This is a genomic window from Ruegeria sp. H4, assembly GCF_056533065.1.
The window spans coordinates 678803-793190 of the sequence record NZ_JBQFOC010000001.1 but is presented as its reverse complement, the minus strand read 5'-3'; the positions used below and the strand labels follow the sequence as shown (position 1 = coordinate 793190).

At 55.5% G+C, this 114388-nt stretch carries 107 protein-coding genes, 2 tRNA genes and 1 pseudogene (2 of these 110 cut by a window edge); 55 read left to right on the top strand and 55 right to left on the bottom strand.

The features are described from left to right. The 9 genes in view from ACR0KG_RS03960 to trmD are tightly spaced (at most 42 nt apart) and all read left to right on the top strand, a layout consistent with a single transcriptional unit that may run on beyond the window. On the top strand, positions 1-185 hold the 3' portion of the coding sequence (locus ACR0KG_RS03960; protein ID WP_480826540.1) for a GNAT family N-acetyltransferase. 406 nt of this gene lie to the left of the window's left edge; 185 of the gene's 591 nt are visible here — the last part of the coding sequence; the start codon falls outside the window, past its left edge; its stop codon occupies positions 183-185. Then, the gene (locus ACR0KG_RS03955) at positions 182-721 is read left to right on the top strand and encodes a GNAT family N-acetyltransferase (RefSeq protein ID WP_480826539.1); all 540 of its coding nucleotides are present in this window, start codon (positions 182-184) and stop codon (positions 719-721) included. The genes ACR0KG_RS03960 and ACR0KG_RS03955 overlap by 4 nt, the downstream gene beginning before the upstream one ends. After that, positions 718-1014 (top strand): chorismate mutase, encoded by a 297-nt coding sequence (locus tag ACR0KG_RS03950; RefSeq protein ID WP_480826538.1) that lies wholly within the window; start codon positions 718-720, stop codon positions 1012-1014. Before ACR0KG_RS03955 ends, ACR0KG_RS03950 begins: the two co-directional genes overlap by 4 nt. Positions 1015-1056: 42 nt before the next feature. Then, on the top strand, positions 1057-1446 hold the full coding sequence (gene rpsP, locus ACR0KG_RS03945; protein ID WP_480826537.1) for a 30S ribosomal protein S16: 390 nt from the start codon (positions 1057-1059) through the stop codon (positions 1444-1446). A gap of 13 nt (positions 1447-1459) precedes the next feature. Next, entirely contained in the window at positions 1460-2095 is a 636-nt protein-coding gene (bluB, locus tag ACR0KG_RS03940; RefSeq protein WP_480826536.1) for a 5,6-dimethylbenzimidazole synthase, read from the top strand. Positions 2096-2098: 3 nt separating this feature from the next. Further along, positions 2099-2248 (top strand): hypothetical protein, encoded by a 150-nt coding sequence (locus tag ACR0KG_RS03935; protein ID WP_170531444.1) that lies wholly within the window; start codon positions 2099-2101, stop codon positions 2246-2248. After that, on the top strand, positions 2241-2744 hold the full coding sequence (rimM, locus tag ACR0KG_RS03930; RefSeq protein ID WP_480826535.1) for a ribosome maturation factor RimM: 504 nt from the start codon (positions 2241-2243) through the stop codon (positions 2742-2744). Before ACR0KG_RS03935 ends, rimM begins: the two co-directional genes overlap by 8 nt. After that, entirely contained in the window at positions 2744-3559 is an 816-nt protein-coding gene (locus tag ACR0KG_RS03925; protein WP_480826533.1) for a hypothetical protein, read from the top strand. The genes rimM and ACR0KG_RS03925 overlap by 1 nt, the downstream gene beginning before the upstream one ends. Next, complete coding sequence (trmD, locus tag ACR0KG_RS03920; protein ID WP_480550033.1) at positions 3556-4365, top strand: tRNA (guanosine(37)-N1)-methyltransferase TrmD; 810 nt, start codon at positions 3556-3558, stop codon at positions 4363-4365. Before ACR0KG_RS03925 ends, trmD begins: the two co-directional genes overlap by 4 nt. A 40-nt stretch (positions 4366-4405) precedes the next feature. Here trmD and ACR0KG_RS03915 read toward each other — a convergent pair whose 3' ends face one another. Further along, positions 4406-5209: a glycoside hydrolase family 25 protein gene (locus tag ACR0KG_RS03915; RefSeq protein ID WP_480826532.1), complete on the bottom strand. Its 804-nt coding sequence runs from the start codon at positions 5207-5209 to the stop codon at positions 4406-4408. Positions 5210-5582: 373 nt separating this feature from the next. Between ACR0KG_RS03915 and rplS the strand changes: the two genes are divergently transcribed. The 3 genes from rplS to ACR0KG_RS03900 all read left to right on the top strand — a co-directional run bounded on the left by rplS (position 5583) and on the right by ACR0KG_RS03900 (position 6582). Beyond that, positions 5583-5966 carry a 50S ribosomal protein L19 gene (gene rplS, locus ACR0KG_RS03910; RefSeq protein WP_170531453.1) on the top strand — a complete coding sequence of 128 codons (384 nt, stop codon included), beginning with the start codon at positions 5583-5585 and terminating at the stop codon, positions 5964-5966. A gap of 11 nt (positions 5967-5977) precedes the next feature. Continuing rightward, a complete protein-coding gene (gene rpmE, locus ACR0KG_RS03905) occupies positions 5978-6199 on the top strand; it encodes a 50S ribosomal protein L31 (RefSeq protein ID WP_267366773.1) in 222 nt (73 codons plus the stop codon). A gap of 161 nt (positions 6200-6360) precedes the next feature. Next, positions 6361-6582, top strand: a complete 222-nt coding sequence (locus ACR0KG_RS03900) for a hypothetical protein (RefSeq protein WP_480826531.1) — start codon at positions 6361-6363, stop codon at positions 6580-6582. A gap of 63 nt (positions 6583-6645) precedes the next feature. Here the strand turns inward: ACR0KG_RS03900 and ACR0KG_RS03895 are convergent, their stop codons facing one another. Further along, a complete protein-coding gene (locus tag ACR0KG_RS03895) occupies positions 6646-7533 on the bottom strand; it encodes an AEC family transporter (protein WP_480826530.1) in 888 nt (295 codons plus the stop codon). 218 nt (positions 7534-7751) lie between these two features. Here ACR0KG_RS03895 and ACR0KG_RS03890 point away from each other — a divergent pair, with 218 nt between their 5' ends. Beyond that, entirely contained in the window at positions 7752-8561 is an 810-nt protein-coding gene (locus tag ACR0KG_RS03890) for a division plane positioning ATPase MipZ (protein WP_480550038.1), read from the top strand. Positions 8562-8590: 29 nt separating this feature from the next. Here ACR0KG_RS03890 and ACR0KG_RS03885 read toward each other — a convergent pair whose 3' ends face one another. The 4 genes from ACR0KG_RS03885 to ACR0KG_RS03870 form a co-directional block, all read right to left on the bottom strand. Next, the gene (locus ACR0KG_RS03885) at positions 8591-9244 is read right to left on the bottom strand and encodes a DUF1826 domain-containing protein (RefSeq protein ID WP_480826529.1); all 654 of its coding nucleotides are present in this window, start codon (positions 9242-9244) and stop codon (positions 8591-8593) included. Next, complete coding sequence (locus tag ACR0KG_RS03880) at positions 9241-10452, bottom strand: GTP-binding protein (RefSeq protein ID WP_480826528.1); 1212 nt, start codon at positions 10450-10452, stop codon at positions 9241-9243. Before ACR0KG_RS03880 ends, ACR0KG_RS03885 begins: the two co-directional genes overlap by 4 nt. A gap of 146 nt (positions 10453-10598) precedes the next feature. Next, the gene (locus ACR0KG_RS03875) at positions 10599-11834 is read right to left on the bottom strand and encodes an adenylate/guanylate cyclase domain-containing protein (RefSeq protein WP_480826527.1); all 1236 of its coding nucleotides are present in this window, start codon (positions 11832-11834) and stop codon (positions 10599-10601) included. 60 nt (positions 11835-11894) lie between these two features. After that, the gene (locus ACR0KG_RS03870) at positions 11895-12347 is read right to left on the bottom strand and encodes a MarR family winged helix-turn-helix transcriptional regulator (protein WP_480544932.1); all 453 of its coding nucleotides are present in this window, start codon (positions 12345-12347) and stop codon (positions 11895-11897) included. 56 nt (positions 12348-12403) lie between these two features. Here ACR0KG_RS03870 and hmgA point away from each other — a divergent pair, with 56 nt between their 5' ends. From hmgA to maiA, 4 genes are read left to right on the top strand one after another with little or no spacing between them, the layout of a single operon-like run. Continuing rightward, positions 12404-13759: a homogentisate 1,2-dioxygenase gene (gene hmgA, locus ACR0KG_RS03865; protein WP_480550046.1), complete on the top strand. Its 1356-nt coding sequence runs from the start codon at positions 12404-12406 to the stop codon at positions 13757-13759. A gap of 7 nt (positions 13760-13766) precedes the next feature. Beyond that, entirely contained in the window at positions 13767-14390 is a 624-nt protein-coding gene (locus tag ACR0KG_RS03860; RefSeq protein ID WP_480544930.1) for a LysE family translocator, read from the top strand. 22 nt (positions 14391-14412) lie between these two features. Further along, complete coding sequence (gene fahA / locus ACR0KG_RS03855; RefSeq protein WP_480826526.1) at positions 14413-15669, top strand: fumarylacetoacetase; 1257 nt, start codon at positions 14413-14415, stop codon at positions 15667-15669. A gap of 44 nt (positions 15670-15713) precedes the next feature. Continuing rightward, positions 15714-16349 carry a maleylacetoacetate isomerase gene (maiA, locus tag ACR0KG_RS03850; RefSeq protein WP_480826525.1) on the top strand — a complete coding sequence of 212 codons (636 nt, stop codon included), beginning with the start codon at positions 15714-15716 and terminating at the stop codon, positions 16347-16349. Between the two features lie 121 nt (positions 16350-16470). On the opposite strand, the gene ACR0KG_RS03845 is transcribed toward maiA, so the two are convergent. Continuing rightward, on the bottom strand, positions 16471-16929 hold the full coding sequence (locus tag ACR0KG_RS03845; protein ID WP_480550053.1) for a hypothetical protein: 459 nt from the start codon (positions 16927-16929) through the stop codon (positions 16471-16473). Positions 16930-17114: 185 nt separating this feature from the next. Here ACR0KG_RS03845 and ACR0KG_RS03840 point away from each other — a divergent pair, with 185 nt between their 5' ends. Beyond that, positions 17115-17507, top strand: coding sequence for a GFA family protein (locus ACR0KG_RS03840; protein WP_480826524.1), 393 nt, complete (start codon positions 17115-17117; stop codon positions 17505-17507). A 113-nt stretch (positions 17508-17620) separates the two neighbouring features. On the opposite strand, the gene ACR0KG_RS03835 is transcribed toward ACR0KG_RS03840, so the two are convergent. Then, positions 17621-19012: an aminotransferase class III-fold pyridoxal phosphate-dependent enzyme gene (locus ACR0KG_RS03835; protein ID WP_170531481.1), complete on the bottom strand. Its 1392-nt coding sequence runs from the start codon at positions 19010-19012 to the stop codon at positions 17621-17623. Positions 19013-19234: 222 nt separating this feature from the next. On the opposite strand from ACR0KG_RS03835, the gene ACR0KG_RS03830 reads away from it, so the two are divergent. Continuing rightward, complete coding sequence (locus ACR0KG_RS03830) at positions 19235-20863, top strand: acyl-CoA synthetase (protein ID WP_480826523.1); 1629 nt, start codon at positions 19235-19237, stop codon at positions 20861-20863. A gap of 285 nt (positions 20864-21148) precedes the next feature. On the opposite strand, the gene ACR0KG_RS03825 is transcribed toward ACR0KG_RS03830, so the two are convergent. Together ACR0KG_RS03825 and ACR0KG_RS03820 are read right to left on the bottom strand one after the other, a co-directional pair. Beyond that, a tRNA-Ala gene (locus tag ACR0KG_RS03825) sits at positions 21149-21224 on the bottom strand. Between the two features lie 141 nt (positions 21225-21365). Continuing rightward, the gene (locus tag ACR0KG_RS03820) at positions 21366-21692 is read right to left on the bottom strand and encodes a TIGR02300 family protein (protein WP_480550061.1); all 327 of its coding nucleotides are present in this window, start codon (positions 21690-21692) and stop codon (positions 21366-21368) included. Positions 21693-21792: 100 nt separating this feature from the next. Here ACR0KG_RS03820 and ACR0KG_RS03815 point away from each other — a divergent pair, with 100 nt between their 5' ends. The 3 genes from ACR0KG_RS03815 to ACR0KG_RS03805 all read left to right on the top strand — a co-directional run bounded on the left by ACR0KG_RS03815 (position 21793) and on the right by ACR0KG_RS03805 (position 24409). Continuing rightward, the gene (locus tag ACR0KG_RS03815; protein WP_480550063.1) at positions 21793-22488 is read left to right on the top strand and encodes a M48 family metallopeptidase; all 696 of its coding nucleotides are present in this window, start codon (positions 21793-21795) and stop codon (positions 22486-22488) included. Positions 22489-22518: 30 nt separating this feature from the next. Then, entirely contained in the window at positions 22519-23166 is a 648-nt protein-coding gene (locus ACR0KG_RS03810) for a GntR family transcriptional regulator (protein WP_480544922.1), read from the top strand. 112 nt (positions 23167-23278) lie between these two features. Further along, entirely contained in the window at positions 23279-24409 is a 1131-nt protein-coding gene (locus ACR0KG_RS03805; protein ID WP_480544921.1) for a lytic murein transglycosylase, read from the top strand. A gap of 4 nt (positions 24410-24413) precedes the next feature. Here the strand turns inward: ACR0KG_RS03805 and ACR0KG_RS03800 are convergent, their stop codons facing one another. After that, positions 24414-25376 (bottom strand): acetyl-CoA carboxylase carboxyltransferase subunit alpha, encoded by a 963-nt coding sequence (locus tag ACR0KG_RS03800; RefSeq protein ID WP_480550065.1) that lies wholly within the window; start codon positions 25374-25376, stop codon positions 24414-24416. Between the two features lie 124 nt (positions 25377-25500). Between ACR0KG_RS03800 and ACR0KG_RS03795 the strand changes: the two genes are divergently transcribed. Next, positions 25501-26334: an AraC family transcriptional regulator gene (locus ACR0KG_RS03795; protein WP_480826522.1), complete on the top strand. Its 834-nt coding sequence runs from the start codon at positions 25501-25503 to the stop codon at positions 26332-26334. Here the strand turns inward: ACR0KG_RS03795 and ACR0KG_RS03790 are convergent, their stop codons facing one another. Beyond that, positions 26335-26931 carry a LysE family translocator gene (locus ACR0KG_RS03790; RefSeq protein WP_480826521.1) on the bottom strand — a complete coding sequence of 199 codons (597 nt, stop codon included), beginning with the start codon at positions 26929-26931 and terminating at the stop codon, positions 26335-26337. It lies immediately after the preceding gene. A 73-nt stretch (positions 26932-27004) separates the two neighbouring features. Here ACR0KG_RS03790 and ACR0KG_RS03785 point away from each other — a divergent pair, with 73 nt between their 5' ends. Both ACR0KG_RS03785 and ACR0KG_RS03780 read left to right on the top strand, forming a co-directional pair. Then, on the top strand, positions 27005-27457 hold the full coding sequence (locus tag ACR0KG_RS03785; RefSeq protein WP_353013236.1) for an Lrp/AsnC family transcriptional regulator: 453 nt from the start codon (positions 27005-27007) through the stop codon (positions 27455-27457). A gap of 115 nt (positions 27458-27572) precedes the next feature. Next, the gene (locus ACR0KG_RS03780) at positions 27573-28151 is read left to right on the top strand and encodes a PA14 domain-containing protein (RefSeq protein ID WP_480826520.1); all 579 of its coding nucleotides are present in this window, start codon (positions 27573-27575) and stop codon (positions 28149-28151) included. Between the two features lie 53 nt (positions 28152-28204). Here the strand turns inward: ACR0KG_RS03780 and ACR0KG_RS03775 are convergent, their stop codons facing one another. After that, positions 28205-29167 (bottom strand): L-malyl-CoA/beta-methylmalyl-CoA lyase, encoded by a 963-nt coding sequence (locus ACR0KG_RS03775; RefSeq protein ID WP_480550074.1) that lies wholly within the window; start codon positions 29165-29167, stop codon positions 28205-28207. Positions 29168-29462: 295 nt separating this feature from the next. Here ACR0KG_RS03775 and dgcN point away from each other — a divergent pair, with 295 nt between their 5' ends. From dgcN to ACR0KG_RS03760, 3 genes are all read left to right on the top strand, one after another. After that, the gene (gene dgcN / locus ACR0KG_RS03770; protein ID WP_480826519.1) at positions 29463-30464 is read left to right on the top strand and encodes an N-acetyltransferase DgcN; all 1002 of its coding nucleotides are present in this window, start codon (positions 29463-29465) and stop codon (positions 30462-30464) included. A gap of 71 nt (positions 30465-30535) precedes the next feature. Continuing rightward, a complete protein-coding gene (gene dgcA, locus ACR0KG_RS03765) occupies positions 30536-31501 on the top strand; it encodes an N-acetyl-D-Glu racemase DgcA (protein WP_480826518.1) in 966 nt (321 codons plus the stop codon). A gap of 11 nt (positions 31502-31512) precedes the next feature. Further along, complete coding sequence (locus ACR0KG_RS03760) at positions 31513-32373, top strand: D-amino-acid transaminase (protein ID WP_480826517.1); 861 nt, start codon at positions 31513-31515, stop codon at positions 32371-32373. Positions 32374-32415: 42 nt separating this feature from the next. Here the strand turns inward: ACR0KG_RS03760 and ACR0KG_RS03755 are convergent, their stop codons facing one another. The 3 genes from ACR0KG_RS03755 to ACR0KG_RS03745 form a co-directional block, all read right to left on the bottom strand. Further along, the gene (locus ACR0KG_RS03755; RefSeq protein ID WP_480826516.1) at positions 32416-32730 is read right to left on the bottom strand and encodes a DUF1244 domain-containing protein; all 315 of its coding nucleotides are present in this window, start codon (positions 32728-32730) and stop codon (positions 32416-32418) included. A 76-nt stretch (positions 32731-32806) separates the two neighbouring features. After that, positions 32807-33046, bottom strand: coding sequence for a DUF6868 family protein (locus tag ACR0KG_RS03750; RefSeq protein ID WP_480826515.1), 240 nt, complete (start codon positions 33044-33046; stop codon positions 32807-32809). Between the two features lie 58 nt (positions 33047-33104). Then, complete coding sequence (locus ACR0KG_RS03745) at positions 33105-33842, bottom strand: N-formylglutamate amidohydrolase (protein WP_480826514.1); 738 nt, start codon at positions 33840-33842, stop codon at positions 33105-33107. Between the two features lie 127 nt (positions 33843-33969). On the opposite strand from ACR0KG_RS03745, the gene pyk reads away from it, so the two are divergent. The 5 genes from pyk (at position 33970) to rplT (ending at position 38420) form a co-directional block, all read left to right on the top strand. Then, on the top strand, positions 33970-35415 hold the full coding sequence (pyk, locus tag ACR0KG_RS03740) for a pyruvate kinase (protein WP_480826513.1): 1446 nt from the start codon (positions 33970-33972) through the stop codon (positions 35413-35415). 239 nt (positions 35416-35654) lie between these two features. Then, the gene (locus ACR0KG_RS03735) at positions 35655-36092 is read left to right on the top strand and encodes a universal stress protein (protein ID WP_170531537.1); all 438 of its coding nucleotides are present in this window, start codon (positions 35655-35657) and stop codon (positions 36090-36092) included. Between the two features lie 12 nt (positions 36093-36104). Beyond that, positions 36105-37655: an alanine/glycine:cation symporter family protein gene (locus tag ACR0KG_RS03730; RefSeq protein WP_480544910.1), complete on the top strand. Its 1551-nt coding sequence runs from the start codon at positions 36105-36107 to the stop codon at positions 37653-37655. 184 nt (positions 37656-37839) lie between these two features. Next, entirely contained in the window at positions 37840-38040 is a 201-nt protein-coding gene (gene rpmI, locus ACR0KG_RS03725; protein ID WP_010443552.1) for a 50S ribosomal protein L35, read from the top strand. Positions 38041-38054: 14 nt separating this feature from the next. Beyond that, positions 38055-38420 (top strand): 50S ribosomal protein L20, encoded by a 366-nt coding sequence (gene rplT, locus ACR0KG_RS03720; protein ID WP_152457001.1) that lies wholly within the window; start codon positions 38055-38057, stop codon positions 38418-38420. Positions 38421-38974: 554 nt separating this feature from the next. Here the strand turns inward: rplT and ACR0KG_RS03715 are convergent. From ACR0KG_RS03715 to ACR0KG_RS03685, 7 genes are all read right to left on the bottom strand, one after another. Beyond that, the gene (locus ACR0KG_RS03715; protein WP_480826512.1) at positions 38975-39919 is read right to left on the bottom strand and encodes a M20/M25/M40 family metallo-hydrolase; all 945 of its coding nucleotides are present in this window, start codon (positions 39917-39919) and stop codon (positions 38975-38977) included. After that, positions 39916-40671: a LysR substrate-binding domain-containing protein gene (locus tag ACR0KG_RS03710; RefSeq protein ID WP_480826510.1), complete on the bottom strand. Its 756-nt coding sequence runs from the start codon at positions 40669-40671 to the stop codon at positions 39916-39918. Before ACR0KG_RS03710 ends, ACR0KG_RS03715 begins: the two co-directional genes overlap by 4 nt. A 157-nt stretch (positions 40672-40828) precedes the next feature. After that, a complete protein-coding gene (locus ACR0KG_RS03705) occupies positions 40829-42193 on the bottom strand; it encodes a sensor histidine kinase (protein WP_480826509.1) in 1365 nt (454 codons plus the stop codon). Positions 42194-42744: 551 nt separating this feature from the next. Continuing rightward, positions 42745-42924, bottom strand: a complete 180-nt coding sequence (locus tag ACR0KG_RS03700; RefSeq protein WP_480544906.1) for a hypothetical protein — start codon at positions 42922-42924, stop codon at positions 42745-42747. Between the two features lie 237 nt (positions 42925-43161). Then, positions 43162-44532: a sensor histidine kinase gene (locus tag ACR0KG_RS03695; RefSeq protein WP_480550096.1), complete on the bottom strand. Its 1371-nt coding sequence runs from the start codon at positions 44530-44532 to the stop codon at positions 43162-43164. Then, positions 44519-45196 (bottom strand): response regulator, encoded by a 678-nt coding sequence (locus ACR0KG_RS03690; RefSeq protein ID WP_480550098.1) that lies wholly within the window; start codon positions 45194-45196, stop codon positions 44519-44521. Before ACR0KG_RS03690 ends, ACR0KG_RS03695 begins: the two co-directional genes overlap by 14 nt. A 111-nt stretch (positions 45197-45307) precedes the next feature. Then, positions 45308-45661 (bottom strand): roadblock/LC7 domain-containing protein, encoded by a 354-nt coding sequence (locus tag ACR0KG_RS03685; protein WP_170516119.1) that lies wholly within the window; start codon positions 45659-45661, stop codon positions 45308-45310. Between the two features lie 947 nt (positions 45662-46608). Between ACR0KG_RS03685 and ACR0KG_RS03680 the strand changes: the two are divergent. The 6 genes and pseudogenes from ACR0KG_RS03680 to ACR0KG_RS03655 form a co-directional block, all read left to right on the top strand. Further along, positions 46609-46926, top strand: a pseudogene (locus ACR0KG_RS03680) (EF-hand domain-containing protein); the annotation flags it as partial. Positions 46927-46942: 16 nt separating this feature from the next. Further along, complete coding sequence (locus tag ACR0KG_RS03675; RefSeq protein WP_480827348.1) at positions 46943-47080, top strand: hypothetical protein; 138 nt, start codon at positions 46943-46945, stop codon at positions 47078-47080. Between the two features lie 205 nt (positions 47081-47285). Continuing rightward, a complete protein-coding gene (locus ACR0KG_RS03670; protein ID WP_480544901.1) occupies positions 47286-48350 on the top strand; it encodes a P-loop NTPase family protein in 1065 nt (354 codons plus the stop codon). Next, complete coding sequence (locus ACR0KG_RS03665; RefSeq protein WP_480826508.1) at positions 48347-49876, top strand: ABC transporter transmembrane domain-containing protein; 1530 nt, start codon at positions 48347-48349, stop codon at positions 49874-49876. The genes ACR0KG_RS03670 and ACR0KG_RS03665 overlap by 4 nt, the downstream gene beginning before the upstream one ends. A 1-nt stretch (position 49877) precedes the next feature. Further along, positions 49878-51467 (top strand): sensor histidine kinase, encoded by a 1590-nt coding sequence (locus tag ACR0KG_RS03660; protein ID WP_480826507.1) that lies wholly within the window; start codon positions 49878-49880, stop codon positions 51465-51467. Positions 51468-51567: 100 nt separating this feature from the next. After that, positions 51568-52239 (top strand): response regulator transcription factor, encoded by a 672-nt coding sequence (locus tag ACR0KG_RS03655; protein ID WP_480550108.1) that lies wholly within the window; start codon positions 51568-51570, stop codon positions 52237-52239. A 192-nt stretch (positions 52240-52431) separates the two neighbouring features. On the opposite strand, the gene ACR0KG_RS03650 is transcribed toward ACR0KG_RS03655, so the two are convergent. Further along, the gene (locus tag ACR0KG_RS03650; RefSeq protein WP_480545029.1) at positions 52432-52809 is read right to left on the bottom strand and encodes an alcohol dehydrogenase catalytic domain-containing protein; all 378 of its coding nucleotides are present in this window, start codon (positions 52807-52809) and stop codon (positions 52432-52434) included. A gap of 241 nt (positions 52810-53050) precedes the next feature. Between ACR0KG_RS03650 and ACR0KG_RS03645 the strand changes: the two genes are divergently transcribed. The 4 genes from ACR0KG_RS03645 to ACR0KG_RS03630 all read left to right on the top strand — a co-directional run bounded on the left by ACR0KG_RS03645 (position 53051) and on the right by ACR0KG_RS03630 (position 58436). Next, positions 53051-54046 carry an HlyD family secretion protein gene (locus ACR0KG_RS03645; RefSeq protein WP_480544897.1) on the top strand — a complete coding sequence of 332 codons (996 nt, stop codon included), beginning with the start codon at positions 53051-53053 and terminating at the stop codon, positions 54044-54046. Beyond that, positions 54043-56739 carry a ribosome-associated ATPase/putative transporter RbbA gene (rbbA, locus tag ACR0KG_RS03640; protein ID WP_480550112.1) on the top strand — a complete coding sequence of 899 codons (2697 nt, stop codon included), beginning with the start codon at positions 54043-54045 and terminating at the stop codon, positions 56737-56739. Before ACR0KG_RS03645 ends, rbbA begins: the two co-directional genes overlap by 4 nt. Then, positions 56740-57864: an ABC transporter permease gene (locus ACR0KG_RS03635; RefSeq protein WP_480826506.1), complete on the top strand. Its 1125-nt coding sequence runs from the start codon at positions 56740-56742 to the stop codon at positions 57862-57864. 143 nt (positions 57865-58007) lie between these two features. Then, positions 58008-58436 carry a phasin family protein gene (locus ACR0KG_RS03630; RefSeq protein ID WP_480826505.1) on the top strand — a complete coding sequence of 143 codons (429 nt, stop codon included), beginning with the start codon at positions 58008-58010 and terminating at the stop codon, positions 58434-58436. Positions 58437-58600: 164 nt separating this feature from the next. On the opposite strand, the gene ACR0KG_RS03625 is transcribed toward ACR0KG_RS03630, so the two are convergent. Both ACR0KG_RS03625 and ACR0KG_RS03620 read right to left on the bottom strand, forming a co-directional pair. Beyond that, on the bottom strand, positions 58601-60394 hold the full coding sequence (locus ACR0KG_RS03625) for a PHA/PHB synthase family protein (protein ID WP_480826504.1): 1794 nt from the start codon (positions 60392-60394) through the stop codon (positions 58601-58603). A 187-nt stretch (positions 60395-60581) separates the two neighbouring features. Further along, positions 60582-60959: a SnoaL-like domain-containing protein gene (locus ACR0KG_RS03620; protein WP_480544892.1), complete on the bottom strand. Its 378-nt coding sequence runs from the start codon at positions 60957-60959 to the stop codon at positions 60582-60584. A gap of 405 nt (positions 60960-61364) precedes the next feature. On the opposite strand from ACR0KG_RS03620, the gene ACR0KG_RS03615 reads away from it, so the two are divergent. Then, positions 61365-64112 carry a cation-transporting P-type ATPase gene (locus ACR0KG_RS03615; RefSeq protein ID WP_480550120.1) on the top strand — a complete coding sequence of 916 codons (2748 nt, stop codon included), beginning with the start codon at positions 61365-61367 and terminating at the stop codon, positions 64110-64112. 13 nt (positions 64113-64125) lie between these two features. Here the strand turns inward: ACR0KG_RS03615 and ACR0KG_RS03610 are convergent, their stop codons facing one another. The 8 genes from ACR0KG_RS03610 to ACR0KG_RS03575 all read right to left on the bottom strand — a co-directional run bounded on the left by ACR0KG_RS03610 (position 64126) and on the right by ACR0KG_RS03575 (position 76110). Next, complete coding sequence (locus ACR0KG_RS03610) at positions 64126-64650, bottom strand: flavodoxin domain-containing protein (RefSeq protein ID WP_480550121.1); 525 nt, start codon at positions 64648-64650, stop codon at positions 64126-64128. A gap of 372 nt (positions 64651-65022) precedes the next feature. After that, on the bottom strand, positions 65023-65430 hold the full coding sequence (locus ACR0KG_RS03605; protein ID WP_480550123.1) for a universal stress protein: 408 nt from the start codon (positions 65428-65430) through the stop codon (positions 65023-65025). A gap of 200 nt (positions 65431-65630) precedes the next feature. Next, positions 65631-66038 carry a c-type cytochrome gene (locus ACR0KG_RS03600; RefSeq protein WP_480544888.1) on the bottom strand — a complete coding sequence of 136 codons (408 nt, stop codon included), beginning with the start codon at positions 66036-66038 and terminating at the stop codon, positions 65631-65633. Between the two features lie 337 nt (positions 66039-66375). Continuing rightward, on the bottom strand, positions 66376-67560 hold the full coding sequence (locus ACR0KG_RS03595; RefSeq protein WP_480826503.1) for a ferredoxin reductase family protein: 1185 nt from the start codon (positions 67558-67560) through the stop codon (positions 66376-66378). An 851-nt stretch (positions 67561-68411) separates the two neighbouring features. After that, positions 68412-69764 carry an adenylate/guanylate cyclase domain-containing protein gene (locus tag ACR0KG_RS03590; RefSeq protein ID WP_480550128.1) on the bottom strand — a complete coding sequence of 451 codons (1353 nt, stop codon included), beginning with the start codon at positions 69762-69764 and terminating at the stop codon, positions 68412-68414. 298 nt (positions 69765-70062) lie between these two features. Beyond that, a complete protein-coding gene (locus ACR0KG_RS03585) occupies positions 70063-71673 on the bottom strand; it encodes an FAD-dependent oxidoreductase (protein WP_480826501.1) in 1611 nt (536 codons plus the stop codon). 164 nt (positions 71674-71837) lie between these two features. Continuing rightward, on the bottom strand, positions 71838-74981 hold the full coding sequence (locus ACR0KG_RS03580; RefSeq protein ID WP_480826500.1) for an efflux RND transporter permease subunit: 3144 nt from the start codon (positions 74979-74981) through the stop codon (positions 71838-71840). Position 74982: 1 nt separating this feature from the next. Continuing rightward, entirely contained in the window at positions 74983-76110 is a 1128-nt protein-coding gene (locus tag ACR0KG_RS03575; RefSeq protein WP_480550131.1) for an efflux RND transporter periplasmic adaptor subunit, read from the bottom strand. Between the two features lie 714 nt (positions 76111-76824). Between ACR0KG_RS03575 and ACR0KG_RS03570 the strand changes: the two genes are divergently transcribed. The 4 genes from ACR0KG_RS03570 to ACR0KG_RS03555 are packed head-to-tail and all read left to right on the top strand — an operon-like array spanning position 76825 to position 81275. Then, positions 76825-77277: a hypothetical protein gene (locus ACR0KG_RS03570; RefSeq protein ID WP_480550132.1), complete on the top strand. Its 453-nt coding sequence runs from the start codon at positions 76825-76827 to the stop codon at positions 77275-77277. 21 nt (positions 77278-77298) lie between these two features. Continuing rightward, positions 77299-78600: a hypothetical protein gene (locus ACR0KG_RS03565; protein WP_480550134.1), complete on the top strand. Its 1302-nt coding sequence runs from the start codon at positions 77299-77301 to the stop codon at positions 78598-78600. Next, positions 78597-80066 carry a Dyp-type peroxidase gene (locus ACR0KG_RS03560; RefSeq protein WP_480826499.1) on the top strand — a complete coding sequence of 490 codons (1470 nt, stop codon included), beginning with the start codon at positions 78597-78599 and terminating at the stop codon, positions 80064-80066. The genes ACR0KG_RS03565 and ACR0KG_RS03560 overlap by 4 nt, the downstream gene beginning before the upstream one ends. Positions 80067-80075: 9 nt before the next feature. Then, entirely contained in the window at positions 80076-81275 is a 1200-nt protein-coding gene (locus ACR0KG_RS03555) for a catalase family protein (protein ID WP_480826498.1), read from the top strand. 68 nt (positions 81276-81343) lie between these two features. On the opposite strand, the gene ACR0KG_RS03550 is transcribed toward ACR0KG_RS03555, so the two are convergent. The 3 genes from ACR0KG_RS03550 to ACR0KG_RS03540 all read right to left on the bottom strand — a co-directional run bounded on the left by ACR0KG_RS03550 (position 81344) and on the right by ACR0KG_RS03540 (position 86972). Further along, positions 81344-84691: a peroxidase family protein gene (locus ACR0KG_RS03550; protein WP_480826497.1), complete on the bottom strand. Its 3348-nt coding sequence runs from the start codon at positions 84689-84691 to the stop codon at positions 81344-81346. A gap of 646 nt (positions 84692-85337) precedes the next feature. After that, positions 85338-86570, bottom strand: a complete 1233-nt coding sequence (locus ACR0KG_RS03545; RefSeq protein ID WP_170531787.1) for an HlyD family secretion protein — start codon at positions 86568-86570, stop codon at positions 85338-85340. A gap of 3 nt (positions 86571-86573) precedes the next feature. Continuing rightward, positions 86574-86972 (bottom strand): hypothetical protein, encoded by a 399-nt coding sequence (locus tag ACR0KG_RS03540; RefSeq protein ID WP_480827326.1) that lies wholly within the window; start codon positions 86970-86972, stop codon positions 86574-86576. A gap of 186 nt (positions 86973-87158) precedes the next feature. Here ACR0KG_RS03540 and ACR0KG_RS03535 point away from each other — a divergent pair, with 186 nt between their 5' ends. Both ACR0KG_RS03535 and ACR0KG_RS03530 read left to right on the top strand, forming a co-directional pair. After that, positions 87159-88226 (top strand): NAD(P)/FAD-dependent oxidoreductase, encoded by a 1068-nt coding sequence (locus ACR0KG_RS03535; RefSeq protein WP_480826496.1) that lies wholly within the window; start codon positions 87159-87161, stop codon positions 88224-88226. Then, a complete protein-coding gene (locus tag ACR0KG_RS03530; protein ID WP_480826495.1) occupies positions 88223-88876 on the top strand; it encodes a DUF938 domain-containing protein in 654 nt (217 codons plus the stop codon). Before ACR0KG_RS03535 ends, ACR0KG_RS03530 begins: the two co-directional genes overlap by 4 nt. A gap of 106 nt (positions 88877-88982) precedes the next feature. Here ACR0KG_RS03530 and ACR0KG_RS03525 read toward each other — a convergent pair whose 3' ends face one another. From ACR0KG_RS03525 to ACR0KG_RS03505, 5 genes are all read right to left on the bottom strand, one after another. After that, positions 88983-91490, bottom strand: a complete 2508-nt coding sequence (locus ACR0KG_RS03525; protein ID WP_480826494.1) for a GcvT family protein — start codon at positions 91488-91490, stop codon at positions 88983-88985. A gap of 160 nt (positions 91491-91650) precedes the next feature. Next, on the bottom strand, positions 91651-93066 hold the full coding sequence (locus tag ACR0KG_RS03520; RefSeq protein WP_480826493.1) for an FAD-binding oxidoreductase: 1416 nt from the start codon (positions 93064-93066) through the stop codon (positions 91651-91653). Between the two features lie 83 nt (positions 93067-93149). Continuing rightward, positions 93150-94943, bottom strand: coding sequence for a gamma-glutamyltransferase (ggt, locus tag ACR0KG_RS03515; RefSeq protein WP_480826492.1), 1794 nt, complete (start codon positions 94941-94943; stop codon positions 93150-93152). 112 nt (positions 94944-95055) lie between these two features. Further along, on the bottom strand, positions 95056-95445 hold the full coding sequence (locus ACR0KG_RS03510; protein ID WP_480550148.1) for a GFA family protein: 390 nt from the start codon (positions 95443-95445) through the stop codon (positions 95056-95058). Positions 95446-95463: 18 nt separating this feature from the next. Then, entirely contained in the window at positions 95464-96450 is a 987-nt protein-coding gene (locus ACR0KG_RS03505; RefSeq protein ID WP_480826491.1) for a 2-hydroxyacid dehydrogenase, read from the bottom strand. A gap of 138 nt (positions 96451-96588) precedes the next feature. On the opposite strand from ACR0KG_RS03505, the gene ACR0KG_RS03500 reads away from it, so the two are divergent. From ACR0KG_RS03500 to ACR0KG_RS03490, 3 genes are all read left to right on the top strand, one after another. Next, positions 96589-97110, top strand: coding sequence for an SH3 domain-containing protein (locus tag ACR0KG_RS03500; RefSeq protein WP_480826490.1), 522 nt, complete (start codon positions 96589-96591; stop codon positions 97108-97110). A gap of 103 nt (positions 97111-97213) precedes the next feature. Then, a complete protein-coding gene (locus ACR0KG_RS03495) occupies positions 97214-98203 on the top strand; it encodes an NADPH:quinone reductase (RefSeq protein ID WP_480826489.1) in 990 nt (329 codons plus the stop codon). A gap of 95 nt (positions 98204-98298) precedes the next feature. Further along, a tRNA-Gln gene (locus tag ACR0KG_RS03490) sits at positions 98299-98373 on the top strand. Positions 98374-98393: 20 nt separating this feature from the next. On the opposite strand, the gene ACR0KG_RS03485 is transcribed toward ACR0KG_RS03490, so the two are convergent. The 3 genes from ACR0KG_RS03485 to ACR0KG_RS03475 form a co-directional block, all read right to left on the bottom strand. Next, positions 98394-98582, bottom strand: coding sequence for a hypothetical protein (locus tag ACR0KG_RS03485; RefSeq protein ID WP_480826488.1), 189 nt, complete (start codon positions 98580-98582; stop codon positions 98394-98396). After that, entirely contained in the window at positions 98582-99754 is a 1173-nt protein-coding gene (locus ACR0KG_RS03480) for a tyrosine-type recombinase/integrase (RefSeq protein WP_480826487.1), read from the bottom strand. The genes ACR0KG_RS03485 and ACR0KG_RS03480 overlap by 1 nt, the downstream gene beginning before the upstream one ends. A gap of 363 nt (positions 99755-100117) precedes the next feature. After that, complete coding sequence (locus ACR0KG_RS03475) at positions 100118-101806, bottom strand: RNA-directed DNA polymerase (protein WP_480826486.1); 1689 nt, start codon at positions 101804-101806, stop codon at positions 100118-100120. 945 nt (positions 101807-102751) lie between these two features. On the opposite strand from ACR0KG_RS03475, the gene ACR0KG_RS03470 reads away from it, so the two are divergent. Beyond that, positions 102752-103465 (top strand): hypothetical protein, encoded by a 714-nt coding sequence (locus ACR0KG_RS03470; protein ID WP_480826485.1) that lies wholly within the window; start codon positions 102752-102754, stop codon positions 103463-103465. A 495-nt stretch (positions 103466-103960) separates the two neighbouring features. On the opposite strand, the gene ACR0KG_RS03465 is transcribed toward ACR0KG_RS03470, so the two are convergent. The 10 genes from ACR0KG_RS03465 to ACR0KG_RS03420 form a co-directional block, all read right to left on the bottom strand. Then, the gene (locus ACR0KG_RS03465) at positions 103961-104359 is read right to left on the bottom strand and encodes a hypothetical protein (protein ID WP_480826484.1); all 399 of its coding nucleotides are present in this window, start codon (positions 104357-104359) and stop codon (positions 103961-103963) included. A gap of 87 nt (positions 104360-104446) precedes the next feature. Next, the gene (locus tag ACR0KG_RS03460) at positions 104447-105589 is read right to left on the bottom strand and encodes a recombinase family protein (protein WP_480826483.1); all 1143 of its coding nucleotides are present in this window, start codon (positions 105587-105589) and stop codon (positions 104447-104449) included. Then, complete coding sequence (locus tag ACR0KG_RS03455) at positions 105589-106002, bottom strand: DUF2924 domain-containing protein (RefSeq protein WP_480550156.1); 414 nt, start codon at positions 106000-106002, stop codon at positions 105589-105591. The genes ACR0KG_RS03460 and ACR0KG_RS03455 overlap by 1 nt, the downstream gene beginning before the upstream one ends. Positions 106003-106006: 4 nt before the next feature. After that, positions 106007-106261 (bottom strand): DUF3489 domain-containing protein, encoded by a 255-nt coding sequence (locus tag ACR0KG_RS03450; RefSeq protein WP_480550157.1) that lies wholly within the window; start codon positions 106259-106261, stop codon positions 106007-106009. A gap of 698 nt (positions 106262-106959) precedes the next feature. Continuing rightward, positions 106960-108231, bottom strand: a complete 1272-nt coding sequence (locus tag ACR0KG_RS03445) for a hypothetical protein (protein ID WP_480826482.1) — start codon at positions 108229-108231, stop codon at positions 106960-106962. Next, positions 108228-109748 (bottom strand): VWA domain-containing protein, encoded by a 1521-nt coding sequence (locus tag ACR0KG_RS03440; RefSeq protein ID WP_480826481.1) that lies wholly within the window; start codon positions 109746-109748, stop codon positions 108228-108230. Before ACR0KG_RS03440 ends, ACR0KG_RS03445 begins: the two co-directional genes overlap by 4 nt. Beyond that, positions 109745-110725, bottom strand: coding sequence for a VWA domain-containing protein (locus tag ACR0KG_RS03435; RefSeq protein WP_480826480.1), 981 nt, complete (start codon positions 110723-110725; stop codon positions 109745-109747). The genes ACR0KG_RS03440 and ACR0KG_RS03435 overlap by 4 nt, the downstream gene beginning before the upstream one ends. Position 110726: 1 nt before the next feature. Further along, the gene (locus ACR0KG_RS03430) at positions 110727-111203 is read right to left on the bottom strand and encodes a DUF4381 domain-containing protein (protein ID WP_480544800.1); all 477 of its coding nucleotides are present in this window, start codon (positions 111201-111203) and stop codon (positions 110727-110729) included. Further along, entirely contained in the window at positions 111200-112144 is a 945-nt protein-coding gene (locus ACR0KG_RS03425) for a DUF58 domain-containing protein (protein WP_480544801.1), read from the bottom strand. The genes ACR0KG_RS03430 and ACR0KG_RS03425 overlap by 4 nt, the downstream gene beginning before the upstream one ends. A gap of 31 nt (positions 112145-112175) precedes the next feature. Next, on the bottom strand, positions 112176-113159 hold the full coding sequence (locus ACR0KG_RS03420; RefSeq protein ID WP_480826479.1) for an AAA family ATPase: 984 nt from the start codon (positions 113157-113159) through the stop codon (positions 112176-112178). 277 nt (positions 113160-113436) lie between these two features. Here ACR0KG_RS03420 and ACR0KG_RS03415 point away from each other — a divergent pair, with 277 nt between their 5' ends. Continuing rightward, positions 113437-114388: the 5' portion of an arylsulfatase gene (locus ACR0KG_RS03415; RefSeq protein WP_475158131.1), read on the top strand. It continues 623 nt past the right edge of the window; 952 of the gene's 1575 nt are visible here — the first part of the coding sequence; the start codon lies at positions 113437-113439; the stop codon falls past the right edge of the window.

Here is a 114388-nt window from a genome sequence, read left to right as displayed (position 1 = left end):
CCTTCGAGCAACTCGGTTGGGACACTTTGGCGAGTTTTGTCGTCAAAGGGAATGAACGCTCTCAACGTCTGGCAGAACGACTCGGCGCGTTTGTGGAACGCGAGATCGTTGAAGAGGATGGCGTGACTCTGGTCTATCGCCACTTGTCTGCTGATGGCGATGGCGGGATGGAGGCTTACGCATGACAACCTTCACCATCCCCACCATTGAAACAGACCGCCTGATCCTGCGCGCACCGCATCTGGATGATCTGCCTGCGATGACCGCGTTTTTCGCGACCGAACGCAGCCATATGGTCGGCGGGCCGAAGGGTGAACAGGGCAGTTGGGACTCGCTGGTTAAACGCCTTGGACACTGGGCGCTGAAAGGCTTTGGTCTGTGGCACCTGACCGAAAAGGCCAGCGGCGCATTCGTGGGCTGGGCCGGTATGATCGACGCCCCCGGCTGGGCCGAGCCCGAGCTGGGTTGGACGCTGATGGCTGAAGCCGAAGGCAAGGGGCTGGGCTTCGAGGCCGCGGAAGCAGCACGCGACTATGCGGCGCGGCATCAAGGCCTGAATGGTGTGATCTCTTACATCGCCCACGCCAACGACCGCTCGCGGGCTTTGGCTGAACGGCTTGGCGCCACGCTAGAGATTGAAGACGCCGAACTTCTGGGCAAGCGCGCCCAGATCTGGCGGCACCCGCAGATTGACTTGACCACCGAAAGGACCGGCCAATGACCAACCCCGTGACACAGGCTGCCACGCTGTTGAAGGACCACCGCGAAAGCATCGACCGGCTGGACGCGATCCTTGTCTATACGCTGGGCGAGCGGTTCAAGCACACGCAGGCTGTTGGCAAGCTCAAGGCCGCACACGACCTTCCCCCGTCCGATCCCTCGCGCGAGGCTGCGCAGATCGCACGGTTAGAAGACCTGGCGAAAGAGGCCGATCTAGACCCCGATTTCGCCAAGGCTTTCCTGAATTTCATCATTCAGGAAGTCATCCGACACCATAAGAAACACCAGAACTAAACCGGTTTTGCACCGGATACGCCATCTAAAGGAGATACCACCATGGCAATGAAAATTCGTCTCGCCCGCGGCGGCTCGAAAAAGCGTCCCTTCTACCGCATCGTGGCTGCTGACAGCCGCATGCCGCGCGACGGCCGTTTCATCGAGAAGCTGGGCACCTACAACCCGCTGCTGCCGAAAGACAGCGAAGAGCGCGTGAAAATGAACATGGAGCGCATCCAGTACTGGCTGGATCAGGGCGCACAGCCCACCGACCGGATCGCACGTATGCTGGAAGCAGCCGGCACCCGCGACAAGGCCGAGCGCAACAACCCAAACAAAGGGGCTCCGGGCAAGAAAGCTCAGGAACGCGCGGAAGAGAAAGCAGCCAAGGCCGCTGAAGCAGCCGAAGCTGCGGCTGCACCTGCTGAAGAAGCAGCTGCAGAAGAGTAAGCAGGCGATTGCTGTGCGGGATCAGACTTTCACCGACGATTTTCGCACGCAGTTCGACCTGTTGATGCGGCTCCGGCGCGATGTGCGCCGGTTCCGCACTGACGCAATTGACGAGGCAGTGCTGACGCGCTGTCTCGACGCGTTTCGGCTGGCGCCCTCTGTGGGGCTCAGTGAGCCCTGGCGCGTCATCCGCGTCGAAAGCCAAGCCGCACGCGATGCGGCATTGAAAAATTTCCAAGCCGCAAACGCCGAGGCCCTGAAAGGCTATTCGGGCGAAAAAGCGCAACTTTACAGCCAATTGAAACTGTCAGGTATGCAAGAGGCCCCGGTGCAATTGGCGGTGTTCTGCGATGACAGCACCGATAAGGGGCTTGGCCTGGGGGCTGAGTCCATGCCCGAGATGCGGCGCTATTCCGTCGTCTCAGCGATTACCCTGTTCTGGCTGACCCTGCGCAGCTATGGGCTTGGGCTGGGCTGGGTTTCCATTCTGGATCCCGACCGGCTGAGCCGCGACCTTAACGTATCAAACGCCTGGCGCCTGATCGGGTATTTCTGCATCGGCTGGCCGGAAGAACCCTCGGACACGCCGGAACTGGAACGGGCGGGCTGGGAATGCAGGGACGATGCTCTTGCCATCGAGGTACGATAGCTGATGTTTGGATTGTTACGCCTTCCCATCCTGCTGGTGATCGCCTTTATTGTCGGTGTGTTCTTTGAACGCAGCAATCAACGCGAAGCCTGCGAGGGTCTGGGAGAGTGGAAAAGCGGCATATGCGTAACTTCGGGTGGTGCAAATGAGTGATCTAATCTGTGTCGGCACTATCGCGGGTTCTTACGGGGTGCGCGGCGAAGTACGGCTGAAAAGCTATTGCGCCGAACCATCGGATATCGAGACCTATTCCCCCCTGACCGACGAGGCTGGCAAAGAACGCTATCCTTTGGTTTTGACCCGCACCATCAAGAACGGGTTTGCCGCACGATTGGGCGGAGTGGAAACCAAGGAACAGGCAGACGATCTGAAAGGCCTGCGCCTGTTTGCGCGCCGCGATCAATTGCCATCTTTGCCGGATGACGAGTTTTACCACGCCGACCTGATCGGACTTGAGGTTTTTGACACCGGCGGCACCCTGCTGGGACAGGTGAAATCCGTTCAGAACCATGGTGCAGCCGACCTATTGGAACTGCATGGGCCAGGGCTGAAATCAACTGTCCTGCTGCCCTTCACGCTTGAGGCGGTGCCGACAGTCGATTTGGACAAGGGCCGCATCGTTGCAGACCCGCCCGAAGGGCTGATCTGATGCGGCGCGTTTTGCTGCATCTTGGGCTGCACAAAACCGGCACCACTGCGGCGCAATCCTTTCTCTATGAAAATCGCGAGCTGATTTGGCCGCATTATTCACTGGTCTTGCCCTACAAAACGCGGAAATCGGGTCTGGCAAACGCAGCGACGCGCCATTCGGTCTATCGGCTGGACGACACGCTGGCCACATTCGGCAGCAAGATGAACATGTTTTTGGGGCAGATCGATTTCGGAACGCGCCGGGGTCTGATCCTCAGCGAGGAGAACTTTGGCGGCCTGCGGCCAAGCAGAAATCGCGCCGAAGGCTACGCCGCCATGCCCGAGCTTGCATCGACATTGGTGGGCACCATTCGCCGCCAACTGATCAGGGACGGGGTCGACATCACCATCTATCTGTCGCTGCGCGAACGCTCTGAATGGCTGCGCAGCCTTTGGGCTCATGATCTGCAGCGCCGACGCCTGGTTGAGGATTTCGATGCATTTTGCGCGGCGCTGGATCACCTTCCAGATTTGCCGACTGTCGCCGACAGAATCCAGGAAAGACTTCCCGAAGTGCATGTGCAGACAAGATGGCTGGAGCATTTGCAAGAAACCCGCTTTGGCCCCGGCACCCCCTTCGCAGAGTTTTTGGGGCTGCCGCAAGACAAAGCATCCAAGCTTGCACCGCCGTCAAAGTCCAACACCAGTCTGCCGCAGGATGCACTGACCGAATTGCTGGCACTCAATCGCTCCTCGTTGGAGGACACAGCGCTGGTTGCGCGTAAGAAAGCCCTTATCAAAAGCGCCCGGCGCGCGTTGGCGGATCAGACATGACCGATAAACCAAGCAAATCCCACGGACGCAAAGCCATCCGCCCCACCTTGAAACCACGTGAGTTGATGACGCCCACACCGGATTTGCATGGGGTGTGGAAGGCCAAGATCATAACCTTGTTCCCGGCCGCATTTCCCGGTCTCTTGGGTGAAAGCCTAACAGGCAAAGCACTACAGGACGGCTTATGGCAGCTGGAAACTGTGGACTTGCGACAGTTCGGTATCGGCAAGCATCGAAACGTGGATGACACACCCGCAGGTGGGGGCGCGGGTATGGTCCTGCGTGCAGATGTGTTGGGCGACGCCATCGAGCACTCGATGGCGGGTGTTCAAGGCAACTGGCCGCTGATTTACCTTAGCCCGCGTGGCCGTCGGATGGATCAGAAGATGATGCAAAATCTGGCGCGTTGCGATGGCATGACCCTACTATGCGGTCGGTTCGAAGGTGTCGATGAACGCGTGCTTGAACATTATGGTGTGCAAGAGGTCTCGCTCGGCGATTTCGTGATGACCGGGGGAGAGATTGCGGCACAGGCCTTGATCGACGCTACGGTTCGATTGATCCCCGGTGTACTGGGCAATCAGGCGTCGACCGAAGAAGAGAGCTTTTCCTCGGGTCTTCTGGAGCACCCGCAATACACCCGCCCCGCCGAATGGAAGGGTCATCCAATACCAGAGGTTCTGATGTCCGGCCACCACGGCCGCATCGCCGAATGGCGACATAAGATGGCTGAACAGATCACCCGCGAACGCCGTCCGGATATCTGGGAAGAGTACAGCGGATCCTCGGATGAGGGATTCGACTAGCCTTTCGATGTTCACCTCAGGGTTGGCCCTCCGATGCTGCTCAGAGTGCCCCTCTCTTCCAATAGGTCCAGGTCTCCGGTGTACCGTGAAAGACGTTGATATCCACTTTACCCTGGACCCCCGGAACCAATCCGGTGCCGGTATACTGCCAGAACCGCCAAACCGCCCGCGGATAAACCTTGCTCGGGTGCCCTGCGACCGACCTTAGCCAGAAATCAGTCTTGGGCAGGCGTCCGATCTGAGTGTCTTCGTAAAAATCCACGGTGGTATAGACGATGGGCCTGCGGCCATAGTGGCGTTCAAGGATGTCCAGAAAGCGCTGCGCCTCGGCCCGGACAGTGCGGCCATCGGGGCGTAAGGTGCAAGTTCTTGAATGTGGCGTCCATTCCAAATCCAGCACGTGCGGCAGGTCTGCACCTTTGGGCACATTCTGGATAAACCAACGCGCCTGTTCCCGCGCAGATCGGCAGAAATAATAGTAGTGATAGGCCCCCCACGGCACACCTGCTGCCTGCGCGCCCCGGCTATGATCCTGAAACAGCGGATCTGCTACGTCACCGCCTTCGGTCGCCTTAAGGAAGGCAAAGCTGATCCCTGAGGCTTTGGCCTGGCGCCAATCAATCGGCCCCTGCCAGCGGGACACATCCAACCCATGCACAGGATAAAGCCCGGGATGCCGCCCCTCCCAATCATGCGGGTCGGCGTCACCGAAGTCCGGATAGATCACCGAAGGGGCCGTTCGATCCACGCCTGGAACCTGCTCGACAACCTGTGGCGGCGGCCCCTGTCGCCCGCATGAGATCACGGTAAGGCCCACAAGTGCCAGCAAAACGGAAAACCGCATGACATTGTCCTGTTTCTGAAATATCTGCTCGTTGAATTGGCCCCAGAATGCCTGAACCACCCGCCAAGGCAACGGCGCAGTTTCAAAGCGGCGAATTCTTACCGGCGACGCCTGCAATTTAGGCTTGATCCCTGCCCTCAAACCCCCTAAAGCAGCGCAATCCGGTGCCGCGAGACGCGACTCCGGTGTTTTGGTTTGTTGTCTGACGTAACGCCCGGCTTTCTTCAGCCAAGGCGCGACAGGAACGGACCAGGCAAAAGGAACATTCGATCTGACCTCTGGCGGGCTGTTCGCAGGACCCGGTGAAGACCAAGAGCTCTCAGCCCGTGCCCAAACTTCGTGGACCAACCACGAGCAGATAGGAGTAAATGCGATGGACCTGATCGCACAGCTAGAGGCGGAACAGATTGCCGCCCTGGGGAAAGACATCCCCGATTTCAAAGCCGGTGACACCATCCGTGTCGGCTATAAGGTGACCGAAGGGTCGCGCACCCGTGTGCAGAACTACGAAGGCGTCTGCATCGCGCGCAAGGGCGGCGAAGGGATCGCCGGTTCGTTCACCGTTCGCAAAATCTCGTTTGGCGAAGGCGTGGAGCGTGTGTTCCCCCTGCATTCGACCAACATTGACAGCATCACCGTTGTCCGCCGCGGCCGCGTCCGTCGCGCCAAACTGTACTACCTGCGCACCCGTCGCGGTAAATCCGCACGTATCGCAGAAGTCACCAACTACAAGCCCAAAGCTGGCGCCGAAGCGTAAGGAACGGAAAGATGAAAAAAGACATCCATCCCGATTATCACGTCATCGACGTCAAAATGACCGATGGCACCGTTGTTCAGATGAAATCCACCTGGGGCAGCGAAGGCGACCAGCTGGCTCTGGAAATCGACCCCTCCGTACACCCGGCATGGACCGGTGGCTCGTCGCGCCTGTTGGACGCTGGCGGCCGCGTGTCGAAATTCAAAAAGAAATACGAAGGTCTGGGCTTCTAAGTCTGATCCGGTTCGAATGCGAGAGGCCGTCCCTTGGGGCGGCCTTTTTCTTTGGTCCGTCCGCTGTGTGTTTGAATTAGGAAATCGTAATCTACTGCCCATAAGGAAGGCAGATCGCATGAACATCTAAAGGGCACCAAAGCGTTCCCCAGGAGGTTGCAATGCTATCGCCAACCAAATTGCTCGCCGTCGCAGCAACTGCGGCTCTATTGTCCCACGCTGCTGTTGCAGGTCCAATGGATCACGACACCGACGTTTCTCCACGGGAGGAGAACTTAGTGGAAGGTATGCCACTTTGGGGCCCGTTCACACCAGATTTCCCACTGTCCTTGCTGATCGAGAACTGGGACAGCAGCCAGCCCGCGCCACCGACGATGGTTTAGAAACAAAGTTGTTTTCAGTTTTGCGGACAGAAGTCACAGTACCCGATCAATCGCGCCATAGGCTCATACCCAAATGGAAAGTGCTACCGGCAGCACAAGGATGGTCGTGAGTGCCGACACAAGTATGAACCCGGCTACATCGGGCCCATATTCCGGCAAGTGCTGGTCAATGAACAGATAAGTCGCAACCGAAGATGGCATCAGGCAGCAAAGGATCAGCGCGCCTCGTTCTGTGCCGGTGAAGCCAAATAACCAGATCAGCGCGCTGGCAATCCCGATGGCCATGAGAAGATGCAGCCCGGTCAACAAAACAGCGCGCCCAAGGCTAGATATCTTCAACGTAGCAAGCGTGTGGCCCAGCGTCAGGAGCATCAATGGGATAGACAACCCACCCAAGATATCGAACGACTTGGCAATAGGCTGCGGCAAGCTTGTGCCTGTACTCATCAGGATCAGCGATGCCGCCACCGCATAGATGATCGGTGAAGTCGCTAACTTTTTGGGTGAGAATTCTCCGGCGGGGATCCACATGCCCACCGTGAAGATACTGATCAACACCACAACGACAAACGCCATCGTATAAGCCATACCCGCATCCCCCAACGCCAGTAGTGTGATCGGCAGGCCGATATTGCCTACATTGCCATGCATCAATGGCGTCAAAAAAGCGCGCACCGGCAGACGCAGCATCTTAAGTGCGGCAAATCCCAAAACGCCAAATCCAGCCACGGCCAAAGCCGCAGCACTCATCATGTCCAGAAACGTACTCACATCCAGATTGGTGGCCGCCAGGTGAGATATGATCAGTGTTGGATAGCCGACTTTCGAGACGATCCCCCCAATCACCTTGTTATCGAACGGCGCTTTGGTCAGCGCCAATCCGTACCCGATGCCTGCGCAGATCAGCACCGGCAAAACGACGTTGAAAACGTTCAGAAACAGATGCTCCAAACCCAAAACTCCGTGCCCGGCCTTTGATTGGACAGTGAATCAGCCGCACCAGTTTAGCAAGCACCCCGCGTTAACCCGCGAAGGGTGTTGAGTTTTCCAAAATTGTATCAGATATCGCCACAAACCACGGTCAGAGGTTCTTTTCATCCCTTCAGACACAACATATAGTGGGTTCTAACAACGTGTAGACAAGCACGGCGGGACTTGGGAATACAAGCATGGCACATATCATTGTAGTCGGGAATGAAAAGGGCGGCGCCGGGAAATCGACCGTCTCGATGCATGTAGCAACGGCACTGGCCCGTCTGGGCAACAAGGTCAGCACCTTGGATTTGGACCTGCGTCAGCGCAGCCTTGGCCGCTATTTCGAGAACCGCAGCAACTTTCTGAAGGGGGCCGCGCTGACACTGCCCAGCCCGCTGCACCATGATCTGCCCGAAATTGACGCCAGCACGCTGAAACCGGGCGAGAATATCTATGACCACCGCCTGTCCGCCGCCGTGGCGGAGTTGGAAAGCGACAGTGACTTCATTCTGATCGACTGCCCGGGATCGCATACACGGCTCAGTCAAGTGGCGCATTCGTTGGCAGATACACTGATCACGCCGCTGAATGACAGCTTTATCGACTTTGACTTGCTCGCACGGATTGATTCAAAGGGTGAGAAGATTCTCGGACCTTCGGTTTATTCCGAGATGGTCTGGAACGCGCGTCAGCTGCGGGCGCAGGCCGGGCTGAAACCCATCGACTGGGTGGTCGTACGCAACAGGGTTGGGACCCAGCGCATGGTCAACAAGGAAAAGATGCAACGCGCGATTGAGATGCTGTCGCAGCGCATCGGCTTCCGCGTTGCCTCGGGTTTCTCGGAACGTGTGATATTCCGCGAGTTGTTTCCCCGCGGGCTGACCTTACTGGACCTCAAGGACATCGGGGTTAAACAGCTGAACATCTCGAACATTGCCGCCCGGCAAGAGCTGCGCGACATGATGCGCGAGCTGAACCTGCCGGGCGTGGAAATCGATTTCTGATCGCTCGGCGCCCAAACACGGGCAGCCTTTCAGTGATACAGAACCGGATCAGTTTCATCCGCCGGATCAACAATTGGGTCAAGAACCAGCAGCAACCGGGTTTCACCCGAGCCTTCAATGGGCGGCGACCGATGCAGAAGGCCTGATTTCGGCGTCTCTGGCCAACGGGTTCCGCGCAGCAGGATTGGTGATCCGGTCGGAACAGTGAACACGCGGCTCGGATCTTCTCCGTTGGAGGAGATACCATATTGCGTTCCCGTCCCACGGTATGTGCAAACAAGCCGGGCTGTGACAGCATCAATGTGGAACCGTCGACAGGCATTTGTTGCGACAACGTCCAGGCGCAACCGCACCCATGTTGCCTGCATCACATCGGAAAACACTGCGGACAACGCGGCAACATCGTCGATCAGCCGGTCTCGCTCGACACATTCCGGGGTGCCCGAGGTTTGACAAATCTTGCCCAGCGCATCGCGTACCGCGTCCGGCCGAAGGATCATACGTGCCTTGGGCAGTTCTTCCGGTTCAAGCGCGTCCAGCCAGCCCTGAAAGCGGGTCAAGGGAGCTCTGCGCCAGATCGCAGCAGCACAGCCTGGGTGATGAATCGCGCTCAGATCTTCAGGGTTCGAGGCGACGCCAACACCTATAGCGGCATCCTTCACAACCTCCCGGACAAAGCTCATGCCGCAGCCTCGGCCCGTCGCCACAGCGGGAAGGGATCGGGCAGATCCGGCAGGTCTTCGACACGGGCCGCAGCCATGGCTGGCAGCAAAGCCGCATCCAGCCGCGCTTTGAGCGTCGGCCAGTCGATACCGCTGCCGATAAACACAATCTCTTGCCGGCGATCACCCCATGGCTCTTGCCAATGGGCCTGCATATAGGCCCGAGCGCTTTCGTGATCCGGGCGGCGATCTTCGGGAACCGTTGCCCACCAGGTGCCCAGCGGCTGAACCGAGGACAATGCGCCCGCTAGCGAGAACTCGGCCACCCAATCCGGGCGCGTGGCGATCCAGAAATGCCCTTTGGCACGGATCACGCCGGGCAAGTCCCCGTTCAGCACCTCAAGGACTTTCTCGGGCACAAAGGGCTGCCGAGCACGATAGACAAAGCTGGTAACGCCATATTCTTCGGTTTCCGGCAGGTGATCCGCAAACCCATAGAGTTCTTTGGCCCACATTGGATGCTCATGAGCCTTCTCAAAATCGAACATCCCGGTATCGAGAATGGCATCAGCCGCGACATCGGAATGGTTCGTTTCGATAATTTTTGCATCTGCATTCAGGCTGCGAATGATCTTACGCGCGGCATCCACACGCTCGGGCCCTGCATCGTCAACTTTGTTTAGGATTACCACATCAGCAAACTCGATCTGGTCGGTCAGCAAATGTACCAGAGTACGCTCATCCTCTTCGCCCATCGTCTCGCCACGATCGCTCAGGAAATCATGGCTGGAATAGTCCTGGAGCAGGTTCACCGCGTCGACCACTGTGACCATAGTGTCCAGCCGCGATACATCGGACAGGCTTTGCCCAAATTCATCGCGGAAATCGAATGTAGCGGCGACAGGCAAAGGTTCGGAAATTCCGGTCGACTCGATCAACAGATAGTCAAACCGGCCTTCACCGGCCAAACGGCGAACCTCGTCCAACAGGTCGTCACGCAGCGTGCAGCAAATGCAACCGTTCGACATTTCGACCAATGTCTCATCTGTGCGCGACAGTTCGGTGTCGGCACGCACCAGATCGGCGTCGATGTTCACTTCGGACATGTCATTGACGATCACCGCCACCCGGCGGCCATCGCGATTGTTCAGAACACGGTTCAATAGCGTGGTTTTACCGGCGCCGAGAAAACCTGAAAGAACTGTTACGGGAAGCCGGGTATCGGTCATAGCATGCTACCTGTTCTGTTACGTCTGGGTTATTTGGTGCGTCAAACCGAACCGATCCGGGGTGCACCGAGCATAGATATTTTTGTTATGTAATTACATTTGTATTGGCAAGGGGTCTTTTTCCGGTTTCGCCCCCAAGGCCTGTATCAGCTGTTCGGGTTGTAGACGGTAAACAGCTCTTTCGGCTCATTCACGCCACGCAGCATGTATCGCCCAACCGAGATCAGTTCGGGCTCGCACGGATCGGCCGCGCGTGCGACGTCGTCCGATACAAGGATTCTCTGACCCAGAGATTTGTGCATCCCCGCAATCCGTGCGGCCTGATTTACCGCCGGGCCAATCACTGTAAAGTCCAATCGGGTTTCCGATCCGATATTGCCATACAGAATCTCGCCAGAATGCAGGGCCAGCGTGTAGTTTGATACCGGTAGCCCCTCGGCCTTACGCCGCTTATTGAGCTCCTGCATCCGCCTTTGCAGTAGGGGTATTGCCGACAGCGCAGCACGGGCATCTGCGTCAATTTCACCGACATCAAACATGGCCATCAGTCCGTCGCCCATAAACTTAAGGATGTTTCCACCGCAATCGTGGACCACACTAACTGCGACCGCCAAATAGTCATTCAGCATTTCGATGATCTGATCTCCGGGCAGATCTTCGGACATATTGGTGAACCCTTCCAGGTCGAAGGTCCAGATCACCGCATCAATCTGCTGCAAAGACCCGCGTCGTATTTCGCCGGACAATACCCGATCGCCGGCATCGCGCCCCAGATAAACCCGCATCAGATCCTTTGACATCACCTGGTTCTTTGCAGATTTCAGCGCCAACCCAAGATGCGGCAAAACCGCGTTGATCCGCGCTAGGTCACCATCTTCAAAACCCGTTGGCGCATCGCTGGTCCAAGACATCAGCACCCCGTCGCTGACCTTTTCGGGCCCGGTGTGGCGCACCTGTTCGGACAGATCAAAAGGGATGCCGGTCGCGTAATAATCCGTCGCACCTTCCTCTCGCAGCTCATTCAGCAGCGGAAATCGGCTTGGTTCATTTTGATCCACCAGTTTGACACGAATATCGTCCAAATCTTCGTTCAGCAAAGCATACAGGGGGCTGCGCAACCATTGCTCGCTTGGTGTGTCCGTGTTCTCGAATTTCTCAGATGTTCCGCCACTGGCCCGGTACCAACTGTAGCCAAAGCCGCCATAGGCGGGGTGCAGGGTCGACTGTGCCGCATGGAACCGCATCAAAGGGATACCCTGATCCACCAAAGTGGAACAGAAACCCTCCAACAGTTCTTCCTGCCCGGCACCTTCCAGTCCTTTCCGGACCAACCAATCAATCAGGTCGAAAAATGCAGGCGGAAGGCGGTCAGAAGGGATCATTTGAGCGTCCATGTAAATTCTTTGCAACAAATGGGTACGGATGCACCGTTCTACCAGAGGCTATTCGAAACCGGCCAGCCGTCTTAGCATTTTTCGCAGGATCGCAATCTCGTCTACATCAAACTGACCCGCCAGTTTCGCGTCATATTGCACGGCAATGTCCCGCAACTCGCGATAAGCCGATTCACCCATCGGTGTCAGTGCCAACCATTCGACGCGCCGGTCTTGATCATCCCGCGTGCGTTTCAAAAAACGGCGATTTTCCAGCTGATGCACAGCGCGGCTGATCTTGGTCTTGTGCGTCTTTGCCCGATGTCCGATCTGTTTGGCCGTCATGCTGCCAAAGAGCCCCAGATGAAACAAAACACGCCATTCGGTGCGCAGCATCCCATAGCGGTCCTTGTAGACTTTCTGAAAGTCGATCGAGGCGGATTCTGCCGCCTGATTAAGCAGGAATGGCAAAAAGTTCTGAAGGTCAAAACCGTCGGTATCGGGGAATTTATCGTTTCTCATGCTTGTTAGTTACAAAAACAACTATTATCCGACAAGCAGCAAACGGAGGAACCCCAATGAATCGTCCGGTAGAACCGCACAGTCTGACGCAGGCTAGCACGCCCGTTGGAACCCATTCCGGCTATATGCCCGGCTTTGGCAATGATTTTGAAACCGAGGCGCTGCCAGGTGCCCTGCCCCAGGGCATGAACAGCCCCCAACGCTGCAACTATGGCCTGTATGGTGAGCAGCTGAGCGGCACCGCCTTCACCGCAAACCCGCCTGAACGAACCTGGTGTTATCGCATTCGCCCCTCGGTCAAACACTCGCACCGGTATAAGAAGATCGATCTGTTTTATTGGAAATCCGCCCCCTATATCGATCCGGATGTGATCTCTTTAGGCCAGTACCGTTGGGATCCGGTTCCACATTCCGACGCTGGTCTGACCTGGTTGACCGGCATGCGCACCATGACCACGGCCGGGGACGTGAATACGCAGGTCGGAATGGCCAGCCATATCTATCTGGTTACCGAATCGATGGTTGATGACTACTTTTTCTCAGCCGATTCCGAGCTGTTGGTCGTGCCCCAGGAAGGCCGGCTGCGGTTCACCACCGAGCTTGGCATCATCGATCTGGAGCCTAAGGAAATCGCCATTCTGCCGCGCGGGCTGCTGTATCGCGTCGAAGTGCTGGAAGGGCCGGCACGTGGGTTTGTGTGCGAGAACTACGGACAGAAATTCGAACTGCCAGGCCGTGGCCCAATCGGGGCAAACTGCATGGCCAACCCACGCGACTTCAAGGCCCCGGTTGCGGCGTTTGAAGACCGCGAAGTGCCCTCGACCGTAACCATCAAATGGTGCGGACAATTCCACGTGACCAAGATCGGTCACAGCCCGCTGGATGTGGTTGCATGGCACGGCAACTATGCGCCGTACAAATATGATCTGCGCACCTACTGCCCGGTTGGGGCCATCCTGTTCGACCACCCGGACCCGTCGATCTTTACCGTCCTGACGGCACCGTCAGGCCAACCCGGCACGGCCAATATCGACTTTGTCCTGTTCCGCGAACGCTGGATGGTGGCAGAGGATACGTTCCGCCCGCCTTGGTATCACAAGAACATCATGTCCGAGCTGATGGGCAACATCTACGGCCAGTATGATGCGAAGCCACAGGGCTTTGTCCCCGGCGGGATGAGCCTGCACAACATGATGATCCCGCATGGGCCAGATCGCGAGGCGTTCGAAAATGCCTCGAACGCCAATCTTGGGCCCGACAAGCTGGACCGGACGATGTCATTCATGTTCGAAACACGCTTCCCGCAGCACCTGACCGAGTTTGCAGCCAATGAAGCGCCTTTGCAGGACGATTACATCGATTGCTGGACTTCGCTGGAAAAGAAATTCGACGGCACCCCTGGCAAAAAGTGAGTCTGAGATGAGCTTTGATGTTTGGATCACTTATGCCGCCACGGTCCTGCTGCTGATGAGCACTCCGGGGCCCAGCCAATTGTTGATGCTGTCTAACTCGGCAACAAATGGCTTGGGGCGCGGGCTTTTCACGGCGGCGGGGGACCTAACGGCCAATTTGCTGCAAATGCTGGCCGCTGGGCTTGGTTTGGCCGCCATCATTGCGACCTCGGGGGCGGCTCTAGCTGTCATCAAATGGCTGGGTGTGGCCTATTTGGTATTCCTCGGGGCCAAGATGATCTTGGGGGCAAAACGCGAAACCACACAAGCCGCGCCACGCACCAGCCGCAAGGCGCTATGGATGCAAGGGTTTGTCACGTCGGCTGCCAACCCCAAAGCTGTGGTATTCTTCGCGGCTTTGTTTCCCTTGTTTATCGACGGTGCGCTGCCATTCTGGCCCCAATTTGCCATCCTATCTGCCACTTATCTGGTCATAGACGGGCTTTTTCTGACCGCATATGGCGGTAGCGCCAGCTGGCTGGCCGCACGACTAAGGGGCACGGCCCGGTTATGGTTGGATCGGGCTGGCGGCGGTTTCATGATACTTGCCGCCCTTTTGCTAGGGCTGAAATCCCTACGTGACGCGCAATAGACTTTAGAGACAAGGATCACAGATGCCTTTGATGAAATCCTGGGTAACTTCGGCCAATGACCCGGCCCACCCCTTTCCGCTGAACAACCTGCCATATGGTGTCTTCTCGGTTGCGGAAGATGATCTGCGTTGCGGCGTGGCCATCGGTGACATGATCCTCGATGTAACGGCAGCCGAAGAAACTGGGCTGGTCGTGCTTGGCGAGGACCCGCTGTTTGACCTGCCCTTCTGGAACCCTCTGATGGAACAAGGGCCTGCCGTATGGGCCGCATTGCGCAACAGACTGACCGAGCTGCTGTCAGTAGGCGCAGGGGAGCAGGACAAGGTCGAACCTCTGCTGGTGTCGCAAGACGACGTGCAGATGCACATGCCTTTGGCAGTCAGTGAATACACTGACTTCTACGCAGGTCGACACCATGCCACGAATGTGGGCACCATGTTCCGCGGGCCGGAAAATGCGTTACCCCCCAACTGGCTGCACATCCCGATTGGCTATAACGGGCGCGCCTCATCCGTCGTGGTGTCTGGCACGGATATTCGCCGCCCTTGGGGCCAGTTGAAGGGACCCAACGATGCCCTGCCCCGTTTTGCGCCATCGCAGCGGTTCGATATCGAGCTTGAAATGGGTGCCATTGTAGGAACCCCATCTGACGGTCCGATCTCGTTACAGGAAGCGGATGACAACATCTTTGGCTATGTGCTGCTGAATGATTGGTCGGCCCGAGATATCCAGGCGTGGGAATACCAGCCATTGGGGCCGTTCCAGGCAAAGGCCACCGCCACTTCGATCAGCCCCTGGATCGTCACCAAAGCCGCGCTCGAGCCGTTTCGCTGCGACACCCCTGCAAGAGAGTTCGAATTGCTCGATCACCTGAAGGATTGCGGCCCGATGCTCTACGATATCGATCTCGAAGTGACGATGGCCCCTGCGGGACAGTCAGAGACAATGATCGCCCGGACCAACTACAACGAGATGTATTATTCCGCAGCCCAGCAGTTGGCCCATCACACGACATCTGGCTGTCCGATGAACACCGGGGATCTGCTGGGATCGGGCACCATCTCTGGCCCTGAAAAGCAAAACCGTGGATCGTTGCTGGAACTCAGCTGGGGGGGCAAAGAGCCTCTGACGCTGGATAGCGGTGAAACCCGCAGCTTTGTTCAGGATGGCGATACGCTGACCTTGAAGGGACATGCCAAGGGCGACGGCTATGTGATCGGGTTTGGCACCTGTACGGGAACGATCCTTCCTGCGCTTGAAGATCCTTACAAAAGGTGAGGCGCTGATCTTAGCTTGCGCGATGCGCCTATCAGAGGTGAAGAATGAATGAGACCATCTTGTATGACTACTGGCGTTCTTCGGCCAGTTATCGGGTACGGATTGCGCTTAATCTGGCCGGGATTGCGTATCGATCGGTTTCGGTCGACCTGACGAAGGCGGCGCACAAATCTGACCAGCATCTGGGTCGAAATCCGCAGGGGCTGGTGCCCGTGCTTGAGATTGACGGCCTGCAACTGACCCAGTCATTGGCCATCATCGACTATCTGGATCAGACCCGACATCTTGGCCTTCTGCCCACCGAACCAGCGGCACGCGCCAAAGCGCAGGCATTGACGCAGTCGATTGCGATTGACATACACCCGGTTTGCAATCTGTCAGTGGCCCGATATGCGACGCATCTGAGCGGTAATGCCGAAGGGATGCCCGGGAATTGGATGAAGCGCTTTATCCGTCCGGGGCTGTTGGCGTTTGAAACCCTGCTCGGCAATTTCGAACAAACCCCCTACTGCACCGGCAAACAGCCGGGCCTTGCTGATCTGTGCCTGATCCCACAGCTATACAACGCACGCCGGTATCAGGTTGATCTGGCTGATATGCCCTGCCTTCTGAGCGTCGAGGCCGCCTGCGCAAACCACCCGGCCTTTGCAGACGCGCACCCGGACCGGCATCAGCCATAATCTCGCACACAGGACCTGTGTAGAGCTACAAGTATGCCTGTCAGAAGTCGCTGTGACGGCTATCGCAATCTACTGATCGAGAGGCCCGGACTTAAGACCTGTGTGGCCAGCTGTTCTTGGGTTACTTTTGGTCCTTCTTCACCAACTGCGCCGCGAAGGCAACGCCGGTCCCCGGACCTGCATAGGTGACCATGATTACATCATCTACGTAGACGCCATTGAAGATTCCGGATGACACATCATCCCCCGATATACCGGCCTCAGCCAACACAAATCGGGTAGGATCATCCAGACTGAAGGTGCCCATGGCTTCTTCGACAATCCACTCGGTCTCACCGATACGTCGCCAGCGGTTGGTGGCGGTGATCAGGTTGCCGTCCAGCTTGGTGATCTCCAGCTCCATCTCTGTGCGCAGCAGACCTTTGTCGTGGTTCGGGTTCGATTTGGCAAAAGCCACCAGATAGGTGCCGTGCCAAGTACCAACGATCTGAGGGAAGCCGCTGTCATCGTCGGCAGAGACAGGGGCTGCGAACATCAAAGCGATGGAAAGGGCGAGGCCACGAGCAAAAAATTGTATCATAGAAAACGGTTCCGATTGCTGGGTTGAATGCTCCCACGCTATCGTAGTGCAGACGTTTGGCAAGCTTTCTAAGCGCATCGCGTGTTTTGCTTGATCTTGCCAATTGGGCTATCGCACCGCTGCCAACCGTCTTAGATTCAGATGAAACTGCTTCACGTTGTGGTTCTGGCTAAGGGATTTGTTCGATGCCGAAAGCTGTTGTTTACACCGGTGGATGCCTGTGCGGGAACATCCGGTTTGAAGCCCTTGGGCCAGCGTTCAACCCACACACGTGTTCTTGCAGGATGTGTCAGCAGCACACCGGTGCACTAACAGCCGTATGTGTCGAGTTTTCCAGGGACTCAGTAACTTGGACTGGACCCGGAGGAGCACCCACCGCCTATCGGTCCTCTGACCATTCCAGTCGCGCTTTCTGCCCAAAGTGCGGAAGCAGTTTGGGTGCGATCGACGATGCGCCGACAATTTCGCTATTGACAGGATGTTTCGACAGCCCTGGTCCGCAATGCTTGACCCCTACAACACATCCCTTTCGTGGGGCGCGTCCAAAGTACAGGAATATCAGCATAAAAACTGACTAGCGGAGCTTTCTCTGAGTGGTTTGAAAGCGCCACTTGAAACAAATGTGAACAAAAAAACCAGCGCCAGAAGCGCCGGTTTCTCAGCGTTTACTATAGACGACCGTGGCAGGATATCAGCCGAACACACGCCCCAGCGCGCCATCGACCGCGTCGGTGATCTGGTCGATATCATCTGCCGTCGCAATCAGCGCGGGCGAGAAGCACAGCGTGTTGTTCCGACCGGGGACCGAGCGGTTGGTGACGCCGATGATCACGCCCTGCGCCATGCAATCGGCAACCACGGCCTGCGCAAGTTTCTCATCCACCGGCTCTTTGCTACCACGGTCTGCGACCAACTCGGCGCCCAGGAACAGGCCTTTACCACGGACGTCGCCGATGACCTTGTGCTTCTCCATCAGCGCCTGAAGGTTGCCTGTCATCCGGTCACCCATGGCCGCACAATTGCCCAGTAAGTTCTCATCCTCGATAATCCGCATGTTCTCGATTGCAGCCGCCGGACCAGCGGTGCAGCCCCCGAAGGTTGAGATGTCACGGAAATAGTTCATGGGGTCAGCCGCATCGTCCTTGAACATGTCAAAGACGTCTTCGGTGGTTACGAGGCAAGCAATGGCTGCATAGCCCGAAGCAACACCCTTAGCCATGGTCACAAAATCAGGCTTCACGCCGTATTGCTGGTAGCCAAACCAAGTACCAGTCCGACCAACGCCGCAGACGACCTCGTCAATGTGCAGCAGCACGTCGTATTTCTTGCAGATCTCTTGCACGCGCTGCCAGTAACCTTCGGGCGCTTCGATCACACCGCCTCCGGCGGTGACAGGCTCAAGGCACAGCGCACCGACGGTGTCTGGGCCTTCGCGCAGGATCACCTCTTCAATCTGATCCGCTGCCCATTCACCGAAATTCTCTTCGGGCGCGCCGTCCAACTCGTGCTTGCGGTATTCCATGCAGTGCGGCACGCGGATGAAATCGGGTGCGAACGGCCCGTATTGCGCGTTGCGCTCATCCTGCCCGCCAGCCGACATCGCGGCCAGGGTCGAGCCGTGATAGTCGCGGTCACGATACAGAATTTTGGTTTTCTTGCCGCCATAGCGCTTGTGCGCAATTTGGCGGATCATCTTAAAGGCTTTCTCGTTCGCCTCAGAGCCTGAGTTGGTGTAGTACACCCGGCTCATGCCCGGCATCTTTTCAATCAGTTTTTCCGCAAACAGCGCGCCGGGAATCGAGCCCGCCGAATTGGCGAAGTAACACAGCTTCATCAGCTGGTCATAGACGGCCTTGCAGATCGATTCGCGGCCATAGCCGACATTCACGGTCCAGACGCCACCGGAGACCGCATCCAGATGCTCTTTGCCTTTCTGGTCCCAGACACGCATGCCCTTGCCTTCGACAATGATGCGGGGATCATTGGTTTCAAAGGGTTTATGCTGGATCAGGTGATGCCAGATATGGGCGCGGTCAGCTTCAACCACGCGGGAAAGATCGTTTTCACTGAACGTTCCGTCCATGACATGTCCTTTCAATCAGGTGCGGTGTTTAGGGTGTGGGTTAGGCCCCACAATAGCATGTGTTCAAGATGGCTCAGATCACCGCGAATGACCGCTGGAATATAGGGCCAGATCACATGTTAGCATACATCCAGAACGCAGGTTTGGCGTATTTCTACGGGTTTGTCAGCGGCGCATGTTTGTGCTCAAGTCAGCCAACACGCGAATGGGGAGGATTGGCGTATGCAAGCAACCAACATATACGAGCGTCATCTGGACAAGACCCGCGCGAACTACACGCCGTTATCCCCGCTCAGTTTCATTCAAAGGACGGCGGCGGTGTATCCGGATTACCCCTCCGTCGTATATGGAGATCGCCGGTATACTTGGTCGCAAACCTATAGCCGCTGCCGCAGGTTGGCCTCGGCTTTGGCGGTGCGGGGCGTTGGAAACGGCGACACTGTGTCGATCATCGCCGCGAATATCCCCGAGCTTTATGAGGCGCATTTTGGTGTGCCGATGGCAGGGGCTGTTCTGAACGCGATTAACACGCGGCTGGATGCTCCGATCATTGCATTCATCCTGACCCATTCCGAGGCGAAAGTTTTGCTGGTCGATCCGGAGTTTTCAGCGGTGGTCAAAGAGGCGCTGTCACAAATCGAGCACGACATTCTGGTTGTTGATATCGAAGACCCCAGCTTTGACGGCGGCGAAAGACTGGCGGGTCTAACCTACGAGGCTCTGTTGGCAGAAGGTGACCCGGACTATGATTGGCAGTTGCCTGACGATGAATGGGACGCGATTACGCTGAACTACACATCCGGGACCACGGGTAACCCTAAAGGTGTGGTCTATCACCACCGTGGCGCTGCGTTGAACGCGCAGTCTGATCTACTCGATTGGGACATGCCGCGCCATTCTGTTTATCTGTGGACCCTACCGATGTTTCATTGCAACGGTTGGTGTTTCCCATGGGCGATGGCGGCGAATGCGGGGGTGTCAGTCTGTCTGCGCGCCGTTCGGGCAGAACCGATCTATGCCGCATTCCGGGATGAGAAGGTTACTCATTTTTGCGGGGCGCCGATTGTTTTGAATATGCTGGCACATGCGCCGGACCACCTGAAAGACTTCGACCATCAGATCAAGGTGATGACAGCAGGTGCGCCGCCCCCCGCCGCAGTCATCGAAGCAATGGAGGCGATGGGGGTCGAGGTGACTCATGTTTACGGTCTGACCGAGACATACGGTCCTTCGGTCGTCTGCGCTTGGAAAGAAGAATGGAATGCGCAAAGTCCCGAGGATCGCGCGGCGCTGAAGGTGCGACAGGGCGTACCCTATTCAGCGCTATCTGGGCTGATGGTAGCCAATCCCGAGACGCTGGAGCCTGTACCGGCAGATGGCGAAACCATGGGTGAGATCTTCATGCAAGGCAATGTGGTGATGAAAGGGTATCTGAAGAACGCGGACGCCACCGATGCGGCGTTCAACGGCGGGTGGTTCGCGTCAGGCGATCTGGGTGTGATGCATCCAGACGGCTACATCGCGCTGAAAGACCGATCCAAGGACATCATCATCTCGGGGGGAGAGAATATCTCATCCGTCGAGGTGGAGGACGTTTTGTACAAACACCCTGCGGTAATGGAGGCAGCGGTCGTTGCGCGCCCGGACGAAAAGTGGGGTGAAACACCCTGTGCCTTCGTCGAGCTGAAGCCCGAGGTCAGCACGACCGAAGCGGAACTGATAGCGTTCTGTCGGGACAACATGGCCCATTTCAAAGCGCCCAAAACGGTTGTGTTTGGAGCCTTACCAAAGACGTCTACCGGAAAGATCCAAAAATTTGTCTTGCGTGATCAGGCACGGGCGTTGGAGTAGGTCAATCAAAGAGCGATAGGTCGAACGGAAAAACCTCAGCCATTCACAAGGCGCGATCGCAATGATCGGCAAGGCGACCCCCGCTGTCAGGTTGGGTCAACACTTTCAGCCAATAACGATCTAAGTCGCCCACAGCATAACTCGATCAGACGTGCCGGCGACGAACCCCAATTGGCGGCTCAAGCGCAGGTGAGCAGCGGGAGGTAGGCAATATGGCTTCATATTGCTTCACGCCTGTGTGTCACACCGCTCTTATGCTTACTATCTAGTTGTATTGCTAGGTTTTGGTGGAGCCTAGGGGAGTCGAACCCCTGACCTCTTGCATGCCATGCAAGCGCTCTCCCAACTGAGCTAAGGCCCCATCTAGGTACTGCCGCGGCAGTGGACGGACGTTTATGAGACGGGGGCGGCGAGTGCAAGTCCAAAAATGGATACGCGCCAAACTTTCCGTCTGGATCCAAGGGATGTCCCGAGGCCGCCTCAAGCCGCCTCGGGGCACAGATCAATTTTCGTCTTCGGAAGACATATCCTTGATGTCATCCAACGACACATCGTCGTTGTTGTCATCGTCATCATCCAGCAGATCGTCGTCAAGATCCACATCGACGTCTTCGTCATCGTCCAGAACCAGATCTTCTTCGGAGGCTTTCTCGCGCGCTTTGGCCGTTGCCGCATCTTCGGCATCGGCGGCGATCATCCGGCTTTTGCCGGTTTCAAGCTCCACGACCTCGCCCGTATAGGGGCTGACGATCGGGTCTTTATTCAGGTCATAAAACCGCTTACCGGTGGTCGGGCAAACGCGCTTTACGCCCCATTCTTCCTTGGGCATGTCAAATCCCCTTGATATCAGGTGAGTCGTCTTAAAGATTCAGTTCACCTGCCACAGGCGGCGGGCACTGTCAAAGCCTTTGCGCGGAAGAGGATGGGATATGGGGGAACATGCGTTGCCGGGTACGCCGCCTGTGCCATTGACGCTGCGCAAATCGGCGCGGGCGCGGCGGATCAGCCTGCGGATTTCCCAATTGGATGGGCGGGTTACGCTAACTTATCCGCATGGCGTGCCCGAGACTGAGGCGCTGAGTTTCGCGCGCAGCAAAGAGGGCTGGATTCGACAGCATCTGGAAGGCCAACCTGATCCCGAACAAGTGCGCGTTGGCAGCGTCATCCCGGTTGAGGGGCGCGAACGTCGAATCGTAAACGCAACCGGCCGACGGGTTTTGTTGAGCGAAAACGAAGTCGCTGTTCCAGCCGGGTCAGAAGAGCGCCGCTTGGCCCGGTTCTTGAAGGAACTGGCGCGGGATCGGTTGACCGAGGCTTGCGATGACTATGCCGCCATGCTGGGACGCTCCTACAACAGCCTGACTCTGCGGGATACACGCTCGCGCTGGGGGTCCTGCAGTTCCGATGGGAGTTTGATGTTCTCGTGGCGGCTAATCCTCTCGCCGCCTGAGGTTCTGCACTATGTCGCGGCGCATGAGGTGGCGCATCTGGTTGAGATGAACCATTCGCCCGCGTTCTGGGCGCAGGTCGACCGCATTTTTGGACCCTATGACACACCACGCCGCTGGCTGCGCGAGTATGGAGCAACCCTGCATCTATACCGTTTTGATTCCGATGCGAGTTGACGCTGCGGTTTTTTGTGATCACATGAAGCCATGTTAGCGACACGTCCCTCAGATTCTCAAATCGCAACGCATGATCGGGTGTACCGTGCCCTGCGGTCCCGAATCTTGCACGGAGAGATTTCACCGGGTGAGGCACTGACCCTGCGGGGGATTGGTAAAGAGTTCGACGTCTCGATCACCCCCGCGCGCGAAGCGGTGCGGCGTTTGGCTGCCGAGGGTGCCTTGATCCTGTCCTCGTCTGGCCGCGTGTCGACACCGGAGCTGACGAATGACCGGATCGAAGAATTGGCGGCACTGCGGGCGTTGCTAGAGGTTGAACTGGCTAGCCGCGCCTTGCCGCGTGCGCATATCGCACTGATCGACCGTTTGCAGAGCATTAATATGACCGTCGCCGAGATGGTGACGAAACGAGATGCGGTGGGATATATCCGGTCCAATCTGGAATTTCACCGCACGCTTTATTTGCGGGCCCAAGCCCCCGCGATGTTGGCTATGGCCGAAACTGTCTGGCTGCAGCTTGGCCCTACGATGCGTGCGCTTTATGGCAGACTGCGCCGTACCGAGCCGCCACATTATCACAAGCTGATCATAGCCGCGCTCAAGGCCGGGGATGAGCCTGGTCTTCGCCTTGCCGTGCGTTCGGACGTGACACAGGGCTTGCGATTGCTGGTCAGTTAAGCGACGAACCGCCTACCTGTCGAATTCGTCCCGGTCCCTGTCTGTCGTTCTGGTTTGCGCGCGTGCTCTGCGCTAGGCTGAGGCAAATCACAAACAAGAGCAGATGTCAGACATGATCAATCGACGGACCTTTTCAATCGGCCTTGGCGCGGCGGTCTTGGCGGGGTGTAGCAGCGGGGTTGCTCCGGCACGGGCGCCCGCATCACGCATGCAATCTGTCCCGAATGCAGGATATGATACCTGGGTTGCTGGTTTCAAAACCCGAGCGTCTTCTCAGGGCATCTCGCAATCCACCCTGAACCGCGCCTTTCAGGGGGCAGGTTATCTGCCCGGCGTGATTGAGCGTGATCGCAATCAGGTCGAATTCAAACGCTCGCTGGAGGATTATCTGGCCATCGCCGCCTCGGATGAACGGATCAGCACCGGCCAGCAGATGCTGCAGCGTTACAACGGCACGCTTTCTCAGATCGAAGCACAATATGGCGTCGACAAAGAGGTGGTCGTGGCCGTTTGGGGACTGGAAAGCCGTTATGGCGCGCGGCGCGGGGATGTGCCGGTGATCTCGGCTACGTCAACGCTGGCCTATGACGGGCGGCGCGGTGCGTTCTTCGAAAAACAGCTGGTGGCAGCGCTGCGGATCATTCAGGAGGGTGATACCTCGCCCTCAAACATGACCGGCAGCTGGGCCGGGGCGATGGGTCATACACAGTTCATCCCGACCTCGTATCTGGCTTATGCGGTTGATTTCACCGGTGACGGACGGCGCGATATCTGGTCCGAGGACCCGACGGATTCGCTAGCCTCAACTGCCGCCTATTTGTCGCGAGCGGGTTGGGTGCGTGGTCAACCCTGGGGCGGAGAGGTCGGCACCGTATCGGGCACGCCCGTCGCGGTTTTACAGCCGCAGGTTCCGGGACCCCAAATCGCCGTGTTCCGCAATTTCAATGTGATCAAGCGGTACAACAACTCGGACAGCTACGCGATTGGCGTCGGGCACTTGTCCGACCGGATCGCCGGGGGGGCGCCGTTCAACGTCTCGTTCGGGCCGGATGCAACGGGTCTGACTCTTGAGGACCGGAAGGACCTGCAACGCCGCCTGACGGTAGCCGGGTACGACACGCAAGGCGCGGATGGGGTGATCGGCAAGAATACCGAGGCCGCGATCAGCGGCTATCAGCGCGCGAATGGCTTGGCCGTAACCGGCATGCCTTCGGTTGAGTTGTTGCGCCGTTTGGGCGGCTGACGAGTTACGCCGCCAGTCCCTTTGAGCCAATATCCAGGAACTTCTGACGGCGGTCTTTGATCAGGGCCGCCGCGTCTTTGCCGTCCAGCTCTTTCAGCATGGCAGCGATTGCCGCGCGAACCGACTCGACCGTCTCGGGGCGACCGCGATGGGCACCGCCCTTGGGTTCGGTGATAATGCGGTCGCAGACGCCCAACTTGTAGAGGTCTTGGGCGGTTAGGCGCAGCGCTTCGGCGGCCTCACGCATCTTCTCGGAATCTTTCCAGAGGATCGAGGCGCAGCCTTCGGGCGAGATGACCGAATAGACCGAGTGTTCCAACATCGCAACGCGGTTTGCAGTGGCAAAGGCGACGGCCCCACCGGACCCACCTTCGCCGATAATAACCGAGACCAGAGGCACTCCTATCTTCAGGCACATCTCGGTCGACCGGGCAATCGCCTCAGACTGGCCGCGTTCTTCTGCCCCTTTGCCAGGATAGGCGCCGGCAGTGTCGATCAGGGTGATAACAGGCAGACCAAAGCGACCGGCCATTTCCATCAGGCGCACAGCTTTGCGATACCCCTCGGGGCGGGCCATGCCGAAATTTCGCTCGATCCGCGATTTGGTATCCGAGCCCTTTTCGTGACCGATCACCATCACTGGCTGATCATTGAACCGGGCCAGTCCGCCAATTACGGCCAGATCGTCGGCAAAGTTCCGATCCCCAGCTAACGGTGTGAATTCCGTGAACAAGGCATCGACATAGTCTTTGCAATGCGGGCGTTCTGGGTGACGCGCCACCTGACATTTCCGCCAGGGGGTCAGATCCGCATACAACTCATCCAGCAGCTTGGCGGCCTTGGCGTCCAGTGCTGCGGCTTCTTCGGCCACATCCATCTCTTCATTGGCGCGGGCCAGCGCGCGCAACTCTTCCGCTTTGCCTTCGATCTCGGCCAAGGGTTTTTCGAAATCCAGATACTGGGTCATGCCGCCTCACCTGCGTGAAATTTCCTAGCTATATGCCGTGTGGTTGCCCCGGATGCAACTCAGCAAGATTTGTGGTTCAAGAATATGCAAATTCAGTCGGGCGAGGAAGAAAGGGAAGACACCAATGGTGACCCGCTACGAAGACCGAGTGCTGCGCGTTCTGACATATATTCATGACAACCCCGCCGGGGACCTGTCACTGGATGCGTTGGCCGATGTCGCCGCAATGTCGCGCTTCCACTGGCACCGCGTGTTTCGGGCGCTGACGGGCGAGACCTGCGCGCAAGCGGTGCGAAGGTTGCGACTGCATCGCGCCGCGACCTGGCTGTTACAATCCGACAGGCCGGTGCCGCAGATTGCAGCCGAGATTGGGTATCCCAATCTCAAGTCCTTTACGCGGGCATTTTCTCAGGCCTATGGCAGAAGCCCTGCCACCTTTCGCAAAACAGGCCAAGTTCTTCCGTCGCATCCACATTTCAAAACTGGAGAATATCCCATGCATCCTGTGACGACGCGAACAGAACCCACCCGCCGCATTATTGCCCTGCCCCACAAAGGCGCTTACTCCGAAATCGGTAGAAGTTTCGAAGCCTTCGGCGCCCTGTGTGAATCCCGACAATTGTGGCCCCAGATGGGCCCGGTGATCGGAATTTACCTGGATAACCCTGAAGCAGTGCCCGCGGATCAGCTGCGCAGCTATGCCGGCGCTGAATACCGGGGTGATGAGACGCCCGAGGGTATGGAGGGTATGAACATCCCGGGTGGGAAAACGGCGGTACTGACTTTCAAAGGCCCGTATTCCGGCATTCATGCGGCCTATGACAGCCTGTTCGGAAACTGGCTTCCGACCTCGGGTGAGGAACCGGCGGATCAACCATGTTATGAGGTCTACCTCAACGATCCGCGCGAGACCCCGCCCGAGGATCTGCTGACGGAAATCTGCCTGCCGTTGAAGTGATCAGTTGGGCCAAAGAACTGGATAAAGCGATGCGACCAGCAGCCCGGCCATCGTCCAGTTAAACACCACCAACCGGCGCGGATTCGTCAGGAACCGCGCCATTTGTTGCCCCAGTACCGTCCACGTGCTGACCGAGGGCAAGTTGACCGCCCCAAAAACAAGCGCGACGACGAGAATGACATTCAGCGTCTGGCCCGGCGCATAGGCGGTTGTGGCGGTCAGGGCCATTGCCCAAGCCTTGGGGTTGACCCATTGGAACGCGGCCGCTTGCATAAAGGTCATCGGCGCACCGACCTCGGCGCTGTTCTCAGTTGGGGCTGCATGCGCAATCTTCCAGGCCAGGTACAGAAGATATACGACCGAGGCGATTTTCAGCACCGTGTAACTGATGGGATGCTGGTTAAACAGCTGAACCAGCCCAGCGCCCACCAGCAGGACCATAAAGGTAAATCCCAGACCAATCCCAAGCATATGCGGGATCGTCCGGCGAAATCCGAAATTCGCGCCCGACGCCATCAGCATCAGGTTGTTCGGCCCCGGTGTGATCGAGGAGACGAAAGCAAAGGCAATCAGGGCGAGCAGGATATCGTAGGTCATCGGACGAATATTTGCGGCAACTTACGCAAATGAAATTGCGTTCTTGTGCGCTATTACAATAACTTCACAATTAATGGCGAAAATTGATCAAATAAACCGTGATATATTGCGAGAGCTGACAGCGGATGGGCGCATTAGCAACCTGGAACTGGCGGATCGTGTTGGTCTGTCCCCTTCGGCCTGTTTGCGGCGTGTGCAGGAGTTGGAGAAGGCGGGGGTGATCTCGGGCTATCGCGCGGTCTTGAACCCGGTTGCGCTGGGCAAAGGTTTTGTCGCTTATATCGGCGTCGGTTTAGGTGAACATACCAAAGCGGCCCAGGAAGGGTTCGAACGCGCGTTGCAGCGTGCACCGGAAGTTGTCGAGTGTCACAACATCACCGGAACGATCGAGTATCTGCTGCGCGTAGAATGCGCCGACCTGCCATCCTACAAAACCTTTCATACCGAAGTGCTGGGCACGCTGCCGCACGTGACGTCGATCACCTCTTATGTGGTTATGGGGTCTCCCAAGGATCAGCGCGCTTGAGCTTGATATTGTGATCTATCACTCTCTTGCGAGGTAAAAAATCTCGTCATAGTGTTAACTCAATGACGACGCCGATGGGTCCAGCCCGAAGCAAGGCGCGCACAGGGAGATAAATATGAACTACATTCCAATAGGGGTAATGGCACCAGCCATCGCGCTTCTCGCCGGAGTTGCTGTCGCAGCCCCTTTGAAACTGCAGCCCGCTGATCCACAGCCCAGCCCCAAGGCGGGGCTGGATGTGAAATACGCCTGGGAGGGGAACCCCCCACGAAAAATTCAGAACCTGTCCAAAGTGGACTACCTTTTGAAAAAGGCCAAAGCAGGGCCGCCTTTAAAGGGGTTGGACTATCGCGATACTGAAGACGGTGACCCAGTTCTCACGTTTGATAAGGCCTACAACGTTGCTGCCGACATTACCGGTTACATCCGTTTTGATTCAGCCGGCGTCTATGAACTGGAAACATGGTCGAACGATGGGCTTGATGCGTGGATCGGTGGGCAGCAGATTGGGTATGTGAACGACCGCCAGCCATGTGAAGCCAATCAACGGACCGAGGTTGAAGTTCCGCAAGCGGGTTGGTACCCGTTAAAAATAAAGTATTTCCAGAAATACGGGTCATCCTGCCTGATGATGAAATGGGGCAAGCAGGGTGAAAGGTTCACCTGGACGCCAGATGATGTATTTGGCCGATAGTCTAATGAGCTGTTGGAAAAAGGCGCCGCAATAGGCGCCTTTTTTGTATTTGCTTAGCCGTTTGCGGCGATCAGTTCGGCCTGAGCCACGATGACTTCGGCCTGCTTGATCGATGCGATGTCGACAAGGCGGCCTTTGTAAACGGTGGCTCCTTCTCCATTGGCTTTGGCCTGCTCCATCGCGGCCAGAATCTCACGCGCTTCCGAGACGGCTTCGTCCGATGGAGTGAACACCTCGTTGGCAAGCGCGATCTGCTTGGGGTGGATCGCCCATTTGCCGACCATACCCAATGTTGCCGAGCGTTTGGCCTGAGCGATGTAGCCGTCGTCATCACTGAAATCGCCGAATGGCCCATCGACTGGCAGAACACCATGTGTGCGGCAGGCGGCGACGATAGCGGCTTGCGCCCAGTGCCAAGGGTCAGACCAGTGCTTCTCACCTTCGCGCAGCATATAGTAGTTCTCTTGCGTGCCGCCGATCCCGGTGGTCTGCATTCCCATCGATGCCGCGAAATCCGCAGCACCCAGGCTCATGGCCTGCATGCGAGGAGATGACGCTGCGATCTCTTCGACATGGGCTATGCCTGCGGCGGATTCGATAATGACCTCGAACGAGATCGGTTTGGTTCGGCCCTGTGCACGCTCGATGGCCGTGACCAGTGCATCAACTGCATAGACATCGGCCGCGCAGCCAACCTTGGGGATCATGATTTGATCCAAGCGGTCACCAGCCTGTTCCAAAACATCCACCACATCGCGGTACCAATAAGGTGTATCCAGTCCGTTGATCCGCACAGACATGTATTTCCCGCCCCAATCGATGGTGTTCAGCGCCTCGATCACATTAGCCCGCGCGACTTCTTTGTCAGAGGGTGCTACGGAATCTTCGAGGTCCAGATTGATCACATCCGCAGCAGACGCGGCCATTTTGGGAAACAATTTGGTGTTCGAGCCCGGGCCAAACAATTGGCAGCGATTTGGCCGGGCCGGTGCGGCGGGTTGGATGCGAAAACTCATCGGGACCTCGTGTGAGTAAGGAAATTACGATTTTTCTGTGAATTGGGGTATTAAATTACGCAGGCTGGTGCAACCGTGATTTTGCGCATGCGGCATTGCATGTGCAGAAACTGCGATTGTGGGATATGAAGCCGGCGATTAAAGTTTAATCACTTTGAGAATTTCGAAGATTATTGCATGTGATGTGCATCTTGCGCAAAAAAAACGCACGGTAGCGTGGCCGGGCTGGTGAATACGCGAAACGCTCGTTCGTGGGCTTCTCTAGCTTAAGCCGGAATCAGAGGAGTGCACCGCAATGATCGAGACACCGTATCTATTGTTTTTGGGCGATGCGCCCGACCTGTTGGCCGCAAAGGTTGCGATTGGTATCCGTGATTGGCGGCCGGAAAACGCGGTAGGCCAAATCCGGCTGGAGGGGTGTAAAGCTGACCTTGGGTTGACAGAAATGACGCTGGCCGAAGGTAAGGCCGCTGGTGCCAAGACGCTTGTAATCGGGGTTGCAAACCGCGGTGGCATTATCAGCGAAACCTGGAAAGAGGTTCTGATAGCAGCGCTGGAGATGGGTTATGATCTGGCATCGGGCCTGCACAACCTGCTGCGGGATGAGGGTGATCTGGTGGCCGCCGCCCAGACTCATGGCTGCACTTTGCATGATGTACGGGTGCCGACTGTGGGTTATCCGATTGCTAACGGGAAAAAGCGTACTGGCAAGCGCTGCCTTGCTGTTGGAACCGATTGTTCTGCAGGCAAGATGTACACGGCGATGTCGATGGATGCCGAGATGCGCGAGCGCGGCATGAAGTCCACATTCCGGGCCACTGGTCAAACCGGGATTTTGATCACCGGTCAAGGCGTGCCTCTGGACGCGGTCGTTGCAGATTTCATGGCGGGATCGGTGGAATACCTGACGCCTGAGAACGACCCTGATCACTGGGATCATATCGAGGGGCAAGGATCTTTGTTCCATGTCTCCTATTCCGGTGTCACCATGGCGCTGATCCATGGCGGGCAGCCGGACGCATTGATCTTGTGCCATGAACCCACCCGGACCCATATGCGTGGTCTGCCCGAGTATTCTCTGCCGACATTACAGCAGCTGCGCGACACAGCTTTGCCCTTGGCGCAGGTGGCAAACCCCGATTGTCAGGTGGCAGGTGTGTCGATCAACACACAGCATCTAAGCGAGGATGACGCTAAGGCGTATATCGCAAAGGTTGAGGCAGAATTAGGGCTTCCGACCACTGACCCTTATCGCTTTGGCGCGGGCAAGCTGGTGGACGCGCTGGCCGCTTTGTGATCTGAACATCCCGTCAGTGGCTCCCCAACGTCTCAGGCGGGCGTTTTTCAAAACGATGAAGGAGCTTGCGCGTGCAGGTAGAGGTCTCTCGTGATGTGTTCCGACTAGCGCAGGTGTTCACCATCTCGCGCGGGTCGCGGACCGAGGCAAAGGTGCTGACGGTTCGAATTTCGGATGGAACCCATCAGGGCTGGGGCGAATGTGTACCTTACGCGCGCTACGATGAGACGCTGGACTCGGTTGAAGCCGAGATCGCGGGCATGCCGTCCGAGTTCACGCGTGAGACGTTGATGGATTTGCTTCCAGCAGGGGCCGCGCGGAACGCTGTTGATTGCGCGCTGTGGGATCTGGAGTGCAAACGCGCAGGCAAGCGGGCTTGGGAATTGGCTGGTCTGCCGGTTCCGGGTCCTGAGATCACGGCCTATACGCTGTCGCTGGCAACGCCCGAAGCGATGCAGGTTCAGGCGGCTGAGAATGCGCATCGTCCTTTGCTGAAGATCAAGCTGGGCACGCCCGATGATATGCCCCGACTAGAGGCCGTACGGGCTGGCGCGCCGAACTCGACCATCATCATTGATGCCAATGAAGGCTGGTGCGCCGAGGTCTACGCCGACCTCGCGCCGCATCTGGTGCGGCTGGGCGTCGCGCTTGTTGAGCAGCCTTTGCCCGCAGGCGAAGATGACGCGCTGATCGGGATGGACCGGCCTGTGCCCGTTTGTGCGGACGAATCCTGCCATGATCGGGCCAGCCTGCCCGGACTGAAGGGCAAGTATGATGTGGTCAATATCAAGCTCGACAAAGCCGGGGGGTTGACTGAGGCACTAGCGCTGCGCGAGGCGGCATTAGCCGAAGGCTACAAAATCATGGTCGGCTGCATGGTCGGCAGCTCTCTGGCCATGGCCCCTGCGACACTGTTGGCGCAGAATGCAATGGTTACAGACCTTGACGGCCCGCTTCTGTTGGCCGAAGACCGCGACACACCGCTTACTTTTGATGACGCCGGGGTGCATCCGCCAGAAGTGAGCCTCTGGGGCTGAGGAGACAACACATGACCCGCACTGTTTACGTGAATGGCGACTACTTGCCTGAGACCGAGGCCAAGGTATCGATATTCGATCGTGGGTTTCTAATGGCTGATGCGGTGTACGAGGTGACCAGCGTTCTGGACGGCAAGCTGATCGACTTCGAAGGTCATGCGGTGCGCCTGAAACGGTCACTGGACGAATTGCAGATGGCCGAGCCCTGTAGCAAGGACGAACTGCTGGAGATTCATCGTAAACTGGTGGAACTGAACGGTATCGAAGAAGGTTTGGTTTACCTGCAAGTCTCGCGCGGCAGCGATGGGGACCGGGATTTTGTGTTCCCGTCCGAGGATACAAAACCGACGCTGGTTCTGTTCACGCAAAACAAGCCGGGTCTGGCAGACAGCCCTGCCTCGCGCAAAGGTGCAAAGATCATCTCGATCGATGACATCCGCTGGGGTCGCCGTGATATCAAGACCACGCAATTGCTGTACCCCTCGATGGGCAAAATGATGGCTAAGGCGGCTGGGTGTGATGATGCTTGGATGATCGAAGACGGCTATGTGACCGAGGGCACCAGCAACAACGCCTATTTCGTAAAAAACGGCAAGATCGTCACGCGCCCCTTGTCCAATGACATCCTGCACGGCATCACCCGCAAGGCTGTTCTGCGATTGGCGGCTGAGGCGCAGATGGAAGTTGAAGAACGCCTGTTCACCATTGATGAAGCCAAAGAGGCGGATGAGGCCTTTACCACTTCGGCCAGCGCCTTCGTCATGCCAGTGGTTGAGATCGACGGCGTCACTCTGGGCGACGGCACGCCGGGGCGGATCGCCAAGCGCTTGCGCGAGATTTATCTGGATGAAAGCCGAAAAGCGGCAATCTAATCAAAAAGACCCGCCAATCCGGCGGGTCTTACCCTATGAGCCTCAGTCTTTTTTGCCCACATTCTCTTCGAAGGCGGTATTGAATGCGGCCTGTTTTTCCGCGCTAGCCTCGGTCTGGTAGTTGGCCTTCCACTCATCCATGGTCATGCCGTAGAAAGCTTGACGCGCCTCGTCCTTGCCCATCTCGATGCCTTTTTCATTCGCAGCTTCCTGATACCAGCGTGACAGGCAGTTGCGACAGAACCCTGTCAGGTTCATCATGTCGATATTCTGAACGTCGGTCCGGTCTTCCATCAGGTGCTTTTGCAACCGACGGAAAGCCGCGGCCTGAAGTTCGATTTCGGTTTGCTTGTCCATGGTCTGGCTCCGGAATATAGGATGCGATTTCTTTCTGACCTAGCGTTCTGGCGTCTTTGTTTCAACAAGCTCTGTGTCATGCCAGCCTCAGGGCCAGCCACGGGATGATGCAGAAGATCAACGTCAGTATCTTGTAGTTGGCCAGATACCGAAAATAGGCACGTCGCACGTCTGGGCGTTCCATTTGGAACATCCGGCCATGAATACCGGCTATCCAGCCCTGCATCAGAACAATCACAAGGGTCGAGAACAGCAAAACCGCGATGTTGAGCAGCGCCATCCAGCCAAAGACAGTTGTCAGAAACTCCTGTGTCATGGTCACCTCCATCTGCCCTGAATATGGGGGCTAAATGGAGGTCTCACAATGACGTGGATCAAAGGTCGCTGGCCACCAAGGCGTCCTGCAGGATCACCGCCAAGCGTTCGGCCCAGGCCCGTTGTCCGGTGTGGTCTGCGATCAGATCATTGCGCAGCTCGATCAGGGCGTTTGGCCGATTGTGGGCTGTCCCATGTTTGTCAATTGCATCGCCGGGGAGGACGCCGGTGTAAGGTTCGTTTACACCAACGCAGAGATCATCTTCTACCCCGAGCCTATCGATCAGTGGGCGCGAAAACCTCTCATCCGGTGTGTGCAGAACGCCGACATGCCAGGGGCGCGGCTCGCGGCCCCTGAGTTGTCGGGTGAAAGAATGCATCGAAATGATGATGGCATCCGGTTTGCTGGCCAGCTTTTCAAGCGCATCGTGATACGGGCGATAGCATTGGTTCAAACGCCGCTCTCGCTCGGCCATGTCTGCATGACGATTGCCGGGGATGATTGAGCCGTCATAGAGTTTCATCAAAAGGGTCGGATCATCCTCGCCCCGGTTGGGGTCGATTACCAGCCGCGAAAAATTGGCGGCGATGACCGGGGCATTCAGATGCTCCCCCAGATGTTTTGACACCTCATATGCGCCGACGTCATAGGCGATGTGACGCTCCATATCCTCGCGTGGAAGGCCCAGATCTCCGCCATTGATCTCTGGCGGGACGGTGTTGGTTGCGTGGTCGCAGGTGATCAGCCAACGGGAGGAGCGATCCTCGCCGTGCACAAAGTAAGGAGAATACGTCATAAGCCTGTCATCAAGTTTGCCGCAGGTGTAGGGCAGTTGCGTCAAAAAGGGAATTGCGCAATAAGCATCCCAACAACTGTTTGCGGTAACATTTTGTGACTGCCGAGGGACGAGGAGAGCACAAACAATGCGACGCCTTAGAAATGTAAAAATCGTGGCGACGCTGGGACCGGCGTCCAATGACTATGACACCATCCGCGCTTTGCACGAGGCCGGGGCAGATGTGTTCCGCCTGAACATGAGCCATGGCAGCCATGATGAGATTCGTGAACGGCACCGGATCATACGGCAGGTGGAAAAGGACCTGGACAGCCCGATTGCAATTCTTGCGGACCTTCAGGGCCCCAAGCTGCGGGTTGGTGTGTTTGCCAATGACGCTGAGGAATTGGTTGAAGGGGCATCCTTCCGTCTGGATCTTGACCCTGCTGCAGGTGATGGCGCACGCGTTTGCCTACCGCATCCCGAGATTTTTGCTGCGTTGGAGCCTGGTGCACACCTTCTGGTAAACGACGGTAAGATTCGACTGATAGTCGATGAATGCGGTCAGGACTTCGCGAATTGCACCGTTGAAATCGGCGGTACGATTTCGAACCGCAAGGGCGTGAACGTTCCGGACGTCGTGCTGCCCGTGGCGGCTTTGTCAGCAAAAGATCGGGATGATCTTGAGTTTGTCTGCCAATTGGGCGTCGATTGGTTGGCGCTGAGCTTTGTACAGCGGGCCAAGGACGTGTTCGAGGCGCGCGCGCTGGCCGATGGCCGCGCCGCGATACTGTCGAAGATCGAAAAACCTGCTGCGGTTGAAGCCTTTGATGACATTCTGGATGCCTCGGACGGCATCATGGTCGCTCGCGGTGATCTGGGTGTAGAACTGCCCGTTTCTGCGGTGCCACCGATTCAGAAGCGTCTGGTGCGCAAATGCCGTGGTGCAGCAAAGCCTGTGATCGTGGCAACCCAAATGCTGGAAAGCATGATTGAAAGCCCGATGCCGACACGCGCCGAAGTGTCCGACGTGGCCACCGCCATCTATGAAGGCACGGATGCCATCATGCTCAGCGCGGAATCTGCGGCTGGGTCCTACCCAATCGAAGCGGTGCAGACCATGAACAAGGTCGCTATCGAGGTTGAGGCTGATCCAACCTATACACAGATCATTGCAGCCTCTCGCACAGCAAAGGGCACTACTGTGGCCGATGGGATCGTGGCTGCTGCCCGTGAAATTGCCGAGAAGACTGAGATCAAGGCAATCTGTTGCTTTACACAAAGCGGCACCACCGCGTCACTGACAGCGCGGGAACGGCCCGGTGTGCCGATCATTGCCATGACCTCTCTGATGGGGACTGCGCGCCGGTTGTGCCTCAGTTGGGGCTGCAATTGCGTCATGACACCCGAGCTTGAGCGTTTCAAAAGCGCAGTGGTCAATGCAGCCCGCGCGGCCCGCGCCGGTGGATTTGCCTCAGAGACCGATCAGATCGTGGTTACCGCAGGCGTGCCTTTCAACGTGCCTGGCACCACCAATATCTTGCGCGTGGCACCCTGCGACGAACGCCTTATCTACAGCACTGATCCAGAATAACGGGGCACTTCAGTTGCTTCAAAACGGCCCGCTTTGCGTTGCAGAGCGGGCCATTTTACCAAGAATCTCCTGATTTCTAAGCGAATTTTGTCCGTTTAGGGCGAATCTTGCAGATTGTATTTCATTTTCCGGTGGAAATTCCCGATAAAGGCCCTAGGGCGATCACTCAACATGTTCCAGGTTCCGGTCGCCCACCGGGGGCACGGGCCCCGGATAACAACCATAAATGGAGGAACGAAATGACAAACAAAATTGTCATCGGACTGGATGGGACAGAGACCGGAGAACGCGCGCTCACCTTCGCCAAGGAATTGGCCAAAGGGATGGGTAGCTGCGAGCTTCTGGTGGCCTATGTCATCGAATGGTCGCCTTACACATTCCAGACCCCAGAAGAAAACGCCCAACGTCACAAACGGCGCGAAGAGGAGCTTGAACTGGCGACAACGCGCATCGTCACCCCTGCGGTGGACGGCCTCAAGGCAGCGGGCTTCACAGCTCAAGGCGTGGTGCGTCACGGAGACGTGGCAGAAACGCTGAATGCGATCACGGTTGAAAACAACGGCTCGCAGATTGTCGTTGGCCGATCCTCGGCCGACGGTATCAAAAAGCGCATCTTTGGCAGCTCGACGCAGAATCTGGTGATGCATGCCGACGTGCCTGTCACAGTTGTGAATTGAGGGGGCAGAACAATGAAAACTTTGAAACTACTTACTCTGCTTGTCGCATCCTTGTTCACGGCAAGCGCTGCTCTGGCGCAAGAGGCACCAGGATTAGATGATCGGATCAATCAGGCCTTTGCCGAATTAACAGGTCCATTCGTAAATACAATCTTCGCGCCATTCCCGGGAACCAGCTTTCCCTGGATCGTAGGTTGGCTGGTCGTCGCGGCATCGGTTTTCTCGCTGTATTTTGCCTTCGTGCAATTTCGCTTCTTCGGTCATGCGATCCGGCTGGTGAAGGGTGATTATTCGGATCCCAATGACGCGGGTGAGGTCAGCCACTTTCAGGCCTTGGCAACAGCTCTGTCCGGTACAGTCGGCCTTGGGAACATCGCCGGTGTGGCAGTTGCCATTGGCATCGGTGGACCGGGCGCAACCTTTTGGATGATTCTCGCCGGTCTTTTGGGTATGGCCTCAAAATTCACCGAATGTACGCTGGGCGTGAAATACAGAAATGAGTACGAAGACGGTACGGTTTCCGGTGGCCCGATGTACTATATGTCCAAAGGGTTCGACGAACTTGGCCTGCCAGGTGGCAAAATTCTGGCGATTCTGTTCTCGATCTTCTGTATTCTGGGCGCGCTTGGTGGCGGGAACATGTTCCAGGCCAATCAGGCTCACCAGCAGATCGCAGGCATCGTCGGCGACTATCCCGGCTGGATCACAGGCATTGTGTTCGCTGTGGTGGTGTTCCTCGTTATCGTGGGCGGTCTGAAGTCGATCGCGCGCGTGACCGAGAAAGTCGTGCCCTTCATGGGGGTCATGTATGTCGCCGCTGCTTTGGTGATCATCATCATGAACGCCGACATGATTGGCTGGGCCTTTGGTCAGATCTTTACAGGTGCCTTCACCGGGCTTGGTGTTGCAGGCGGCATGGTTGGTGCGCTGATTCAGGGCTTCAAACGTGCGGCGTTCTCGAACGAAGCCGGCGTTGGCTCTGCTGCGATTGCCCACTCGGCTGTTCGGACCAAGGAGCCGATCACCGAGGGCTTTGTGTCTCTACTGGAGCCATTCATCGATACGGTTGTCATCTGCACCATGACCGCTTTGGTGATCATCATCACCCAGCAGCTGCTCATTGATCCAGAAACCGGAAACTACTTGCTGAACGAAGCAGGCAGCGCGATTGCAACCGTTGATGGCAATACCGGCGTCAGCCTGACCTCGGCAGCCTTTGGCAGCGCCTTCAGCTGGTTCCCGTTCATCCTGGCGATTGCGGTGGTGCTGTTTGCGTTCTCGACCATGATCAGTTGGTCCTACTACGGCCTCAAGGCCTGGACCTATCTGTTCGGCGAAGGCCACACCAAGGAACTGGTGTTCAAGATCATCTTCTGCATCTTCGTTGTCATCGGTGCGGCGGCCAACCTTGGCCCGGTCATCGACTTCTCGGATGCGGCGATCTTTGCGATGGCGGTTGTGAACGTCTTTGCGCTCTACTTCCTGATGAAAGTGGTGCGGCAGGAGCTGGCCTCCTACGCTTCACGGCTGCAAAGCGGTGAGATCCGCAAGTTCGAGCACTAAGCAATCTCACCGGGGCGGCCTACGTCGCCCCGGTGCCTCTGACCGCCGTCGGAATCCGCGGATTCTGGTCAAAACCCCCTTGCCAGCATGACAGAACTTGCGTAAACGGCGCATCTGTTGCGTGACCGGCCGAGATGGCATGCCGAGTCGCGTTTGAAACCGAACCCGAGTGAAGGAGACGGAAATGCCTAAGATGAAGACCAAGTCGAGCGCCAAAAAGCGCTTTAAGGTGACTGCGACCGGTAAGGTCCTTGCTGGCCAGGCCGGCAAACGGCACGGCATGATCAAGCGGACCAAAAAGTTCATCCGCGACGCCCGTGGTAACACCACCCTGTCCGCCCCCGACGCAAAGATCGTCAAGGGCTACATGCCCTACGACCGCTAAGAGGAGATTAAGAGATGTCCCGCGTTAAAGGTGGAACCGTAACTCACGCCCGTCACAAGAAGGTCATCAAGGCCGCCAAAGGTTACTATGGCCGCCGCAAGAGCACCTTCAAAGTTGCCCGTCAGGCCGTCGACAAGGCCAACCAGTATGCAACCCGTGACCGTAAGAACCGCAAGCGCAACTTCCGCGCGCTGTGGATCCAGCGTATCAACGCTGCCGTCCGTTCGCATGACGAGGCTCTGACATATTCCCGCTTCATCAACGGCCTGAACCTGGCCGGTATCGAAGTGGACCGCAAAGTTCTGGCCGACCTGGCCGTGCACGAACCGGAAGCGTTCGGCGCGATCGTCGCCAAAGCTCAGGCTGCTCTGACCGCCTGACCCTCTGAACAGAGACAGTGAAAGAATGGCCGTCCCATTTGGGGCGGCCTTTTTTCTGTCCTCAGAGAAAGGTCGCAAGACACAGGTCTTAAGCTCATGATGCACTGAGTCCGCGCTGTGCAACGCACTGCCTGGCGGCGATGCGTGATCTGGTTCGGCAAGCAGACAGATCACCGGAGGGTAGAGACACAACACGGTCAGTGCCCGAAGCTATGCCTCTCAGCCATCGCTCTCGCAGCTATGGTTAGTCTCTGCCAAAACGTTGATGCATCAAATGTGCTGATACGCGACGAGCGTTGCGCCCGAGGTTTGGGGTGCCAAAACAATTGCATGTGACCGGACGCTGAACTGATCTAGCGGTTGTATAAAATCTCATTTGCTCCTTTTTTCAGCATGAGTGAACAGGCAACCAACTGTTGCATGGAAATGAACTCATCGGGCTTGTGACCCTGTTCAGCCATGGACCCTGGCCCGCAAACAACCGTCTCCACCCCAAGTTCGGATAAAATCCCCGCCTCGGTTCCAAAGGCAACGTGGGTTGTGCCGCCACCACACTAGGATTGTACCAGTGAGACCACCGGCACAGAGCCTGCGATCGACAGCCCGGGATATCCTGCCAACCTCTCAAGTGTGATTTGAGCGGCTGGTGGAAAGCTCGCTATAACCGCGTTGGCTGCTTGCTGTAGCTGTGCCTCGAAGCTATCCGGGTCATCCTCTGCCAAATGTCTGAACTCAAACAAAAGTGTTGCTTTGTCGGGCACCAAATTTAGAGCTGCACCGCCTAAGAGCTGCCCCACATGAAAGGTGGTGTAGGGCACATCATAAGCGTCGTCACGGCTTCCGGTTTGTCGAACCGTTTGCTGCATCTGGCGTATCTTTTCGACAAAACCAACAGCCACATAAAGTGCGTTGACAAAATGGGGTGCCAGCGCAGAGTGGCCGGCCTCACCACGAATGTCGGTTCGGTATGCGCGCTTCCCCTTGTGGCCAATCGCCACCTGCATCTCGGTCGGCTCGCCCACGATGGCCAATTTCGGACGTCCCAGTAGCGGAAGCAATTGGCCTTTCATACGCGAAATCCCGACACATCCGATTTCTTCGTCATAGGAAATCAAGAGCTTCAAAGACGCTCGAAGGTCGTGGTGTTGCACGGTATCAGCAAAAGCCAACATTTCCGCCAAAAAGCCTTTCATATCAGTCGTTCCACGCCCGAACAGCCGACCACCCTGCCGTGTCAGTTTGAAAGGGGGAGCGCTCCAAACCTGACCATCGACCGGCACAACGTCAGAATGCGCAGAAAGTAGTAGCCCCCCTTCAACTGACGGACCAATTTCGGAAAAAATACCCGCCTTCGGCTCGTTCGCGTCTGCAATGCGCTGCACGCGGAACCCGCGAGAACGCAGAAAGTCCTCAACAAAGGCAATCATGGCGAGATTTGAGCGATCACTCACCGTTTCAAACGCAATCAATCGCTCCAGCACCTCCAGTGAAAGCGTCACGTTAGCGCCTCCCCTCCTATGCCTTCGAAGGCGCCAGAACTGGCCTGATTCTGAGCGTAGTCGATAAACGCCCGCACGGTGCGGGATTTGTCCGCGCCATGTGTGGTCAAAAGGCCCATGCGCAATGACCGGACGGGCCCTGAAATCGGAACGCAGACCAGAGGGCTGCCATCCGGCGAAACATCGCTTTGCGGCCGCACATTGGCAATTGAATAGCCAAAGGCGTTGCCCACCATTGACCGCATCACGGCCATGTCGCGCGTCCGTTCTACGATCCGGGGCTGCAAGGAAGAGGCTGTGAACAAAGACAAAAAATAGTCGGTGCTGATCGGCAAGTCGAGCAGAACCATCGGCAAGTCTGCCAGATCAGCCATCGACACAGATGTTCGCTGAGCCAGCTCGTGCCCAGAATGCAGCAATGCAAAGGGATAAAGACGCACAAGCCCGATGAAGTTGAGGTCCGTCGGGATGTCCATGTCATAGGTGAGCGCAATGTCGATCTCAGAACGTTGCAACGCATTCAAGATCTCTGCCTGGTTCAGTTCTCGTTGGATAACCCTGACATCCGGATAAACGGTTTCAAACCCGCGCCGCATCCGTGGCAGGACCAGTTGCGCGAAGGTGAGCAAGCAGCCCACCGCCAGAGGGCCGCGCGCAGTGCCAGAGATTTCGGCGGCAATGCTCGTGATTTCCCGTGCGCCATTTAGGACCTGGCGCGCTTGTTCGAAGACTCTTTGTCCGCCTTGGGTCAAAGAAAGGCCCTGAGCGTGCTTGATCCTCCCCGCCCTGTCGGCACCTTGAATGGTCGCTGTTTCGAGACAGTCTCTCCCGGCTTTGGTTGTTCGACTACCTACTTCGGTTCCAAGTTTCGTAAACACCAAGATAGGTTCACTCACCTATTAGGTGCCCTTACGCAACTTCGAATTGAATTGAAACAGTCAACCCAGGTGAATTGTTTGTGGCCGTTAAGAGCGATGAATGGTGGTCTGCGATCGCTTTCACCAGCGCCAAACCCAAACCATTCCCAACACTGTTCCGTTCACTTTCCAGTTTATAGAAGGGAACAAAAAGCTTACCAAGTGTGTTCTCGGGGACGCCAGGGCCATCGTCAACAACCGAAAGCGTAATGGTGCTTTCTTCTTGTTCTACAGTTAGGAGAATTCTGGAATGTTCCGGACAATGATCAATAGAGTTCTGCAAGAGGTTTGCACAGAGCTGTTTCAGCATACCCTCATCGCCTTCGATAAGCGTGCGCCCTGCTTGGTTCTCCGCAAATCTAAGGCTTTGTCCTTTCACTTCCGCCAGTGGGATCATGTTCTCAACAGCTTCTCTACCTAGTCTATTCAAATCCAGATAGCTGAACGCCTTGGAACTGTTGCCTTCTTCGATGCGATTGATCCGCAAAACTGTTTCAAATGTCCATTTAAGACGATCAAGTTCAGATTGAATTTGATCTATAGCTTCGACAGATTGACCGTCCGATTGCAGTGAATCCTTCGCCTTCTGAAGTGCGATGTATGCATGGGTGAGCGGGTTTTTCAAATCGTGTGCAATGGCAGCGGCGGCTGATCGCGTCGTGGACATCAAGGATGTTAGGTTCTCGAGATGACCGTTCATCAGCTGTGCAACTCGATCTATCTGATCGTTATTCTTGCCGACAGGGAGTCTCGCTTTGACTTCCCCTCTTGAGACTTTGTTGAGCGTCTTCGCCATTTGATCGAGCTTGCGATAAGTTCTTATGCTGGTGATGTAGCCCACCAACAGAGTACACAGCGTTGCCACAAGCCCGATTACTATCAACGACCAAGCCAACGATCGAAGTGTGCTTTTGACAAACGCAAGATCGCGACCAACCACGATTACAAAGCCACGGTAGGATTGCACATTTACCCGATGGCTACGTTTTTCACCCCCCAAGTTAATGCCATCATCCTCAATTTCTCCCCAGCCGCGAAAGGATGGGTATTCGTCGATGTTTCCTGCCAGACGCTTCCCCTGTTTGTTGAACAGGCCAATCAAACTCGTGTCAAACGGCAACCAGAGTGTCGCGTCATCAATCGCTTGTACAACGTCGGAATCGTTGTCGTTGTCGTCCAGAATTTCCTGAATGAAACGCATTTCATCGATTAACAACGAGTCCATTTCACGCTGCAAATCGCCACGAATTTTTTCAAAGGTTAAAAATGCCAATGCTGCAACCGAAAAAAGTATGACCACCGCTGCATACAACGCGGTAGTAAAAGCTGCTCCAGATACAATGTTTGAGCGTTTCATTTTTCTTCAGTCCGGTTTTTGTGTCGTCACCATTTGGTTCGGCTAGCGACGAACCTGTTCTGGCGGATCAAGTATGTGATCTGAGGGTTTTAGCTGCATTTTCAGTCGAAAAATGGGGAATTTGGCCGAATGTGTTGCAACACTAGCGATGCAGACCCAACGAAGTTCAGTAAAGTCGATGCGTTGGCGTCCATACAAGCTGCACTCGATTGCGCACAGCGAGCCACTTTTGACAGTCAGTTCACAGCCGGCTTCCGGAAGCAACAAAAAGCCAAGTTTAAGCGAACTTACAACGCGCCCTTCCGAGGGGGAGGAAGGGCGCGGTGCTTTGACTGAGAGAGGCGTGCTTACGAGTGAGTGGTCCGTGTCTTCACGGTACCGGTAATACCCTCAAGGAGGGGTACGAGTGCTTCCTCAGTCGGGTATTCGCATTCAGTTCCGAACCTGACGGCATCTTTTGCAACGTGATCTTTCCAGCGGGTTTTCACCATCCTTACGTTTTTGAAAGGGTTTTGCGATCTACCCTGCGAACACCGAGTGATTTGCATTGATCATTCACTCTTTGTGCAGTGCCCATGATCTTCGATTGGTGTGGCACTATGAGTGGACAACTCATAGGTCATGGTTGGGAAGTGGAGCACCAACGTCCAGACTTCGTCAGGCTTGACGTGGATGAATGTCACGCCGTCCAGACCGTGTGCGACCGAGGCTGTGCCTTCTGTATCCTGCACTATTAGTCGCGCTTCTGAGAGGTCAGTATCCTGAAAAACCTGAACTACTTCTCCGTTTGTTTCTGACTTGCATTGGAATACTGTCGCGCCCGCCGTCGCGGCACTCGCAGGCAAGAGCGCCATTAGGAATATTGCATTATTTATCATTGTGTTTCCGATCAAAGAGGTTGAGCTTTCAGGCCTGAGTGGTCCTGGTGATGGTTAGAATTCTGAGCTGCACAAATCTTCCGCTTGTGTTCAGGCCGCAATCGGAGGCTTCCCGAAGCTCACGCATACCCGCAGGCCCGGTTTGTTGTTTTCTGCGGTGATAAGTGCGCCGTGCTGCATCGCGATGGCCTTAACAAGCGATAGGCCAAGTCCATTTCCGGCGTCGTTTTTTGGGTGGTCAGCTCGGAAAAACGCGTCAAAAATCTTGTTGATTTGTGGGTCTGGAACCCCCGGTCCATTGTCTTCAACAACCAGCTGTATCGCTTCAGTCGTGGCCGTAAGGGAAATCCTGATCCAACACCCAGAAGGGCAAAACCGGAGTGAGTTATTCACAAGATTGACGAGCAGCCGTTTAAGCATGTTTTCATCGCCTCGTATCAAAATCGTGTCGGCGTTGTAGTCTGCGGTGATGTGTTTACCTGCTTCTGCCGCAACCGGATGAAACGCCTCTGCCACACTCTCAACGAGCGCACTTAAATTGACGGTTTGGAAGCTTACTTCATGGCCGCCTGCCTCGATCTGAGATACTTTGAGTACTGTGTCGAAGACAGTTCTGATGCGCCTAAGGTTTTTCTCTAAATCACCAAGGCCTGGACGCGGGTCGCCACCATATTCAACTTCGCTATACACCTTTTGTAGCGCCATGAACCCGTTCGTTAGTGGGCCCCTCAAATCGCGGGCAATTGTGACTGCAGCGGTTTGAGAACAGTTGGGTGAGCTCGAAATCCAATCGAGACGTCGGTTGATCATATGGTAAATTCGATCGCATAGGTCGCTTGTATCTGACACGGGAAGACGAAAATTGACATCTTCTTGAAAGACTTGGTCGAGGTTTCGCTCAATCCATTGGAGTTTTCGGATGTTTTGAGCACTGAAGTAGTAGCCAAGACCCAGGACAGCGGCAGTTATCGAAAGCGTCAGCAGCAACAACCCTCCCCAAAGGGTTTTCAAAGCCTGATTAAGTGTTGTCAGGCTACGGGCGACCACTGTGCGATACCCAAGATACTCTGATACATGGAGAAGATAGACAGGGGCGGTCCCACCGATTTTCAAAAAATCTGGATCGACTTCGTGCCAACCTATCGTTTCGGGTGTTTTCGCAATTGATCCAGCAAGTGCTGAACCGTTCTGGTTAAACAGCGCGACGACGTGAAGCCCAGTTCGATTGGGACTATTCAAATGTTCAATTGCTCGCTGAACTGCGTCCGAGCCGCCGTCCTGTAAGATCTCATGAAGCAGGAGCTCTTCGTCGAGGATTTGTTGCTGGAGATCACTGCGAAGCCTGTCTGCAAGCGCTAAGTAGGCAGCATAGCCAAACACAGCAGTTATGATCCAGACTATCAATGCCGCGAAACAAGCTGATCGGAACGGGGCACCTGAGAGAATGCTAAAGCGGCCCATGAAGGCTGTATCCAACGTTTCGAGACGTGTGCAAAAGTGGCGTCTCGAAGGGTTTGTCGATCTTCGACCTCAAGCGACTTATATACGTCTCGATCACGGTCGAATTTGGATCAAAGTTGTAGTCCCAGACTTGCTCCAAAAGCATGTTGCGTGTCACGATCCGACCGGCATTCCGCATCAAAACTTCCAACAGCGCAAATTCACGAGGTAACAACTCTATTGTAACGTCTTGCCTTTTAACCACTCTGCTAAGCAGATTCATCGTTAGATCGTGGACGTGAAGCTCAGTTGAGGCAATGCTGGTCGGCTGTCGTCTGATAATGCTGTTTAGGCGCGCCAGAAGTTCTGAAAAATGAAAAGGCTTAACCAGGTAATCATCCGCCCCTTCGGTCAAACCCTCAACTCTGTCCTGAACGTCGCCTATTGATGTGAGGAACAAAACTGGAGTCTGTTTCTTCGCTGCCCTCAGCGCCTTGAGAACAGATAGACCATCCATTCCAGGCAACATACGGTCTAAGACTATGGCGTCACATTCGTTGTACAAACAATACGAAAGAGCATCTCGGCCATCATCATACCACTCCACACTGAAGCCGTTCGCTCTCAGCCCGGAGTTGACAAAATCGGCGGTCTTTTTGTCGTCTTCTGCGACGAGTATTTTCATTTTAAGACCTCCGACTCTATCGTTGGATCCGTTTATCGCAGTTACCAATGCGGGGTTAACTGAACTCCGCCATAACGGGATGGCTAAGTCCATTTGGCATTTCGTTACAGACTAGAGGCTGAGCGTTTCTTCGACAGCTTTTACTTGTAGTCGGGCGAGACCCAGATTGGCGGTCTTCTTGTCTAGCGCGACGTACACAAAAATGTTTGGGTTTTTGTCCAGTGGACGAACCAGGTGAAACTGTTTGCCAAGCGTGATCAGAATGTCTTCGATAGTATCGTTAAGCTTCAAAGCTTCAATTGCCTGAAGTTTGGCACGGACGACTTCAACATTTGCTGCCCCTGCGGTATCAAGATCAAACTTGGAACCGCCCTCTGTACCCAGAGTAAGGCCAGTATCACTGTCGACGAGGCACGCCCCCAGAAGACCTTTGATTTCACTTAGTTTGGAAATGTCCAACGACATGTTTGGCTCCTTTTTGGCCTTGGAATTGTTGGTCTGAACCACACCAGACGCTTTATTGTCTGGGCCGGCTCCGTTGTTTGCGGGTGGAATGGTGATTACGTGCCTTTGAACCAGGCCAAATCTCTCGTTAAATCTGGCCAGCACTGAGGTGGCCTCATCTTTGGGTCTCGACATTTACAATCCAATTCTCGTTGTGATCGTGGAAGTAGAACGTCGAACTGGGTGACTGTTGTTTCGAACTGCTTGGGCGTGAAGAAACACCTGATCAACCAATCTTTCATCCAAACAAGGGAGATCTCTTTTTCTTTGATGGGGAAGACACTTGGGTTCTGATGTGACTTTCAAAATTGTTGCACTTGGGTCTCGGGAGCTGTTCTGGCCTCTGTGCAAAAAACTCAACGCGATAACGCAGGCTGGGGCCATGTATTGGGCAGTGTTGGTTGAAAGAGCCAATACACTTTCCGGACCCATAAGGAATGCGGGCCACAAATGTCCGAGTTCGAAAAGAACGCCAGCCAAAACAGGTAGAACAGAACTCAGCATCAGACCTTCGCCTCGTTACCAAACGACTAAGTGGTCCGTAGAGTATCCAGAGTTTTAACCAACCTTTCAGAAAGCTTAAACATTTGTAAGAATTGATTTTTACGTTGACGGAAAATAGAAGCTTCAGCGCAAATGGTTCATCAACCGGCCTTGCGAGTATTCAGACGCCGACTGTGGCTCAACGTTGAAACAACTTGGTAGGCCCCCTAAGGGTGAGAGCAAGCAAGCTGTTGGTCTATTGAAGAAAGTCGTTAGGCTTCCTGACAAATTACGCGATGGCGTGGACTCCACGCCGAATGCCTGCAAGGCACTACATAGCGTCGCCAAAATTCATCTGACGTTCATCAGAAGAATATCAGCGTTTCATCCGAGCACGCTAACTTGTTCTACTGAGATAGAAAAACTTGGCTCTCAAGGAACACTCGTCGGTTAAAAGGATATCTTTGTTGTTAGATCGACGCGAGGCGGCGACGTGCAGAAAAAGGACATTCAACCATATATACTGCTCGTTCGTTTTTGCCCTTATCCTGATAATCGGCATTGGTTTATCGGCGAAGGCCTCTGCACAGACAGCAAGTTTTCGCTCTGTCGATACAAATTCCGATGGCGTTCTCAGTTTCAATGAACTCGTCGCTGCATTCGGGGAAGCAGGCGCACGCAGGTTGATTGAGGATATCGACCGAGATGGTGACAACCGGATTTCAATCAGAGAACTGCGGCAAAGCTCGGACGACAAGAATGATGATCGAAACGGACGCGGAGGAGAGCGAGACGACGACCGTGATGACGACGAAGGAGATGATAACGGCGATGACAACGATGGGGATGATGGAGGCGATGACGATTGATCATCGACGAGCCATTGCCAAACGTTAAATTCACCCCACCCATCTCTCTCAATACGGGTTCAATCCTGGGTGAAGCTACCACTAAGCTAAGTTTGCGCACAAAACTGCCGCCCGAACAATGCTTTCATCTGCTGTTCATTCAATCGCATAAGGTCCCTTCATACGCCTTTGCAACCTTTCTCACACGGTGCTGACAAAGTGAAACCATGGACACGTCAGCCACGGAGCAAAGCATGAAACAGTTTCCCCCAATCCCCCTCAATGCCTGCGAAATCGCAAAATGGGCATTCACGACTCGCCGCGTTGATCGGTCGGATGTCCACGGCTTCAGCACACAGATGAACAGTGCTAAACCAGGTGATCTGATCCTTTGCGAGATCGTCGAGATCGGGCACCATAAGAAAATACAGTTGGCCGAGCGGCGGGTCTCAACCAGCTATCCGGGTGACTTTGTAGTTCTATGCCTGGGCGATCGATATGCGCCGGACCAGTTCCTTGCGAGTGCTGTTGTCGACGATGATCACATAGATCTGGTCGCAGGTGGCGGTGTTGTTGGTCGGGTGGATGCCGCACATACCCGCATGGAGGACCCCACGCGGTTGAAACCCCTAGGCCTTCTTACCAACGCCCAAAACCGGGTGATCAATATCGCGGACTACGCTCTGCCCCAATTGCCAGCGAATGACCAAGTAACTGTTATCGGCGTTTTTGGGGCATCGATGAATTCCGGCAAGACAACCGCTGCATCAAGCCTGGGCCATGGCTTGATGCGCTCGGGTTACTCAGCGTCGGGTGTCAAAGCCACAGGTACCGGGGCATTTGGTGATTTCAACAGTTTTGAGGACGCAGGCGCGCCCGCACTTGATTTTACGGATGTCGGAATGGCGACAACCTATCGGATGCCTCTGGACAAGATCGAAATTGGTTTCGACACTCTGGTTGCCACAGCTGCATCGCGAGGGTCTGAGGTGGTGGTCGTTGAAATCGCGGACGGTGTTTTCCAGCAGGAAACGCGCGCAATTCTGCGATCATCGCGCATCCGGGACCGTTTGGACGGCATACTGTTTGCAGCGCCAGACGCGCTTAGCGCATTAGGTGGCGTCACCGTGCTGAAACGGGTTGGCTTAAGTCCATTTGCGATTTCCGGGAAAGTAAGTTGCTCACCCCTCGCATCGGCCGAAGCGCTTGAAGCTACCGGGTGCCCGATCCTTTCGCGTGAAGACCTGTGGTCGCCTGCAATGATCGCCAAGCATGTTGCACCCCTGATGCGGCATGAACCAGAGAACGTGGCCGCATGACCCCCCTCCCCAGACTGGCCACTCGGGACCGCATCATTGATGCGGTCCTCGTGGTATCAAGCAGCGTCTTTCAGGCGATCGCGCTGGCCTATGCTGCTTTCGCAACGCGGGACGCGTTTGGGGCGATTCACGCGGGACATGTGCTTGCCATCGAGACCATATTGCAATTGGCCGTCTCTGGCGTGATCGGCGCCGCGTGTTTGTTTCTTTCTCGATATCGCGCGGAAGCGCTCGGCCAAAGCTATGCGATCTGCTTGCGGCGTGCGTTGTATCAGCAAATCGCGCAACTTCCCAAGTCGCGCCATGAGAAACGCCGGGTTGGTGCGCTATCTCTCAGGTTTGTTGGTGATTTGTCAGCAGCCCGGCTGTGGTTTGGGCGCGGTTTACCTTGCGTCTGCTCTGCAGCAGTTGTGATCCCGGGCGCTGCATTCATTCTTTATAGTCTTGATCCGGCGATTGCGGTCAGTGGTCTGGCAGCGCTTGTTTTCTCACTTCTGCTGGCAGCGGCGATGGCCTGGCATCTTGAGCATAGACACCGAAGGCTGCGCCGGCGCCGGGCCAACATCGCGATCTCCATGATCGAACGGATTGCGATTGCCCCCGAACTCGATCTGATGGGTCGGACTGACCGCGAATTGCAAAAGCTAGACAAGCAAGGTGCGTCACTGCGCAATGACGCGCTGGCGCGCCGCGGTCGAGTGGTCAGCCTTCAGGCGATTCTGCAATCGGGTGTGGCTTTCGCGAGTCTCTGCATGCTTTGGCAAGCCAGCCAAACAGACAATGCCCCTGCGATCGTTGCGGCCGGTCTTGCGGTGATGGCGCTGATCGCTCTGCCGTTGCAGAACCTCGCCAGCGCATGGGATTATTACTGCGCTTGGCGTGTCGCGCGCGAGAAAGCGCAACGGCTTCTTTCGGAACCGACGGTCAAGCGAGGTTTTGCAAAACAGACCAATGCCAAGGTCATTGAGGTTACTGGGAAGATTGACGAAAGGCCTGTCACATTTGCTGCCAGATCGAACAAGATCTCAGAGTTGGCGGGGCCAAGTGCCAACAAGCTCGCGCGATGTATCGCTGGATTTGACACTTGTGAGGGCATCGAAGTGCGATATGGTGAGCAGCAAATTCTACCGAAGATTGCCTTTGTTGGAGACGCCCATATCGGGCTTCAGGGCAGTCTGCGCCGATCCGCAACCTTGATGTGCCAGAAGCGGCCCAGCAACAGCAGGATCGCGAAAGTGATACAGGAGCTTGGCCTTTCCGACTTGCTTATGGCCCCCGAAGGTCTCGATCAGCGGATTGCGGAAAACGGCCACGGGTTGACCTCTGATCAGACTTTGCGGCTGGATCTTGCGCGCGCTGTTCTGGGCAAGGCGGAAGTTGTTGTGATCGCCTCGATCAGATGGATGGCCTGCCGACATCACAAGGATGAGCTGCTCGCAACTTTTCAAAAGCTTTCCTCGGCAACGATCATATTGGCCGATGCCTCCGCCCCTTCTAATATGCATGAGAACTCAAGGGTCATTTGATATGCGCTCCTCCACCCTGTTTGGAATATACGCTGCTGTTCTTGTCGGGTTTCTGGGCGGGCTTGCGGGGCTGACCCTCTACAGTCTGGAAAAAACCCGCTGGTGGGATGCTCGGATATTGCTGGCCCAAGAGTCTTATGGACTCCATCTCCATCTCCGGCTCGAGGCAGACCTTTATCGCCTGTTCAAACAACATGGCGACGCGCTCCTGATCGGCGATCGGGATGACGGCGCTCGCGAAGCAGAGCTGCAAGTCAAAATCGCACAAACTCTCGAAGACATTCGAAATGTCATCGCGCGCGAAATCCAGATGGTTGGTGACGAGGAAATCGAAGAACTGGATCTGCTCGATCAGATTGAAGATGATATTGAATCCGTGAACGCAGCCATCGCCAGTCTTACGGCAGAAGGTAGCCCGATTGAAACTTTTGTCCGCATCGAACGCCTGGCAGCCCTTCTGGATGGGGATATCGATGACGAACTTGATCAAAAAATCAAATCCGCGCTCGACGAAGAAGTCGAGGAAGTCGAAGACGTTCTGGCTGAGGCCGCAGCCTTCCGGGAATGGAACAAACGATTGGTCTACATGATTGTAGCGGCCGCAATCGGAGTGCTTCTGGTGGTCCTCGTGTCTTTCAATCGCCAAATCAGAAAGCCTTTGATCCGGCTTGCCGAAGGCATTGGCCACCTGCGTAGGGCCGATTACTCTAAGCCTGTGAGGCTTGGTGGGTGTCGCGAGTTCAGGGAACTCGGTACTGTTCTGAATAGCATGGCCGAAGGTTTGGCCGCACGTGAAGCCAACCGCGCGGAACAAAAAAAACAACTTGAACAAACCGTTGCGGCAAGAACATCCGAGCTTCAACAGCTCATCGACAAACTTGAAACTGGGGAAGAGAACCGCAAACAGTTGATGGCCGATATCAGCCACGAATTGCGCACGCCGCTGGCTATCATACTTGGAGAGGCCGATGTCACATTAAGGACATCTGATGAGCTGTCCGAAGAAGTCTCAGATTCCCTCGCCCGTATCCGGGATTCTGCCAAGCACACCAATCAGATCGTAGACGATATGCTGACCGTGGCCCGGTTCGAGGCGGGTCAGCTGCGCCTTGATCGCCGGAAGATCGACCTGCGAAAGATATTGCACGATGCAGTCGCCATGTTCCCTGAGCCGGTCCAAGTCGAAACACCCAACGACAAAGTTCTCGCATCCGTTGACGAAGTCCGCCTGCGCCAATCGCTTCTCGCATTGCTGCAGAACGCACGGCGCTATGGCGGACCAACGATAGAAGCCAAGCTGGATGAAGGCCTCGCTTCTTGCACATTTACGATCGAAGACAACGGGCCCGGTTTAAGCGCCGCAGAAAAGTCCCAGGCATTCAACCGCTTCTATCGGGGGTCGAACGCCTCGGGCCAAGGGATCGAGGGCAGCGGTCTTGGTCTTCCCGTCGTCAAATCAATTGTCGAGGCCCATGGCGGAACCGTTGATCTTCAGGACCGTCCCGAGGGTGGCTTAAAAATCGTCTTAACACTTCCCAAAGGCCCCAGGATGAAAGTTGTACAAGCCGATACGTGGCGAGAGACGGGCTGATGTTCTTTTGTTTTTCTGAATTTCTGTCTTCAGAGCTGAGGAAGCCATAATCCCTTCGGCATTGTGATGGATTGATACGGCTAGTGAGTTGAGGCATGGCATGAATATACTACTTGTTGAAGACGAGATTCGCGTTGCCGACTTCATCCGTCGCGGTTTGTCCGCAGAAGGATGGACCGTCGATCACGCCTCAAGTGGCGAAGATGCGCTTGAGCACGCGACCACAGGCGAATACGATGTCATCCTTTTGGATCTGATGCTGCCGGGAATTCAAGGGCAGGATGTCTGCCGCAAGTTGCGCGCCCGTAAATCCAAAATCCCCATCCTTATGCTGACCGCATTGGACAGCCCCGAAGAACGGGTCGAAGGATTGAAAATCGGCGCTGACGACTATCTTCCGAAACCCTTTGATTTTGACGAGCTCATCGCTCGCGTTGAGGCGTTGCACCGGCGCGCCAATAGCTATGCCAGCGATCTCGGAGGCACCGTCATCAAATGCGGAACCCTGAGCTTTGACAGACGCTCCCTCCACGTGACCGTGGCTGGTGAGGAGGTTCAGTTATCTAAAAAAGAACGCGATCTTCTTCTGCTTTTTTTGACCAATACGGGTCGGGTTCTGTCCCGAGAGCGTATCCTCAATTCCGTATGGGGCATGAACGAAGATCCATTAACCAACGTCGTCGACGTTTACGTTGGCCGCCTACGGCGCAAAATTGGACTGGAGGGTCAGCGGATCGTCACCCTCAGAAATGTTGGGTATAGGATGAGTTGAATAGCACACCGAGAGCTTTGACTGTAAGTTTAGTTGGCCTCGACAAGATCCGCAGCCAGAAGATGGTCACTTTTTTGTTCAGAACTGACATTCCCGGCAATCAGACGAGTTAAGGCATCGCCCTCCTGCGATTGGACTCATCGCCACCTCGCTAAAAAAAGGCGCAAAAAGTGGCGAGTCAGACTACTTTCGTTAGTGCTGCTCAAAACTCTCTTGTCTGCTCCAACGGCTGCTGTGAGTACTCTGTGCAGGCATCAGTGCCAGAGGCAGCGTTTCCTGTTCATTTTGGCAGTACCGACACTGTCCACACGTGGATCCAAGCCAAGGTACGCCGACTCGCTGTCCGGTCTCTAAACCGGTAACAGAACCACCTTTTTCCAGGATACGTCCGACAACTTCATGCCCTGGAACCAACGGAAGTTTAGGGGGTTTCAGGTCCCCATCCACCACGTGCAGATCAGTCCGACAGACACCACAGGCTTCAATCTTGATCAAAATTTCATGTTTGCCTGAAGGCGGGATATCAATGTCTTCAGGATGAAGTGAGCAACTATGACCCCTTAAAACCATTGCAAGTGTCATGATACTGTTCCTTGTAATGGACCGTTCGATCACATTCGAGAGTCCCCATGTTTAGAATTACTTAGAAACCAGGCTAATACAAATCCACATAAGCGCTGACGTGAAACCGCCTCTCGGACTAAGGTTATTGTAGCACGCGGCAATGAGAGCGTGGCTTGATCCAACGCAAGGCCCTCGGCCCGGTCGCCCAATAGACTCACCGTCGAACCCAATAACATCGCGCCGAATCATGAAGAAGTACTCATTCGTTTATCTGGCACTGGCTGCGCTCGTGATCGCAGGTGCGCTGCTGTATTCCATTGTCTCAAATAGCGGTGACCAATTGCCGGTTGGATTCGTTCAAGGAAATGGGCGGATTGAAGCAGAGCAGGTAGAGATTGCACCCACTATTGCTGGTCGTGTCGAGAATGTCCTCGTGGCTGAAGGCGCTATGGTTGCCATCGGTGATGTCCTGGCAGAGATGGATATAGATGAGCTATCCGCTGCGCTGGATCGGGCCAAGGCAGAGGTGGCCCTTGCGCTTCAAACGCGGGCAGAAGCAGAGGCGCTGGTTTTGCAACGGCAAAGTGAGCATCGCCGTGCCGCCCAAGAACTCGAACGCGCAAAAGCACTCCTAACGGGGCAAAACATCTCTGAAACCGTTTTTGAAGAACGCGAAACCATCCATCAAGTTGCCACCGCAGTTTTGGGTGCCGCCAAGGCACGCGTTGCAACCGCAGAAAGCCGGATCGCCGCTGCCGAGGCCGAAGTTCGCCGGATTGAGGCGCAGATTGAAGACAGTTCCTTGCTGGCACCAATGCCGGGGCGTGTACTTTATCGATTAGCAGAACCCGGCGAAGTCGTCGGTTCGGGCGAGCCGATCCTGACCCTTCTCAGTCTCGAGAATGTGTATATGGAAATATTTCTTCCAGCGCGCGAAGCCGGACTGTTGCCTATCGGCGCCGATGCTCGCATCGTGCTTGACGCTTTACCCGAATACGCCACGCCCGCATATGTCAGCTTCGTCTCTCCTGAGGCACAGTTCACGCCCAAACAGGTCGAAACCCTTGATGAACGCGAGCAATTGGTCTTTCGCGTCCGCGTCCGTATCCCTCAGGACCTGGTTGAAAGCCGGATCGAACATGTAAAAACGGGCCTGCGTGGGATTGCCGTTGTCCGGATCGACCCTGCCAGCGCTTGGCCCGAGGTGCTTGAACAGCGCATCCCGCAAGAGCTGTTCGAATGAATGCTACAGTCGCCGCGTCAGAGTTCCGCATCGCCGGTGTGACGCACAGGTATCGCAAACACATCGCGCTGAATTCTGTATCCTTGGAACTACCGACCGGACAGCTTGTCGGCTTCATTGGACCGGACGGGGTAGGTAAGTCCACATTGCTTGGGTTGATCACTGGTGCAAAGAAACTGCAATCCGGGTCAATCAACGTTCTAGGCGGTGCAATAGATGAACCTGCTCATCGTCGACGTATATGTCCCGCGATCGCATTCATGCCGCAAGGTTTGGGTCGGAACCTCTATTCAGAACTGTCGGTACGCGAAAACTTGGAATTCTTCTCGGGCCTGTTCGGCCAGGGGCACAATGAACGTGATGTACGGATCGCCGCGTTGCTATCGGCGACGGGGCTTGCGCCTTTTGAGGATCGCTTGATGGGCAAACTCTCTGGCGGGATGAAACAGAAGCTGGGCCTATGCTGTGCATTGATTCATGACCCCAAGCTCCTGGTTCTGGACGAACCAACAACCGGGGTCGATCCGTTGTCACGCCAACAGTTCTGGGCATTGATTAGCGCGATCCGAGCGGAAAACCCTAAGCTCTCTGTCCTGGTTTCAACGGCCTATATGGAGGAGGCCGAAGGCTTTGACCGGATCATTGCCATGGACGCAGGTCGCGTCATCTTTCAGGGCAAACCCGCCGAATTGAAGCGCAACGACAAGGATTTCGAAACCGCATACCGACGCCTGCGGGCCGATGGGGCGTCTGGTTCAGAGCCAGACCAGACAACCGTTCGACAGATCGAAACGGATCCGGTGATCACTGCTCGCGGGCTGACACGGCGCTTTGGCGATTTCACCGCCGTGAACAACGTCGACTTTTCAATCAATCGCGGAGAGATTTTTGGATTTCTGGGATCAAACGGCTGCGGCAAATCCACGACGATGAAGATGCTGACCGGGTTGCTGCCGGCCAGCTCAGGTGAGGCATCGCTGTTCGGCAAACCCGTTGACGCCCGGGATCGAAAGGTGCGCCGCGAGATTGGGTATATGAGCCAGGCTTTCTCGCTGTACGGCGAATTGTCGGTACACCAGAATCTGCAGTTGCATGGTCGCATTTTTGCAATCCCGGACCGTGATGCGCGCATTTCGGAGTTGACTGAACGCTTCGGACTGGCCGCACATCGTGATACCTTGGCGACCTCTTTGCCCCTTGGGATCAAACAGCGCCTATCTCTGGCTGTTGCAATCATCCATCGCCCGCGTGTGCTGATTTTGGATGAGCCAACCTCCGGGGTGGACCCCGAGGCACGAGATACGTTTTGGGCATTGCTCGTTGAATTGTCGCGAAAAGACGCTGTAACGATCTTTGTCTCCACCCACTTCATGGCAGAGGCAGAACGATGTGACCGGGTTTCGTTCATGCACGCAGGCGAGGTCTTGGCCGAAGGCGCACCAGCCGAACTGATCGCCGCCGAAGGTGCAGACAGCCTTGAGGAGGCCTTCATCTCAATTCTAGAGGCGGCGGAAAAACCAGCGCCAGTTGCAGCGCCGAAAGTTGATGTAGCGACCAGTTCCGAACATGTGGGCGGGAGTGTCGGGCGTGCACTGGTTTATACAAGACGCGAGGCCGTCGAAGTGGCGCGCGATCCTGTTCGCCTTGCCTTTGCGTTTCTTGGGTCTGCCATTTTGATGTTAGTTTTCTGCTTTGGCATTACGCTAGACATTGAAGAGCTGGATTTTGCAGTTCTGGACCTTTCTCAGGGTCCTGAAAGCCGGGCTTATGCGACTGAGTTAGCGGGGTCATCCTACTTCAAACCCACGCCCCCGTTGAACGGCGCTGTGGAAGGGCGCAATCGGCTAAAAGCCGGAGACGTTTCGCTGGTCATAGAGTTGCCGCCGGACTTTGGCCGTAAGCTGCGCACAGGAGAGCCGACACAGGTCCTCGCGACAGTCGATGGTGCCATTCCGTTCAAAGGCGAGACGGTTGAAGGATATGTCGCGGGGCTGCATCAGACCTTTCTGGATGAATACGCCCGTAACACCGGGCAACGTGACTTCGAAATTGCCCGGATAGAACCACGATTTCGCTACAATCAGAGTTTTGAGAGCATTGCAGCAATGGCCCCGGCCATGCCGGCGATTCTGCTTATCATGTTGCCAGCCGTCTTGACGGCGGTCAGCGTCGCGCGTGAGCGTGAACTGGGATCTGTGGTGAACTTCTACGTAACGCCGACGACTCGGCTCGAATTCCTGATCGGTAAGCAAATCCCCTACATTGTAATTGCGTTCGCTAACTTCCTGTTGCTGGCAGCGATGACCATTTTCGTCTTCGGTGTTCCGCTCAAAGGCGACCCAATTGCGCTGGCTGTTGGTGCGTTTTTATATGTCTGGGCTACGACGTCCTACGGATTGCTGATTGCTACAATGACATCCAGCCAGGTGGCGGCGACATTTGCGACGGCCATCGCTTCGGTTGTGCCGACCATCCAGTTCTCGGGCTTGTTGCAACCCGTTTCGACTTTGGAAGGGGGCGCGCAGTTCATCGGCTCGCTCTGGCCGTCTTCTTACTTTCTTCACTTGAACGTCGGTGCGTTCACCAAGGGCTTGGGTTGGGAAGCTCTTGCACCGGACATTTTGGCGCTTGCCTGTTTCGGGCCGGTGCTCACACTAATCGCCGCCCTTTGCCTCCGCGCGCAGGAGAAGTGAATGCAACGCCTCTATTGCATATTCTGGCTGGGGCTGAAGGAAATGATGAGCCTGCGCCGCGATTGGGTGATGATGGCCTTGCTGGTCTGGTCGTTCACGCTGGCTCCGATCATGGAGGCAACAGGCGTTGCAAGCTCGGTGAACAACGCCTCGATCGCATTTGCAGATGAGGATAACTCTCCCTTGTCGCGCACCCTTGCCACGGCGTTTTTCCCGCCGGAGTTTCAACCGGTCGTGCAAATTGAACCGGGGACTGGCCCAACGCATATGGATGCCGGGCGGTTTATCTTTATTGTCGCCATTCCGCCGGGGTTCGAAAAAGACCTGCGTGCCAGGCGCACGCCAGAGATTCAGGTTCTGATAGACGCCACGGCCATGGAGCAGGCAGGTATCGGCGCCAACTACATCACCAATATTCTGAGCGCCGAGATCCATCGCTTTGCAATCGGGGTCGATCTTGTGGATCCCCCCTTAGTCAATGTCGTTCTGAGAAGCGCCTTCAACCAAAACAGAGATACAGTGCGTTTTGCAGGCATCGTTGCGCTGATCGGTCAGATCATGTGGCTCACGACCATCCTGACGGGTGCCGCCATGATCCGGGAGAGAGAGCACGGAACAATTGAGCATCTGCTGGCCATGCCCCTAACCCCGCTTGACATCGCGATGGCGAAAATCTGGTCCAATGCGGCGGTTGTGCTGGTCGCAGCAGGGTTGTCGCTGACATTTGTCATGCAGGGCTCGCTGGATATCACCATTGTCGGTTCAAAATCCTTGTTCCTGATTGGAACAGCCCTGTTTCTGTTTACCGCTACCGCACTTGGGGTCTTTCTGGCTACGATCGCGCGCTCGATGGCGCAGTTTGCGCTTCTGGTCATGCTGATTGTCCTGCCAATGCTTATGCTATCCGGAGGGGAAACACCTGTCGAAGGGCAACCAGCTTGGCTGCAAGCCGGAACGTTGTTTCTGCCGTCGCGCCACTATATGTCAGCCAGCCAAGCAATCGTTTTCAAAGGTGCTGGCGTTGAAACGGTCTGGCCGGAATTCGTTTGGATGACTGTTTTGGGTTTGGCACTGTTAATGACAAGCCTGTTTATGTTCCGAAGGTCGGTCGCTCAGATGAGCTGATGTGAACCATTCGCGTACGCCGTCTTCAGGTATATTGGGAACGACAGTGGGCAAATACCGCGCGAATTTGATCTCGGTTAATGTGAATGCGCCTGAGGGCATGGTAAAATTGGTTCACCGTCTTCTTTCTAGAGAGTGTTCAAATGCCCACAAAATCAGTCAAACCCGAGACACAGGAGGCCCTGACCGACGTGCTGAAGTCCATGCGGGGCATGATGTCTATGAACCCCGCGGTCGCGCCACAGATCGAACAGTTTTGGAAAGCGCAGGACCATCTGCTGAGCGAGGCGGAGGAATATTCCCGTCTTTGGTTCAAACGCCGCCACGACGCTGCACGTACTGCGCTGCAAACAGCCCGGGAAACCACGAGTGGCGAAAACCCAGATCCGGCCAAAACGATGCGGGCGGTCACCGAATGGCAACGGCATTCCATGGAACGAATGGTGGAAGATGCACGTGAGTGGTTCGAAATGGTGTCACGTTGTGCAAAATACGTGAGCGAAACAGAAGCAGACGCCATCGGCGAAAGCGTGGAAGCTGCCTTCAGGGGCGCGGGCAAATCCAAAAGCTAGAACCGATTAAACCCGTTTGATGCAACCTGTCTTCGACAGGCGCGGTACTATCTGACCCTTCACGTGTCGCTGGCCAAGGCGAGTGATCACTATTTCGATAGCGCGCTGGCAATATTGCGTGCTTATCCAAACGTGAGTGAACGTGCAAAGCAGGGACCTAGCATTCAGGTCTGATGAATGTAAGTGCCCGGCGCCTTGGGCAGTTTGTCGACCCCCTTTCGTTTCCCACCCATCAGCGGGGGCGCAACTTCACCAGACGAACGGTTTATTATCCAATCCGCCATCGCGGGCCACCAGGACCCTTGTCTTATTTCCGTCGCTTCCAGCCAATCATCTGGTGAGGTATACAGCGCGTCCGACGGTCTGTGGCCCTGACGATAGTGGCGGTTCTTGTGCCCCGGCTCGCTCAGGATACCGCCATTGTGACCACCATTGGTCAACACGAAGGTGAGGTCGCCGTCGGTAAACAATCGTATCTTGTAAACTGAGCGCCACGGAGCGATATGGTCCGACTCTGTTCCGACCACAAACATGGGAACACGTATATCTTTGAGCGCGACAACCCGTCCTTCGACAGCAAACCGTCCGGCGCTCAGCCGGTTTTCCAAAAACAGTCCGCGCAGATACTCGGAATGCATCCGCGCAGGCATCCGGGTTGTGTCATTGTTCCAGACAGTCAGGTCTGTTGGAAGATCGTCTTCACCCAAAAAATAGCGCCTTACTGCCCGCGCATAGATCAGGTCTTCGGCGCGGATTGTTGTAAAAGTCCGAGACATCTGAGGGCGGTCCAAACAGCCCTGCAACCACATCAGATCTTCAACAAAAGCGACTTGGCTGTCGTCGATAAACAGCAATAATTCACCGGCCTCGGCAAAATCAACCTGCGCTGCCATAAGTGTGACGCTGGCAAGCCGGTCATCGCCATCACGTTGCATCACCGCAGCTGCGATCGCCAAAAGTGTGCCGCCGAGACAATATCCATTGGTATGTATTTTTTGACCCGGGACGATGCTTTCTATGGCGTCGATCGCGGCCATCACTCCGTTGAGACGATAATCCTCCAGACTAAGGTCAGCTTGATCGGCCATCGGATTGACCCAGGACATCATAAACACGGTAAAGCCTTGCTCGACGAGATAACGCACCATGGAGTTTTCCGGAGAAAGGTCGAGCACATAGTACTTCATGATCCAGGCAGGCACAAAAAGGATTGGCTCGGCCTGCACGTTCTTGGTGCGCGGTGCGTATTGAATCAGTTCGAACAGCTTATTGCGAAAAACGACCCTGCCGGGAGTTGCGGCAAGGTCTTTGCCAACCTCATAACCCTGAGGGGCAGGTTCGTGTTGTTGCGTTATGGTATGGGCAACATCTTCAAGGAAATGAGTACTGCCCTCTATCAAATTGCGACCACCGGTCTGGATGGTACGATTGATGATTTCCGGGTTTGACCACGGGAAATTAGATGGGGAGATAAGATCAAGGGCCTGGCGGATCTGAAACTGAGCTCGTTCCGCGTCGCGCGGCGCGATGCCCGGCATTTCGTCCGTTGCTGCCTGCCACCAATCCTGTGCGCTCAGAAAAGCTTGCTGCCATAGCGAAAATGGCACCTTCTGCCAGCCGGGTGCACTGAAGCGGTGGTCTTGCTTGCGTGGCTGAAACGGCGGAGCAGCTTTTGCTCCGATCGCCATCTCGCAGGCATAAACCCAGAGTTTTGCGGTATCGCGCGCGGCGCGCTCTGTCAGTTCAAGCTGGCGCCCGGGGGAACGACCCAGATGCAGGGCCCAATCCATCCAAGTGGCCATAATCGAATGCGGCGATACACCGGCGGTGGCACGGGCAAGCGCCGCACGCGTAGCGCGGTCAAGTTTCTCATAGGGGTGTCGTGGGGTATTCTGCCCAGTGTCTGCCGCAGGAATCTTGCCTTTAGCAGACAGCTTGTTAGGAGATATTTCTGTCATCTGGGCTCTCCAATCTGGGCAAAGTGCGATGAAGCTGCGATCCTAAACCTTCGCGGCCACCAGACCCAGAGCGACCAGGCAACCGCCCATCTTCATTGGACGTATTTGTTGTCGCCGCACGGAGACTGCGCGCCCCTCCTGCAGTAGCAGCAAGCGTCCAGCAAACCGCATAGCTATGCTTCTTTCTCTATTTCGGCAGCATAAAGAACTCTTCCAGCACAATCTTGCCTTCCTCAACGGAATAAATGGCAATCTCGCTAAGAGTCATGCTTTGTCCGGTGTCTTTCTGCACGACCTCGGCGTGGAAACGCACCCCAAAGCGATTGGGAGGGTGAACATAGGGGCCGTCTGCAGTAAGATTCTGTATTTCATGCGTTTTCAGCCAGTCTTCTCGCTTCGCTTTGATGGCATCGCGACCCTTTGAAATCCGAAACTGCCGTACCGGAGGCACAACCGCCTCTACGGATTGAGCGTTTTCAGCGTACATCGCGTCAACGCTTGTTAAGCCTTTGCGATCACGCATCGACTGAACAAATGCCCGGCCTATTTCAACTAGCGCTTCCATGAGAGATCTCCTGCTGTGTTGATGACTGTACCTCTGTGCGCTGTGTTCAACCTTGACGAAGATCAAAATGGAACAACTCTGAGCATCGGATTGTACGGCCTGCGCCCCCTCCATTCACGCGATGGAATCGAAGGATGCCTTTGGAGCCGGAACGTCAACGCATTGCGACACAACGCACGCAATCCGAATTGCACAATGGAAGCTGAAAAAACGTGCGCACATTAAACCCGTATCTTTGATTTGAACCAAATCAAATACGGCCAAGGCAGGACCACGTACAAAGGAATCGCTCAACTATGAGAGTCTGTCGTGGCGGTGCGACTAGGCCATCGCTGCGAGGGCGCATCAACCCCAAGTTCACTGCAGCAACGACATCGCGCAGACGTGTCTTAAAAGGAGTCTGAAATGCCAGAACGCCTTAAAGTTCTGCCTGGAACATCTGGGGCCCTGCCGCACACGCAAGAAAGTGTTGATGTGCTGAAGAACCTGCAAACAATGTCCACCGGGCTTACATCAGAACAAGCTAAACTCCGTCTTGAGGAATTCGGACGCAACGAGCCGCCGCCGTCAAACAGACAAAATGTGATCCTACGGTTCCTGGCACACTTCCACAACGTTCTGATCTACGTGCTTGTCGGCTCAGCAGCTATAACCTTTTTGCTGGGGCATTTGGTGGACACTGTCGTCATTCTTGCCGTTGTTCTGGCCAATGCCTGCATCGGGTTCGTGCAAGAGGGTCGGGCTGAAAAGGCAATGGATGCGATCCATCAGATGCTCGCCCCAAAGGCTGCAGTTTTACGTGATGGGCGACGGATCGCTATCGATGGTGCCGAAGTTGTTCCCGGCGACATCGTTCTGCTCGAAGCTGGTGACAAGCCCCCTGCCGATATTCGCCTGATCGAAGCGCATGGCATGAAGGCACAAGAGGCTATTCTGACAGGCGAGTCCGTTGCCGTTGACAAAAAAGACATAGCAACTGACGCGGACGCAACGCTTGGCGACCAGCGCGGCATGGTGTTTGGCGGCACGTTGATCACGGCCGGTCAGGGACGCGGCGTTGTGACAGCAACCGGCACACGGACCGAGATCGGGCGCATTAGCCGGATGATTTCTGAGGTCGAGTCACTCTCAACGCCTCTGGTACGCCAAATGGATACCTTTGCGCGCTGGCTTACACTTTTCATACTCGCCGTGGCCGCGATCCTTCTGGCTTTCGGTTATTTCGTGGCTGAATACAGTTTCATTGAATTGTTCATGGCAGTTATTGGTCTTTCGGTTGCCGCAATTCCCGAGGGACTTCCTGCGGTCCTGACCATCACTCTGGCGATCGGTGTGCAGTCTATGGCACGCCACAATGCTATTGTGCGACGCCTTCCGGCAATCGAAACGATTGGCTCAGTCTCGGTCATCTGTACAGACAAGACCGGCACCCTGACCCGCAACGAAATGTTGGTGACCAATGTTGCTGTAGGAGGTCATTTCTTTGACATTCAGGGCGACGGCTATGATCCCGCCGGTGCTATTGTCGACGATGGTTCGGAACCGATACAGACTCTGCCGCCGACCCTGCGGGATTTGGCAACCGTCGCGCTCTGCTGCAACGACGCAACACTTGAACAACGGTCTGGTGTTTGGGATGCAAACGGTGACCCGATGGAGGGTGCGCTTCTGTCCTTCGCCGCAAAGGTCCTGGGCCCTTTGGGCGCGGCGCGGGCATCTTGGAACCGCCGCGATGTGCTACCCTTCGATGCGCAAAGGCGTTTTATGGCGACGCTGGATCAGAGTGAGGCCGGAGCACGTAAGGTTTTTGTCAAAGGCGCGCCCGAGACACTGCTGTCTCTTTGCGAAACACAGCTCGACGCCGATGGCAGCGCGCAGCCAATTGACCACGAAACATGGTCCGCGATCGAAGATCGCTTTGCCTCGGCAGGGTGCCGGGTTTTGGCGTTCGCCTTCCGTCCTGCACACGAAGGTGAGACATGTCTAACGTCGCAGGACTTTTCGGGGGATCTGGTCTTCCTTGGGCTTGTTGGCCTGATCGATCCGCCACGCAAAGAAGCGAAACATGCGATTGCCGCCTGTCAGAACGCAGGTATTGCGGTCAAAATGATAACCGGTGATCACGCCGGGACAGCTGCAGCAATCGGCAAGGACATTGGTCTGGTCCACACCGACAACATTCTGAGCGGTGCACAGATCGACAAATTGGACGATGCCGCATTATCAGTCGCGGCTCTGCAGACGGATATCTTCGCCCGCACGAACCCGGAACATAAGTTGCGCCTAGTCCATGCGCTGCAGGCTCACGGACTGACGATTGCCATGACGGGCGATGGCGTCAACGACGCACCGGCGCTGAAACGCGCTGATGTTGGCATTGCCATGGGCAGAAAAGGATCCGAAGCCGCGAAGGAAGCCGCCGACGTCGTTCTCGCTGATGATAACTTTGCAACGATCGCTGCAGCGGTACGCGAAGGTCGCACGGTGTTTGACAACATAAAAAAGGTAATCAGTTGGCTGCTGCCTACGAGCGGAGGTGAAGCACTGGTTGTTATCGTCGCACTTTTGCTGGGACTTACACTACCCGTTTCGCCAATACAGATACTGTGGATCAATCTCATAACTGCCGTAACACTTGGCATTGCACTCGCTTTTGAGCCGACCGAAGAAAGCACAATGCTTCGATCGCCCCGGCCACGAGATGCACCGATCCTGGGCGGCGAGTTGGTCTGGCATATCATGCTGGTCTCCGGTCTGTTTTTGGCCGGGGTCTTTAGCATTTTTACCTATGCCGAAAAGCAGGGTTATTCGCTGGAGCTGGCGCAAACGCTGGCGTTAAACACATTGGTGGTAATGGAAATTTTCCACCTTTTCTTTGTGCGCAACATCTATGGAACGTCTCTGACTTGGAAGGCAATCCGAGGCACGCCCATCGTTTGGGCCTGTGTGGTAACCGTCTCTGCAGCTCAACTCGCTGCAACATACGTTCCGGGTTTTCAGAACGTACTGGGGACCGCTGCCGTCAGTCTTAAGGATGGCCTCCTCATTATTGGCTTGGGTATCGCGCTGTTTGTACTGCTTGAGTTGGAGAAACAACTCGCCCTCACCTTGGGTGCGCGGAATCAGAAGATGTGCAATCATCGGGCTCGCTAGTGCGCAGACAAATTTACTCTTTCAAGAACGTCGTCACAGATGCTTCCAATGCGGCCCAATCCGTAAACTCCTGTGTGCCATCTCGCGGATCAACATTCCGGTCCTTCAAAACGACATGACGGATGATTTCTTTTTCAAAGTAGTCATAGCTATCGGGACGCACCGCGCCGGCGACCAGGGCGGTCACGTCTGGTTTAAAGAAGGTTCTCAGCAGCATTTCAGCCAGATAATCCTGAGCCTCCTCCAGACCCTCAGGAGAGGCAGCCTTAAGACTCACCGAGAGCATAAGCGACTTTCGGGCTCCAAGAGCTTCCCGTTGTACTTCTATGAATGTCTCGAATGGCTTGGGATGCCGTCGCTCGTGGACTGAGGCCACAAGAACGACCTTATCCACGCCTTCAAAGGATACATCACCCATCATTTTGCCGGTATCGAGCAGCTTAGTTTCAAGACCGGCTTCCTTGGCAATTCCTTCGACGAAATGCGCAATCTTGGCACTTTGGCCTTCTACGGTACCGTAAGCAACAAGCACGGTCATACCGACCTCCCCAAACGGTCTGAAACGCATGGATAATATCAGTACTACTTGCTATTAGCGTTGATCTTGATCAATGGGCCCTAGTTGATGGCGTTCGAATTTACCGACGTTCTAAGAACAATTTGCGGTGAAAAGCTCTGTTTCGTCCCCAAGACAGGAACGGCTTGCCAACTCAATGAGTTTCAAAATCAGTTTGGATTATCCGGAAGTGGATGCAGCAGCACATTCAAGTTTGCAGTCAAAAGCGTTGTTTTGAGTAACTCTTGGGAAAAGAAGCCGGTCAATCAGAGGTCTGTTGGCCGTCTGGCAAGAGTATCAACTTGTTGTCTGTGTCTGCAGAACCGACAACTAATGAGGTCAAACAAGAAACACTCAACGGGTTACGTGAACCGCACACTTTGCATGATGAACAACCCTATTCGCAGTCGAACCGAGAAAGATGTTCTCAAAGCCAGGTTTATGCGAGGCTATGGCAATGCAGTCTATGCCATTGTCGCTCGCGAAGTCGACGATTGCTCTGCCCGGATGACCTGAAATCAGCTGGGCTGTTGCTCCCGGCAGTTCCAGTGTTTTCTGATGCAACTTTTCCTGAAGCTCGCGGTGGGTACTCTGCAGCACCTCCTCTGGAATCTGAGATGCGACGTATGCAGGAATTGGGTCCTGCACATGAAGTATCGTAAATTCAGCATCTGCATCAGCCAAGAGTCGTGCGGCTTCAAAGGCGGACTGAGTTTCGTGGTCGCTATCCAGCGCCACAGGGATCAGGATATTTTTATACATTTGAATTCCTCTCCACTAACAGCGATGACTGCTCATCGACCTCTTGGTTGTTAACCTCTCAGATTGGCTCTAAGTGCGTGAACATTCCGACCTTCAATGCAACTACTGCATTATCACCAATCTATTTTTTAACGCACAGCTCTCCCCGTCGGTAGCCTATGCAAGGAGGCGGAAAGTGGTCCCGCTCCACTTATGACGAGTTACTCCACCTGTATCGTCTCGAGAAAAGACAGCAAATTCGCCAGTCGCACACCGACAATCATCTGCTGGTCATCCGAAAGAGAAAGCGCAATATGTTGATCGGAGTCGAATACCGGTCCGAAAATAGGCATTTCTCCTCCATGAGCGAGCAGGGGCGACCGTCCATCAATCATGCGGGCGATCAACTCTGTTGGGAATACACCGTCGTTTTGCGCCGACAATTTGGTGAGATCGGGTGTTCTGATTGCTAGCATTTCTGCCATCGGTCCGTTCCCAGTCGCTTCAAACCCGTGGCATTGCCAGCAATAGGTTCGATACAGGTCGTTTCCGCTCTGAACGCTGACTTCTTGTGCCTGAACGGCACCAGAAGCAATGAGCCCCAATACAATCCCTCGTAAGATCAGCAAATCCTCCTCCTTTGCACATGACTTACTCAACAGCAGTTTAAGCGATATCGCCCAAACGCTGCTTTGATTTCGCTCATTGTGGACGCGTCACCTACGATTTTTTGGAGTTGATTTAGCTATGCGACTAACTTTGTCCAACGACGTTGATTGTCTCGGCGAAAAACGCGAAACGGACAGCTTGCGCTGCGATCCAAATGGCCTGAGCGAAACCCAGTCTGATGAACTACAAGCTCTCTACTATCGCATCCCAAAACACAGTACCGCCACGCATATTGCTGCAACCACGATCCAGATTGCTAGGGAAACCCGACGACGCAATGGCATTCGGTTGAGTTGATCAATCATAGTCAAACCTTTCCGAAAGAATGCGGTCCGAGGCGGTGCCGCGCGCAATCAGATGATCTTCGACCACGTCCATCATGATCGCGGGTCCGCAGAGCACAAAAAGCCATTGCGAGTACTGATCAGGAGTCAATACACGATCAAGCAATGGACCATCTATCACGCCGGTTTCGCCGTCCCAGTCTTCAGGCGGCTCTGAGAGCGTGAACACCACGTTCTCCCCAGCCAACTCGTCACGATTCACGATCTGGTCTACCTTTCGGTTGCCGTAGATCAATTGGGCATCTCTTGAGCCGTCGGCCAGTCGGTTTTGACGCAAGATACTGAGCATCGGAGCAATTCCGACCCCTCCCGCGATCAGCACGACTCCGGGTTCCTGTCGCCCATCGATAGTGAGACTACCATGCGGACCATCCAGATAGCAGAGTGTACCCGGCTCTATTTGTTCCAGTGAACCCGTAAAGTCTCCGAGCTCTTTGATTATGAAAGAAATAACTTGCCCTCCGGATGGAGCGGAGCTTATGGAGAAAGGGTTTTCATGCAGTGAAAAGACACTGTTACCCACATTCAGCCAGACAAACTGGCCCGCCTTGAAGATCAGCCCATCGTGGCCAACAGGACTGATCACAAGTTCCCACTGTTTAGGGGTCAGTCTGCGTACCGCCTCCACTTTCCATGGCCTGCGGTGCTGTCTTAGCGGTTCGACCAGATAAACAAATAGAAGTGAACCCACGGCAATCGCTGTCATAACAGCCCACATACCCATTATCAGCGGATGTGACGTGTAGCGTCCCGCGGCGATGGTGTGATGTAGTAGCAATCCTGCAAGCATCAAAGCACCGATCCCGTGGGCGAGGCGCCAAGCTTCATATTTGCATCCTTGGCTCGTTCGGCTGACAGCGGACAACACCAAAGCGGGTAACAAAAGATACGCGAAGATCCCTGTTGCGAGGGCCGTCAGGTCTGTTGTGAGTGTCAGTTGCCGTGTTTCGTCCCAGGGGCGCGGGCCCCCAGAAACTGAGCCTTGGTAGAACAGCGGATGTACAATGGCAAAGGCCAGAGCGACGCGCGCCATAACCTGGTGAACCCTCATTGTAACGTCCATACCAATACCGGACGAAATGCGTCTGAAACGACCCGATAGGATGAATTCGACAAGTATTATTGAAAAGGCCAGCATACCCAGTCCGGAGGCAATTTCCTGGTGCCACCGCCGGGAGGGCCAACTAAGCGCGTAAGAAAGCCCAAGCGGCAACAGGAGCACGGCCAAATAGGCAGAAACTAGGACCAGGACCCTCATCGAAGCTGAGTTCTTAGAACAGCGGAGCCTATTGAAACGAAATCACTTCGCCACAATGCCGCTCTGACAAACTGGGCATTCATGCACTTACACTCCGCAATACAAGACAAAGGAAAACCCTTGCAAAGCCCCCCGATACCCGGAGTAGATAACACATAAACTTCACATAAATTTCGCAACGACTTGACGTGCAGAATGGAACGCGAGTTATTCTTGGGCCTCCATTCTTCAGCCAATCTATGCATTTCTGTCCATTACGATTGAATTCTTCCACATCGCATGCTTGGGAAAGCCGAACCTACTAACCGAGCCGAGTATTTTTTTGAGTTAGGCGCGATAGACCAGTCACAATTGAGTACGCTTTGTTAAGAGACTCAATTGCCTCAACAGATAGCCTTACAGTTGCTGCGAAGCACCAGTTACTCTTCCTTAGTTCGCGGAAGGTGGAATGTAGCAATCTGTGGCATCCAACGTCTTAACTGGGTCTTCCGGACCACATTGCTCCCCGGTTATCGGATAGGTGTCGCTGCTTCTTTCGCAAGCACCAAGCGGAATGGGACACGTCAAAACGAACAGGGCGGCAACAGTTTTTTGCATAACAGACCTCCATTATTGCTCTCTCAAGAAAACCCAGAACCGCGAAAGGTTCTATGACTTGGATCAATGGATTCGGTGATTTGCCTGTGGTTTAAAAAAACAGAAATTCAAGAACAAGTTCTCAAAATCAGAGGTTATGTCTTGATCCGAAGCCTAAGCAGTGCGCCAAACACGGCGACAGGTTCGGCCAGACCACTGATTTCAACTGAACCAAAACTTTTTAGTCGATCGATACCCGAAAGAGCGTCATTGGTCGCGGCATCCAAAAGCATCGCCGCACCGAGCGATTTGCACCTCGCCTCTAACCTTGAGGCAAGATTGACGGGATCTCCGTAAACCGTGAACGACTGGCGGGTGTCGGACCCGATCGTGCCTGTCACCAGCTCTCCGCTTGCGATGCCAATTCGGATTGAAAGCCCATGCCTGGCAGCGGTCAAGTGCAAGGCTTCCGCAGCTCTTACCGCCGCGTCCGCAGGCCTCTCGACTTTGACTGGTGCGTTGAATGTGACAAGAAACCCGTCGCCAAGATAAGAAATCACGATCCCATTTTCGGCTGAAACATCCTCGGTCGCGTCAGTGAGGAAGGCATCCAGACGTCTAATCACTTCGTCCGGGGAATGTTGCGAGGAAAATCTGGTGAACCCAGCAATATCCATCACGAGCGCCGTACCAAATGATTTCTGAGGTTTCAGCGGAGCGTTGTCGTCAATGAGCTTCTTTGCGATTTCTTCTGGCAGGTATTTGCCAAGAAGGTCCGAAACGTGTTGTCTCTTTGCGCGTTCCCGACCGCGCTCCAGATCAGCTTCAACTTGCGCAAAGAAGACCGCTCGGCTCCTGAATACAGCAATTGCTAAAATGCACGTCGCAAACAGCAGCATTCCGGTTTCTTCGATGCGATTGCCGCGACCAATAAAGTCAATGGAAAGAAATACAGCCTCATAGGTTTGGCGGGTAGCCATCGCAGACATATCTGCCCATGACAGCGTCCGCTCCATTGGTAACGTGACCCAAAAGAATGCCGCCCACCATCCAAGCACGCAAAGGCCCCCAGTCCAGAGCACGAGACGCCAGGAAAGGCTGAGGCAAGCCAATGCGACAATCGGAAAGAGGTAGTATATTCCATAAGCGCGGAACGCGATGATCTGTGGCACGTCGTCGGCCCTGCTGATGGGGACGAGCGCAAAAAGTGAACAGATCGCCAGTGAATCCAGTGCGTAAACGGCATATTTGATCCACGGCCTGTCATAGCTGGTACCAATCAACACGAGATGGGTGACACCAATTGCAGTGAACGCGAACAACGCGAAAGTCGTGACTTGGCGCGTACTGAATTCAGGAAACAACAGTGTTGAACCCAAGTACCAGAAAAATGCTGCAGCGGTGATAGAGGTGCGACAGGCAATCGCCAAGCGTAGTCCGCGCTGCTCGGCCTTTGTGAGTCTTCTTTCGGACTCCAGTGTGAATTTTTGCGCGTCGATTTCGGTCAAATCTGGCTCCGCCGAATAGGAGTTAAGTCAAATACATTCGTCGCAGGTTACAGAGGTTTCTGTTTCCAATGTGAATAATACCAAAGTGTATCGTGACTGACATTCATGCATTCCCGATCAACGCACGAGAAAACGCAGATGAAGCGCAACCATTTTGACCCAAACTCCTCTGAGGACCAAAACAACCTAGCAAAAAAGTCTGACTTGAGACCGCGTTGAGAAACAATAGCCTCTGTGCGATTGTAACCGGGCTAACCAAGGCAGGACAGCGACGTAACTTTTATGCGGAGAAAAACACTCAGTTTTGCAGGTATTCCCAAGCTTGAGATATGACAACTGACCCTTCACCCACCGCAGAGGCAACGCGCTTGACCGACCCGGCGCGTACATCGCCCACGGCAAAAATGCCGGGACAAGACGTCGCGAAAGTTGATCCGGCATTGGCCTCGTTGCCCGTGACCACAAAGCCGCGTGCGTCCAACTGGCAGCTCTGTGACAGCCATTCGGTATTGGGTGCAGCCCCAACCATCACAAATGCGGCGCTGCAATCGAGTGGCCAGTCTGATCCGTCATGCTCAATGATGACCCTGGACATGGATTTGTCCCCAAGAAGTGCCTTTAGCTGGGATTTGTAGTGGATGGTGATCGCCGGATCCGCCTCTAACCTTGACAGCAGGTAATCGGACATCGATGCAGCCAAGCTGTCTCCTCGCACCAGCACATGGACATGTTTTGCTGATCGCGACAGGTACATCGCTGCTTGCCCCGCAGAGTTTCCGCCCCCAACCACGACGACATCGGTGCCCTTGCAATAGCGCGCTTCCATCTCGGTTGCAGCATAGTAGATGCCCAAACCCTCAAAGTCCTTCAGTCTTTCCAACGGCAGACGCCGGTACTGGACCCCCGTGGCGACTACGACCGAGCGTGCCCTTAGCTTTTGCCCATCATCCAGCGTTACACAAAACACGCCATCGGATTGACGTTGCAATTGTTTGGCCCGTTTTGGACGAACAAATCGGGTGCCAAACTTCATGGCTTGGACTTCCCCTCGCCATACAAGGTCTGCACCCGAAATGCCTGTTGGAAAGCCCATGTAGTTCTCGATCCGACTGGATGTCCCAGCCTGCCCCCCAACCGCGAGGTCCTCCACAACAATCGCAGACAGCCCTTCCGCACCAGCATAGACCGCAGCCGCGACCCCGGCCGGACCACCTCCAACAATCAAAACATCTATGACCTCTCGACAATCGTAAGACTGTTCGAGCCCGAGCAATCGGGCGACCTTGGCTGGGGTCGGGTTGTCAACCACCAGGCTGTCACCAAAGATAACCGCGGGCTGATGGCCTGTCAGGTGGCAGGACTGCGCGACCTCACATGCGGTCTCAGAACCCAAATCCATCGTTTGGAATGGGATCTTGTTTCGGATAGCAAACTCTTCGATTTGACGGATATTGCGATTCAGGTCAGCGCCAATCAGTTTCAGAGAGCTGTCGTTGTCTTCGATTTGACGTCGGCGACGTGCGGAAAAAACAGTGATGATGATATCTGACATTTCCGGAATGCGCGACATAGCGTCCAGCATCTTCTCGCGCGGCACAGAGATAGCGTGCGTGTCCTCTCGCGCCCGCATCGGCAGCGAGTAAACCCCGCCGCTGAGAAACGCGATCTCTCCCAGAAACTGCGTCGGCCCAAGAGACGTCGGTAGATAAGCCTCTCGCGTTTGAGGATCAATTACCTCAACCCGACCGTCGACAATATAGATAAACTGGTCCATTGGATCACCGACCTCGGCGATCATCTGGCCTGCTTCAAAACTCACTTCGGTGCCCAACGCTTTCAAGGTTTCGACATGGCTCTGGTGCAAAGGCGTTCGCGTCATTTCGCGAAGATCGGCTGCTAGGCTTTCCATGTGCAGTTCTCCTGATGATCGGCGCTGTTACAAGACCTAGCGGCTATTTCGAGATTTTCACCCATTCATTCGGCACTAACGATTCCGCCACAGACCCGCGGACGTTTGTATCCTGCTTCCCGCGCACTGAACGTTTCAAATACGTCTGTCACTGCACCATTGGCTCACGTCGTGGCTTGTCGCATCGGGAATAGCGTGCGCATGGCAACGTAGAAAACAGGTGTAAAGAACAGCCCGAGCAGAGTTACGCCGGACATGCCAAAAAACACCGCCGTTCCAAGCGCCTGTCGCATCTCAGAACCGGGGCCGACTGCGATCATCAAGGGCACAACGCCGAGAATGAACGCGAATGCAGTCATCAGTATTGGCCGCAAGCGCAATTGGCTGGCCTCGACGGCGGCATCAATAGCTGACAACCCTCGTTCTTCCTGCGCTTGCTTGGCGAACTCCACGATAAGAATGGCATTCTTTGCAGCAAGCCCCACAAGAACAATCAATCCAACCTGCGTCAGGATATTGTTGTCCATACCTCTGAACATAACCCCCAGCATTGCGCCCAGCACTGCGAGAGGAACAATCAAAATAATGACCATCGGAAGCGTCCAGCTTTCGTAGAGCGCCGCGAGAAACAGAAATGCAAACAGCACCGAAAAGGCGAAAATGTAAGCTGCCGTATTGCCCTGATTGCGTTCCTGCAGGGCGAGTTCGGTCCACTCGTATTCCAGACCGGGTGGCATGACTGCCTCTGCAAGGGCTTCCATTTCAAGCAATGCCTGCCCCGTCGACACACCGGGCGCTGGCGACCCCTGAACCGGCACAGACACCTGTTGATTGTAGCGCTGAACCAAGGCGGGGCCGGCGGTTTCACGGACGGTAACTAGGGTGCCCAACGGAACCAAGGCTCCTGTTGCGGAACGAACTCGCAGACTTCGAATATCACTTTGGTTCAGACGGAATGGCTCGTCCGCCTGCGCACGCACCTGAAAAAGACGACCGAAAGCATTAAAATCGTTCACATAGGCAGACCCGAGGTTGATTGAGAGAGCTTCGAATATTTCGCCAATCGGGACGTTGAGCATTTGTGCCCGAACGCGATTGATCTCAAGATACAGCTGTGGTGATCCGGACGAAAAGGTCGTGAAAACGCCCTGAACTTTATCCGACTGGCTGGCACTGCCCATCACAGCATAGGCAGATTGCAACACGCGGGACATGTCTGCGCTTTCAAGTTCCTGAAGCTGAAGCTTGAAACCGCCACCAGTGCCAACCCCACGGACCGCCGGAGGTGCAATGGCGATGATAAAGGCTTCGCGCAGGGCCTGCATCCGGCCAAAAAGCTGGCCCACAATGGCACCTGCTGTCAGCCCGTTTTCCTGTCGGCTTTCAAAGCTCTCGAAGGTGGTGAAAATCACACCTTGACTGCTTGCATTGGTAAACGTCGCCCCGGAGAAGCCCGCAAATGCCACGGCGTTTGTGACCCCGGGCGTTTCCAATGCTATCTCAGTCGCTTGCTTGATGATATCGTCGGTCCGGTCCAGTGCTGCACCATCTGGCAGTTGCACCACAACGATGGCGTACCCCTGGTCCATTTCCGGTATGAACCCGGTCGGCACTTTTGTCGTGATCCAGTATGTTCCGCCCATCAATCCGGCAAAGACCAGCAGAACAATGCTGCGGATCCCGGTTGAACCAGACAGTGCGCGCACGGTCCGACCATAAGCGGACGCCATTGCATCAAACCCTCTGTTGAACCCATTGCTGAGCGGGTCTGTGACGAAGGCCAAAGGGTTTCGTGTTGGTGCACTGGAGTTTGGCCTAAGGATCACGGCGGCCATCGCCGGCGAAAGGCTGAGTGAGTTGATAGTCGAAATAATTGTTGCGACGGAAATCGTGATAGCAAATTGCCTGTAGAACTGGCCGGTAATACCGGGCACCAGAGCGGCTGGCACAAAGACAGCAATCAGAACCAGTGTCGTTCCGATGATTGCATTTTGGACTTCATCCATGGTTCGGGCGGACGCATCTTTCGGAGACATGCCGTTTTTGATGTTTCGTTCAACGTTTTCGACCACAACGATGGCATCATCCACGACGATACCAATAGCCAGAATGAGCCCGAAAAGCGTCAGCAAATTCAAAGAGTATCCAAGCGCCAGCATCACAGCAAATGTCCCGATGAGCGATACGGGAATAGCGATCAACGGTATGATGGCCGTTCGCCAGCTCTGAAGAAAAACAACGATCACGACAACAACCAGCAATACCGCTTCGAACAAAGTTCGATAGACCGCGTTCACCGAGGCTTCGATGAATTCTGTAGGGTTGTAGACTACCTGATACTCAAGCCCGGATGGGAAATCCTGTGACAGCTCTTCGACAACGGCTAAGATCTCATCCGCCGACGCCAATGCGTTCGATCCCGGTCGCTGAAAAATACCTAGGGCCACAGCCGGTTTGTTGTTCAGGTACGAGTTGGTCACGTAGGAGCGCGCTCCGATCTCAACCCGCGCCACATCCCTAACTCGTACGACGCGCCCGTCGTCAGTCGACTTAACGATAACGCGACCGAATTGGCGTGGATCTTCCAATCGACCTTGCGTTGTGAGCGTTACCTGAAAGGCGCTGTCGGTGGCATTGGGCGGTGATCCCAAGGAGCCACCCGAAACCTGAACGTTTTGTTCGCGCAGCGCCGCAACGACATCTCCTGACGTCAGCCCAAGTGAGCCAAGCCGGTCCGGGTCCAACCACACGCGCGCGGAAAACTCCCGTTCACCGAAAATAATTAGATCGCCAACACCATCAAGACGCACAAGTCGATCTCTGACACGCGAACGGGCGTAGTTGGATACATAAAGCTGGTCAAAGGTCTCATCGGGCGAGAGCATATGAATGACCATCATGAGATCGGGTGAAGACTTGTTGGTCGTGACGCCGAGCGCCCTGACCTCCTGCGGAAGGCGCGGTTCAGCGATAGCAACGCGGTTTTGGACAAGAACCTGGGCAGCATCGAGATTGGTGCCCAGTTCAAATGTTATCGTCAGCGACATAGACCCGTCAGCCGTCGAATATGACGACATGTAGAGCATGCCCTCGACACCATTGATCTCTTGCTCCAACGGGGTCGCGACCGTGGCGGCAATTGTCTCAGCGTCTGCTCCGGGGTAACTCGCCCTGACCACAATCGACGGCGGCGCGATTTCCGGGTACTGCTCGACGGGCAGTTCGAAATACGCGAGCAACCCAACGATGGTTGTAACAACGGCGACAACGATCGCAAAGATGGGGCGAGTGACAAAGAAACGTCCCATATCAGTTTTCTGCAACCAACGGCAGTTCGACCAATTCCGCGGCAACAACGCTGCCCGGACGGGCCCGAACAAGACCTTCTATGACCAGTGTCTCTGAGCCGTCCAAACCTTCACGCACGACCCTGTAGCCGTCTATTCTGGGTCCCGGTCGGATTTCCTTTGGTATGACATTGCCTTCAGCATCCACTGTCATCACAAGTCTTCGGTTCTGATCGGAAGCAATCGCCTCATCCGGGATCAGGATGCCTTCATAGGGAAGCGACCCCGGAACGTTGACGCGTCCGAATAGACCGGGTGTCAAAAGCTCATCTGGGTTGCGCAGAACTGCGCGTACGCGCATCGTACCAGTTTCATCATCAATGCGATTTTCTGAGAAATCTAATATTCCGTTCTGAGGCGGTATGCTTCGGTCAGCGACTGTTACTTGAACTTGAAGATTGTCCGCGCCTTCTTGCAGAACAGACCCCCGGGCACGCGCGTCCCGCGCGTATGCCAGAAAATAGCGTTCATCTATGTCGAAATAGAAATAAATCGGGTCGGTCGAGACGATCGATGTCAACAGGGTGTCTTGGGCTATGATCAGGTTTCCTGGATCAATCCGGGCCTGGTCGATACGTCCTGACATTGGCGCTCGGATTTCCGAGTACTCCAGATCAAGCTCGGCCAATTCCAGTGCAGCGCGCGCTTGTTCCAACGCACCCTGCGCCGCAAGAAAAGCTTCGCGACGTTGGTCCACCACGCTCTCCGCGATATTGCCATTTCTGATCAAAGCCTCGGCGCGTTCCAACTGATCAGTCGTGAAGGCACTTGTTGCCTCGGCGATGCTGATCTGTGCCCGAGCTTGTCTCAATGCAGTGCGAAACTGACGCTGGTCAATCGTAAAGAGCAAATCACCCTCTTCGACGAGACTTCCGTCCTTGAAATGCACCTGATCCAGAAAACCTGAAACCCGCGCTCGGACGTCAACGTCAGCCGCGGCGCCAAAGCGACCGACAAATTCATCATCTTCAACTATGGACTTCACAATCGGTTTTGCCACCGTCACGGGTGGAGGACTCTGCTGAGCCACAAGAGCGCTGGAGAGGGCGATCAACAGAATATTGGCGATGTGGAAAACCCTGATGCTCATTTTCATGCCCCCGCGATTGAAGATGCCCTAAGGTCAAATTTGCCACCAAACACTTTAGAGCGTTCTAGCACAAAGGGTCTAGTTCATTTGATGTCAGTGATCATTCTGCTCGATTTCTGGATCACATGCAGCGAAATGCGACTAACTTGTTAGCAATAAGTGTAGTTTAGGTTCGGCCCAGAGGAGACATCCAGAGCACCACTCGGATGCCCCATCGTCAGCTCGTATAGCGGACATTTGCCGCGTGCCTGCGGGATTTCGAGTTCGTCTTTGGCTTAAGTATTCGAACTGCGATTGGGAGACCTGAAGCGAGTTCGCCTGAACCATCACAGCAACCGGGTAAGTTTTGCGAGCGGGTCACATTTGGGCCTCGGTGCCGCGAATACTCCGTGCCAACAGCAGTCTCTTCGCCCATCTCTTCTCCATGAAGGTTCGCGAGTACAGCCAAAAAATATTACGACCACCCGTTTGCGGAATAAACTCGCGGGAATCAAGACAATCAACATGATCCGCTAGGGGCAGATTGGACCTTCGACAAGAAGATTCCGTCAATTTTCAGATGTCGATTGTTAAATCCACCCGCTCATAGCGATAGCTTGGAAACGTACCAAAGTTTGCGATACCGCCCATCTTCCGTTTACATGGTCGACGAAAAGGCCGTGCAGGTCATTCTGGAGGACGCCCAACAAAACACTTTCATGGAAGGAGGCCATCATGGCACACAGCGTCGAATCCCTCATGGACTTGAGTCAGGAGGAACTGGACGAATTATTCTCCAGCGTTGCGGCCGGGGATATCCCCGACGGCGAGGCTGAAGGGACTGCCATCGTGGCTCCGGGCACCAGGTTCACACCACTGATCTCGCGCTTCATCAACAGCTTTGCCTGGCAGGGCAAAGTTTTTGATCAGCAGAAGGGCGTATTACGCAACCGCATCCTACCGTTCGGGCTCAATGCGATTTTGGCCAAAGTCTACAAGGACACAAGCTGGCTTGATGGAAAGGAGTGCATCGTACTGGACTACTCCAATACGTCGCTGCTCGCGCAATGGATTCGCGACGAAATACGTGCCATTGGTCCCGGTCTTTATCTGGGTAAAGTCTATTGGGACGACAATCGTCTGATCGATTTTGCGCTGGATTTCAATGTCGATACGTCATCGCCCTGAATGTGGTAGACTCGTCCCGCCATGACGCAGCAAAGCACATTTCTGATTTTGGCCCCTGTCGATGAAGGGCGGATTGATGATTTGCGCGCGCTGCTGTCCGAAATGGTCGTCAAACCCGGGCTTGCGGACCCGAAGAACCCGATTGTGCCCTTTGCAGAGTTTGACCGTCTGCATGTCGCACGGTTCTTTCTTACTCAGGTCGACACATGGCGCGACATCGAAGCCTACAATGTGGAACCGCGCCCATTTCCACCGCATCTGGCCTTTTTGGGTGATGTGGACGGAGATCGGGACAGCTTTCTGGACGAGTTGGCAGATCAGGCGGGTGAAGGATTGCGGCGGATCTTTTCACATTGCGAGGGTTTCCACGGAGACACGGACCTGTGCGATTGGATGGTCCAACACAACGTGGTTGAGGCCGCTAACTACGTGAACATGCGTGGCCGCACCGTTCAGCAGGTTAACGAAGAAGCGGCACTTGCCCGAGCACTGAATACGGAATTGCGCGCGCTGGTAGACGCGCATGGTATGGATGATGCCATTCTGCTGCACGAGCGTTTGCAGGAATTCGTCTCGACCGAACAGCGGGCAGGGCGTCTCCGCCTGACGCCTCCGCAGCCAGCGCCATTGTTACAGGTTGCCGCCGATTGGATCGAAAAGATCTCGGTGCCCATGGTGCTGCTGGTTATTTCGCCCGTTGTTTTGCTGGCGTCGCCGTTGTTGCTGTGGTGGTTGCGTCGGCTTGAACGGTCGGACCCCGAAATCCTGCCACGCCCGGATGACGCACATATTTCTGAAATGGGCACCTATGAAGATCACGATGTGACCAACCCTTTTTCGGCGGTTGGCGATCTAAAGCCCGGTGGTTTTCGGCGCGCGATCACGACGATCGCGCTGTATCTGCTGAATTACGCTGCCAAGCACATCTTTTCGCGCGGTTATCTGACCCGCGTGCAGACAATCCATTTCGCGAGGTGGGTCTATTTCGACAACAAGCGCCGCGTGATGTTCTGCAGTAACTACGATGGGGCGTTGGAAAGCTACATGGACGATTTCGTCAACAAGGTGGCCTGGGGGCTCAACCTCGTGTTTTCGAATGGTGTCGGGTATCCAAGTACACGGTTTCTGATCAAGGACGGGGCTGAACAAGAGAGCAAGTTCAAGCGGTTCCTGCGAAACCGTCAGCAAGCCACCTTAGTATGGTACAAGGCCTATCCCGGTCTGACGGCTATCGACCTCGACAGGCATTCTCAGATACGCGCCGGGCTTGAGCGGCGGCCGCTCGGGCTGCGGGCATTGCGAAAATGGCTGACGAAAATATGAATGAAAACAGAGATATCCCGGTCACGAAGCCCGACTTTTCCGACATGCAGGGCTTGGTTCGGTTTGGTCATGGCAAGCTGACTGAAGCAGAGTTCCTACTGCTGAAAGTCTCGGACGTGCAGGTTGCGCGGGATTGGCTGGCAACCGCGCCGATCACGTCAGCCGAGTGGATGGACACCCCCCCGGAGACTGCACTGCAAGTTGCCTTCACAGCTAGCGGATTGCAGGCGCTTGGTTTGCCGGGTGAGGTTCTCTCGCAGTTTTCACAACCGTTCCTGGCGGGGATGGCAGGTGAAGCAAGCCGCACCCGGCGGCTTGGCGACACCGGCGGGAACGCACCGGAAAACTGGGTCTGGGATGGTGGTGAGATTCACGTTCTGTTGATGCTATATGCGCGCGAGGGTGGTCTGGATTCCTTGAAATCAACTCTGATGGATGGCGTTTTCAAAGATGCATTCGACATCACTCAGGCACTGCCGACACGCCTAAATGACGGCATTGAGCCTTTCGGATTCGCCGACGGTATAAGCGAACCAAAAGTGGATTGGAATCAGCAAAGCCCACCGCCAAAACACGGCCGCGAGAAATACGCGAACCTAATCGCACCGGGCGAGATCGTTTTGGGCTATGTCAATGAATACAAGAAAGTTTCACCCGCCCCGCAGATCATTGGTGACGAGGGACATCACGACTTCGGACGTAATGGCAGCTATCTGGTTCTGCGCCAGCTTGAGCAGGACGTAGCGGGCTTCTGGCGGTATCTGGACTCGGCGGCAAACGGGGAAGCAGCGCAGCGCGAGGCGTTGGCGACCGCCATGGTAGGCCGTGCGCGTGATGGCAAGCCATTGATCAAGGGCCGACGCGAGATCGAGGGCGGGCGAAAGGGAAACGATTTCACCTACGAGGATGACGTCGACGGCGTGGTCTGCCCGGTCGGCGCCCATATCCGGCGGGCCAACCCACGAACCGGTGACCAGCCACCCGGCGTTGATAGCCGATGGGCCTGGCTTACCAGCACCCTCGGGTTCCGGCGTAGGCGTGATGGTCTGCCGGGTCGGCACGATCTTGTCGCCTCGACACGGTTTCACCGTCTTGCCCGTCGTGGACGTGCCTATGGCTTGCCGCTGTCGCCCGAACAGGCGCTCTCGGGCAAAGCTGATAGAAAAGGGACGAGGGGGCTGCATTTCATCTGCCTTTGCGCCGACATCACGCGTCAGTTCGAATTCGTCCAGAACGCATGGATGTCCTCCCCGACGTTCGATGGTCTGCATGGCGAGGCGGATCCCATCGTCGGCAGCCGCGAACCTGTCGGCGGCGTGTACACAGACAGTTTCAGTATCCAGAGCGCGACCGGTATTGCCAAGCGGCTTGAAGGTCTGCCCCAATTTGTGACCGTTAAGGGTGGCGGCTATTTCTTCCTGCCCAGCATGCGCGCGTTACGCTTTCTCGCAGGGCAGAAGGACTAGGAGAAAATCATGCGCACGATCCTTCTTGTCATTCGTCGTTTTTTGCACTCCCTGCTTCAGATCGGGTTGCACTTGGAACGCAGGCTCGAGCCGTTTTTCCGCCCGCAACTCAACCGCCTCATACGCGACCCCGCGGCGCGGCTTCTTCAGCGCCTCAAGAACCGCAAGCGTCCCAACCACGGGCTTGGCCTGGCCGAGGAGAAGATATTCGACTGGGAAGAAGAGGCGCTGCAGACGATCATCGATGAGATGCGCGAACAGATGAACCTGCATTTTCAGCCCGGCGCCTACGAGCGCGGCGGCAATACAAAAACCCATGGGTTGGTGCGCGCGACCTTTACTGTGAATGCCGACTTGCCCAAGCACCTGCGCAAAGGCGTGTTCGCAGATGAACGAAGCTATCCGGCCTATATTCGCTTTGCCGGGCCGGGCCCCGACGTGCCCGAAGATATCCGCGATGTCGGGTTCGGGTCGATGTCGGTCAAGCTTATGGACGTGCCTGGCCCGAAGCTGATGGAAGAAGAGAAATTCACGCAGGACTGGCCTGCTGTCGTCACGCCAACATTTGTCACGCCAGACGTGCGCGAGAATGCCAAGCTGCAGTATTGGAGCACCATTGACGAGCCGATCTGGTATTTTCTGAACCCCAAGGACACGCATCTGATCGACTTTCTCATGCAGGGGCTGTGGAACGAAACACAGTACAATCCGTTGGGCCAACGCTATTTTAGCTGTGTGCCGTATCTGCTGGGTGAAGGGCAGGCCATGCTCTACTCCTACAGGCCTTTAACGGATGTGCCGATGGATATTCCCGGTGTCCCCTTCGGACGCGTGCCCCCGAACTATCTACGAGACAACATGGCACGCGCGCTACGCGCGGGTCCTGCCGAGTTCGAGATGCTAGTTCAGATTCAGACCGACCCGCATCTGATGCCCGTGGAGGATGCCTCGGTGCTGTGGCCCGAAGACAAATCGCCTTGGATACCGGTCGCACGCATCCATATCCCTCAGCAGGATTTCGACACGCCTGCCCAGATGTCTTTTGCCCGAAACCTGCGAATCAACCCCTGGCATTCCTTGCCCGAACACCGCCCACTGGGCAACCAAAGCCGTGCGCGGCGGCGAATGTACCAAGAACTAGCGGCGTTTCGCCAGAAAATGAATAAAGCTGACCACGTCGAACCCGATGGGACAGAGACGTTCGAATGACAATACCACCGATCTGTTGCGAGTTTTGGGAACGGCAAGATGCAGCGTTTCCCCTCAGGATCAAACACCTAAGGTGATGCGAACCGCTCAAACATTTCCGGCAACAGCGTATTGCGGTAAAGGCCTTTAAAGTCTGACGGACGGATGGCAGCTGGCTGGCCCGCACGGGCGAGCATGCGGAAAAATGACTCCCATTGCTTGGTGGTGAGATCATCCAAAGCGTTCTTTTCCTCCAACAGCGCCATGAACTCTTCCTCGGGGATCAGACCGTCGTCATGCTTGGCAGCCATGTCAGTCAGTGCCCCCATATAGTCCGTCAACAGGTCTTCATCGATCATGCCGTTTTCGTCGTAGACCATAGTGCGTTTGCCCGGTCGGCGTTTCGCCATCTCTTTCAGCGGAATGCCGCGACCAAGTAGGAGGTTTTTTAATCCACCAAATTTGAAGGTCGACCCAAGGGTCAGAAAAATCGCCCGAGATCCGCTTGTTTCAAACGTTTGCCAGCCTTTCAGATTTTCCGGCAACCCGGCACGCGAAATGTCATTACCCAGATTGAAGGGAAGGATATGCTTTTCCATATCCGTCAACTTGAGCTGTACGCCTTCGCGTTTCTCGTCCTTGCGATAACCTCTGAGCTGGTTCACTTCTTTCTGCGTTAGAACCCACTCGCTCGCAAAGCCGGGATGATCAGGCGATTGGTAGCCGGGCCAAGGGTATTTTTTCTCGTCCAGAATGGCGTTGGCCGCGGCAATCAAATCGGCGCGGGTGACGTCATCGGGATCTTTGGTCAGCATATCGCGGGCAAAGACACGGCCCTTACCTTCCAAGTCGGCAAACACGACACCATCCGTTATGTCGACGATATAAACCGTGTCCCCATGTGCCACGCGGATCAGTTGGTTGGGCACATTGTCTTTGAAATGCGCGTCCTTCCACGGATCACCAAGACCCATGTCGCGAATATGCTGATCGCCCCAGGTGATGATACCATTGGATTCCAGTGGATGTTCGTCCGGCGCCTCAGTTGCCGAGGTGCCGACATATTCGTAGGTGTTGACCGTCTTTCGTGTCTCCAGCCAATTGCGCAGTTCTGGACAGTGCAGGTAAAGCATCTTCTCCTTATCAACCGCTTCCACCAGATTTATGGCTGTCCAACCGACTTCGTCTGGGCGCCATTTCTCAGTGAGGTAGGGGTTTTTGCGAATGCGACTGGTAGCCTCCTGCACAAAGGTCTGAAAGCCTTCATTGGTAATGGCCAGACCCTCAGGCCTATGCTCATTCAAGGTCAGCCCGATGATCGCATCCAGTGTTTCAATGCCTTCGGGGTAGAGTTCTTGGAGCTTCGCAATCGTCGCTTTGGATGCCTCGCTTGATGGATCAAGGAACAGGTGCTCCCATTTCTCGCTTGGCGGGATGTTGTGGGCCCGCTGATAATCTGTCCAGAAGGGCGTGCCACGTTCGCGGTCTTTGCGGATTTCCTGCTCCAACATGTTCATGACACCTTCTTCGGTCGCCATGTTTCGGAAGAAATCGGCCGTATTGCCCGCAACGGGCGCGCCAAGTCGGGTGTTCATCATATAGTAATAGACCGCGCCTAGACCCTCGGTCTTGAGGAATTGATGACCATCAAGCTCGCGCAAGTTCATCATGTTCACTTCGCGCGTGCCGTCTTTGGCGGTCTCTCCGATGGACGGGCATTTCAGCTGATCGACCCAGATTTGGTGGCCAAAGCGATAGGCCTTGCTAAAGAAGTTCCCTTTGATCTCAGGCTTGTTCTTCTCAACCTTCCCAGCAGCAATGCCGTGAGCCACTGGATCCGTGCCTTGCTCAGGCCGGTAAATCTTCTTGTCGAAATGCGGCAGCTTGCGTTCCGCGCGGCCGAACAGATTGGCGTTCAGCCCGTTGACCACGGCTTCATTGGCAAACAGAGTGTGCGTCCAGGTACCAGTGTGGATTTTCACATAAGTCATGGTGACCACGCGCCGCGCGATCTGGAAAATCTGATTGTCTGACCAGTCCGGATAACGCTCTTTCAGGACCTCCGCGACCCAATTGTGATGGCGCGCATAGAGCGTATGTTCGGCCTCCAACGGGGCCGTCATATTGCGCCCAAAGCCGGTAACAATCTGTTTTTGCAGCGGGCCATCTTCGCTGACAGGCACGTCTTTCAGCGGGAGAAATCCGCCGGTGCCATCTTCTTCGGTGTCTTCCAGATAAAGCTTACCGCCGGGCACTGGCGTGCCGTCTGGGTATGAGCGCACTTCTGCCAGCGTTTCGATATCGCTGCCGTAAATGTGGCTCATGTCCCACCAGACCGTGGTGCCATGCATGCCTTCGCCATCTTCGCGCAATGCATGCGGGGCATCTGACCGGCTCCAATCATACTTCACACCAAGCGCGGCCCATTCACTGTCCGGGTCGATGGGAATCGCGTGTTTCAACGCATTGTCGGGCGCGGTTTGGGCCACGTCATGGACCAGCTGCTGAAGGTGGGCAGCGGCATGAAAGCTGGCCGTCTTGGCTTCGATGGTTGTGCCATTGCGATAGCCAAAAACCTTTGCAACATCCGCTTCGCTTGGCAGTTTCGGATTATGGGATTGGTCTTGCGGACGATAGCCTTTTTCAAGCCCGTGGTCGACAAACTCCTGGCCCACACGGCCTTCGCCCGGCCCAAATTGTGTATCAAGATACGCGCCATCGGGGGAAAAACCGGAATCCGCCCATTTCGGTATGTCGCCTTTGGGCAGCTGACCGACGATGTCGCCGCGTTCTCCGTCAGGGTCGCGCTCACCCTTTTCCATCTGCGTGCGCGCATCGCCCAAAGCCGCGAGCCGCAGAATGCCAAGCTTGCGCTGCGTCCAACGGCCTGCATTGCCAGGCGTCGCGCCGGAATTCGCCCAGGCTCCAACGGGACCAAGCGCCAAAGAAACCATAGAATCCTTGAAGTTTCGTGCCCTGTCCAGCAGCGATTTTTCGGGGATATGATCTCCTGGACGTTTGAAATCTGTACACAACACCCACGCATCTTTGTGGCCCTCATACGCCTTGGCGGGGTCGGCCTTTAGATATTCTTCCGTCAGTTCGTTAGGTCGAAGGATACCCGCACCGTTTTGTCCATCCACCCGGTTCTTATCGATCTGTTGGGTCCAGAATGCCGCAAGCTTGTGGTTTGGGTCTTTCTTGGCGGCCTTCTCGAACCAATCCGCTGCCGAGAGAAAGTCTCCCACGTTGCGGAAGGCGTGCGCGCCGAGGGCATAGTCCTCCGCAGTCGCAAGGCCCTCTTCGTGGCGTTCGACGTATAGCTTTATTGCCGTCGAAAAATTACCTGCGTTTATGTTTTCCAGCGGATCATCAGAGAGAAGATCAACCCGCTGGTTGTGCTTTGCAGAGACAGGACACCCGGAAACGACATTCATTTCAACCTCCAACAATAATTTGGGTTGAGGTGCTAAAAGATACCAAAAACCCTGAATGAGATGTAGAAACGTGACACCTGCCAGCCAAAATTTGCCGGCTGGATAGGGCTTATTCTAATTTACAAGGCTTCTCAGGGCGACTGTTTTTTCTGGCATAACCGTGGAGCCTTAAACCTCGACTCCCAAAGGCTTGGTTATAGATGCCCTTGTGTGACCATTGATTCAACCCTTGTGCGACCTCACGCTTTGCAGCAGCACGACACTAGCGCTGTTTGTCTGCGATGATCCGCTTGGGAATGAAACCAATGCGCTTTATCCGATTAAGCTACGCCCCGGATAATCTTGCGGCTGGCTGCGGGTCTGTCAAATAGACAATCGCCCAATATATTATTGAACTAAATGAAATATATAGCAACTACACGATACTCAGTGAAACCGATCATCATTGCTTGGAAGGCTAAGGTCTTACCACTACACAATGCCCTCTCACGGTTTTCGCGGGTTAGGACATGCGTCTGGGCGCGCCAAATGCGAAGTGGACATTTGAGGGCCAGATTTCTGCGTCGCGCATACCAACCATAGAATCGCCTCCTCCTAAGGGTCAGATACGGGTCTGCCCCGGAGAACGACCGGGGCCGGTTCAGGCCTAGTGGCCAGTTAGAACCAGGGTGTTGACCGGCATTAGGATCAATCGCAGGCGCAGCCCCGCCGCGTGTACCACACCTATGGTGTCAACAACATGAAGAAAAGCGCCTTCCCAGAACCCGAGGTCTTCGTGTTCAAGCCTTTCATGATTGTCAGTATAGACATTCGCCAGACAGTTGCTGCCCGGCGGAATGTCGTCGGCCATGCCTTTGTAAAGCGGCTCCATATAAACCAGAATGGACCCCGGAACCTTGTTGTTCTGCACATCGCGCAGCTCGTCCGACGGTCTGATCTGACCCGAGGGGATGACGTCCTGAACCTCAACCACAACCATTGGGATCACGGTGAAGGGCTTGGTCATGCATCCCAGCTCTCCGATCATGCCGGGTTTGATGACCTGTGCAGATAGCTGATTGAACGCCGCCTGAAACCGATCATGCCCGGAATGGGACGGCACGAGAATACCTGCGGGTCGCAACAGTGGACTGACATAATCCCCCACCTGCAACCCAAACTGTTCTACACGTCCGGTCACACCGGCATTGATCACAGTCTTGTCCAGTTCCGTCATCGCGGCATCGAGTTGCGCATTTGCGCTGGCAAGTTGGGCCGGGATCAATTCTTCGATTTGTTGAACAACCGCTGCCCGCTTGGACTGGGCTGCCGTTACCTGCGCTTCGCGCTCGGCCACGAGATTTTCCAACCGCTCAATCTCGGCCAATCGAACCGCGCTGGAGCCCTCATCACGCAGCGTTGTGTTGCGCTCAAGGTCTTCCAGCGATTGCGCAAGCGCCGCGCGGGCCCCGGCAATACCTGCATCGGCTTCTGCCAGATCAGTTTCTGCCACTTTCAGCGAGGCCTGGACCTGAGCTACCTGTGCATGCGCCGACTGAACCTGTGCTTGTTGTGTGAAATCCTCGATCCGGAAAATCGGCTGGCCCGCAGTCACCTGTTCGTTGTTGCGCACGTAAACTTCGGCCACACGGCCGCCGAGCTGCGGCAGAATGGTGACTGTGCGGAAATAGGACGCAGCGCTGGAACTGGCCGGATGAAAGTAGAACAGCGTGGTAATCACCGTCAGGGCCAGGATGGCGCAGGTGGTCAAGCCCCAGCGCAATTCGTACCACATTGTGAACAGGGTGATTTCATGCCCGATGCGTTTGCCTTGCACAAAGCGGCGGAACAGATAATCAGGCAGCACCGTGATCAGGGCGCAGAGCATTGTTTCGATCATTGCCTACTGCTCCCGCGCTTCGCTAGTTTCTGCAACGGGTGCTTCGGGTTGTACGGCCTCGGGCGCAGCTTCCGGCACCGGTGACCGCCCCAAAGATCGGATGGCATCTGCGATATTCTTCATCGGCGTTGCAAAATCCGGGAACTGGAACCCTGCAACCAAAATGGCTGCAATCCAGAACAATCCATTATGTGTGAACAAGGCAAGCAGCGCCAGAATACCAACCAACTGGAACTGAGGGTGGTTGTTTTCATGCGCCATTTTTTCCGGAACCGAATGCAGAGTCAGATACCCCACGCCAATCAGCACCACGATGATCACAAAGAACACGACCATAGCAGAGAACAGATAGTCGCTCCCGTCAGCTGCGACGACATATCGGGGGATATGTCCTGTGGCCATTGGATGAAGATCCGTTGCAGTCACTGTACCCTCCTTTTCATTTTGATACTTCTTTGACCGGGTTGAAGCACAAATTCAAGGCTGCTTATAGTCCATGGAACTGACAACAAGACGCGTTGGAACTTAAGGAGCGCCCATGAATTCCCCCAAGCCCGCAATGATCCCGCTTTTGTTAGAAAACAGAGCATGATTGATTTCCTCGTCATCGGCGGCGGGATCGCCGGGCTGAGCGCTGGTGCAAGACTGTCCGCGCATGGATCGGTTACCGTGCTCGAAGCCGAAGATGGGCTGGGCTATCACGCCTCAGGTCGATCTGCAGCTTTGTTCGAGGAAAATTACGGCCCCCGATCAGTGGTCGCGTTAAATCAGGCAGGCAGTCAGTTTCTTCAGGATGGCGGCTATCTGCAAAAACGCGGTTTGATGCTGGTTGCGCGCACAGATCAAGAAGATTTGTTTAAGGCAGACCTCAACAGTCTGGATATGCAAGCGATATCGGTTGACCATGCGCGCAGCCTGATCCAGATCCTGCATCCCAAGAGGCTGGGCTACGCCGGGATCAGCCACGACGCCTTTGACATCGACACCGACTGCCTCCTGCAGGATTTTGCGCGGGTCATTCGCAAGAATGGCGGGGTTGTTCACACTAAATCCTCGGTGACTGCGATCACCAAAGCCAACAACTGGCAGGTCGAAGCGCGGGATGTTTTTGAAGCACGACACGTGATCAACGCGGCCGGTGCCTGGGCGGACGAGGTCGCACAACTGGCCGGGATAGCGCCAATCGGCCTGCAACCCCGCCGCCGGTCAATGGCGCGCATACCGGCGCCGGGCGGGCATGATGTTTCAGATTGGCCAATGATGATTGGTGCTGGTGAGACTTGGTATGCCAAACCGGATGCGGGTAAGTTGCTTGTATCTCCGGCTGATGCCGACCTGGTTGCCCCGCATGATGCCTATGCCGACGATATGGTGCTGGCCGAGGGGTTGGCACGCTATGAAGAGATGGTCAGCGAACCCGTGACGCGGGTTGAAACAAACTGGGCAGGGCTGCGTAGTTTTTCACCAGATGGAACATTGGTGCTGGGTCCTGATCCGCAGGACAGGTCTTTTATCTGGTGCGCCGGGCAAGGCGGATATGGGTTCCAAAGCGCGCCGGGCGCGTCTGAGTTTGTGGCCGACCTTATTGTCGGAAACAGACCCGCGTTTGAGCAGGCGATAATCGATATGCTAACACCGGATCGGCTGCGAAAATGAGCAAACGTACACCACCCCCAAATGCCAGCGTCGCCGCGCCATCAACCGATGGCAAGCTGGTTGCCCCCGCTGCCAGCCGCAACGCTGCCGTCCTATGTGAGCTGGTTTCGCGTTGGGCACCGCCACAAGGCCGGGCCATGGAGATCGCCAGCGGCACGGGTCAGCATGTCTGCGCGTTTGCGCAGAAGCTACCTCAGCTGTCCTGGCACCCGACAGAGATCGACGCGGATCGGCGGCAGAGCATAGATGCCTATGCCAGTGATCAACCGAACATTCAGCCCGCTGCACATTTGGATGCGACAGTATCTGGCTGGCATATGCAATTCGAGCCAAAAGACCTGGTCATTTTGATCAACCTGCTGCATTTGATCAGCTGGCCAGAAACCGTCACGCTTGTCTCGGAAGCTGCTCAGACGCTCTCATCAAACGGCAGGTTCATCCTCTATGGTCCCTTCATGCGAGATGGAAAGCTGACCAGCGAAGGAGACCAGAGGTTTCACGAGGCGCTTGTGCAGCAGGACCCAGAAGTCGGGTACAAAAACGATTCTGATATCAAGCGTTTGCTTTCGACGAAGGGTTTGAACCTCATCGAAGTGACAGAGATGCCCGCCAACAACCTCGCTTTTGTTGCGCGGGCGCAGGCCCTTTGATCAGGCCGTGCACATAGAAAGCCTGCTGACGCAGGCTTGCCTCCGCCGGAGGCATGTGCCGCTGGTGGCGGCGCATTTCTTACGCGCCACCTGCATACGTCTTCGATTAGCCGTCTTTGCGGATAGTTTCGTTCTTCGGATCATATGGGCTGTCGCAAGTGACAACCGCATCCCATAGCTTGTCCTGTATTTTGACCTGCAGCTTGGTGCCCTCGACCGCCAGCTCGGGCTTCACATAGCCCATGCCAATGGATTTCTCGAAGGCCACCGAGTAGCCGCCCGAGGTCAGACGCCCTACCCGCTCGCCTTCCGGCGTGTACAGTGCCTCGCGGCCCCACGGGTCGGCATCGTCCGGTCCGTCGATCAGCAGGGTGCAGCACTTCACGCGCACACCGGTCTCTTCCAACTTGGCCTTGCCGTAGAAGTCTTTCGACAGGTCGACAAAGCGCGGCAGATCAGCTTCCAGCGGGGTTGCATCGCGGCCCAGTTCGGTACCAAACGCACGGTAGGATTTCTCCTGTCGCAGCCAGTTTTGGGCGCGGGCGCCAACCAGCTTCATATCGTACTTCTCACCAGCTTTTTCCAGCAGGTCGAACAGGTAGTTCTGCATTTCGATCGGGTGGTGCAGTTCCCAACCCAACTCACCGGTATAGGCCACGCGGATCGCGTTAACCGGGCACATGCCCAGTTCGATCTGACGGGCCGATAGCCAGGGGAAGCGCTTGTTGGACAGAGCGGTTTCCGGATCGGCGTCTTTGATGACCTCTTTCAGAACGTCACGAGACTTGGGCCCGGCGATGGCAAAGACACCCCACTGGGTGGTCACATCCTGGATCTCAATGTAACCGAACTCCTCCATCTTGTCCTCGGCCGCCTTGCGCAGATAGTCGGCGTCGTACTCGGTCCAGGCGCCAGCCGAGACGATGTAGTAGTTGTTCTCGCCATTGCGCACGATGGTGTATTCGGTGCGGGTGGTGCCGTGCGACGTCAGCGCGTAGGTCAGGTTGATACGACCGACCTTGGGCAGCTTGTTACAGGTGAACCAATCCAGGAACTGGGTGGCACCGGGGCCTTTGACAACGTGCTTGGTGAAGGCCGACGCGTCGATCAGGCCAACGCCTTCGCGGATCGCCTTGGCTTCTTCGACAGCGTATTGCCACCAGCCACCGCGACGGAACGAGCGGTTTTCCTTGTCGAAGTTGTCCGGTGCATCCAGCGGGCCAAAATAGTTCGGACGTTCCCAGCCATTCACCCAGCCGAACTGCGCGCCGCGTGCTTTCTGACGATCGTACGCCGGAACGGTGCGCAGCGGACGGCAAGCCGCGCGCTCTTCATCCGGGTGGTGCAGGATGTAGACGTGCTCATAGCACTCTTCATTCTTGCGGGCCGCGAACTCGGTGGTCATCCAGTTGCTGCTGTAGCGCTTGGGATCCAGCGAGGCCATGTCGATCTCGGCTTCGCCATCGACCATCATCTGCGCCAGATAATAACCAGTGCCGCCTGCCGCAGTAATGCCGAAGCTGAAGCCCTCGGCCAGCCACATGTTGCGCAGGCCCGGCGCGGGGCCGACCAGCGGGTTGCCGTCGGGCGTGTAGCAGATCGGGCCGTTAAAGTCGTCTTTCAGGCCTGACTCGGCGCAGGAAGGCACGCGTTCCGCCATTGCCATGTACTGATCCGCGATCCGATCCAGATCCAGCGGGAACAGGTCGGCGCGGAAGCTGTCGGGCACGCCGTGTTCGAACTGCGCAGGTGCGCCATGTTCATAAATGCCCAAAATCCAGCCGCCGCGTTCCTCACGCGCATAGGATTCATTGTCTGCATCGCGGACAACCGGATGCTCGGAATTTCCGGCCGCGCGCCATTTGACCAGTTCGGGGTCTTTGTCCATGACGATGAATGTGTGTTCGACCGGGATCGCCGGCATCTTGATGCCCAGCATCTTGGCGGTACGCTGCGCGTGGTTACCCGACGCGGTCACCACATGTTCGGCGGTGATCACAACCTGCTCGTCGGAAGGAACGAGGTTGCCGCCTTTTTCGACCATTTTGGTACAGGTGACTTCCCAATGGGTGCCATTCCAGTGGAACGCATCAGCCTGCATTTTGCGGACGATTTCAACCCCGCGCTGACGGGCCCCTTTGGCCATCGCCTGAGTGACGTCAGCAGGGTTAATGTAGCCGTCTTCGGTGTGGTAAATCGCACCTTTCAGGTCATTGGTCTCGATCAGCGGCCAGCGTTCTTTGATCTGTTCGGGGGTCAACCATTCATAGGCGACATCACAGGTTTCAGCCGTGGATGCATAGAGCATGTATTCATCCATACGCTCCTGCGTCTGTGCCATGCGCAGATTGCCGACCACCGCGAAGCCTGCGTTCAGGCCGGTTTCTTCTTCAAGCGTCTTGTAGAAATCAACCGAGTATTTGTGGATGTGGGTCGTCGCGTAGGACATGTTGAACAGAGGCAGCAGGCCAGCCGCGTGCCAAGTCGAGCCGGAGGTCAGCTCATCCCGTTCAATCAACATCACATCGTCCCAGCCCGCCTTGGCCAGGTGATAGGCAATCGAGGTCCCAACGGCGCCGCCGCCAACAACCAGTGCTTTGACTTGGGTTTTCATAACCGGGCGTCTCCCCTTGAATTCAGTTGACACCATATGGCGCAGTTCAGGGGGACAGCGCGACATTCATCCGACCGGTGATAAGAAAAAAACGACCCGCAGATCAATTCAAGGTCGAAAAACGGCCATCAGCCGCTGCGGCTGAGTCACCAACCGGGCGTCACTGCACTAACCTGCCCGGAACAATCTTTCCGGGGTTCATGATGTCGTCTGGATCCAGCGCAGCTTTGATCGCCGTCATATACTGCGTTGCAGCCCCAAGTTCCTTGACCAGATAGGAACGTTTGCCCTGCCCGATCCCGTGTTCGCCGGTGCAGGTGCCGTCCATCGAAATCGCCAGATCGTTCAGCCAGCTGACAAATTGATCGGCATTGGCAACTTCAGTCTGATTGTCCATGTCGATCAGAGGAAGGGTGTGGAAGTTCCCATCCCCAACATGGCCAACAATCGGGGCGATCAGACCAAGTTCTGCCGCCTTGTCCTGTGCTGCGCCAACCGCTTCGGCCAGCCGAGAGATTGGAACACACACATCTGTTGATATGCCTTGTGCACCAGGGCGCAATTGCAAGCAGGCCCAGTACATATCATGCCGCGCTTGCCATAGCTTGTTGCGTTCTTCGGTGGTGGACGTTGCCGCAAAGTCCACGCCACCAAATTCGCCTGCGATGTCCCCGAAGGTCGTCGCCTGCTCGGCGGTCCCATTTTCTGAGCCATGGAATTCGAGCAATAGCAGGGGTGTTTCAGGCAGGTTCAGGCCGGAATAGGCATTGGCTGCGCGCACGGACATCTCGTCCAGCAGTTCGATCCGCGCAACCGGGATGCCGTATTGGATGGTCATCATTACGGCCTGACACGCGGCATCAACGCTTGGAAAGGAACAGCGGGCCGAGCTGATCGCCTCGGGGATGCCGTGGAGACGCAGGGTGAGTTCGGTGATGATGCCCAACGTCCCTTCCGCCCCAATCAGCAATCGGGCCAGATCATAGCCTGCGGATGATTTTTTGGCGCGATTGCCGGTTCGGATCACCTGCCCATCGGGCATAACCGCCTCAAGGCTCAGCACATTGTCCCGCATCGTGCCATAGCGCACCGCATTGGTGCCTGAGGCGCGCGTTGCGGCCATACCACCGAGCGAGGCATTGGCCCCCGGGTCGATCGGGAAAAACAGGCCCTGATCACGCAGATGCGTATTCAGGTCTTCACGGGTTACGCCCGGCTGAACAACGCAATCCAGATCACCAGCGTTGACGGCAAACACCTTGTTCATCTGCATCAGGTCGACGCAAACCCCTCCTGCAGGCGCATTCACGTGACCTTCCAGCGAGGTGCCGGTGCCGAAGGGGATCACGGGCACTTTATGCGTCGCGCAAATTGTGACGATTTCGGATACTTCTGCGGTTGAAGTTGGAAAGACGACCGCATCTGGGCTTTGGTTGGCGATCCACGTTGTCGTATGGCCATGCTGTTCGCGGATCGCGGCGCTGGTTTGCAGCCGGTCGCCAAACCGCTGCTTCAGAATTCCAATCGCCATTTGAATGCCCGCGTCATTGCGGGGCAGCGCGGTTGCCTGCACCATCTTGAACCTCCCCTGCCCGACAGGGTGCCGGGTCTTTCAGATCATGACTAAAAGGCCCGGCAACGTGGAACAAGTCCCAAGACCTATTCGCCCAGCGCGATGCCTTCGCGCCGAGGGTCCGCACCGCCGCTTAACCCGTCGCGAATTTCAATGGCATGCAGACCCGAGGTCAGGTCACGCGGGTTCACTTCGAATCCCAATGTGGTCAGGGCGTCCACATATCCCTCGGCTACAGTGCCCAATTCCACATCATAAGTGCCGAACCGGTTGACCAGATGCGGTAGGGACACCGCCTGTTGTACGTCCATTCCCCAATCAGCCCAGGCAATGATCGATTTGGCCACATAGCCGATAATCCGGCTGCCGCCGGGTGATCCGATGGCCAAAACCGGGGCACCGTCCTGCATCACGATAGTAGGGCTCATGGACGAGCGTGGACGCTTGCCGGGCTCCAACCGGTTGGCGATAGGAACTCCGCTGGTATGAGTTCTGAAGGAGAAATCCGTCAGTTCGTTATTGAGCAGGAAACCGTTGGTCATCAAGCGCGAGCCAAAGCCGTTTTCGATGGTCGTGGTCATCGACAAAACATTGCCAAAGCTGTCCACAATCGAGATATGCGAGGTCGAAGGCAGCTCCAGCGAAACATCGTCGGCCCAGTTCGACGCGTGATCGAAGGCGGGGTTGCCGGGGGCAACATCGATCAACGCGCTCTCGGCGTTCAGCAGATCGGCACGTTCTGCCAGATAGGCTGGATCAACCAGACCTTCGGTTGGCATCGGGACAAAATCGCTGTCGGCCATGTAACGCCCCCGGTCTGCAAAGGCGAGGCGTGAGGCTTCACCGATCAGCCGCCAGGCTTCGACACTTTCTGGCCCCATCGCCGCCAGATCATAACTGTCCAGCATGCCCAGGATTTGCCCAACGGTCAGTGCTCCGGATGACGGCGGCCCCATGCCGCACACCTCGTAAGAGCGATATGTGGCGCAGACTGGTTCACGCTCGATCACTTGATAGAGCGCCAGATCCGTGCCTGACAGAACACCCGGATTCCCCGGGGCAGTCCGAACGGTGTTTACAATTCCTGCCGCAATATCACCACCATAGAACCCTGCTGCCCCATCTGCGGCCAGCACCCGCAGCGTTTCAGCATAGTCGGGGTTCATCAGCCGATGGCCTTGCTGCAACGGTTCACCACCTGGCAAGAAGTATTCTGCCGTAGAAGGGAAACGTGACAATCGTTCAGCGTCGTTGGCAGCCAACGCGGCAAGGCGCGGCGAGACCAGAAACCCTTCATCCGCCAATCGGATGCCATCGGTAAACAGCCCGGGCCAGGGTGACCGCCCCCAGCGGCGATGCGCTTCTTCCAGCAACGCGGGCGTTCCGGGTGTGCCAACAGACAGCCCGCCGACAACCGCATCAAAGAACTTGAGCGGCTCGCCGTTTTCGTCCTGAAACAGTGTTGGCGTAGCCGCCAGCGGCGCCGTTTCGCGCCCGTCCAAAGTGGTCATTTGACCCGAGGCTGCATCGTACCAAACCAAGAAGGCCCCGCCGCCCAGACCCGATGACTGCGGCTCGACCAGTCCCAGCACAACTTGCACTGCGACCATGGCATCGGCTGCTGATCCTCCGGCGCGCAAGATCTTGGCCCCGGCCTCGACCGCCAGCGGATTGGCAGCAGCAACCATCCAGTTTTCCGATTGTACCGGAACACCTGCCAGTTTCGCCTCGACGGCAGCGATGACCTCCTCGGTCAAGGCCTGAACCTGCCCTTCGGACGCCCCTTCTGGTGCGACTGCATCTGCCGTTTCCTGCGCGAATGCGGGCGCGGTTAACGCAACCGTTGAAACGATCAAACCTGAAATTCGACTGAAACGCATCTAATCCTCCAATTCTACTATTGCTTTCAACACTGTACAGACGACCGGAAAGCCGCAACCAAAGGTTGAGATTACGCAAGCCAATGGCAGAGTCCCGCCGTATCAGGTCTTGTCAATCCGAACCAACATCCACGCGATCCGTGTCGTATCGCTGCAAGCCCTCAAATTCTGGCAACCAGCTTTCACGCCGGATCGCCCAGCATTCATAGCTTGGTTTGAACTGATTGACCTCATCAAAGCTGCCCAGGTGCACCTCTACCTCGTCATCTGTTCTGGCAAACACCGGCGACCCACAGACCGGGCAAAAAAAGCGCCCTTCGTAGCTACGAGTTTCTCCACTGATCTGCACACAATCATGGTGAAAAATGGCAGCGGCGTAGAACAAGGCACCATGATGCTTTCGGCAATCAAGGCAGTGACATAAGCCAACCCGGAGCGGAGGGCCCTTGGCAGTGACCCGCACCGCGCCACAGCGGCAACCGGCTTTATGGATCTCGGTCACTGGCCAACCTCCAAAACCTCATAGCATCGCGGGCACAACCTGATCCGGTGGGCGGTGCCCATCTTCGAACGTCTTGATGTTGATGATCACCTTCTCGCCCATCTCGATCCGCCCTTCCAGCGTGGCCGAGCCCATGTGCGGCAGCAGGACAACATTTGGCAATTGCCTCAGGCGCGGGTTCACATCGGTGCCCCGTTCATAGACATCCAGACCAGCCCCGGCGATCTCGCCCGCGCGGATCATGCGGGTCAGGGCGTTTTCATCGACCACTTCACCGCGAGATGTATTCACGATCACGGCCGAGGGTTTCATCAGCTTCAAACGCCGCGCATTCATCAGATGAAAAGTAGATGGGGTCGACGGACAATTGACCGAGATCACATCCATCCGTGCCACCATCTGGTCCAGGCTTTCCCAATATGTCGCCTCCAGCATCTGTTCGGTCTCGGGCCGTAGGCGGCGGCGATTGTGATAATGCACCTGCATCCCAAAGGCACTGGCGCGGCGCGCAACCGCCTGACCGATCCGACCCATACCCAGAATGCCAAGGCGCCGACCACCTATCCGACCACCCAGCAGGGCCGTCGGGGCCCAGCCTGCCCAGTCTCCCTTTTGCATTACGCCGAGACCCTCGGGAATGCGCCGCGTGACTGCCAGAATCAGCGCCATGGTCATGTCGGCCGTATCGTCGGTCAGAACACCTGGCGTGTTCGACACCAGGATGCCGCGCTGACGGGCAGTCGCCACATCAATGTTATCAACACCGGCACCATAATTCGCAATCAGACGCAGTTGATCCCCCGCCTGCCCCAATACACCGCCATCAATCGTGTCGGTTACGGTGGGCACCAGCACATCCGCCTCTTTCACGGCTGCCACAAGATCATCCCGGGTCATGGGCGTATCATCATCGCGCAAACGGACATCGAACAGCTCACTCAGCCGCGTCTCGACCGCTTCGGGCAACCGTCGCGTTACAACAACACTCAGACGTTCTCTTGGCACCTCGGCCCTCCCACTGCTTTGCATTCGCGCGCGCTCCGTGGCATCGTGGCTCAGGATAAGGCGGGGCACAAGAACCCCTAAGGCATTGAGTCGACCTTTTTTCGAAAGCAGATCAACAGGCACAAGAGCAGGCAGTCAGTGAGTGGTCCTCTACCGGTGAAACGCCGTTGTTTGGCGATCCTAGCCGCGTTCCTCGTAGCGCTCGGTCCCATTGTGGCCACCGCAGAGGACAATCGCGGCCAGGTTACGAATCTGCCCCTGCCCCGTTATGTCTCGATGAAAGCAGCCGAAGGCAATGTACGCCGGGGTCCGTCGCTGACCCATCGGATTGATTGGGTCTTCAAACGGCGTGGGATGCCCCTGCAAATCACGGCGGAATATGGAAACTGGCGCAAGGTTCAGGACCGCGACGGTGCGGGCGGCTGGGTTCACTATGCGCTGCTGTCTGGCGTGCGCACGGTGCTGATCGAATCCGAGATGTTGCCCGTATACGCCCGACCCGACCCCAACGCCCCCATCAACGCCCATTTCGAAACCGGCGTGGTTGCGCGCCTTGGCAGTTGTTCGCTGGATTGGTGCCGGATTTCGGCAGGCGGCTATCGCGGCTGGACACTGAAGTCGAACCTTTGGGGCGTCGATCCGGCAGAGATCAGGGAATAACCGGGCTGTCTCCAAATTGGCTTTGGCAGAAACCCATTTAAAGGGAATCCTCTGGAACTCTGATCTGGCGCGGCTAAGCTGCCCCAAAGTCAGAGGAATCACCGTGAAAGCCATTACATACTCCGCCTTCGGACCAGCTGCAGATGTGCTGAAGCTCGAGGACCTACCGCCAGAGACACCGCAGCCCGGAGAAGTCACAGTCGATCTGGCCTATTCCGGGGTGAACCCGTCCGACATCAAAGCGCGGGCCGGAGCCAGACCGGGCGTGACCAAACCGCCCTACCCTAAGATCGTGCCCCATAGCGATGGGGCTGGTATCATTTCCGCGGTCGGAGACGGCGTGCCCACCACGCGCATTGGGCAGCGGGTCTGGGTCTGGAACGGCCAGTGGAGGCGCCCTTATGGGACTGCGGCTGCACAGATCACCCTGCCTGAAGACCAGGCGGTGCCGCTGCCTGATTCTGTCTCGTTTCAAACCGGCGCTGTGTTGGGTATACCCGGGCTGACCGCCAGTCATGCCGTGTTCTCGGGCGGAGAAATCTCAGACAAAACGGTGCTGATACACGGTGGTGCAGGAACTGTGGGTTACCTGGCCGTTCAACTGGCAAAATGGGGCGGTGCCAAGGTCATCAGCACAGCAAGCCCCCGCGATTTTGACAGGGTACAATCAGCAGGCGCCGACACCGTGATCGACTATGCCAACGCCGATCTGGCTGAACACATCCTTGATGCAAATAACGGCCAGCAGATAGATCGCATTGTCGATGTCGAGTTCGGCCAGAACGTTGAAACCAACATCGCCGTTATTTCTGAAAACGGTCGCATCAATGCCTTCGGCTCTGCCAAAGATATGACCCCGACACTGCCATTCTACCCATTGATGTTCAAAGCGGTCACGCTGGAGGTCGTTTTGATCTACTTGCTGCTCCCAAAACTCCGCAACGCAGCGATCAAACGGTTGCACACAGCACTCACGGATGATGCTTTAAAATGCCCTATTCAGGATGTGCTGCCTCTAAGCGACTGCGCACAGGCCCATGACCTTGTCCAAACCGGCCACCGCACAGGGGCCGTTTTGCTGGAAACGCGATGATACATACCACGGTTACATTTTTTCACAGAGCCGGTTTTTTTGCCCAAAAACCTCTTGAACCCCGCCAGCAACAATCGTAGACAGCCGCTCACCGTTGGGGTGTAGCCAAGTGGTAAGGCAGCGGTTTTTGGTACCGTGTATCGTAGGTTCGAATCCTACCACCCCAGCCAATTTTCTGAAATAATTTCAACTACTTAAACGCGCCCCGGTCTATCGCCGTGTGCGGCATCGGATAAAGTTTACCACGTTTTTTGTGGTAGATTCTGCTCCAAACAATGCCGAAGCCACAGAAAATCGCTTCGTTTAACATGCCTTCGACCTTCGGACTTGGATAGCGGATCACGGTTCCGCTATCCTTCTTGTAGTCAGCAAACAACATCAAAGGATCGCCTCTGAAGGCTGCCACTCAAACTTGTCGAGCAAGCTATTGGAGATTTCGCAGAAGCGATCCGAGCCATCATCGATAACATGACCGTACTGAGTCATCGTAAAACTTGCAGTGTGGTGTCCGAGCATTTTGAAGGCTTCAAGGTACTTCCCTTCCAACATCACCGACGACGCAACATAGTGCCTAAGGGAATGAAACCCTCTGTGCTCTACACGAGCGTGTCTCAGCAACGGAACCCAGCAGTGATTGCGGACCGAATGGTAGTGCTTTGGATAGCCTGATTTCGACGCGAAAACCCAAGGGCTCTGACTTGTTTTCAATTTGTATACCAGTAACTCGCGCAGCTTAGGTACTATCGCTAGTTTTCGGTAAGAGTTTGCGGTCTTCAAATCCCCAATTCGGTCTTCTTGCTTCATTCCCCTCCTCAAGGTGTCGACGCGCCGCGAAATTGACACGTGCGAATAGTTCTCTGTGAAATCTTCCCAACGCAGACCTAGGGCCTCCGAAATTCTGACCCCTGTTGTAGCCAGCAGCATGACCAACGGCGCGTAAGCACGCCACCTCTCCACGTCGCGCGGAGCGCCGTATGTGCATAGGTATCGAAGGCTGGAAAATATCCTCCGCATTTCATCGTCGGAAAACGTGCCGGGATTTTTCTTCGGTCCTCTGGTATCCGGTTGGACACTTAGGTTGCGGGCAAAGTGCCGTGTAATCAAATCGCGATCAACACCCCAGTTCAGAATTGCCTTTACTAGATTTAGCGCATGCTCGGCTGTCTTGATTGACTTACATTGACCTTTCAAAAGAATAATCAGTTCGATCAAATAGTCTCGGTCCAACTCTCCGATTGGAATCTCTCCTATCTTGGGAAGGATGAAAGCATCGAGATAGTGCTTGTAAGCATGCAGCGTTGACATTTCTAATGGCCGTTTTCCGTCACGGCCAACGGCAGATGCGCGCATGTACTCTTCTGCTAATTCAAAGAAGCTTTTTTGCTGAATCCAGTATTCTCCGCGCTCTTCGGCTCTGATTAGCGAAGCTAAGCATTTCTTTGCTTCGTTACGCGAGCGGAATGTTCTTTCCTTCCTCTTTCCCTCGACTTGCTTGCCAACGACACGATAGACAGACCTGTTTCCCAATTTCCTTTTATACAAAGCCGCCATTGGTTCCTCCTTTCTGGTTGGAAACCCGTACCTTGGGAGGAAACAATTGATTTAAAAGTCTATTAACTAGCTGAGAAATATACTAAAATGAAAGATATCCGAACTAGAGCGGCGCATTTCTCGTGCGCTACTATGTCAGTATTTCTGACTTCCGGCCACGAACTATGCCTTCAAGAGAAGTTTCACTTCTCAAATGCGCGATCCGGCAACAGAAAACCAGCACCACAACAAAATGTTTGCCGCACCTCTAGCCAGAGTGATTCTGACAAACTGCCGCCAATTGGCGGGTTTCAGCCTGCGTCAGCAACTAAATGGAAGTGCACAGGGCGCAAGAACCCGTTTTCAGCGTCTTTGCACTGTAGGTTAGTAGTCCCAATCGTCATCGAAATCGTCGTCATCGTCATCCATATTGAGATCGTCGAAGTCCCAGTCATCCTCAAAGTCAGCTCTAAGCCTAGCACGATGGACATTGTCGATGCGTCTTCTGCGCATAGAATCCGAAATAACTTCTAGACCAGTATCCGTGGATAGAAACTCTACCTTCATATCCAATAGCTTGGAGAAGTATGGGTGGTTCTTAATGTGCTCTGTGGTCGCGTTTGCAGCAACGCCCATCCGAGCGGCTTCATAGGAATACAACCACATCGGCCCTTCCAATCCTTCGGAATTCAACGCGCTGTCCCACGTCGAGGAATCGATTTTGCCGCGAATAAGTCCTTTTGCCTTTGCTGCGCTTAGGAGCAGTGCACACATCGGCTCCTCAAGGCTAAAGACGGGCTCGAACCGTTTTGCCTCAACTGTGATACCTAGGCCGATCATCAAAAAGAGGAACCAAATCAGCTCCCCTGTTCTATCCTCTAGAGCAAGAGACGGAACACGATGATCAAGAAAATCCCTAATGCTGTCGAGATCAACGTCCCCCTCAGCTTGCTGCCGCATGATCAGAAGTTCGACCAGAAGCGAAATCAAAGTACTATTGCGGCGATACGCGTTCACAAGATGGTTTTGAATGCGGTGCCAAGTTTCGGAACTACATCCGAGAAACGCCACTCGAGCGTTTTGAAGCGCCCACTTTTCTACATTTGTACCGGCTAGATCTCGACCCAGTCTGTTGATTTCGTAAAAGAACCGCTGAAAGTCCGTGTATTTGAAGTCTGGGCCCTTTGGACGGTGAGCCAGCGCAGCTTGCTTCCAGCCAATTCGAAGGTCGACCGAAGTTGGAATAACCTCTGATTTATCATGATTCAGTTCGAGTTCGTAGTAGGCCGCAGCCCTTCGAACGGCGGCAATAAGTGCTTGTCCCGAAAGCCCGTCTGAACTGCTAATTGTGTAGTCATCAACATAGCGCGACGCGTCATTGCTGCTGACATTAATACTTGCTTTTAGTTGAGCATCCACGCCTGAAGCAACGGCTTCAGCGATTATTCGTGAAGTGTCTGGGCCAACCGGAAGGCCAAGCGTCTGTCCGTCTTGCGCGTTCCGCGACAGTAAATCCAACAAATTCCCGTAGTGTGAATTGCTCCTATTGCCCTTCGCAAACTCCTTGCCGTGGACAGCCCAAGGGATCGAATGCGTGTAGATCGAGTGATAAAAAGCGCGTAAGTCGGCGGATACAAACATCTCGCGACGAGATGATAGGTCGATGCGAAAATCGTCGCGTAAATCCACGCTAGAACGGAGTATGGCCCGCGAACCAGTCCAGTCGAATACTAGTGGGGAGGCTGAGATGCCAGAGTGTTTTCCAGCCCTAGACCGTAGCTTTACGAAGTTTTCGGCAACGACTTTTGCAATGGCAACGTAGGCTATCGGGTTGATTACCCCGTGACGACGATCATTGCGCCCAAATCGTGGGAAGTTAAACCAACTCGTTTTTGAGATGAATTTCTTGTAGCTTGGCGTAGCTGGGTCGAGCATATGTTTCCAAACAGAATTCCTCCGACGCGCCAAGTCTTCAGAAACGAAACAAGGTGGAAGTTCAGGAGCAAAATACCCATGCGAAATTAACCTCCTAAACCGTTCAGAGGCCGTTTTGGCGGAAACGTTGTTAGTCATGAAGTTATCTCAGTAAAATGTCTTTAGATCATCAAAATTGCTAAACTTGGCACCGACCTCGCACAACCCTAAAGTGAACACGAAAGTCATATGTGACCTTATTCTCGCAATCATGTCTATGAAGTAGCTTTGCGTCACATCTTGCCGTACACAGCGCAATTAAGGTGCGTGAGTATATGAACATCATGGCGATTGTATATTTGACAAACCAACCGTGATGATCTGATCAAGGCCTGCGCGGCAGACCGGATCAGTCGTCGGGCGGTTTCTTCTGGTCCGGCTTCTGTATTGCCAGCTTCTTCATCGTCGTCTGCCCGATCTCGCGGGCGGCTTCCTGAAAACGTTCGAGTTGGGATTCTTCTTTTTCCATGTGATCAAAATATACCGCCATGCCGGACAAAAAAGGCGACCCGAAGGCCGCCGAAGTCAGATTTCATACAGGCTTCTTGAACCGCTATCGCATAGCTCAGAAGCGGGGTTAACCTTCAGCGCGGATCAGCGGCTGCGCCAGTGGGCACAGACATGCTCGATCCGGCCAAAACGTTTACGCTCGTACGCGTTCACGAAGACACCTTTCGTCATGCCCCAACTCCTTCTGAGCGGGTTTCCCTTGAAGTAGGGCGCGACAAATGTCAGATTACAGGTGTGAACCGTGTGTTATCTGAGGGGCCGCGCCCCGATGAAAGCCACCACGAAAGCCGGTCCTTGTGGCCGGTTTTCTTGTTTCTCCCCTGCGGTCAGATCGGTTGATCCGGGTGGTAATCCCGCAGGGGCAGAGCCAGTCTCTGCATCGTAGCCTCACTACATATTGGGCGTTCTCGCCATGGCACTACATTACAGGGATTCCCCGTCAGGTCAATCCCCGACAACGCGCCTCCGCGTTGTTTTTATTTTAACTTGTATACTCGAGTTGTTTTATGTACAACGTGATCAAAGGAGAGCGCAATGGCACGCATACGAAGCCCCAACTATCCCCAAGTAGAACTGCAAGAAGCGGTCAGCTTGGTTCGCAAAATATTTGATAACGAGGGTCAGAACTTTGCTCCACGTGAAGTAGTGGCTGAGCTCCTCGGATACTCATCTGTAAACGGCGCGTCTGAGAAAAAGGTCAGTGCTATAACAGCTTACGGTCTGCTGGATAGAAATAGCGCGCGTGAGCTACGGGTGAGCGATCTCGCGATGAGGGTATTGCACCCCGAGGACGATCAAGAGGAAGCGGAAGCAATTTCGGAGGCTGCGCTATCTCCAAACCTCTTTCAGGAAATCAATGAAAAGTGGCCAGACACACCGCCAAGTGATGCTAATCTTCGTTCGTATTTAATACGACGTGGCTTCAACCAAAACGCAGTTGATCAAGTCATAAAGGTTTTTCGTAGTGCCATGAGCCTTGCCAGCGTTGAAATAGAGGTGCATGATTCGCATGGGAATATAGAGGATGAAGCGGTGCCACCGACCGCGTCTCATCGTTCCAGCGAGGGAAAGCCCATGCATTCGCCACAGGTTCACACAATAGACAAACCTATCGTGTTTGATATGGAGACAATATCGGGCCGATACAGTTTTGATAATGCCGACGATCTTGCAAACTTCATTGAGAAGTTGGAGAGGATTAGGCCACTCTTGCCAGCCAAAGAAGTTGACGAAGGTGGCTCGAACTAATCAAAGCGAATACAGGTACGGACGATATCGGAAGGGCGAGAGCTTACCGGCTCTCGCCGTTTTTGATACTGAGCAACAAGTTCTCAATTTTACTGTGGTAATTTACCACAGTTGTTGATGACCAATGATGAGCAGTGATGTTTTAAGAAATAGAATCTAAGCACCTATGGGGTGAATGTTAGCAAAATCGCACACGTGCCCAATAGACGTCCGGTAAGTTGCTGCACTTGAAGTAAAATTTTGCAAGCGCTTCTTGCATAATGTCATGTATTCTTACATTTTGGTACCGTGTATCGTAGGTTCGAATCCTACCACCCCAGCCACACACTTCCCTGTTTTCAGACGCTGTAAGTTTCCCGCGCAATTGTCGCGTGTTTTCGGGCGCTTGGCAGACAGGGTTTTCAACAGAGACGCGGATAAGAGCACGAACCGGGCGGATTTCAGCCCGTAGTCTCTGTTTGCGATTCCGGCGGTACGAGTTTGGGATGTGAAGCTTCAGAGAGTGGCGAACTGCTCGCGTTGTTCGGACCAGACAGCAGGGAAGCGGGTCTTGATCAGGTAGTCGGTGGTGAGACCATCGGACTGTTCACCCGTAGCGATGCTGTCAAGAACGTCAGGCGAGAGCAACGCCAGGTTGACCACGTCCTGTACACGGCGTTTCGAGACACCTTCGACATCGGCTATCTCGGAGAAGGTTTTGCCCGCGATGACCATTGCCAACCAGTTGCGTCCCTTCATGATGTTCTGCACCAGCGTTCTGTCGATCTCTGTTGGTGGATCCCCGAGATGCAGTTTCAATTCCACGCCACGCCGACGCATCTGGAATGGAGATTCGATTGTCAATTCAACCAGATTGATCTGCTCCGGTTTGCTGCCAAGACGTTCAGCAAGCATTGACTTGTCCAGACGTACCGTAAGGCAACCCTGTTGCAGATCGGCTCGTTCGATCAAAGCCAGTCGTTCCGTTGCATCGCACTGATCCTAAAGCTTTTTCGATACGTCTGTCAGTTCGGCTGCCGTCAAACCTTCGGTCATCACTGCCGCGGCACCGGGTCTGGTCAGATGTTGCCCTACCAGTTCAGCCAGCAAGCCCTCCACCTGCTCTGCAGGCAACCGCCAGGCATCCGGATGTTTCCGGCTGCGATCTTTGACCAGTCTGCGGGAAATATAGTAGCGAAGTCGTTTGCCGTTCTTGCGGCTGTGGCTGGGCGTCAGGCGATCGCCGGTTTCATCAAAGAGCTTGCCCGCCAGAGGTGATCTTGTCGCCTTTTGTCTGGAACCGCGAGCAACCGCTGCCCCAGTCTGCAGCAGCCCCTGAACCTTGTCCCAAACCGCCGGATCAATGATGGCTGGATGCTGTCCATCATAGGTCTGCTTTTTGTGCCGGATCCTCCCTGCATAGATAGGGTTGCTCAGGATATGCTGGATGTGGCCGCGGTCGAAGTGTTTTCCACCGGATAGCCGACCACCCACCCGTTCACGGCGCCGGGACTTAAGGTCGAGGTTCTCCGCTCGTTCCTTCACATCCCGCAGGGTGCCAAGTTTCAGATATAGATCATAAAGCGTCCGGATTGTTTCGGCTTCAGTCTCGTCGATCTTCAGCGTCCGTCCATGCGGCTGATAGCCCATTGGAACACTGCCACCCATCCACATGCCCTTGCGTTTGGACGCAGCGATCTTGTCTCTGATACGCTCCGCTGTGACCTCACGCTCAAACTGAGCAAACGAAAGCAGCATGTTAAGCGTCAGGCGTCCCATGCTGGTGGCCGTATTGAAGGACTGGGTAACCGATACGAAGGAAGTTTCCGCCGCGTCCAGACGGTCGACCAGTTTGGCAAAGTCAGCCAGAGAACGCGTCAATCTATCGATTTTATAGACCACAATCTGATCAACGCGTTTTTCGTCCACCACCTGCATCAGGCGCTGAAGCGCCGGGCGATCCAGATGACCACCCGATATGCCGCCATCGTCATAGTGATCGGGCAGCAGTTCCCAGCCCTCGTGTCTCTGGCTGGCAATGTAGGCCTCACACGCTTCCCGCTGGGCATCCAGCGAGTTGAAATCCTGCTCCAGCCCCTCTTCCGAGCTCTTGCGGGTATAGATTGCACAACGGATCCGGCGCATCACTGAACCCCAAAGAAGCGCGGTCCGGACCACCGGGCGCCGGTGATGTGCCGGGCAATGGCTGACAAAGACCGCCACGTCTTTCCATCCATGACATAGCCGCCATCGACCACCTCAACCTGATAGGTGCGCCCGCTCCATTCCCGGACGAGGTGAGAACCGGGCTTCGCCATAGCAGTTGGGGTTCTTCCCGCCGCGATCTGTTTCAGACGTCTATCGGTCTTGGCAGACAAGCCGCCCAGTTCCTTGTTTTGCAGCTCCCAGATCAGGACCCGTCTCATGAACTGAGGCGACAGATATTTGGGAGGGGGTCGGCCAAAGACCTGCCGCCAGCGCTCAAGGCAGCCCGCCCGGCCCAGCTGCTCAAGTTCTGCCACAGCATGGTCGAGCTTGGAAGCGCTTGCATTCGCCATGGCCTCAACCCTTATCGGCGATGCGATACACCACACCTTTGTCCGTATCGGAGCGCTCGACCCCAGTCCCGGCTTTGCGAAGCATCGATATCGCGGCCCGCGCCGTATGTGGTTGCCAACCAAACGCTTTCTGGATCTGTGCGATCGAAGCGCCGGATTTGCGGTTCAGCAGCCTGGCCAGTTGTTCCTGCCGGGTGGGCTTTGCATTACCAGCTTTGGTCCCTGCGACTTTGAGCACTTTCCTCGTTGCGGTCGTCATCATTCTCTCCACTCTTCTGACGAAGGCCAATCCCTCGCCTTGTACTGAGTGGAGCCCGGCGAGCCCGGGCGACCTGGACGGTACAAACACTACCGCTCCAAGTTACGCGGAAGTCCAGTTGTTTCTGGGAGAAAGGGCGGGAAGCGGAAGTTCGCTGCGGGTGCGAGATGGAAAAACGCTCCAATGTGTAGCGGACATTCAACGTGGATGGGATCGAGTTTAAGCAGATGCACAATATCTGGATGGAAGGTAGGCGGCTAAGCGCGCTTACTACTCGGATCCGAAGCGGCGAGCACCGAGAAATGGTAGTAAAGAACACGAAGCTAGATAAATCAGATGCGAACGGTTTCTGGGCCAGGGCGAGTTGTAATTGCTTGGGCAGTTATTGTCCGAGGTGGAGCTAGCCGGCACGGATACACCCTATTTTGGCGCGGCATTAACCGCGCAACGCCGCGCTAATTGCGCCGACGATATCCCCGGCACATTGGCCTTCGCGCAGGTCTACCATTTCTCTCAGTCCGACCAAAACTACTACGTTCACTTGCCCACAGCCACAACAGGGGTAGAAACTGGAGTTAAATGCGCAACACGATGTAGTTCAAGAAGGCAGTGATCCAAACGCCTTTTTGGTTCCGGTTGGTTTAGATCCCGTCGCGTTAGTCCGTCTTGGTGAAGACCTCTGCAGCTGAAACGCGGGTCTAACTACCAGACCATGTCGGATTCAATTGGTGCAGTTGGGGGCTCCGGCGGGCGCGATTAGTTTTACCTCGCATACGGCGGCGTGTGGTTGAGAAACCAGAATGTAGCGTGCGCCAGTGCACGGTCGCTTCCTGAGTCTTTGCTCCGAACCGTGCCTTGCCAATTGAGGCCATGCCCTCGAGAACGACCGAGAAACTTTGTTCAGAAGTACCGGGATAGTATTTCGTCCATGCGGCAAAAGAAGTCGTCAGAGCCGTCAAATCACGTCGCGAGATGGCATTGAGACACATATGCGCGGCGTACCATTCGGTTTGGATAGCGCGCGCTCTCATTGTTGCCAGAAGCGATACCATTCGCGCTGAAAAAGTCCGGATCGCTACGGCAACGAATGCGACCGATCCCAACATAAGCCAAAACACTTTGTGCAATTGCCATGCATTTCCGTCTTGCGCATTGTCAGAAGCTGCGCCGAGAATAGACACGTCAAGTGTCGGTAAGATCGCGGTTTCCAGCTGTTCGGTCTCGATGTTGAACCAATCAAGTGTCACTTCCGGCAATACGGCGGCCCCTTCGTACTGAGCGACATACGAGGTTGTTTCCGTGCGCGTCCCTCGCAGCAGACCCCGGTCTTCTTTCTCGTCGATTTGGGGATCTTTTGGATAGGCGCGCAGGCTGTCCCCTTCGGGTGCAGGAGATAGGCGAGGGATCATGATGGGCGAGGTGCCAGTGATCTTTGCTGTAATGGTCCTAGTCAGAGCCCCTCCAACAGCCATACTGGGATCTCCATCAATCTGTTGCTGGAGTTCGAACCCGCTGGCGATGATCAGTGGATCCAGCCCAGATGCCCCTTCGGGGATGGTGGCAGTGAAAGTCAGTTCTGGAAGTGAGCCAGAGAAAGTCACCGGTTCATTTGTGTCCGGGTTGGCATAGGTAACGACTACGTCTTCCGGCGGTAGGGTATAGCTGCCGCCTGCGAGCGGGTAGAGGCGATAGCTGCGGCGCACCCCCGACCAGGTTTCACCATCGATTTTTTCGCTGATCGGCCCCGAGGAACGCTCGGGCTGACGGACCAGAAGTGACGGAATTTCGACAGCCGGAAAGATCGGCGGTTCGGGCATCCATGTTGGCACAAGGATTGAAATGCGTAGCAGCAGCGGCTGACCGACGATTGTCCTGTCGTTTTCCAACTCGGCCGTAACGCGCGGGTCTTTCGCGATGGCGATGCTGGCACCAATGCACAGGAAATATATCGCGATCAGAGTACGGATCATGTGCCCTTCTCGCTATTGTCGTAGAGGAACCGACTGCGCAGGAAATCCCCCATATCGGTGTCGATGCTGTCGATCCATTGGTCGGGAGACAGCGCTCTTGCCCCGTCCCTAGGTGCGTCGACCTGCGTAGCAACTCCACGCTGAGCTTCGTTGTCGAATGTCATGTCATCTGCCCCGATGCCACTTTCCTCGCCAGTGTCGGATTGCTCCCGAGTGGTTTCGACCTGTTCGACAATGGCCCAAGCAATTTCGGCGTTTTTGGCAGCAGCAGGAAAATCTGGCTGGCGGTCCAAAGCGGTTTCAAAGGCCTGCGCGCCTGCGCGGTATTCGCGGTTGCCGATCCGCGCCAGACCTTCGGAAAAGGCTGCCTCGGCACTGTACAACCCGTTGTATAACTCGGCAGCTTCCACGTAGCGACCGGCGCTTAGCAATGCGTGACCTTTCCACATCGGGTCGGTGAACAGGTCGGCGGCTTGTGCGAACTCCTTGTTTCGAAAAGCAATCTGCCCTTGTTGATCAGGTGTCAGAAACCAATCCTTCCATCCATCGGCATTTGCACTACCCGGCATTTGAAGTGTGAAGACAACGGCAAGTGCAGTGCTCCAGCGCATGGTCCAACCGCGGCGGAACCACAGCAAAGCAATGAGTGCAGCAGGCCATAGCAGCACCCAGCCGCGATCGTCCCATTCCAAACGTTCATCGTTCAGCTGTGCCGCTTTATGCACCGAGGTTAACTGCCGTTCGATCTCTGCGATATCCCGATCATCGGCAGTTAGTCCAACAGCCGAAACGTCTGCGAGCCCGGTGATCTGGGCGGGGATTTGCCCGGAAGGCACAGCAACTAACATCGACACTGGAGGCTGTTCAGGGTTGTTATTCATGAACGCTGCAACCGTTGCCGGGTCAAGGTCATCCAGCACAAAGAGGATCGCACCGGGCGTTTCTGCAGCCTTCAGTATTTCGCGCGCTAAATCCAATGCGGCAGCGGCATCATCCCCTTCAACCGGCATCACCTTGGGGTTCAGCCCTTGCAATAGCGGGCGCAGTATATCTGGGTCTTCGGTTAGCGGTGCGACCCGATGCGCGGTGCCTGCATAGGCCACAAGCGCAGTACGCGCGCCAGCCCGCGCAGCGATCAGATCCAAAATCTTGAACCTTGCTCGGTCTAGCCGAGTGGGTTCCAGATCGGTATCCTCCATCGAAGGCGTTACCTCGAGCGCCACCACAAGAGGTGCGGTTTCCGCGACTAGCGGGTTGGGGATGCGGTTCCATGACGGACCAGCTGCGGAGAGTACCAGTAGACTCAAACAAAGCATGACGCTGTCAATTGGTTCAATACGCCGCTGGGCGTTTGAACCGACCTGCAGAGCCTTTGCCAGATGCGGGGCGATATGCCGGGTGTCATGTCTGTGCTGTCCGGGTTGTCGCCTTGTAATGTACCAAAGCAGCACAATAGCAGGTAAAAGCAACAACCAGAGGGGACGAAGGAAGTGGAAGGCATCAAAAAAACTGGTCATGCCCGCCTCCAAGTCCGTGAAGCGAGCAGAGCAACAAGCGTTGCTATCCCCAGCAAGGCGGCGAGCAGGCTGGCCACCCAAACGAGCGAATAGGTCGGCCGATAGCTGGTTTCTTCGACGATCCGAGGTGCCATGGCGTCGATCTGCTCATAGATTTGCGACAAAGCTGAGCTGTCATCGGCATAGAAGAAGGCGCCACCGGTGCGGGTTGCGACATTTTCCAATGCAGTCAAATCGACCCGATCTTCGCCTGTCCCTTCGGGGTCGCCCACGCCGATGGTTTGGATGACCACGCCTTTGTCAGCGGCAATCTCCGCCGCATTAACTGGCGAGACCCGGCTGTTGGTGTCCGCACCATCGCTGAGCAGGACGATCAGACGCTCATCGACATCGCTGCTGTCGAACATTCGGATTGCCAGACCGATTGCATCTCCGATGGCGGTGTTTGGCCCGGCCATACCCACCTGAGTCTGATCGAGGAATCCGTCAAGGCTTTGCAGATCTTCGGTGAAGGGAGCCTGTACGAAAGCGCGTGTGCCAAAGACAATCAGAGCCATACGGTCGCCATCGCGCTCTGCGATGAAGGTTTTGAGCACATCGCGTACAGCATCCAGCCTTTGCATCCTTTGCCCGTTTGCGCCGATTAAATCCCGTTGATCCATGGAACCCGAGATATCGAGGGCCAGCACAACGTCTCGCGCCGATTTTTCAATCACTATGGGATCGCCCAACCGTTGAGGTTGTGCCAGACCGATCACGATCATTGTCCAGACCAGTAGTGCAGTGATGATCTGAACTCTGCTCCGATGCAGCACTGTTGCACCTTGCTCTGGCGTAGCACCCGCTGCTTCTGTCAACTGCCGGAAAAAGGGGATTCGGATCGCCGTGGCCTCTTCACGGTGTGGCGGGAGAAACCGCCAAACCAGCCAAGGTAGCGGCAAAAGGATCAAGAGCCATGGATACAATAAGTTGATCACTTCAGACCTCTTGCTTCGGCTGCTTGTGCGTCACGATCCAGTCGTGCGCCAAGCGGGTCAGCTCTGGAGAAGCCGGGACCGGGCGGTAGGGAGCTTGCGCAACGATGCGTCCAGGGCCATTCGAAAACCGGTCGTTGTCCATGGTCTGGTCGAGAAAGTATAGCCAGTCTTTGCCAGTCATTCCTGCAACCTCGCCGCGTGGAAATCCGCTCAATGCAGTGCGGCGTAGGATATCGGCGATGCAAGCCGGATCATCCTCTGCTTTGGCCAGCGCGCCCAAGGCTGCACGGCGATAGGCGTTGGCTTGGCGGTGTTTGATGGCCTGCCGGATCAACCATCCGGCCAACAGCGCAAGTGCCATCCCAAGCCAGGCCCACCCAACAGTTTGAGGCATCATCGAGATTGGTGAAGGTTGCGGCGCGGGCTCCAAGAGGTCGATCAACTCGACAAGGTTGAGGCCGTGCAGATCCGGGTTCATGACGCCCCCAACAAACGAGAGATTTGATCCAGCGCAGGGGATTGCGTCGACAACGGCAGGAAGGGCAGTTGGTATTTCTGCGCCCAGCCGCGGATATGCGCCAGTCGGTCCTGTGCAAAGACTTCTATTTGTTTGTGAGTCTCGGCAGTAGAAGTGTCGATCTCTGCCTGCAAGGTACCGTCCGATATAGCGAGGCGTGTATTTGCAGGAATATGCGCAGCCATCGGGTCGGCGATGTTGAACAGCATCACGTCATTGTGCCGGGCGAGGTTGCGGATCAAAGGCTCGGACGCGGCGTCAACACCGTCGAAATCGGAGAAGATCAGTATCAGATAATTTGTCTTGGCAATCCGGAGCGCGGAGCGCAACATCCGGTTGAATACGTTGGGCCGAACGACCCGACTTCTGGCCGATAACCGACTGTTGGCGTCAGCGATCGAGGCTAGCATCTGTCGCACGGACAGGGCCGAGCGCACGGGCCGGTGTTCGGCTACAGTGTCGTCCGAGAAGACCAACCCGCCGACCCGATCGCCTTGCGCCAACAAAAGATGCGCAGCAATGGCGGCGGCCTCGGCAGCGATGACGGATTTCATGTAGACTTGGCTACCAAAAAACATCGATATGCGTTGGTCTACCAGCAGCAGCGTTGGGCGGTCGCGTTCTTCGGTATAGACCCGGACATGGGGCGTGCCCGTGCGTGCTGTTACTTTCCAGTCCAGAGTACGGATATCATCTCCGGGCAGATAGGCGCGCAGTTCTTCGAAATTCAGCCCCCGGCCGCGCAGTTTCGAGGCGTGGCGACCGTTCAGAACGGAATTCGCAGGTTGCCGAGGCAGAAAGGTCAGTCGCGAGGCCCGTCGTCTGAGCGCGACTAACTGGTGCAGGTCGACATGAATACGGGGATCATGCCCAAGCTCTGTAATCGTTGCCGTTTGCTTCATTGGCATAACATCCTCGGCCGAAGGCCTGTCATCATGGTAGGGCAACCAGTTTGATGATCTCGTCGGTCACATTATCCTGCGACAGACCAGCGCCCTGCGCCTCATAGCTCAATGTGATGCGATGGCGGAATACGTCATGGGCAATGGCTCTGACATCGAGCGGATCGACATAGTCTCGCCCGGCCAGCCAAGCGTGCGCGCGGCTGCATTTGTCCAGAGCGATCGAGGCGCGCGGGCTGGCACCGACCTCGATCCAACTGGCCAGTTCTCTGCTCAGGGTTGCGGGGGTGCGAGTAGCGTACACCAGATCGGCAAAGTAACGCTCCATCGCATCCGCGACGTGAATGCCGGAGATTTCCGCGCGCGCATCAAAGATGGCCTGCTGCCGAATGGCGGAAGGCTTGGACGCGCTGGGTTTTTTGGGCTGATTGGTTGACTGTTCCTCGCCCCGGACCAGTCGGATGACCTCAACCTCGTCCTCAACCGGGGGGTAGATGATATTCACGTGCATTAGGAACCGGTCCATTTGTGCTTCGGGTAGGGGATAGGTGCCTTCCTGTTCGATAGGGTTCTGCGTAGCCATGACGATAAAAAGGGGTTCCATCTTATGTGTCGTTCCCGACACCGTGACCTGGCGTTCCTCCATCGCCTCCAGCAGGGCGGCCTGCACCTTGGCGGGTGCGCGATTGATTTCATCGGCCAGCACGATATTTGCAAAGATCGGCCCCGGCTCGAACCGGAATTCGGACGTACTGCTGGCCTGGACGTATACCTCGGTACCGGTGACATCCGATGGCAGTAAATCAGGCGTGAATTGGATGCGGCTGAACTGTGCGTCCAGATTTTTTGCCATCGCTTTGACGGCGCGTGTCTTGGCCAATCCAGGCAACCCTTCGATAAGCAGGTTGCCATTGGCCAGCAAGCCGATCAGCAAGCGCTCGACCACCTCGGTCTGACCGATGATAGACCGACCCATCCTGGCTTTGAGGTCGAGGATCTGATCATGTGCGGACATGGGAATACTCCGTCATTACCCTGAACCAATTTTACACTCGAAGCAGAAGGAGACGCACTTCCACTCAATCTTTGAGAGCATTCGAAAAACACACTCCTCTGGTTAAAACATTGAATTAAATCCGCTTTCAAACCATCCAGAATATGACCGGAGTTGAACCCCGAACGCGATTCAGACTAATTTGAGCAATTCCATAAATCAATTTTTTAACACAAAGACTCAAATTTACGTGTAAGCTGTACGGGTTCCCTATTACTCATAAAAAAGGTTTGAAAACATGTTTGCAGCCTTTGAGCCCCGGCGCATCATCCGGCCATTAACAACTTTCACCTGCGCGATTTTTCTGGCCGTTTCCGCCACTGCGCAAGAGCAAAAGCCCAATATTCTTGTCATCTGGGGTGACGATGTTGGCCAGTCCAACATCTCGGCCTACACGATGGGTCTAATGGGGTATCACACGCCGAATATCGACCGAATCGCCGATGATGGCATGATCTTTACCGACTATTACGGCGAGCAATCCTGCACGGCTGGACGGTCTTCATACATCATGGGGCAGTCGGTGTTTCGGACCGGTTTGTCCAAGGTGGGCCTGCCGGGCGCCGATCTCGGGATGCAAGAGGAAGACCCGACAATCGCGGGGCTGCTCAAAGCCGAAGGCTATGTTACTGGTCAGTTCGGCAAAAATCATCTGGGCGACAAGGATGAGCATCTGCCGTCCAACCATGGTTTCGATGAGTTTTTTGGCAATCTTTACCATCTGAACGCCGAAGAAGAGCCCGAAAACGAAGACTATCCCGGCGATCAGGTACTGGCTGATGGCCGCACTTTCCGCGAAGCCTATGGCCCGCGTGGCGTGATCAAGTCCAAGGCCGATGGCACGATCGAGGATACGGGCCCGCTAACCAAGAAACGCATGGAAACAGTCGATGACGAAACTGTTGCCGCGGCTATCGACTTCATCAAGCGCTCGCATGAGCAGGGGCAACCATTCTATGTCTGGTGGAATGGTACGCGGATGCACTTCCGCACTCATGTGGCTGATGACCGGCGTAACCCGGGCAACGACGAATATACCGACGGGATGCTGGAACATGACATGCATGTTGGTCAACTGCTGGACCTGCTGGATGAGTTGGGTATCGCCGACAATACCATCGTTCACTATTCAACCGACAATGGCCCGCATATGAACACTTGGCCGGATGCCGCGATGACTCCGTTCTGGG

Excerpts from the sequence above, each read along its gene's own strand:
- ACR0KG_RS03775 (WP_480550074.1), bottom strand. The coding sequence starts at position 29,167 with ATGAGTTTTCGCATCCAACCCGCCGCACCGGCCCGGCCAAATCGCTGC.
- ACR0KG_RS03695 (WP_480550096.1), bottom strand. The coding sequence starts at position 44,532 with ATGGGCCGCTTTAGCATTCTCTCAGGTGCCCCGTTCCGATCAGCTTGT.
- ACR0KG_RS03520 (WP_480826493.1), bottom strand. The coding sequence starts at position 93,066 with ATGGTGCAGGCAACCGCGCTGCCCCGCAATGACGCGGGCATTCAAATG.
- ggt (WP_480826492.1), bottom strand. The coding sequence starts at position 94,943 with ATGCGTTTCAGTCGAATTTCAGGTTTGATCGTTTCAACGGTTGCGTTA.
- ACR0KG_RS03555 (WP_480826498.1), top strand. The coding sequence starts at position 80,076 with ATGCGCACGATCCTTCTTGTCATTCGTCGTTTTTTGCACTCCCTGCTT.
- ACR0KG_RS03450 (WP_480550157.1), bottom strand. The coding sequence starts at position 106,261 with ATGACGACCGCAACGAGGAAAGTGCTCAAAGTCGCAGGGACCAAAGCT.
- ACR0KG_RS03525 (WP_480826494.1), bottom strand. The coding sequence starts at position 91,490 with ATGAAAACCCAAGTCAAAGCACTGGTTGTTGGCGGCGGCGCCGTTGGG.
- ACR0KG_RS03870 (WP_480544932.1), bottom strand. The coding sequence starts at position 12,347 with ATGAGAAACGATAAATTCCCCGATACCGACGGTTTTGACCTTCAGAAC.
- ACR0KG_RS03800 (WP_480550065.1), bottom strand. The coding sequence starts at position 25,376 with ATGACCCAGTATCTGGATTTCGAAAAACCCTTGGCCGAGATCGAAGGC.
- ACR0KG_RS03540 (WP_480827326.1), bottom strand. The coding sequence starts at position 86,972 with ATGGCCACAGGACATATCCCCCGATATGTCGTCGCAGCTGACGGGAGC.
- ACR0KG_RS03860 (WP_480544930.1), top strand. The coding sequence starts at position 13,767 with ATGAGCTTTGATGTTTGGATCACTTATGCCGCCACGGTCCTGCTGCTG.
- ACR0KG_RS03925 (WP_480826533.1), top strand. The coding sequence starts at position 2,744 with ATGCGGCGCGTTTTGCTGCATCTTGGGCTGCACAAAACCGGCACCACT.
- ACR0KG_RS03610 (WP_480550121.1), bottom strand. The coding sequence starts at position 64,650 with ATGACCGTGCTTGTTGCTTACGGTACCGTAGAAGGCCAAAGTGCCAAG.
- ACR0KG_RS03795 (WP_480826522.1), top strand. The coding sequence starts at position 25,501 with ATGGTGACCCGCTACGAAGACCGAGTGCTGCGCGTTCTGACATATATT.
- ACR0KG_RS03875 (WP_480826527.1), bottom strand. The coding sequence starts at position 11,834 with ATGATCCCTTCTGACCGCCTTCCGCCTGCATTTTTCGACCTGATTGAT.
- ACR0KG_RS03820 (WP_480550061.1), bottom strand. The coding sequence starts at position 21,692 with ATGCCCAAGGAAGAATGGGGCGTAAAGCGCGTTTGCCCGACCACCGGT.
- ACR0KG_RS03445 (WP_480826482.1), bottom strand. The coding sequence starts at position 108,231 with ATGATCCGTACTCTGATCGCGATATATTTCCTGTGCATTGGTGCCAGC.
- ACR0KG_RS03480 (WP_480826487.1), bottom strand. The coding sequence starts at position 99,754 with ATGGCGGCTTTGTATAAAAGGAAATTGGGAAACAGGTCTGTCTATCGT.
- ACR0KG_RS03660 (WP_480826507.1), top strand. The coding sequence starts at position 49,878 with ATGCGCTCCTCCACCCTGTTTGGAATATACGCTGCTGTTCTTGTCGGG.
- rpmE (WP_267366773.1), top strand. The coding sequence starts at position 5,978 with ATGAAAAAAGACATCCATCCCGATTATCACGTCATCGACGTCAAAATG.
- rpmI (WP_010443552.1), top strand. The coding sequence starts at position 37,840 with ATGCCTAAGATGAAGACCAAGTCGAGCGCCAAAAAGCGCTTTAAGGTG.
- ACR0KG_RS03915 (WP_480826532.1), bottom strand. The coding sequence starts at position 5,209 with ATGCGGTTTTCCGTTTTGCTGGCACTTGTGGGCCTTACCGTGATCTCA.
- ACR0KG_RS03735 (WP_170531537.1), top strand. The coding sequence starts at position 35,655 with ATGACAAACAAAATTGTCATCGGACTGGATGGGACAGAGACCGGAGAA.
- ACR0KG_RS03880 (WP_480826528.1), bottom strand. The coding sequence starts at position 10,452 with ATGACCGATACCCGGCTTCCCGTAACAGTTCTTTCAGGTTTTCTCGGC.
- rimM (WP_480826535.1), top strand. The coding sequence starts at position 2,241 with ATGAGTGATCTAATCTGTGTCGGCACTATCGCGGGTTCTTACGGGGTG.
- rplT (WP_152457001.1), top strand. The coding sequence starts at position 38,055 with ATGTCCCGCGTTAAAGGTGGAACCGTAACTCACGCCCGTCACAAGAAG.
- ACR0KG_RS03670 (WP_480544901.1), top strand. The coding sequence starts at position 47,286 with ATGAAACAGTTTCCCCCAATCCCCCTCAATGCCTGCGAAATCGCAAAA.
- ACR0KG_RS03585 (WP_480826501.1), bottom strand. The coding sequence starts at position 71,673 with ATGGAAAGCCTAGCAGCCGATCTTCGCGAAATGACGCGAACGCCTTTG.
- ACR0KG_RS03440 (WP_480826481.1), bottom strand. The coding sequence starts at position 109,748 with ATGACCAGTTTTTTTGATGCCTTCCACTTCCTTCGTCCCCTCTGGTTG.
- ACR0KG_RS03625 (WP_480826504.1), bottom strand. The coding sequence starts at position 60,394 with ATGACAGAAATATCTCCTAACAAGCTGTCTGCTAAAGGCAAGATTCCT.
- ACR0KG_RS03545 (WP_170531787.1), bottom strand. The coding sequence starts at position 86,570 with ATGATCGAAACAATGCTCTGCGCCCTGATCACGGTGCTGCCTGATTAT.
- ACR0KG_RS03635 (WP_480826506.1), top strand. The coding sequence starts at position 56,740 with ATGCAACGCCTCTATTGCATATTCTGGCTGGGGCTGAAGGAAATGATG.
- ACR0KG_RS03845 (WP_480550053.1), bottom strand. The coding sequence starts at position 16,929 with ATGATACAATTTTTTGCTCGTGGCCTCGCCCTTTCCATCGCTTTGATG.
- maiA (WP_480826525.1), top strand. The coding sequence starts at position 15,714 with ATGAATGAGACCATCTTGTATGACTACTGGCGTTCTTCGGCCAGTTAT.
- ACR0KG_RS03605 (WP_480550123.1), bottom strand. The coding sequence starts at position 65,430 with ATGTATAAAAATATCCTGATCCCTGTGGCGCTGGATAGCGACCACGAA.
- ACR0KG_RS03760 (WP_480826517.1), top strand. The coding sequence starts at position 31,513 with ATGACCCGCACTGTTTACGTGAATGGCGACTACTTGCCTGAGACCGAG.
- ACR0KG_RS03690 (WP_480550098.1), bottom strand. The coding sequence starts at position 45,196 with ATGAAAATACTCGTCGCAGAAGACGACAAAAAGACCGCCGATTTTGTC.
- dgcN (WP_480826519.1), top strand. The coding sequence starts at position 29,463 with ATGATCGAGACACCGTATCTATTGTTTTTGGGCGATGCGCCCGACCTG.
- ACR0KG_RS03935 (WP_170531444.1), top strand. The coding sequence starts at position 2,099 with ATGTTTGGATTGTTACGCCTTCCCATCCTGCTGGTGATCGCCTTTATT.
- ACR0KG_RS03885 (WP_480826529.1), bottom strand. The coding sequence starts at position 9,244 with ATGAGCTTTGTCCGGGAGGTTGTGAAGGATGCCGCTATAGGTGTTGGC.
- ACR0KG_RS03580 (WP_480826500.1), bottom strand. The coding sequence starts at position 74,981 with ATGGGACGTTTCTTTGTCACTCGCCCCATCTTTGCGATCGTTGTCGCC.
- ACR0KG_RS03470 (WP_480826485.1), top strand. The coding sequence starts at position 102,752 with ATGGCACGCATACGAAGCCCCAACTATCCCCAAGTAGAACTGCAAGAA.
- trmD (WP_480550033.1), top strand. The coding sequence starts at position 3,556 with ATGACCGATAAACCAAGCAAATCCCACGGACGCAAAGCCATCCGCCCC.
- ACR0KG_RS03750 (WP_480826515.1), bottom strand. The coding sequence starts at position 33,046 with ATGACACAGGAGTTTCTGACAACTGTCTTTGGCTGGATGGCGCTGCTC.
- ACR0KG_RS03745 (WP_480826514.1), bottom strand. The coding sequence starts at position 33,842 with ATGACGTATTCTCCTTACTTTGTGCACGGCGAGGATCGCTCCTCCCGT.
- ACR0KG_RS03730 (WP_480544910.1), top strand. The coding sequence starts at position 36,105 with ATGAAAACTTTGAAACTACTTACTCTGCTTGTCGCATCCTTGTTCACG.
- ACR0KG_RS03485 (WP_480826488.1), bottom strand. The coding sequence starts at position 98,582 with ATGTTGTTTGCTGACTACAAGAAGGATAGCGGAACCGTGATCCGCTAT.
- ACR0KG_RS03815 (WP_480550063.1), top strand. The coding sequence starts at position 21,793 with ATGGGGGAACATGCGTTGCCGGGTACGCCGCCTGTGCCATTGACGCTG.
- pyk (WP_480826513.1), top strand. The coding sequence starts at position 33,970 with ATGCGACGCCTTAGAAATGTAAAAATCGTGGCGACGCTGGGACCGGCG.
- ACR0KG_RS03575 (WP_480550131.1), bottom strand. The coding sequence starts at position 76,110 with ATGAGCATCAGGGTTTTCCACATCGCCAATATTCTGTTGATCGCCCTC.
- ACR0KG_RS03675 (WP_480827348.1), top strand. The coding sequence starts at position 46,943 with ATGATGATCGAAACGGACGCGGAGGAGAGCGAGACGACGACCGTGATG.
- ACR0KG_RS03550 (WP_480826497.1), bottom strand. The coding sequence starts at position 84,691 with ATGAATGTCGTTTCCGGGTGTCCTGTCTCTGCAAAGCACAACCAGCGG.
- ACR0KG_RS03790 (WP_480826521.1), bottom strand. The coding sequence starts at position 26,931 with ATGACCTACGATATCCTGCTCGCCCTGATTGCCTTTGCTTTCGTCTCC.
- ACR0KG_RS03890 (WP_480550038.1), top strand. The coding sequence starts at position 7,752 with ATGGCACATATCATTGTAGTCGGGAATGAAAAGGGCGGCGCCGGGAAA.
- ACR0KG_RS03755 (WP_480826516.1), bottom strand. The coding sequence starts at position 32,730 with ATGGACAAGCAAACCGAAATCGAACTTCAGGCCGCGGCTTTCCGTCGG.
- ACR0KG_RS03955 (WP_480826539.1), top strand. The coding sequence starts at position 182 with ATGACAACCTTCACCATCCCCACCATTGAAACAGACCGCCTGATCCTG.
- ACR0KG_RS03425 (WP_480544801.1), bottom strand. The coding sequence starts at position 112,144 with ATGAAGCAAACGGCAACGATTACAGAGCTTGGGCATGATCCCCGTATT.
- ACR0KG_RS03530 (WP_480826495.1), top strand. The coding sequence starts at position 88,223 with ATGAGCAAACGTACACCACCCCCAAATGCCAGCGTCGCCGCGCCATCA.
- ACR0KG_RS03650 (WP_480545029.1), bottom strand. The coding sequence starts at position 52,809 with ATGGTTTTAAGGGGTCATAGTTGCTCACTTCATCCTGAAGACATTGAT.
- ACR0KG_RS03420 (WP_480826479.1), bottom strand. The coding sequence starts at position 113,159 with ATGTCCGCACATGATCAGATCCTCGACCTCAAAGCCAGGATGGGTCGG.
- ACR0KG_RS03630 (WP_480826505.1), top strand. The coding sequence starts at position 58,008 with ATGCCCACAAAATCAGTCAAACCCGAGACACAGGAGGCCCTGACCGAC.
- ACR0KG_RS03570 (WP_480550132.1), top strand. The coding sequence starts at position 76,825 with ATGGCACACAGCGTCGAATCCCTCATGGACTTGAGTCAGGAGGAACTG.
- ACR0KG_RS03620 (WP_480544892.1), bottom strand. The coding sequence starts at position 60,959 with ATGGAAGCGCTAGTTGAAATAGGCCGGGCATTTGTTCAGTCGATGCGT.
- ACR0KG_RS03560 (WP_480826499.1), top strand. The coding sequence starts at position 78,597 with ATGAATGAAAACAGAGATATCCCGGTCACGAAGCCCGACTTTTCCGAC.
- ACR0KG_RS03780 (WP_480826520.1), top strand. The coding sequence starts at position 27,573 with ATGAACTACATTCCAATAGGGGTAATGGCACCAGCCATCGCGCTTCTC.
- ACR0KG_RS03665 (WP_480826508.1), top strand. The coding sequence starts at position 48,347 with ATGACCCCCCTCCCCAGACTGGCCACTCGGGACCGCATCATTGATGCG.
- ACR0KG_RS03535 (WP_480826496.1), top strand. The coding sequence starts at position 87,159 with ATGATTGATTTCCTCGTCATCGGCGGCGGGATCGCCGGGCTGAGCGCT.
- ACR0KG_RS03785 (WP_353013236.1), top strand. The coding sequence starts at position 27,005 with ATGGCGAAAATTGATCAAATAAACCGTGATATATTGCGAGAGCTGACA.
- ACR0KG_RS03805 (WP_480544921.1), top strand. The coding sequence starts at position 23,279 with ATGATCAATCGACGGACCTTTTCAATCGGCCTTGGCGCGGCGGTCTTG.
- hmgA (WP_480550046.1), top strand. The coding sequence starts at position 12,404 with ATGAATCGTCCGGTAGAACCGCACAGTCTGACGCAGGCTAGCACGCCC.
- ACR0KG_RS03655 (WP_480550108.1), top strand. The coding sequence starts at position 51,568 with ATGAATATACTACTTGTTGAAGACGAGATTCGCGTTGCCGACTTCATC.
- ACR0KG_RS03830 (WP_480826523.1), top strand. The coding sequence starts at position 19,235 with ATGCAAGCAACCAACATATACGAGCGTCATCTGGACAAGACCCGCGCG.
- ACR0KG_RS03430 (WP_480544800.1), bottom strand. The coding sequence starts at position 111,203 with ATGAACCCGGATCTGCACGGCCTCAACCTTGTCGAGTTGATCGACCTC.
- ACR0KG_RS03950 (WP_480826538.1), top strand. The coding sequence starts at position 718 with ATGACCAACCCCGTGACACAGGCTGCCACGCTGTTGAAGGACCACCGC.
- fahA (WP_480826526.1), top strand. The coding sequence starts at position 14,413 with ATGCCTTTGATGAAATCCTGGGTAACTTCGGCCAATGACCCGGCCCAC.
- ACR0KG_RS03835 (WP_170531481.1), bottom strand. The coding sequence starts at position 19,012 with ATGGACGGAACGTTCAGTGAAAACGATCTTTCCCGCGTGGTTGAAGCT.
- ACR0KG_RS03645 (WP_480544897.1), top strand. The coding sequence starts at position 53,051 with ATGAAGAAGTACTCATTCGTTTATCTGGCACTGGCTGCGCTCGTGATC.
- ACR0KG_RS03810 (WP_480544922.1), top strand. The coding sequence starts at position 22,519 with ATGTTAGCGACACGTCCCTCAGATTCTCAAATCGCAACGCATGATCGG.
- ACR0KG_RS03465 (WP_480826484.1), bottom strand. The coding sequence starts at position 104,359 with ATGCTTGCTGAACGTCTTGGCAGCAAACCGGAGCAGATCAATCTGGTT.
- ACR0KG_RS03595 (WP_480826503.1), bottom strand. The coding sequence starts at position 67,560 with ATGCTGGCCTTTTCAATAATACTTGTCGAATTCATCCTATCGGGTCGT.
- ACR0KG_RS03840 (WP_480826524.1), top strand. The coding sequence starts at position 17,115 with ATGCCGAAAGCTGTTGTTTACACCGGTGGATGCCTGTGCGGGAACATC.
- rplS (WP_170531453.1), top strand. The coding sequence starts at position 5,583 with ATGGACCTGATCGCACAGCTAGAGGCGGAACAGATTGCCGCCCTGGGG.
- ACR0KG_RS03475 (WP_480826486.1), bottom strand. The coding sequence starts at position 101,806 with ATGACTAACAACGTTTCCGCCAAAACGGCCTCTGAACGGTTTAGGAGG.
- ACR0KG_RS03565 (WP_480550134.1), top strand. The coding sequence starts at position 77,299 with ATGACGCAGCAAAGCACATTTCTGATTTTGGCCCCTGTCGATGAAGGG.
- ACR0KG_RS03705 (WP_480826509.1), bottom strand. The coding sequence starts at position 42,193 with ATGAAACGCTCAAACATTGTATCTGGAGCAGCTTTTACTACCGCGTTG.
- ACR0KG_RS03455 (WP_480550156.1), bottom strand. The coding sequence starts at position 106,002 with ATGGCGAATGCAAGCGCTTCCAAGCTCGACCATGCTGTGGCAGAACTT.
- rpsP (WP_480826537.1), top strand. The coding sequence starts at position 1,057 with ATGGCAATGAAAATTCGTCTCGCCCGCGGCGGCTCGAAAAAGCGTCCC.
- ACR0KG_RS03685 (WP_170516119.1), bottom strand. The coding sequence starts at position 45,661 with ATGTCGTTGGACATTTCCAAACTAAGTGAAATCAAAGGTCTTCTGGGG.
- ACR0KG_RS03460 (WP_480826483.1), bottom strand. The coding sequence starts at position 105,589 with ATGCGCCGGATCCGTTGTGCAATCTATACCCGCAAGAGCTCGGAAGAG.
- ACR0KG_RS03615 (WP_480550120.1), top strand. The coding sequence starts at position 61,365 with ATGCCAGAACGCCTTAAAGTTCTGCCTGGAACATCTGGGGCCCTGCCG.
- rbbA (WP_480550112.1), top strand. The coding sequence starts at position 54,043 with ATGAATGCTACAGTCGCCGCGTCAGAGTTCCGCATCGCCGGTGTGACG.
- ACR0KG_RS03900 (WP_480826531.1), top strand. The coding sequence starts at position 6,361 with ATGCTATCGCCAACCAAATTGCTCGCCGTCGCAGCAACTGCGGCTCTA.